The 115,343-nt window shown below is 72.3% G+C and carries 97 protein-coding genes and 6 pseudogenes (1 of these 103 only partly in view); 69 read left to right on the top strand and 34 right to left on the bottom strand.

The window, feature by feature from the left end:
- Window positions 1-780 carry the 3' portion of a histidine--tRNA ligase gene (gene hisS, locus PSED_RS17970; RefSeq protein ID WP_041761551.1) on the top strand. 450 nt of this gene lie to the left of the window's left edge, so only the last 780 of its 1,230 coding nucleotides appear in the window; its start codon lies beyond the left edge, outside the window; it ends in the stop codon at window positions 778-780.
- Window positions 781-786: 6 nt separating this feature from the next.
- Window positions 787-1,380: a class I SAM-dependent methyltransferase gene (locus tag PSED_RS17965; protein ID WP_013675665.1), complete on the top strand. Its 594-nt coding sequence runs from the start codon at window positions 787-789 to the stop codon at window positions 1,378-1,380.
- Here PSED_RS17965 and PSED_RS17960 read toward each other — a convergent pair.
- Together PSED_RS17960 and PSED_RS17955 are read right to left on the bottom strand one after the other, a co-directional pair.
- Window positions 1,328-2,878, bottom strand: a complete 1,551-nt coding sequence (locus PSED_RS17960) for a YibE/F family protein (protein ID WP_013675664.1) — start codon at window positions 2,876-2,878, stop codon at window positions 1,328-1,330. The two genes, PSED_RS17965 and PSED_RS17960, sit on opposite strands and share 53 nt — an antisense overlap.
- Before the next feature lie 108 nt (window positions 2,879-2,986).
- Window positions 2,987-3,541 (bottom strand): gluconokinase, encoded by a 555-nt coding sequence (locus PSED_RS17955; RefSeq protein WP_013675663.1) that lies wholly within the window; start codon window positions 3,539-3,541, stop codon window positions 2,987-2,989.
- A gap of 69 nt (window positions 3,542-3,610) precedes the next feature.
- Here PSED_RS17955 and PSED_RS17950 point away from each other — a divergent pair, with 69 nt between their 5' ends.
- The 4 genes from PSED_RS17950 to PSED_RS17935 all read left to right on the top strand — a co-directional run bounded on the left by PSED_RS17950 (window position 3,611) and on the right by PSED_RS17935 (window position 11,279).
- Entirely contained in the window at window positions 3,611-6,316 is a 2,706-nt protein-coding gene (locus PSED_RS17950) for an intein-containing Rv2578c family radical SAM protein (protein WP_193788424.1), read from the top strand.
- A 157-nt stretch (window positions 6,317-6,473) separates the two neighbouring features.
- Entirely contained in the window at window positions 6,474-8,261 is a 1,788-nt protein-coding gene (gene aspS / locus PSED_RS17945; RefSeq protein WP_041759815.1) for an aspartate--tRNA ligase, read from the top strand.
- Between the two features lie 441 nt (window positions 8,262-8,702).
- Window positions 8,703-9,899 carry a hypothetical protein gene (locus tag PSED_RS17940; RefSeq protein WP_013675660.1) on the top strand — a complete coding sequence of 399 codons (1,197 nt, stop codon included), beginning with the start codon at window positions 8,703-8,705 and terminating at the stop codon, window positions 9,897-9,899.
- An 84-nt stretch (window positions 9,900-9,983) separates the two neighbouring features.
- A complete protein-coding gene (locus tag PSED_RS17935) occupies window positions 9,984-11,279 on the top strand; it encodes an SGNH/GDSL hydrolase family protein (RefSeq protein ID WP_013675659.1) in 1,296 nt (431 codons plus the stop codon).
- A gap of 139 nt (window positions 11,280-11,418) precedes the next feature.
- On the opposite strand, the gene PSED_RS17930 is transcribed toward PSED_RS17935, so the two are convergent.
- The 4 genes from PSED_RS17930 to PSED_RS17915 all read right to left on the bottom strand — a co-directional run bounded on the left by PSED_RS17930 (window position 11,419) and on the right by PSED_RS17915 (window position 14,778).
- Window positions 11,419-11,628, bottom strand: a complete 210-nt coding sequence (locus PSED_RS17930) for a hypothetical protein (protein ID WP_013675658.1) — start codon at window positions 11,626-11,628, stop codon at window positions 11,419-11,421.
- 229 nt (window positions 11,629-11,857) lie between these two features.
- Window positions 11,858-13,012: an aminotransferase class I/II-fold pyridoxal phosphate-dependent enzyme gene (locus PSED_RS17925; protein ID WP_013675657.1), complete on the bottom strand. Its 1,155-nt coding sequence runs from the start codon at window positions 13,010-13,012 to the stop codon at window positions 11,858-11,860.
- A 9-nt stretch (window positions 13,013-13,021) separates the two neighbouring features.
- Window positions 13,022-13,513 carry an Lrp/AsnC family transcriptional regulator gene (locus tag PSED_RS17920; protein ID WP_013675656.1) on the bottom strand — a complete coding sequence of 164 codons (492 nt, stop codon included), beginning with the start codon at window positions 13,511-13,513 and terminating at the stop codon, window positions 13,022-13,024.
- 11 nt (window positions 13,514-13,524) lie between these two features.
- The gene (locus PSED_RS17915) at window positions 13,525-14,778 is read right to left on the bottom strand and encodes an aminotransferase-like domain-containing protein (RefSeq protein WP_013675655.1); all 1,254 of its coding nucleotides are present in this window, start codon (window positions 14,776-14,778) and stop codon (window positions 13,525-13,527) included.
- Window positions 14,779-15,070: 292 nt separating this feature from the next.
- Between PSED_RS17915 and PSED_RS17910 the strand changes: the two genes are divergently transcribed.
- Window positions 15,071-16,441: a replication-associated recombination protein A gene (locus PSED_RS17910; RefSeq protein WP_013675654.1), complete on the top strand. Its 1,371-nt coding sequence runs from the start codon at window positions 15,071-15,073 to the stop codon at window positions 16,439-16,441.
- Between the two features lie 11 nt (window positions 16,442-16,452).
- Here the strand turns inward: PSED_RS17910 and PSED_RS17905 are convergent, their stop codons facing one another.
- Entirely contained in the window at window positions 16,453-17,355 is a 903-nt protein-coding gene (locus tag PSED_RS17905) for a S1 family peptidase (protein WP_013675653.1), read from the bottom strand.
- Window positions 17,356-17,703: 348 nt separating this feature from the next.
- Window positions 17,704-18,273 (bottom strand): nuclear transport factor 2 family protein, encoded by a 570-nt coding sequence (locus PSED_RS17900; RefSeq protein ID WP_013675652.1) that lies wholly within the window; start codon window positions 18,271-18,273, stop codon window positions 17,704-17,706.
- Between the two features lie 98 nt (window positions 18,274-18,371).
- Here PSED_RS17900 and PSED_RS17895 point away from each other — a divergent pair, with 98 nt between their 5' ends.
- A complete protein-coding gene (locus PSED_RS17895; protein WP_013675651.1) occupies window positions 18,372-18,863 on the top strand; it encodes a carboxymuconolactone decarboxylase family protein in 492 nt (163 codons plus the stop codon).
- A 42-nt stretch (window positions 18,864-18,905) separates the two neighbouring features.
- Here the strand turns inward: PSED_RS17895 and PSED_RS35680 are convergent, their stop codons facing one another.
- Complete coding sequence (locus PSED_RS35680) at window positions 18,906-19,286, bottom strand: enoyl-CoA hydratase/isomerase family protein (protein ID WP_158511326.1); 381 nt, start codon at window positions 19,284-19,286, stop codon at window positions 18,906-18,908.
- Window positions 19,287-19,484: 198 nt separating this feature from the next.
- Here PSED_RS35680 and PSED_RS17890 point away from each other — a divergent pair, with 198 nt between their 5' ends.
- On the top strand, window positions 19,485-20,588 hold the full coding sequence (locus tag PSED_RS17890) for a PucR family transcriptional regulator (protein ID WP_041759810.1): 1,104 nt from the start codon (window positions 19,485-19,487) through the stop codon (window positions 20,586-20,588).
- Between the two features lie 23 nt (window positions 20,589-20,611).
- On the opposite strand, the gene PSED_RS17885 is transcribed toward PSED_RS17890, so the two are convergent.
- From PSED_RS17885 to PSED_RS17875, 3 genes are all read right to left on the bottom strand, one after another.
- A complete protein-coding gene (locus PSED_RS17885) occupies window positions 20,612-22,948 on the bottom strand; it encodes a penicillin acylase family protein (protein ID WP_013675649.1) in 2,337 nt (778 codons plus the stop codon).
- 88 nt (window positions 22,949-23,036) lie between these two features.
- Entirely contained in the window at window positions 23,037-25,016 is a 1,980-nt protein-coding gene (locus tag PSED_RS17880) for a hydantoinase B/oxoprolinase family protein (protein WP_013675648.1), read from the bottom strand.
- Between the two features lie 24 nt (window positions 25,017-25,040).
- The gene (locus PSED_RS17875) at window positions 25,041-27,131 is read right to left on the bottom strand and encodes a hydantoinase/oxoprolinase family protein (RefSeq protein WP_013675647.1); all 2,091 of its coding nucleotides are present in this window, start codon (window positions 27,129-27,131) and stop codon (window positions 25,041-25,043) included.
- A gap of 283 nt (window positions 27,132-27,414) precedes the next feature.
- On the opposite strand from PSED_RS17875, the gene PSED_RS17870 reads away from it, so the two are divergent.
- Window positions 27,415-28,992, top strand: a complete 1,578-nt coding sequence (locus tag PSED_RS17870) for an amidase (RefSeq protein WP_202946295.1) — start codon at window positions 27,415-27,417, stop codon at window positions 28,990-28,992.
- A gap of 77 nt (window positions 28,993-29,069) precedes the next feature.
- The gene (locus PSED_RS17865; protein WP_013675645.1) at window positions 29,070-29,954 is read left to right on the top strand and encodes an IS5 family transposase; all 885 of its coding nucleotides are present in this window, start codon (window positions 29,070-29,072) and stop codon (window positions 29,952-29,954) included.
- An 82-nt stretch (window positions 29,955-30,036) separates the two neighbouring features.
- Here the strand turns inward: PSED_RS17865 and PSED_RS17860 are convergent, their stop codons facing one another.
- From PSED_RS17860 to PSED_RS17850, 3 genes are all read right to left on the bottom strand, one after another.
- On the bottom strand, window positions 30,037-30,657 hold the full coding sequence (locus PSED_RS17860) for a TetR/AcrR family transcriptional regulator (RefSeq protein WP_013675644.1): 621 nt from the start codon (window positions 30,655-30,657) through the stop codon (window positions 30,037-30,039).
- A gap of 6 nt (window positions 30,658-30,663) precedes the next feature.
- Window positions 30,664-31,851: an FAD-binding domain gene (locus PSED_RS17855; RefSeq protein WP_013675643.1), complete on the bottom strand. Its 1,188-nt coding sequence runs from the start codon at window positions 31,849-31,851 to the stop codon at window positions 30,664-30,666.
- 76 nt (window positions 31,852-31,927) lie between these two features.
- Window positions 31,928-33,148 (bottom strand): arginine deiminase, encoded by a 1,221-nt coding sequence (locus tag PSED_RS17850; RefSeq protein WP_013675642.1) that lies wholly within the window; start codon window positions 33,146-33,148, stop codon window positions 31,928-31,930.
- A gap of 28 nt (window positions 33,149-33,176) precedes the next feature.
- On the opposite strand from PSED_RS17850, the gene PSED_RS17845 reads away from it, so the two are divergent.
- Window positions 33,177-33,629, top strand: coding sequence for an Lrp/AsnC family transcriptional regulator (locus PSED_RS17845; protein WP_013675641.1), 453 nt, complete (start codon window positions 33,177-33,179; stop codon window positions 33,627-33,629).
- 154 nt (window positions 33,630-33,783) lie between these two features.
- Window positions 33,784-35,019 (top strand): ornithine--oxo-acid transaminase, encoded by a 1,236-nt coding sequence (rocD, locus tag PSED_RS17840; RefSeq protein WP_013675640.1) that lies wholly within the window; start codon window positions 33,784-33,786, stop codon window positions 35,017-35,019.
- A 28-nt stretch (window positions 35,020-35,047) separates the two neighbouring features.
- Here rocD and PSED_RS17835 read toward each other — a convergent pair whose 3' ends face one another.
- Complete coding sequence (locus tag PSED_RS17835) at window positions 35,048-35,758, bottom strand: TetR/AcrR family transcriptional regulator (RefSeq protein ID WP_013675639.1); 711 nt, start codon at window positions 35,756-35,758, stop codon at window positions 35,048-35,050.
- 679 nt (window positions 35,759-36,437) lie between these two features.
- Between PSED_RS17835 and shbA the strand changes: the two are divergent.
- The 7 genes and pseudogenes from shbA to PSED_RS17800 form a co-directional block, all read left to right on the top strand.
- A pseudogene (gene shbA / locus PSED_RS17830) lies at window positions 36,438-36,980 on the top strand (RNA polymerase sigma factor ShbA); the annotation flags it as partial.
- A 231-nt stretch (window positions 36,981-37,211) separates the two neighbouring features.
- Entirely contained in the window at window positions 37,212-37,589 is a 378-nt protein-coding gene (locus PSED_RS17825; protein ID WP_013675637.1) for a DUF948 domain-containing protein, read from the top strand.
- The gene (locus PSED_RS17820) at window positions 37,586-37,891 is read left to right on the top strand and encodes a hypothetical protein (RefSeq protein WP_013675636.1); all 306 of its coding nucleotides are present in this window, start codon (window positions 37,586-37,588) and stop codon (window positions 37,889-37,891) included. Before PSED_RS17825 ends, PSED_RS17820 begins: the two co-directional genes overlap by 4 nt.
- Before the next feature lie 62 nt (window positions 37,892-37,953).
- Window positions 37,954-40,617 carry an alanine--tRNA ligase gene (gene alaS, locus PSED_RS17815; RefSeq protein WP_013675635.1) on the top strand — a complete coding sequence of 888 codons (2,664 nt, stop codon included), beginning with the start codon at window positions 37,954-37,956 and terminating at the stop codon, window positions 40,615-40,617.
- Complete coding sequence (gene ruvX / locus PSED_RS17810; RefSeq protein ID WP_013675634.1) at window positions 40,614-41,063, top strand: Holliday junction resolvase RuvX; 450 nt, start codon at window positions 40,614-40,616, stop codon at window positions 41,061-41,063. Before alaS ends, ruvX begins: the two co-directional genes overlap by 4 nt.
- A 264-nt stretch (window positions 41,064-41,327) precedes the next feature.
- Window positions 41,328-43,418, top strand: coding sequence for an endolytic transglycosylase MltG (gene mltG / locus PSED_RS35335; RefSeq protein ID WP_143770528.1), 2,091 nt, complete (start codon window positions 41,328-41,330; stop codon window positions 43,416-43,418).
- Window position 43,419: 1 nt separating this feature from the next.
- Window positions 43,420-44,298 carry a spermidine synthase gene (locus tag PSED_RS17800; RefSeq protein WP_173400052.1) on the top strand — a complete coding sequence of 293 codons (879 nt, stop codon included), beginning with the start codon at window positions 43,420-43,422 and terminating at the stop codon, window positions 44,296-44,298.
- Window positions 44,299-44,346: 48 nt separating this feature from the next.
- Here PSED_RS17800 and PSED_RS17795 read toward each other — a convergent pair whose 3' ends face one another.
- Window positions 44,347-44,772 (bottom strand): PPOX class F420-dependent oxidoreductase, encoded by a 426-nt coding sequence (locus PSED_RS17795; RefSeq protein ID WP_013675631.1) that lies wholly within the window; start codon window positions 44,770-44,772, stop codon window positions 44,347-44,349.
- 710 nt (window positions 44,773-45,482) lie between these two features.
- Here PSED_RS17795 and PSED_RS17790 point away from each other — a divergent pair.
- The 9 genes from PSED_RS17790 to PSED_RS17750 all read left to right on the top strand — a co-directional run bounded on the left by PSED_RS17790 (window position 45,483) and on the right by PSED_RS17750 (window position 54,588).
- Window positions 45,483-46,022, top strand: a complete 540-nt coding sequence (locus tag PSED_RS17790; protein WP_158511325.1) for a prepilin peptidase — start codon at window positions 45,483-45,485, stop codon at window positions 46,020-46,022.
- Window positions 46,023-46,074: 52 nt separating this feature from the next.
- Window positions 46,075-47,262, top strand: coding sequence for a chorismate synthase (gene aroC, locus PSED_RS17785; RefSeq protein WP_013675629.1), 1,188 nt, complete (start codon window positions 46,075-46,077; stop codon window positions 47,260-47,262).
- Window positions 47,259-47,879 carry a shikimate kinase gene (locus PSED_RS17780; protein WP_013675628.1) on the top strand — a complete coding sequence of 207 codons (621 nt, stop codon included), beginning with the start codon at window positions 47,259-47,261 and terminating at the stop codon, window positions 47,877-47,879. The genes aroC and PSED_RS17780 overlap by 4 nt, the downstream gene beginning before the upstream one ends.
- A gap of 301 nt (window positions 47,880-48,180) precedes the next feature.
- Window positions 48,181-49,284 (top strand): 3-dehydroquinate synthase, encoded by a 1,104-nt coding sequence (aroB, locus tag PSED_RS17775; RefSeq protein ID WP_013675627.1) that lies wholly within the window; start codon window positions 48,181-48,183, stop codon window positions 49,282-49,284.
- A 4-nt stretch (window positions 49,285-49,288) separates the two neighbouring features.
- Window positions 49,289-50,377, top strand: coding sequence for a M24 family metallopeptidase (locus PSED_RS17770; protein WP_013675626.1), 1,089 nt, complete (start codon window positions 49,289-49,291; stop codon window positions 50,375-50,377).
- 200 nt (window positions 50,378-50,577) lie between these two features.
- Window positions 50,578-51,141, top strand: coding sequence for an elongation factor P (gene efp, locus PSED_RS17765; RefSeq protein WP_013675625.1), 564 nt, complete (start codon window positions 50,578-50,580; stop codon window positions 51,139-51,141).
- 1 nt (window position 51,142) lies between these two features.
- Window positions 51,143-51,562, top strand: a complete 420-nt coding sequence (gene nusB / locus PSED_RS17760; protein WP_013675624.1) for a transcription antitermination factor NusB — start codon at window positions 51,143-51,145, stop codon at window positions 51,560-51,562.
- A 248-nt stretch (window positions 51,563-51,810) separates the two neighbouring features.
- Complete coding sequence (locus PSED_RS17755) at window positions 51,811-53,325, top strand: ankyrin repeat domain-containing protein (protein ID WP_013675623.1); 1,515 nt, start codon at window positions 51,811-51,813, stop codon at window positions 53,323-53,325.
- A gap of 96 nt (window positions 53,326-53,421) precedes the next feature.
- Window positions 53,422-54,588 carry an MFS transporter gene (locus PSED_RS17750; protein WP_013675622.1) on the top strand — a complete coding sequence of 389 codons (1,167 nt, stop codon included), beginning with the start codon at window positions 53,422-53,424 and terminating at the stop codon, window positions 54,586-54,588.
- Between the two features lie 271 nt (window positions 54,589-54,859).
- Here the strand turns inward: PSED_RS17750 and bldD are convergent, their stop codons facing one another.
- On the bottom strand, window positions 54,860-55,348 hold the full coding sequence (gene bldD / locus PSED_RS17745) for a transcriptional regulator BldD (protein ID WP_013675621.1): 489 nt from the start codon (window positions 55,346-55,348) through the stop codon (window positions 54,860-54,862).
- 525 nt (window positions 55,349-55,873) lie between these two features.
- On the opposite strand from bldD, the gene pyrR reads away from it, so the two are divergent.
- The 11 genes and pseudogenes from pyrR (at window position 55,874) to coaBC (ending at window position 68,154) form a co-directional block, all read left to right on the top strand.
- Window positions 55,874-56,461 carry a bifunctional pyr operon transcriptional regulator/uracil phosphoribosyltransferase PyrR gene (gene pyrR / locus PSED_RS17740; protein WP_013675620.1) on the top strand — a complete coding sequence of 196 codons (588 nt, stop codon included), beginning with the start codon at window positions 55,874-55,876 and terminating at the stop codon, window positions 56,459-56,461.
- On the top strand, window positions 56,458-57,402 hold the full coding sequence (locus tag PSED_RS17735) for an aspartate carbamoyltransferase catalytic subunit (protein ID WP_013675619.1): 945 nt from the start codon (window positions 56,458-56,460) through the stop codon (window positions 57,400-57,402). The genes pyrR and PSED_RS17735 overlap by 4 nt, the downstream gene beginning before the upstream one ends.
- Before the next feature lie 11 nt (window positions 57,403-57,413).
- The gene (locus tag PSED_RS17730; RefSeq protein ID WP_013675618.1) at window positions 57,414-58,715 is read left to right on the top strand and encodes a dihydroorotase; all 1,302 of its coding nucleotides are present in this window, start codon (window positions 57,414-57,416) and stop codon (window positions 58,713-58,715) included.
- 8 nt (window positions 58,716-58,723) lie between these two features.
- Window positions 58,724-59,830, top strand: a pseudogene (gene carA, locus PSED_RS17725) (glutamine-hydrolyzing carbamoyl-phosphate synthase small subunit); the annotation flags it as partial.
- A 692-nt stretch (window positions 59,831-60,522) separates the two neighbouring features.
- Window positions 60,523-63,822 (top strand): carbamoyl-phosphate synthase large subunit, encoded by a 3,300-nt coding sequence (gene carB / locus PSED_RS17720; RefSeq protein WP_013675616.1) that lies wholly within the window; start codon window positions 60,523-60,525, stop codon window positions 63,820-63,822.
- Window positions 63,819-64,730 carry an orotidine-5'-phosphate decarboxylase gene (gene pyrF, locus PSED_RS17715; protein ID WP_013675615.1) on the top strand — a complete coding sequence of 304 codons (912 nt, stop codon included), beginning with the start codon at window positions 63,819-63,821 and terminating at the stop codon, window positions 64,728-64,730. Before carB ends, pyrF begins: the two co-directional genes overlap by 4 nt.
- Window positions 64,731-64,860: 130 nt before the next feature.
- Complete coding sequence (locus PSED_RS17710; protein ID WP_013675614.1) at window positions 64,861-65,217, top strand: response regulator; 357 nt, start codon at window positions 64,861-64,863, stop codon at window positions 65,215-65,217.
- Between the two features lie 325 nt (window positions 65,218-65,542).
- Entirely contained in the window at window positions 65,543-65,857 is a 315-nt protein-coding gene (gene mihF / locus PSED_RS17705; protein ID WP_013675613.1) for an integration host factor, actinobacterial type, read from the top strand.
- Window positions 65,858-65,986: 129 nt separating this feature from the next.
- Entirely contained in the window at window positions 65,987-66,649 is a 663-nt protein-coding gene (gene gmk / locus PSED_RS17700; RefSeq protein WP_013675612.1) for a guanylate kinase, read from the top strand.
- A gap of 2 nt (window positions 66,650-66,651) precedes the next feature.
- Window positions 66,652-66,924: a DNA-directed RNA polymerase subunit omega gene (gene rpoZ / locus PSED_RS17695; RefSeq protein WP_049803439.1), complete on the top strand. Its 273-nt coding sequence runs from the start codon at window positions 66,652-66,654 to the stop codon at window positions 66,922-66,924.
- Between the two features lie 3 nt (window positions 66,925-66,927).
- On the top strand, window positions 66,928-68,154 hold the full coding sequence (gene coaBC / locus PSED_RS17690) for a bifunctional phosphopantothenoylcysteine decarboxylase/phosphopantothenate--cysteine ligase CoaBC (protein ID WP_013675610.1): 1,227 nt from the start codon (window positions 66,928-66,930) through the stop codon (window positions 68,152-68,154).
- A 760-nt stretch (window positions 68,155-68,914) separates the two neighbouring features.
- On the opposite strand, the pseudogene PSED_RS35675 reads toward coaBC, so the two are convergent.
- The 3 genes and pseudogenes from PSED_RS35675 to PSED_RS17680 form a co-directional block, all read right to left on the bottom strand.
- Window positions 68,915-69,157: pseudogene (locus PSED_RS35675) on the bottom strand (AMP-binding enzyme); the annotation flags it as partial.
- Window positions 69,158-69,367: 210 nt separating this feature from the next.
- Window positions 69,368-69,826, bottom strand: coding sequence for a DUF2905 domain-containing protein (locus PSED_RS17685; protein ID WP_083845213.1), 459 nt, complete (start codon window positions 69,824-69,826; stop codon window positions 69,368-69,370).
- A gap of 247 nt (window positions 69,827-70,073) precedes the next feature.
- Window positions 70,074-71,153, bottom strand: a complete 1,080-nt coding sequence (locus PSED_RS17680; protein WP_013675608.1) for a glycosyltransferase — start codon at window positions 71,151-71,153, stop codon at window positions 70,074-70,076.
- A 99-nt stretch (window positions 71,154-71,252) separates the two neighbouring features.
- Between PSED_RS17680 and PSED_RS17675 the strand changes: the two genes are divergently transcribed.
- Entirely contained in the window at window positions 71,253-72,263 is a 1,011-nt protein-coding gene (locus tag PSED_RS17675; RefSeq protein WP_143770526.1) for an AraC-like ligand-binding domain-containing protein, read from the top strand.
- An 841-nt stretch (window positions 72,264-73,104) separates the two neighbouring features.
- On the opposite strand, the gene PSED_RS17670 is transcribed toward PSED_RS17675, so the two are convergent.
- The 4 genes and pseudogenes from PSED_RS17670 to PSED_RS17655 all read right to left on the bottom strand — a co-directional run bounded on the left by PSED_RS17670 (window position 73,105) and on the right by PSED_RS17655 (window position 76,522).
- Entirely contained in the window at window positions 73,105-74,091 is a 987-nt protein-coding gene (locus tag PSED_RS17670; RefSeq protein WP_143770524.1) for a hypothetical protein, read from the bottom strand.
- Window positions 74,092-74,161: 70 nt separating this feature from the next.
- A pseudogene (locus tag PSED_RS17665) lies at window positions 74,162-74,368 on the bottom strand (leucine zipper domain-containing protein); the annotation flags it as partial.
- Between the two features lie 146 nt (window positions 74,369-74,514).
- Window positions 74,515-75,309 carry a GreA/GreB family elongation factor gene (locus tag PSED_RS17660; protein WP_083845211.1) on the bottom strand — a complete coding sequence of 265 codons (795 nt, stop codon included), beginning with the start codon at window positions 75,307-75,309 and terminating at the stop codon, window positions 74,515-74,517.
- A 454-nt stretch (window positions 75,310-75,763) separates the two neighbouring features.
- Entirely contained in the window at window positions 75,764-76,522 is a 759-nt protein-coding gene (locus PSED_RS17655) for a type 1 glutamine amidotransferase domain-containing protein (protein ID WP_325176113.1), read from the bottom strand.
- Window positions 76,523-76,693: 171 nt separating this feature from the next.
- Here PSED_RS17655 and PSED_RS17650 point away from each other — a divergent pair, with 171 nt between their 5' ends.
- A complete protein-coding gene (locus PSED_RS17650; RefSeq protein WP_041759801.1) occupies window positions 76,694-77,272 on the top strand; it encodes a DsbA family protein in 579 nt (192 codons plus the stop codon).
- 556 nt (window positions 77,273-77,828) lie between these two features.
- Here the strand turns inward: PSED_RS17650 and PSED_RS17645 are convergent.
- Both PSED_RS17645 and PSED_RS17640 read right to left on the bottom strand, forming a co-directional pair.
- Window positions 77,829-77,981, bottom strand: coding sequence for a hypothetical protein (locus tag PSED_RS17645; RefSeq protein ID WP_013675602.1), 153 nt, complete (start codon window positions 77,979-77,981; stop codon window positions 77,829-77,831).
- Window positions 77,982-78,050: 69 nt separating this feature from the next.
- The gene (locus tag PSED_RS17640) at window positions 78,051-78,728 is read right to left on the bottom strand and encodes a dienelactone hydrolase family protein (RefSeq protein WP_086002771.1); all 678 of its coding nucleotides are present in this window, start codon (window positions 78,726-78,728) and stop codon (window positions 78,051-78,053) included.
- Window positions 78,729-79,574: 846 nt separating this feature from the next.
- Between PSED_RS17640 and PSED_RS17635 the strand changes: the two genes are divergently transcribed.
- Both PSED_RS17635 and PSED_RS17630 read left to right on the top strand, forming a co-directional pair.
- Window positions 79,575-80,462 carry a S1C family serine protease gene (locus tag PSED_RS17635; protein ID WP_049803437.1) on the top strand — a complete coding sequence of 296 codons (888 nt, stop codon included), beginning with the start codon at window positions 79,575-79,577 and terminating at the stop codon, window positions 80,460-80,462.
- Between the two features lie 56 nt (window positions 80,463-80,518).
- Window positions 80,519-81,661, top strand: coding sequence for a baeRF10 domain-containing protein (locus PSED_RS17630; RefSeq protein ID WP_013675599.1), 1,143 nt, complete (start codon window positions 80,519-80,521; stop codon window positions 81,659-81,661).
- A 584-nt stretch (window positions 81,662-82,245) separates the two neighbouring features.
- Here the strand turns inward: PSED_RS17630 and PSED_RS17625 are convergent.
- On the bottom strand, window positions 82,246-82,428 hold the full coding sequence (locus tag PSED_RS17625; RefSeq protein WP_143770522.1) for a hypothetical protein: 183 nt from the start codon (window positions 82,426-82,428) through the stop codon (window positions 82,246-82,248).
- A 224-nt stretch (window positions 82,429-82,652) separates the two neighbouring features.
- Here PSED_RS17625 and zwf point away from each other — a divergent pair, with 224 nt between their 5' ends.
- The 5 genes from zwf to PSED_RS17600 all read left to right on the top strand — a co-directional run bounded on the left by zwf (window position 82,653) and on the right by PSED_RS17600 (window position 86,300).
- A complete protein-coding gene (gene zwf / locus PSED_RS17620; protein WP_013675597.1) occupies window positions 82,653-84,080 on the top strand; it encodes a glucose-6-phosphate dehydrogenase in 1,428 nt (475 codons plus the stop codon).
- A 143-nt stretch (window positions 84,081-84,223) separates the two neighbouring features.
- The gene (locus PSED_RS17615) at window positions 84,224-84,376 is read left to right on the top strand and encodes a hypothetical protein (protein WP_158511323.1); all 153 of its coding nucleotides are present in this window, start codon (window positions 84,224-84,226) and stop codon (window positions 84,374-84,376) included.
- 275 nt (window positions 84,377-84,651) lie between these two features.
- Window positions 84,652-84,849: a hypothetical protein gene (locus PSED_RS17610; protein WP_041759797.1), complete on the top strand. Its 198-nt coding sequence runs from the start codon at window positions 84,652-84,654 to the stop codon at window positions 84,847-84,849.
- Window positions 84,850-85,237: 388 nt separating this feature from the next.
- Window positions 85,238-85,921 carry a BON domain-containing protein gene (locus tag PSED_RS17605; RefSeq protein ID WP_013675596.1) on the top strand — a complete coding sequence of 228 codons (684 nt, stop codon included), beginning with the start codon at window positions 85,238-85,240 and terminating at the stop codon, window positions 85,919-85,921.
- Between the two features lie 19 nt (window positions 85,922-85,940).
- Window positions 85,941-86,300 (top strand): hypothetical protein, encoded by a 360-nt coding sequence (locus tag PSED_RS17600; protein WP_013675595.1) that lies wholly within the window; start codon window positions 85,941-85,943, stop codon window positions 86,298-86,300.
- A gap of 4 nt (window positions 86,301-86,304) precedes the next feature.
- On the opposite strand, the gene PSED_RS17595 is transcribed toward PSED_RS17600, so the two are convergent.
- Entirely contained in the window at window positions 86,305-86,877 is a 573-nt protein-coding gene (locus PSED_RS17595) for an HdeD family acid-resistance protein (RefSeq protein ID WP_013675594.1), read from the bottom strand.
- A 292-nt stretch (window positions 86,878-87,169) separates the two neighbouring features.
- On the opposite strand from PSED_RS17595, the gene PSED_RS17590 reads away from it, so the two are divergent.
- Window positions 87,170-87,409, top strand: a complete 240-nt coding sequence (locus PSED_RS17590) for a hypothetical protein (protein ID WP_013675593.1) — start codon at window positions 87,170-87,172, stop codon at window positions 87,407-87,409.
- A gap of 495 nt (window positions 87,410-87,904) precedes the next feature.
- On the opposite strand, the gene PSED_RS17585 is transcribed toward PSED_RS17590, so the two are convergent.
- The 3 genes from PSED_RS17585 to PSED_RS17575 all read right to left on the bottom strand — a co-directional run bounded on the left by PSED_RS17585 (window position 87,905) and on the right by PSED_RS17575 (window position 91,810).
- Complete coding sequence (locus tag PSED_RS17585) at window positions 87,905-88,765, bottom strand: ParB/RepB/Spo0J family partition protein (RefSeq protein WP_143770520.1); 861 nt, start codon at window positions 88,763-88,765, stop codon at window positions 87,905-87,907.
- Window positions 88,766-88,928: 163 nt separating this feature from the next.
- A complete protein-coding gene (locus PSED_RS17580) occupies window positions 88,929-89,186 on the bottom strand; it encodes a WhiB family transcriptional regulator (RefSeq protein WP_013675591.1) in 258 nt (85 codons plus the stop codon).
- Between the two features lie 716 nt (window positions 89,187-89,902).
- The gene (locus PSED_RS17575) at window positions 89,903-91,810 is read right to left on the bottom strand and encodes an MFS transporter (RefSeq protein ID WP_013675590.1); all 1,908 of its coding nucleotides are present in this window, start codon (window positions 91,808-91,810) and stop codon (window positions 89,903-89,905) included.
- A gap of 244 nt (window positions 91,811-92,054) precedes the next feature.
- On the opposite strand from PSED_RS17575, the gene PSED_RS17570 reads away from it, so the two are divergent.
- From PSED_RS17570 to PSED_RS35670, 11 genes and pseudogenes are all read left to right on the top strand, one after another.
- Window positions 92,055-92,483 (top strand): DUF2267 domain-containing protein, encoded by a 429-nt coding sequence (locus tag PSED_RS17570; protein WP_013675589.1) that lies wholly within the window; start codon window positions 92,055-92,057, stop codon window positions 92,481-92,483.
- Window positions 92,484-92,516: 33 nt separating this feature from the next.
- The gene (locus tag PSED_RS17565; protein ID WP_013675588.1) at window positions 92,517-92,948 is read left to right on the top strand and encodes an STAS domain-containing protein; all 432 of its coding nucleotides are present in this window, start codon (window positions 92,517-92,519) and stop codon (window positions 92,946-92,948) included.
- A gap of 595 nt (window positions 92,949-93,543) precedes the next feature.
- Window positions 93,544-94,017 (top strand): Hsp20/alpha crystallin family protein, encoded by a 474-nt coding sequence (locus PSED_RS17560; RefSeq protein ID WP_013675587.1) that lies wholly within the window; start codon window positions 93,544-93,546, stop codon window positions 94,015-94,017.
- A gap of 13 nt (window positions 94,018-94,030) precedes the next feature.
- Window positions 94,031-94,585, top strand: a complete 555-nt coding sequence (locus PSED_RS17555) for a YflT domain-containing protein (RefSeq protein WP_013675586.1) — start codon at window positions 94,031-94,033, stop codon at window positions 94,583-94,585.
- Window position 94,586: 1 nt separating this feature from the next.
- A complete protein-coding gene (gene dnaK, locus PSED_RS17550) occupies window positions 94,587-96,473 on the top strand; it encodes a molecular chaperone DnaK (protein ID WP_013675585.1) in 1,887 nt (628 codons plus the stop codon).
- 140 nt (window positions 96,474-96,613) lie between these two features.
- Window positions 96,614-97,138 carry a nucleotide exchange factor GrpE gene (locus PSED_RS17545; RefSeq protein WP_143770516.1) on the top strand — a complete coding sequence of 175 codons (525 nt, stop codon included), beginning with the start codon at window positions 96,614-96,616 and terminating at the stop codon, window positions 97,136-97,138.
- 3 nt (window positions 97,139-97,141) lie between these two features.
- Window positions 97,142-98,137 carry a DnaJ C-terminal domain-containing protein gene (locus PSED_RS17540; protein ID WP_013675583.1) on the top strand — a complete coding sequence of 332 codons (996 nt, stop codon included), beginning with the start codon at window positions 97,142-97,144 and terminating at the stop codon, window positions 98,135-98,137.
- Window positions 98,134-98,517: a chaperone modulator CbpM gene (locus tag PSED_RS17535; RefSeq protein ID WP_013675582.1), complete on the top strand. Its 384-nt coding sequence runs from the start codon at window positions 98,134-98,136 to the stop codon at window positions 98,515-98,517. The genes PSED_RS17540 and PSED_RS17535 overlap by 4 nt, the downstream gene beginning before the upstream one ends.
- Window positions 98,508-101,135 carry an ATP-dependent chaperone ClpB gene (clpB, locus tag PSED_RS17530; RefSeq protein ID WP_013675581.1) on the top strand — a complete coding sequence of 876 codons (2,628 nt, stop codon included), beginning with the start codon at window positions 98,508-98,510 and terminating at the stop codon, window positions 101,133-101,135. The genes PSED_RS17535 and clpB overlap by 10 nt, the downstream gene beginning before the upstream one ends.
- Before the next feature lie 82 nt (window positions 101,136-101,217).
- Entirely contained in the window at window positions 101,218-101,604 is a 387-nt protein-coding gene (trxA, locus tag PSED_RS17525) for a thioredoxin (RefSeq protein WP_013675580.1), read from the top strand.
- 713 nt (window positions 101,605-102,317) lie between these two features.
- Window positions 102,318-102,455 (top strand): annotated as a pseudogene (locus PSED_RS35670) (hypothetical protein); the annotation flags it as partial.
- Here PSED_RS35670 and PSED_RS17520 read toward each other — a convergent pair.
- The gene (locus PSED_RS17520; RefSeq protein WP_013675579.1) at window positions 102,412-103,302 is read right to left on the bottom strand and encodes a SigB/SigF/SigG family RNA polymerase sigma factor; all 891 of its coding nucleotides are present in this window, start codon (window positions 103,300-103,302) and stop codon (window positions 102,412-102,414) included. The pseudogene PSED_RS35670 and the gene PSED_RS17520 sit on opposite strands and share 44 nt — an antisense overlap.
- Before the next feature lie 1,436 nt (window positions 103,303-104,738).
- Here PSED_RS17520 and PSED_RS17515 point away from each other — a divergent pair.
- From PSED_RS17515 to PSED_RS17490, 6 genes are all read left to right on the top strand, one after another.
- Entirely contained in the window at window positions 104,739-106,748 is a 2,010-nt protein-coding gene (locus tag PSED_RS17515) for an erythromycin esterase family protein (protein WP_013675578.1), read from the top strand.
- Between the two features lie 48 nt (window positions 106,749-106,796).
- Window positions 106,797-107,489, top strand: a complete 693-nt coding sequence (locus PSED_RS17510; RefSeq protein ID WP_013675577.1) for a dienelactone hydrolase family protein — start codon at window positions 106,797-106,799, stop codon at window positions 107,487-107,489.
- The gene (locus PSED_RS17505) at window positions 107,482-108,099 is read left to right on the top strand and encodes a hypothetical protein (protein ID WP_013675576.1); all 618 of its coding nucleotides are present in this window, start codon (window positions 107,482-107,484) and stop codon (window positions 108,097-108,099) included. The genes PSED_RS17510 and PSED_RS17505 overlap by 8 nt, the downstream gene beginning before the upstream one ends.
- Window positions 108,100-108,457: 358 nt before the next feature.
- Window positions 108,458-108,877: a hypothetical protein gene (locus PSED_RS17500; RefSeq protein ID WP_013675575.1), complete on the top strand. Its 420-nt coding sequence runs from the start codon at window positions 108,458-108,460 to the stop codon at window positions 108,875-108,877.
- Window positions 108,878-109,307: 430 nt separating this feature from the next.
- Window positions 109,308-111,083, top strand: a complete 1,776-nt coding sequence (gene poxB, locus PSED_RS17495; RefSeq protein WP_325176112.1) for a ubiquinone-dependent pyruvate dehydrogenase — start codon at window positions 109,308-109,310, stop codon at window positions 111,081-111,083.
- A 788-nt stretch (window positions 111,084-111,871) separates the two neighbouring features.
- Entirely contained in the window at window positions 111,872-112,330 is a 459-nt protein-coding gene (locus PSED_RS17490; protein ID WP_013675573.1) for a copper chaperone PCu(A)C domain-containing protein, read from the top strand.
- A 170-nt stretch (window positions 112,331-112,500) separates the two neighbouring features.
- On the opposite strand, the gene PSED_RS17485 is transcribed toward PSED_RS17490, so the two are convergent.
- On the bottom strand, window positions 112,501-112,677 hold the full coding sequence (locus PSED_RS17485) for a hypothetical protein (protein WP_013675572.1): 177 nt from the start codon (window positions 112,675-112,677) through the stop codon (window positions 112,501-112,503).
- Window positions 112,678-113,038: 361 nt separating this feature from the next.
- Between PSED_RS17485 and PSED_RS17480 the strand changes: the two genes are divergently transcribed.
- Together PSED_RS17480 and PSED_RS17475 are read left to right on the top strand one after the other, a co-directional pair.
- Window positions 113,039-113,962: a mechanosensitive ion channel family protein gene (locus PSED_RS17480; RefSeq protein ID WP_158511321.1), complete on the top strand. Its 924-nt coding sequence runs from the start codon at window positions 113,039-113,041 to the stop codon at window positions 113,960-113,962.
- Between the two features lie 642 nt (window positions 113,963-114,604).
- Window positions 114,605-115,312, top strand: a pseudogene (locus tag PSED_RS17475) (IS21 family transposase); the annotation flags it as partial.
- Window positions 115,313-115,343: the final 31 nt, after the last annotated feature.

Here is a 115,343-nt window from a genome sequence, read left to right as displayed (position 1 = left end):
CTGGAGCTGACGTCGCTGGGCGACGCCGACTGCCGCCCGCCGTACCGGGAGCGCCTGCAGGAGTTCCTCGCCGGGTTGCCGCTCGACGAGGCGACCCGGCACCGCGCGGCGATCAACCCGCTGCGCGTGCTCGACGACAAGCGTCCCGAGGTGCGGGCGCTGCTCGCGGACGCGCCGCTGCTCGTCGACCACCTCTCCGAGGCCTCGGCCGCGCACCACGCGGCGGTCAAGCGCCACCTCGACGACCTCGGCGTGGCCTACGTCGAGAACCCCCGGATGGTCCGCGGGCTGGACTACTACACGAAGACGACGTTCGAGTTCGTCCACGACGGCCTCGGCGCGCAGTCCGGCATCGGCGGCGGCGGCCGCTACGACGGGCTGATGGAGGTGCTGGGCGGGCAGCCGCTCTCGGGCGTCGGGTTCGGGATCGGCGTCGACCGCACCCTGCTGGCGTGCCGGGCCGAGGGCGTCGCGATCGACGACGCGCCCCGCGTCGACGTCTTCTGCGTGCCGCTGGGCGACGCCGCGCGCGACCGGCTCGTCGTCGTCGCGGCGAAGCTGCGGGCCGCCGGCGTGCGGGTCGACATCGCCTACGGCGGCCGCGGCCTCAAGGGGTCGATGAAGGCGGCCGACCGGTCCGGCGCCCGGTTCGCGCTGGTCCTCGGCGAGCGCGACATCGAGGCCGGCACCGTCGGGGTCAAGGACCTCGGCTCCGGCGACCAGGACGCCGTCGCACTCGACGCGGTGGTGGAGACGGTCGCCGGCCGCATCCACGGCTGACTGCGCATGGCCGTCACCGACCGGGAGCGCTGGGACGCGCGGCACGCCGTCGCCGGTGTCGGGCAGCCGGCGCCGCCCGATGCACTGCGCGGCCGCGAGGACCTGCTGCCCGCGGGCGGTCGGGCGCTCGACGTCGCCTGCGGCCGGGGGAGCGTCGCGGTGTGGCTGGCCGCGCGCGGGTTCGTCGTCGACGCGGTCGACGTCTCGCCGGTCGCGCTGGCCGCCGGCGCCGCGCTGGCCGCCGCGCAGGACGTCGAGGTCGCGTGGCACGTGGCCGACCTCGACGCCGGTCTCCCGGCCGCGTGTACCGGGCCCTACGACCTCGTCGTCTGCCAGCGGTTCCGCGACCCCCGCCTGTACCCGGCGTTCGCGCGCCTGCTCGCCGAGGGCGGGCTGCTCGTGCTCACCGTGCTGTCCGAGGTCGACGACGAGCCCGGGCCGTTCCGGGCCGGGCCCGGTGAGCTGGCCGCCGCGTTCCCCGGGCTCGACGTGCTCACCCACGAGGAGGGCGACGGCGCGGCCACGCTGCTCGCGCGGCGCCGCGAGGTCACACCGGGCGCGGTTCCTGGCTCGCCACCAGCGCCGCCAGCCCCGTCGTGATCGGCACCGAGGCCACCAGCCCGATGCTCCCGACGAGGGTCCGCACGATCTCCGTCGCGACGTCGCCGATCGTGAGGACGTGGCCCAACCCGTTGCCGGACAACGAGAACACCAGCATCAACGGCAGCGACGCGCCCGCGTAGGCCAGCACGAGGGTGTTGACGGCCGACGACACGTGGTCGCGGCCGATGCGCATCGCCGCGGCGAACAGGGCACCCGCACCGAGGTCGGGGTTGGCGGCGCGCAGCTCCCAGACCGCGCTGGTCTGGGTGACCGTCACGTCGTCGAGGACGCCCAGCGCCCCGATCACGAAGCCCGCGAGCAGCAGGCCGCGGGCGTCCACCGGCGCCCCGAGGGTGGCGATGAGGTTGGCGGTCTGGTCGTCGAGACCCGTCAGCTTCGCGGCGGCCGCGAAGACCGCGCCGAGCGCCCCGATGACCCCCAGCGAGACCAGCGTCCCCAGTACCGCCGTCGACGTGCGGGCCGAGAGCCCGTGGGTCAGGTAGAGCACCACGAACATGACCAGGCACGCACCGACGATCGCCACAGCCAGCGGGTCGTGGCCCGCGATGACGGACGGCAGCACGAACACCAGCAGCACGACGAACGTCAGGCCCAGCGCGACGAGCGCCGCGAGCCCGCGCCACCCGCCCAGCACCAGCACCGCCGCCGCGAAGAGCACCGCGAGCCAGACCAGCGGCGGGCCGCGCTGGAAGTCGACGACCTGGTACGAGCCCGGATCGAGCGGGTCCGCGCCGGACCACTGCAGCACGACCCCGTCGCCGACCGCGAACCGCGGCGTGGACGGTTCGACGGGCAGGATCTGCACGAGATCCCGGCCGGGCAGCGGCCCGTCGGTCATGTGCACGGTGAGGCCGAGGCAGGCGCCCGTGCCGTCCCCGGGTGTGCAGTCGGCCCGCTGGGTCGCGACGACCTGGGCGTCAACCGGCGTGCCCGGCTGCTGCGTCGTGGCCGGCGGCCCCTGGCGCGGCCAGAGCAGGACGACGCCCACGACCGTCGCGAGCGCGCAGGGCACGAGCAGTGCGGCGATGAACATCCGGACCCGGCGGGCCGACGGCCCGGCCGGCGCGTTCGAGTGCGAGTGGCCGTGACCGTGGCTCGGCCTGGGGGTGTCCCGTGCCCGGCCGGGACGACCGTCGTCGTCGCGGGCGCGGTCGGTGTCTCCGTGCGCGGTGTCGGCGTGGGCGGTGTCTGCGTGCGCGGTGTCTCCCTGGGCGGTGTCGCCGTTCCCGGGGTCGCGGCGGGTGGGTCCGGAGCCGGGCCGGGCGGTGGTCCGGCGGGCCGCTCGGGTGTGCGGCCGGTCGTCGCCCGCCGGGACACCGGCGGGGACCGCGGCGAACTCGACCGTCGGGGCGTCGGAGCCGTGGGCCGTGTCGCCGGCCGTGTCACGGGCGCGGGTGTGCTGTGGCCGTGTCGTGGCACGGCCCGCGGCCCCGGACCGATCGGGATCGCGGCGATCGGGATCGGCCTGCGACACCGGTGCATTCTTCCAACGCGGTGCCGGGCCTCCGGACCGGGTCGGCAGTCGGCTCCGGGCAGTGCCCGGCGCCGGGTGCGGCCGAGCGGGCGGGCTGAGCGGGCGGGGTCAGCGGCCGGGCCGCGTCCGGAGGTCGCCGAGGACGCGCTCGGCGACGCGCAGCGGGCCGCCGTCGGAGGGATACACGGCGCCGGGCTCGTCGGGGGTGAGGGGCTCGAGCGTCGTGAGCTGGCTGCCGAGCAGTGAGGCGGGCATGAAGTGGCCCCGCCGGGTCCGCAGCCGCCGGTCGAGGTCCTCGGGCCCGGCCGTGAGCTGGACGAACCACACCGACGGGTGGCCCGCGCGCAGCAGGTCGCGGTAGCTGCGGCGCAGGGCCGAGCAGGTGACCACGGCGTTCCGACCGTCCGCCTCGCACGTCCCGACCCACGCGGCGATCCGGCGCAGCCAGGGCAGCCGGTCCGCGTCGTCGAGGGGTGTCCCGGCGGTCATCTTGCGGCGGTTGGCCGCCGGATGCAGGTCGTCGCCCTCGGCGAAGTCCCAGCCGGTCCGCTCCACGAGCAGGCGGGCGACGGTCGACTTGCCCGTGCCGGACACCCCCGAGACGACGACGGTCGTCGTCCGGACCTGCGGCGCCCCGTGCGGGGCCGACGGTGTCCCGTTCACCGGTCCAGGATGCGCGGTCGGCGCACGGCGGCCAACGGGTGGGGATAGCGGCTTGCAGGGGTGTCGAACATGTGTTCGAATCCCGGGGTGCGGTGGAGCGGGCAGCAGGTGCGGGACGACGGGGTGGGCGGCGACGCGGCGTTGCCGGGCCTCCGGGGGCTGCTGCGCAGCGTCCGGACGCCGGAGTTCGCGGGCACCGTCTTCCACGAGGTCGAGGCGAAGTCGGTGCTCAACCGGGTGCCGGCGCCCTCGCGCATGCCGTTCGCCTGGACGGTCAATCCGTACCGCGGCTGCTCGCACGCGTGCGTCTACTGCCTTGACGGGTCGGCGCGCGTGCTGCTGGCCGACGGTCGATGGCGGCCCATCGCCGACGTGACGGTCCGCGATGCGGTGGTCGGCACCGAGGTGGGTCCCGACGGTGTCCGCCGCTACGTCCGCACCCGGGTACTGGCGCACTGGTCGACGGTGCGCCCGGCCCGCCGTGTCGTGCTCAGCGACGGCACGGACCTCGTCACCAGCGGAGAGCACCGCTTCCTCACCAGTGAGGGATGGCGCCACGTGTCGCCGGGGTGGTGCCGCAGTGGCCGGCGTCCGCACCTGCGGCCGGGGTCGCGCCTGCTCGGGCCCGGTGCGCCGACGCCCTCGCCGGCGTCCGAGCCCGCGTACCGGGTGGGCTACCTCTGTGGGATCACCCGGGCCGACGCGGTGCATCCCGCCGCGTCGGGTGAGGCGTTCCCGTCCGGCCGGATCCCGCTGGAGGCACTGGCGCGGGTCCACCGGATGCTCGCCGACGCCGACGGGGCCGCCGCCGGTCCGGCCGCACGCGATCTGGTCGCCCACCTCGACGCGGGCGTGCTCGGCCGCATGGCCGAGGTCGGTGTCGCGGTCGGCGCCGGGGGCGGGGCCGGTGCCGCCGCGGGCCCCGGAGCCGGTGGCGCCGAGCCCGGTGCCGCCGGAGGCCCGGCACGGGCGACGGTTCCGGTGACGACGGTCCCGGCGTCAGCGGCTGCGGGGAGCTCCCCGGCGGCGCTCGCCCGCGGCGGTGGCTGGGCCCGTGCCGTGGCGATGCCAGGGGTGTGGACGTCGGCCTCGGGGCCGACCCGCACCACCCGCCCCGAGGCGCGTCGGCCCCGGCCGGGTGGGCGTGCATCGCGGCGGGCCGGGGCAGCCTCGCTGCCGGCAGCCGCGACAGCGTCGTCGGGCTCGGCAGGGCCCGTCGGCTCGACGGGCTCGACGGGCTCGACGGGCTCGACGGGCTCAGCCGGGCGGGCAGTGCCGGTCGGCTCGGTGCAACCGTCCGGATCCCTCGCAGTGGCGGAAGCTCCCGGAGCGCCGGTCGCTTCCGTGGCCGCGGCGACCCCGGTCGCGACGGCCGCCCGGCGGGTGCCGCTGCCCGCGGGGGGCGGGGTGCGGGTCGGGTCGGCCGCGGCCGTGGGTCCGGCCGGGTGGCCGCTGCGGCCCGGTCGGGAGTGGAAGGCCGGCTTCGTCGCGGGCGTGCTCGATGCGCTCGGGTCCCGCTCCGGCGCGGCGCTGGAGGTGCGGGCCGTCGGCCCCGCCGGTGGCGACCTGCTCGACCGGTTCGTCGCCGCGGGCCGGGAGCTCGGGTTGCGGTTCGTCCGGCATGCTCCGGGCCCGGGCGCCGGGGAGGCGCTGCACACGGCGGTCCTGCCGGCGGATGCGCGCACGCTCACCCGGCTCGCCGGCTGTGTCGACCCGTCGGCCACCGGGATCCGCGAGCCCGGCGGGTCGGTCGTCGCGGCGGCCGGGCCCGAGGTCGTGGCCGTGGAACCGCTCCCGGAGTCGCGGCCGATGTTCGACATCACGACGGGGACCGGTGACTTCGTCGCCGAAGGCGTGATCAGCCACAACTGCTTCGCGCGCAACACCCACACCTATCTCGACCTCGATGCGGGCGCCGACTTCGACAGCCAGATCATCGTCAAGGTCAACGCTGCACGAGTGCTCGAACGCGAGGTGAATCGGCCGCGGTGGCGCCGTGAGCCCGTGGCGATGGGCACCAACACCGACCCGTACCAGCGGGCCGAGGGGCGTTACCGGTTGATGCCGGGCATCGTGCGGGCGCTCGCCGGATCGGGAACGCCCTTCTCCGTGCTCACCAAGGGGACCGTCCTCGGCCGCGACCTGCCGTTGATCGCGTCCGCAGCCCAGGACGTCCCGGTCGGGCTCGGGGTGTCGATCGCGCTGCTCGACCGGTCGCTGCAGGCCCGTCTCGAACCGGGGGCGCCGAGTCCGCGGGCCCGGCTCGACCTGGTGCGGCGGATCACGGACGCCGGTCTGCCCTGCGGGGTGATGGTCGCGCCCGTGCTGCCGCTGCTCACCGACTCGGCGGAGGCGCTCGACGCGCTGCTCGGACGTATCGCGGCGGCGGGCGCGACGGGCGCGAGCGTGATGGCGCTGCACCTGCGCCCCGGGACCAGGGAATGGTTCCTCGCGTGGCTGCAGCGCGAGCATCCCGGGCTCGTCGACGCGTACGGGCGGCTGTACCGCCGCGGGGCATACGTCGACGGCGCCTACCGCACCGCGCTGGCCGAACGCGTCGCACCGCTGCTGCGCCGGCACGGGCTCGACGGCTCGGTGACGGCGATGCGCTTCCGCGGCCGTGCCGCCGACGTCGACCTGGGCGCCGCGGGTCGCGCCGACCCGGGGACACGGCCGACGTCCGACCGGGACCCGGAGGTGGCGGCGGCGGCACGCCCGTCTGCCGGCAGGGACGACCGCAGCGGTGCGGCGGGCGACCAGCTCAGCCTGTTGTGAGCCGCCGCTCGCGGCCCGCTGGGCCCCGGCACACCGGGTCGTCGCGGGGCACCGACACGTCGGGACGTCCTCGCGTCGCCGCGTCGCCGCACGGTGCGCCGGGGGAGCGGAAACCTGCTGGCCGTCACCGTCGGGGCGCCGGATAGCCTTGCTCCCCGTGATGCGCACCCACCCCGCCGGCACGTTGCGTGCCGACCATGCCGGACAGACCGTGACCCTCGCCGGTTGGGTGGCCCGCCGTCGCGATCACGGCGGCGTGATCTTCATCGACCTGCGCGACTCGTCCGGTTCCGCGCAGGTCGTGTTCCGCGAGGGCGAGATGGCCGAGCGGGCGCACCGGCTGCGGTCGGAGTTCGTCGTCCAGGTCACCGGCGAGGTGGCGCGACGCCCCGCGGGCAACGAGAACCCCGAGCTCGCGACGGGCGAGATCGAGGTACTGGCCACCGACCTGACCGTGCTGTCGGAGTCGGCGCCGCTGCCCTTCCCGATCGACGACCACACCGAGGTGGGCGAGGAGATCCGGCTCAAGCACCGCTACCTCGACCTGCGCCGTACCGGTCCGGCGGCCGCGCTGCGGATGCGCAGCGAGGCCAATCGGATCGCGCGCACCGTGCTGCACGAGCGCGACTTCGTCGAGGTCGAGACGCCGACGCTGACCCGGTCGACCCCGGAGGGCGCGCGCGACTTCCTGGTCCCGGCGCGGCTGCGGCCCGGCTCCTGGTACGCCCTGCCGCAGAGCCCGCAGCTGTTCAAGCAGCTGCTGATGGTCGCGGGCACCGAGCGCTACTACCAGATCGCCCGCTGCTACCGCGACGAGGACTTCCGCGCCGACCGTCAGCCCGAGTTCACCCAGCTCGACATCGAGATGAGCTTCGTCTCCCAGGACGACGTCATCGAGCTGGGCGAGGCCGTCACCGCGGCGCTGTGGCGCGAGCTCGCCGGTTACGAGATCCCGCTGCCGATCCCGCGGATGACCTACGCGGAGGCCATGGCGCGCTACGGGTCCGACAAGCCCGACCTGCGCTTCGGCATCGAGCTCACCGAGCTCACCGAGTACTTCTCCGCGACGTCGTTCCGCGTCTTCCAGGCCGACTACGTGGGCGCGGTCGTGATGCCCGGTGGCGCGTCGCAGCCGCGTCGGCAGTTCGACGCGTGGCAGGAGTGGGCCCGTCAGCGCGGTGCCCGCGGCCTCGCCTACGTCACCGTCGGCGAGGACGGCACGCTCGGCGGTCCCGTCGCCAAGAACCTGTCCGACGTCGAGCGCGACGGGCTGGCCAAGGCCGTGGGCGCCGACCCCGGCGACGCGATCTTCTTCGCCGCGGGTCACCCGTCGGACGCCCGCGCGCTGCTGGGTGCGGCACGCGGCGAGATCGCCCGCCGCGTCGGCCTGGTCGACGAGAGCGCCTGGTCGTTCGTGTGGATCGTCGACGCGCCGATGTTCGAGCGCGTCCGCGACGACAAGGGGGAGGAGATCGGCTGGACCGCCGTGCACCACCCCTTCACCTCCCCGAACGAGGACTGGCTCGACCGCTTCGAGGAGGCGCCCGACCAGGCGCTGGCCTACGCCTACGACATCGTCGCCAACGGCAACGAGATCGGCGGCGGCTCGATCCGTATCCATCGTTCCGACGTGCAGCAGCGGGTGTTCGCCCTGCTCGGCATGGACGAGGCCGAGCAGCAGGAGAAGTTCGGCTTCCTGCTCGACGCCTTCCAGTACGGCCCGCCGCCGCACGGCGGCATCGCGTTCGGCTGGGACCGCATCTGCATGCTGCTCTCGGGGGCGGAGTCGTTGCGCGACGTCATCGCGTTCCCGAAGACCGGTGGCGGGTTCGACCCGCTGACCCAGGCGCCCGCGCCGATCACGGCGGCACAGCGCAAGGAGGCGGGTGTCGACGCGACCCCGCCGAAGCCCAAGGACCAGGCCGAACCGCCCGCCGGGAGCTGACCCCGTCGGTCGGCAGTGTCCGCGCGGGGCAGCCCGCGCCCCGCAGTCGGGCTCGATCCGCGGTGGGGCGGCATGTGCGTTCGGGCGGCACTCGGTCGGCCGGTATCCGCGGGAGCAGCGCGGGGCATGTGGCCGGGCTCTGTTCGCGGTCGGCAGCAGCGGTCCGGTCGGACCCACGAAGGCCGTCGCCGCTCCGGCGCCGCGCTGCGACACGCCGTCTCCCCCGGGAGCGTGGGCGCCGGGTGCGGCCCGCGCCCGCGGGTTCGGTCCGTGGTCGGGGCTGCGGCGGTCGTCGCTGCTCTGCGGGCTGCGGCGCGGCCCGCCGGGCGGAGCGACGAGACGTGTTGCGGCCCTGGGACCGCGGGCGCTGACACCAGCCCTGCGCAGATCGACGCCGCTCCATCGGGGGAACCAGGCTCTCGCCGGGTAAGGTCATCGCCGATGGTTCGTGACCTGGCCGACTTCCCCAGGCCGGTGCTCGCGGCGCTGGCTGCCGCGGAGCGCCTCCTGACCCGACGCTACGGCGCGTCGGTGGTCCTGGCCGACCCCGAGGACCTGGGTGGCAGCGACCGGTCGGTGGTCGCGCGCGCCCGCGTGGCGCGCAACCCGTTCTCGATGCGCCGAACGGTCGTCGTCAAGCACTACGTCGGCGACGCCGACTCCGACCGGCCCGACCCGTTCCACTTCGAGGTCGCGAGCTGCCAGCTGTTCACCGCGATGCCGGCCGACGCCCGGCCCAGCCCGGTGATCATCGCCCACGACCCGCAGGCCCGGCTGCTCGTGCTGGAGGACCTGGGCCGCAGCTCGACGTTGGCGGACAAGCTCTTCGGACCCGACGCGGCCGCCGCCCAGCGTTACCTGATCAGCTGGGCGCGGGCCCTCGGCCGGATGCAGGCCGCCACGGCGGGCCGGGAGAACGACTTCGGGGCGCTGCTGCGCCGCCTCGGTGAGAAGACCTGGCGCGATCCCGTGGCCGACGAGGCCCGCGCCGCGATCGCCGGGCTGCCCGGCCTGCTGGAGTCCGTGCTCGGGGTGCAGGTCTCCGCGGCGGCGACGGCGCAGGTCCACGAGACCGCGCGACTGCTCGGCGGCACCCGGTACCGGGCGTTCAGCCCGTCGGACACGTGCCCGGACAACAACCTCGTCACCAGCCGCGGCGTGCGGTTCGTCGACTTCGAATGGGGCTGCTTCCGCGACGTGGCGCTCGACGCCGCCTACTTCCGGGTGCCGTTCCCGGGGTGCCGGGCGAGCTTCGCGATGCCCGAGGGGATGAGCGAGGCGATGCTCGAAGCGTGGCGCGACGAGATCGCCGTCGTCTGGCCCGACCTCGACGACCCGTTGCGCCTGGACCGCCGCCTGCTCGACGCCCAGCTGCTGTGGGTGTGGCTGTGCACGTGGTGGCTGCTGCCACGGATCCGTGAACGGGACACCTCGATGGGACCGGAGCCCGGGCGCTCGCCGCGGATCAGCACAGCGCTGTGCGACTACTGGCGCCGGCTCGGCACGGCCGCGGCCGAGGCCGAGGGGCTCGCGGCGACGGTCGAGCTCGCCGACGCCGTGACGGCGGCGCTGCGCGCCCGGTTCTCCGACGCGCCGGCGGCGTTGCCGTTGTACCCGGCGTTCCGCAGCGCGGTCTGACGCGCACCGGACGTTCCCCGGGCCGCCCGCGACGCGTCACCGCACGCACACCGCCGGTCCGGCGGCGGGAGCGATCGTGAGCGCGTGATCGCGCCGCCCGCCCCGTCGCTCCGGCCCGCCGCCGCCCCGACCAGCGCCGAGGGGCGGACGACCGCGTCCCGTCCGGGGCCCGCGCGTGCCGCGGACGACCCGGAACCCACGGGCGCCGTGAGCCCACCCGACGGCGGCCTGCCCCCGGGGCCGCTACATCCCGAGCCGGTGGCGCCGTCGAGGGCCGCGTCCGCCGGGGCGGCCCGGCCGTGGTCGGTGACGCCGCCGCCCCCCGCGCCCGTGGGGCACCCGCCGGCCGCGCCGGTCCTCGCCGGGCAATCCGTGTCGCGGTGCGCGCACGCGGCGGCAGCGAGACGCCCGGGGCCCGCCGGGGGCGGGAGGCGGGTCGAGCGACTCGCCGTCCTCGGCGACTCGACGGCGGTCGGAATCGGGGACCCCGCGGCGGGCGGCGGCTGGCGCGGGTTCCCCGTCCTGCTGCGCGACGCCCTGGACGCACCACCCGCCATCGCCGGTCACGCCACTGCCGGTCAGGCCGCCGCCGGTCGCGCTGCCGCCGGACAGACCGCCGGACAGACCGCCGGACAGACCGCCGGACAGACGGCCGGACGGACCGTCGGGCAGACCGGTGCCGATCACACCCGTCGCGAGCACCCGGGCACCGCCGGCGAGCCCGCCCCGCGGACCCGGCTGACGAACCTCGCTCGCTCCGGCGCCCGGATGCGCCGGCTGCGCACCGAGCAGCTCCCCGCGGCCCTCGGGTCCAGCCCCGACATCGCGATCGTCTGCGCCGGGATGAACGACACCCTGCGCTCGGACTTCGATCCCGCCGCACTCGAGGCGGACTGCGCCGCGACGCTCGCGGCCCTGCGGGAAGCGGGGGCGCTGGTCGTCGTCCTGCGCTACCACGACCACACCCGTGTCTTCCGGCTCCCGGCCCCGCTGCGGCGGGCCCTCCGGACGCGGATCGAGCTGCTCAACGCCGCGATCGATGCGGCGGCCGACCGGGCCGGGGCGACCGTGCTCGATCTCGACGCGCTGCCGGGGGGCTACGAACGTTCGGCCTGGGCGGTCGACCGGCTGCATCCGTCGGAGTTCGGCCACCGGCTGCTCGCGGGGGCCCTCGCGGACGTCGTCGCCGCCGCGGGTTGGGCGGTGCCGGAGCCGGTGTCGCCGGAATGCTCCGGCGGTCGCCGGGTGACGACGACGCACCGGATCGCCTGGCTCGTCGTCAAGGGGCTGCCGTGGCTGGTGCGCCGCGCCGGCGACCTGGGGCCCGTGATCGCGCTCGGACTGGTCGACGGGCTGCGCGGCGGGCGCACGGAGCCGTAGGTCCCGGCCGGAGGACACGGCGCCCCGGGGTGGCGCAGGCGTGAGCAGCCGCGCAGTGCGCCGTGCACGACGACGCGACGAACGCGCGCGTCCACGAGCGCCCGGATCTCTGGGAGTGGCCGCTCCCGGCGGGCGGACGTCAGGCGGCGACGGGTGCCGCGGCGACGGGCTCGGGCGCGAGGAGCGCCTCGATCCGCCACAGCTGCTCGCGGGTGCACGGGCCGCAGCGGAAACCGATGGTGCCGTCGGGAGCGTGCTCGCTGCTCCACTCGAGGCTGTGTACGTCGTCGAGGGTGCGGGGCCGCGCGCAGGTGAGGCAGGCCCCGTGACGGGTGCTCGTGGCGTCCATGTCGGCAGCGTGCCGCAACGCTGTTGCGGAACTGTGAACGACGTGCCCCGGGCGCGTTGCGATCCCGCAACTCCGTCCCGGCCCCGACCCTCGGACCGGCGACTCTCGGACGTCCGACGACCGGCCGTGACGACCGGCCGTGACGACCGGCCGTGACGATCGGCCGTGCCGGCCGGACTCGGCCGCCGGCCCGCGTCGGGCCCCTCGGCCCGACCCGTCGCCTCCCGCCTCAGAGCGACCGGAGGAAGTCCCCGATCCGATCGACCGCCTGCTCCAGCAGCGGCAGCGCCGTCGCGTAGGAGCACCGGACGTGGCCCTCGCCCGACGGCCCGAAGACGTTCCCCGGTACGACCGCGACGCCCTGCTCCTTGAGCAGCCGCTCGGCGAAGGTCTCGGAGTCGAGTCCCGACGATCGGATGCTCGGGAACGCGTAGAACGCGCCCTCCGGCTCGGGGCACTCCAGGCCGGTCTCGCGCAGTCCCTTGACGAACACCCGCCGCCGTCGGTCGTAGTCGGCGACCATCTCCTCGACGTCGGTGTTGGCCGAGGTCAACGCCTCGACCGCGGCGAGCTGGGAGACGTGCGGGGCGCACAGCATCGTGTACTGGTGCACCCGGACGCACAGCTCGGCGATCGGCTGGGGCGCACAGATCCAGCCGACGCGCCAACCCGTCATCGCCTGTGCCTTGGAGAACCCGCCGAGCACGACGGTCCGCTCCCGGGCCGCCGGGATCGCGCCGAGGCAGGTGTGCACGCCGTTGTAGGTCAGCCGGTCGTAGATCTCGTCGGAGATCAGGTACAGGTCGTGCCGCGCGGCGAGCTCCGCGAGCGCCTGCAGCGCGGCGCGGGGCTGCACGGCACCGGTCGGGTTGGCGGGCGACCCGATCAGGATCGCCTTGGTGCGCGGGGTGATCGCCGCGGCGACGGTGTCGACGTCGATCGCGAAGCCGTCCTCCCAGCGCGTCGGCACGGTGACCGCCACCCCGCCCGCGAAGGCCACACACGGTTCGTACGCGACGTAGCAGGGCTCCGGGACGATCACCTCGTCGCCGGGGTTGAGCAGCACCCGCAGCGCGAGGTCCAGGCCCTCGGACACGCCCGTCGTGATGAGGCACTCGCTGTCCCACGCATACTCCGCGGCGTAGCGCTCCTGCAGCTGAGAGCAGATCAGCATCCGCAGCGCGGGAAGGCCCGCGTTGGACGTGTACGTCGTGTACCCGTGCTCGAGGGCGTAGATGCCGGCCTCGCGGATGCGCCAGGGCGTCACGAAGTCGGGCTCGCCGACGCCGAGGGAGATCACGTCGTCCATCTCGGCGGCGATGTCGAAGAACCGCCGGATGCCCGACGGCGGACACGCGGAGATGACCTCGTTGAGCGGCTTCACCGGGACCTCCTACGGGGTGACGCGGAGCCGGTGGTCGGGCTCCGGCTCGGCGAAGACGTCGCCGTCGCGCTTGAAGGTCTTGAGGACGAAGTGCGTGGCGGTCGACTGCACCCGGTCGATCGTCGACAGCCGCTGGCTCACGAAGTCGCTGACCGCGCGGATGTCGCGACCCACGACGGTGCAGCGCAGGTCGTGCCCGCCGGAGACGAGGTGCACGCTCCTGACCTCGTCGAACCGGGAGATCCGCAGGGCGACGTCGTCGAAGCCGACCCCGCGCGCCGGCGCGACCGCGACGTCGATGAACGCCACCACCTTCTCCCGGGCGATGGTGTCGTCGACGGCCTCCCAGTTGACGACGGCCTTGTAGCGCCGGATGACGCCCGCGGCCTCCCACTCCGCGATCCGCGCCGACACCTCCTCGACCGGCAGGCCGAGCATCGTCGCGATGGTGTCGTGACTCAGCGCCGAGTCACGCTCCAGCAATTCGAGGATCTCCCGCACGGTCGCCAACCCTACGACGCCGTGGCCGTCGAGGGGGCCGTCGAGGGCGCCGCCGCGCGGGCCAGTCTGCGCACCGCGTCCTGGAGGACGGGTTCGGGGTAGGTCGCGAAGCTGCAGCGCAAGGCCGATGTCAGCGGGTCGTGCACGGCGAACGCGGAGCCCGGCACGAACGCGACGCCGTGCTCGATCGCGCGGGCCAGCAGGGCGGAGGTGTCGCGGCCGTCGGTGAACCGCAGCCAGCAGAACATCCCGCCCGTCGGGGTGCTGCGCTCGACGGCGTCGCCGAACGCCTCGTCGACGGCCGCGGTGAACGCGCGGGCCCGGGATCGGTAGGCCACGCGCAGGCCGTCGAGATGGCGCTGCAGCCAGTCGGTGTCGGCGAGCAGTTCCGCCGCGACGGTCTGGGTCAGCGCCGACCCGCACAGGTCGGTGGACTGCTTGAGCCGTTCGACGGCCGCGCCCACCTCGGGCGGCGCGACGAGCCAGCCCACCCGCAGGGCGGGCGCGAGGATCTTCGACGCGCTGCCGAGCCGCGCCACCCGGTCGCCGTGGGCCGCGACCGGCACCGGCGGCGGTCCCTCGAACGCGATCAGTCCGTACGGGTCGTCCTCGACGACGAGGAAGCCGTACCTGTCGGCCAGCCGCGCGAGGCGGGCCCGTCGCTGCTGGGACAGGGTGACCCCGCGCGGGTTGTGGAAGCTCGCGACGGTGTGCACCAGGCGTGGCCGCAGACCCCCGTCGAGCAGGCGCTCGAGCGCGTCGAGGTCCATGCCGTCGGCGTCGACGGGGACGCCGTGCAGCACCGCGCCCGCGGCCTGGAACACCTGCAGTGCCCCGACGTAGGCGGGATCCTCGACGACGACCGCCGCGCCGGGGTCGAGCGTCGCGCGGGCGAGCAGGTCCAGCGCCTGCTGCGACCCGCTCGTCACGACGACGTCGGCGGGGCCCAGGTCGCGGCCCGTCCGGGCCGACTCGTGCGCGGCGACGGCCTCGCGCAGGGCGCCGATGCCTGCCGTCTCGCTGTACTGGACGGCCGCCGGTGCGGCGAGCGCGCGGGCGGTGGCGGCGGCGATGCGCTCGTGCGGCATGAGGTCGACGGCCGGCAGCCCGCCGGCGAGGCTGAGCACGTCGTGGCGCGCGGTGAGGGTCAGCAGGTCACGGATCGCCGAGCCTCGGACGGCCCGCATCCGGGCCGCCAGCGGCACAGGGCCTGCAGGGACGGGCTCCGGGGCGGGATGGACGGGACGTGCGGGTGCGGAGCACATGTCGGCCTCCCGGTCGCGGTGACCGCCCGGCGGACGCGGGGCGGGCATTCCGTCGTCGGACGACGGAGTGGGGTCGGGCGCTGGTTCGGCGCCCGACCGCGGTCCCGCGCGGATCGATCACTGCGAGAGGAACGGGACGCGACCGGGTGGGCCCGTCCCGTAGCCCATTCTCCGCCAGCATCCTGCGATCCGGAACTGTGATCCCAGTATCCGAAACGTCCCGGCGACGCCGCCGGGTGTGCGCGGACGGCCGGCGCAGGGTTGTCGGGCCGCGGTGGCAGGCTGGTCGTCGATGACTACCGACGGTCTCTTCGACATCGCCGAGCCGGACGACGCGTTCGGCGGGCCCGCCGAGCCGCAGGTCCGCGAGGGCGCGCCGCTGGCGGTGCGGATGCGGCCGCGCTCGCTCGACGAGGTCGTCGGCCAGCGGCACCTGCTCGGGCCGGGGGCGCCGCTGCGCCGGTTGCTCGAGGGTGGGGCGCCCGCGTCGGTGCTGCTCTACGGCCCGCCCGGCACCGGCAAGACGACCCTGGCGCGGCTCATGGCCCGCTCGGGTGGCGGCAGCCGGCACTTCGTCGCGCTCTCGGCGCTCTCGGCGGGGGTCAAGGAGCTGCGCGCGGTGATCGAGGACGCGCGGCGCCGCCTCGACCGTGACGGCCGGTCGACGGTCTTGTTCATCGACGAGGTGCACCGCTTCTCCAAGACGCAGCAGGACGCGCTGCTCGGCGCCGTCGAGGACCGGCTGGTGCTGCTCGTGGCGGCGACCACCGAGAACCCGTCGTTCTCGGTCGTCTCACCGCTGTTGTCGCGCTCGCTGATCCTGCAGCTGCGTTCCCTGGAACCCGACGAGCTGCGCGCCCTGCTGCGTCGCGCCGTCGTCGACGGGCGGGGCCTGGGCGGCTCGGTCGAGCTCGCCGACGACGGTGAGGACGCGCTGGTCCGGCTCGCGGCGGGCGACGCGCGGCGGGCGCTGACGGCGCTCGAGGCCGCGGCCGACGGGGTGCGGTCGGCAGGCGGGCACAGCATCGGCCTCGCTGACGTCGAGCGCGCCGTGACCGAGGTCGCCGTCCGCTACGACCGGGCGGGCGACCAGCACTACGACGTCATCAGCGCCTTCATCAAGTCGATCCGCGGGTCGGATCCCGACGCGGCCCTGCACTACCTGGCCCGGATGATCGTCGCGGGGGAGGACCCGCGGTTCATCGCCCGCCGGCTGATGATCCACGCGAGCGAGGACATCGGCCTCGCCGACCCGACGGCGCTGCAGGCCGCGACGGCCGCGGCGCAGGTGGTGCAGCTCGTGGGGATGCCGGAGGCACGGATCGCGCTGGCCCAGGCCACGCTGCACCTGGCCACGGCGCCGAAGTCCAACGCGGTGATCACGGCGATCGACGCCGCGATGGCCGAGGTCCGGGCGGGGGCGGTCGGTTCGGTGCCCCCGCACCTGCGCGACGGGCACTACTCCGGCGCCGAGAAGCTCGGCAACGCCGTGGGCTACCGCTACCCGCACGACGACGCCGACGGCGTGCTCGCCCAGCAGTACCCGCCGGACGACCTGGTCGGCCGCGACTACTACGTCCCGACGACGCGCGGGTCCGAGCGGGTGCTCGCGGAGCGGCTCCCGCGGTTGCGCCGCGCGGTCCGGGGGGACGCCCGGGGCTGAGTGGCCGCCGGTCAGCTCGTCGACAGCCGCAGGCCGAACGCCGACACGGCGACCGACACCGGCGTGAAGTAGCTGGTGCAGCCGCTGCCGATGCCCCCGCCGCTGTGGATGCCCTGCGCCTGCCCCGACGGTGTCACGTAGGGTCCGCCGGAGTCGCCCTCGGCGGAGCAGATCGTCGTCGCCGTCATCCCGTACTGGACGGTGCCGTCGAAGTTGACGGTGCGGTTGCGGGCGATGACGGTGCCGCACACCTTCCCGCTCGTCGAACCGTAGAGGCACACCGCCGCGCCGGGGCCCGCCTCGGTCGCGCCGCGCACCGCGACGGTGCCGGCCGCGGCCCGGACGTGCCAGCCGCCGGCGGTCACCGGGACGGCGCCGACGTCGGTGCCCGCCGCCGCCGTGCGGGCGCCCGACCCGATCGGCACCAGCTCGCCGTCCGCCGTCTCGACCGACCACGTGCCGGTACCGCGCGTGCAGTGCCCGGCCGTGAGCAGCCACGTGCGCCCGCCACCGGTCGCGGGGAACCCGGCGGTGCAGCGCAGGTCGCCGCTGACGATCGTGTCGCCGCCCTCGAGCGCGGCGTCGTGGTGCGGCGCCGGGACGCCGGTGTGCACCTGCAGCACCGACGGGTCGATCCCGGACAGCAACGTGTCGACGGCGGGCGTGCGACCGGCACCGGTGAGATCGACGACGACGCGGTGGGCCTGCTCGTCGACGCCGTAGTCGGCGATCTCCGCCGGCAGTCCCAGGGCGGCGCGGGCGTCGAGCAGGCCCATCACGGCCGCGGGGTCGAGGAGAGCGGTGACCGGCGCGGCGTCGGCGGCCCCGGCGGAGACGGTCATCCCCAGCGCCGTGGTGACGGTGGCGGCGACCAGTGCGACGCCGCAGAGGGCGCGGCGGAGACGGGAGGGCACGAGCGGGCCTTTCTGCCGGTGGCTACCCCCTTGAACGACCGGTCCCCACCGCGGTCACGCCCCGTGTCCGAGACGTACCGAATCGTCACCCGACGCGACGCAGCCCGCTCCACGGGCCGGAGCCGACCCGCGCGCCGGCACCGTCGCGACGATGCGCGTGGCGACGTGGCCGGGCGGTCTCGTCGCTGGGCCGTGGATCGGCTCGTGGGCCGGTGCGGCAGGAGTGACGAACCTCCGACGGCCGGGGCGGACGGGCACCGGACTCCGCAGGACGCGGGTCACCGCACCGCCGAGCCGGGCCTCGTCCGCGCGGCCGACATGGGCGCCGCCGAGCCGGTCGTGCGCCGTCTATCGCGCGCGTGCCGAGGGTGGGACCTGCGCCGCGCCGCTCGTCCCCAGGAGCCCGTAGGAGTGGTCGGAACGGTCGCGCGTGCCCTGCGCGAACGTGTCCAGGGGCAGCCCGAACCCCGGTGGGAGGACCTGCGGGGTGCACGACCAGTCGTGCACCACCGTGCGGCTCGCGATCCGCCACTGCCCGTCCCTGCGCGCGAACAGGTCCACGTAGCGACCGGCGAACACGTCGAGCGCCTCGGCGCTCCCGCCGTCCCCGGTCGCCCGCCACAGGTAGGCGAAGACGTAGGTCTCGACCCGCGCCGTGTCCCCGTCGAGCTCGATCAGCTCGTTCGCCACGGCGTGCGTGGTGCGCAGCGCGTTCGCCGTCAGCCGTCCGACGATGAACTCGGCGAAGTCCGGGCCGGGGCCGGTCCAGTAGCCGTGGTCGTCGACGGAGTCGAGGTGGTAGACGGAGCGGATCAGCTCGACGTCGGCACGGTCGACCCCGCGGCAGTAGCGCATCAGCACGTCGTGGATCTCGGCCCGGTCCAGGAGCGGGCGCAGCCGGTCGTCGTCGATGGTCATGGGCTCACTCCGGACGAAGGGATCGGGGCGCTGCGGGCTCGACCTCGGAGGACCGCCCTGACATCATCATCATATACATGGATTATGAGGAGTAGCGGATGAGCCCGTTCGACCTGCCGCCCGGCGAGGGCCGCGCCCCGCTGTGGCAGCTGTGCCCGGAGCTCGGCCCGGCGACGGAGGCCTTCAGCGCGACGGTCCAGGCTGACACCCGGCTGCCGGTCCGGGTCGCCGAGGCGGCGCGGATGCGCGTCGCCGAGCTGAACGGCTGCCAGGTGTGCCGCGACACCCGGGTGGACGACCTCGCGGCGCACGGGATGGACGAGGCGTTCTACACCGGCGTCGGGGATCCGGACCTCCGCGACCGCTACGCCCCCGAGGAGGCGCTGGCGATCGAGTTCGCCGAGCGCTTCGTCGCCGGGACGCAGGCGTTCGACGAGCCGTTCTGGTCACGCATGCGAGCGACGTTCGAGCCCGCCGAGATCGTGGCGCTCGTCGTGTCGACGTCGAAGTGGCTGGCACTGGGCCGCATCAACGCGGTGCTGGACCTCGCCGTCGCCTGTCCGGTCCGCCTCTCTCCGTCGGCCAGGTGACCCGAGGCGTCCGGGTCGTGCGGCGTCGCCGGAGGGCCACCTTTATGGCTGACCCGTTCGGCGACCGCGGCGTCGAGGGCGGCGATCCCGTCGGCCACGTCGTGCACGAGCCCGGGACGCTTCGCCTCCGGGGCAGGCACCTCGGTCCCGAGAAGGATCAACTCGCGCGCAGCGCCCGCGCCCAGCTCCGGCGACCCGGATGTCGTTGGCGGCTGCCGGCAGGAGGCCGCCGCCGATCGCGTGGCCGTGGACGCGCGCGACGGTGACCGGCCGGGCCTCGCGGATCGCGCGGACGGCACGTTCGCCGAAGCGGGCGGCCTCTCGCCTGGTTTCCGGTGAGCCGCCGACAGGTGCCGGTCCGGGTGGGTCGTCGAGGTCGGCGCCGGAGCAGAACGCGCGCCCGGCTCCCTCGAGGACGATCACCGCGACAGCCGGATGGGGCGGTGCGGCACGACCCGATCCTGCATCACGGTGAGGACATTCGGAGAAACGGACATTCAGGCCGACTGGAGCACGTCGGCATCAGCTCGCCTGCCCTATCGTGACGATGTGGGTCACCCCGACGTGGACGAGTCCTCGCGACATGCGCTCAGGGCCGTGGCGGGTCGTTGCCTGCCCCGGGTGGACGACCAGTACCGCGCATGGCTCGTGCTGCTGAGGCGGTCCGGGTTGTACGGCGATTCGTGGGTCGATCACGACGAGCTCCGGGCGAAGGCACTCGAGGTGTTCGAGCTCATCTGGCGTCGCATCGCCGGGTTCGAGGTCGCCGAGCATCTCGCCGAGGTGTCCCACCGGGTCGGGGTCCGGCGGGCGGAGCAGGGTGTCCCGCTCAGCGAGGTGCAGGCCGCGGCCAACCGCGATTTCCAGGTCGTCTGGGAGGCGATGCTGGCGGAGGCGGACGACCACGAGGCGGCAGCGCTGTTGCAGCATGCCCCGGCGATCTGGGCGATCGTCGAGGACCACACGCAACGGATCACCGAGGCCTACCGACGTCGGTCGAACGAACTCGACGACCTTTCCGACGACCGTCGACGTGAGTGGTTCCGACGCCTGCTCAAGTGCGACGGGGAGCGTCCCGATGTCGTCAAGAACGCGGCGGAGGTGCTCGAGCTCCCGGTGGAGGGGCGGTTCCGGGTCGTGATCGCGACCCGCGAGCACGCGGGGCGTCTCCGTGACGCGCGCGACGCGCTCATGGCCTTGCGGTGGTCCTTCCACTACCAGGAGGTCGAAGGTGGCGACCTGCTCGTCATCCAGAGCACGCAGGAGCAGGACAAGCGCGTCATGATCTGCCTCGGGGGGATCCGGTGTGCCGTCGCCCCGCCGGCTCACGGGCTGGACGAGGTGCCGCGCGCGACGAGGATCGCGTCGGACATCCTCGCGGCGCTCCCCGAGGACCGGAGCTCGCCGGGCCTGCTCGAGGATGCGTGGCTCTCGGTCGCGGCGACCCAGGCTCCGCTCGTGACCCAGGCGTTGGCCGACCGGATCCATCGCTGTCTGGAGAACGTGCAGGACGGGGATGTGCTCCTCGAGACCGCGCGGGTGTTCTGTGACGGGGACGGCACGGTCTCGCGCGCCGCCGGCGAGCTCTTCTGTCATCGGAACACGGTGCTGAACCGTCTCGAACGCCTCCGCAGCCTGACCGGTGTGGACGTCCGCCGACCTCGGGACGCGGCCGGCTTCCTCTTCGCGATGAGCGCCGGGAAGCCGGCCGGCGGCACCCCGTAGCGAGCACGAGGACCGAGCGGTACTCAGTCCGGAGGCCGCAGCTCGAGCACCAGCTCGGCCGCCGACTCGACGGCGGACCGGCTGTAGAGCAGCGGGAAGTACTGCCCCCGCGCCCAGCCGTCCACGAGGTCGGCGAAGTGCGGTGAGCGCGGGTCGCCGGACTGGCCGGGGTGGTTCAGCGCGAGTGACGCGTCCCAGTCGCCCACGTCGATCACCACACGGAACGTCGATCCGCCCGTCTGCACGAAGGCGGAGTCGTAGGCGGTGTCGCACACCGTGTCCCCGCTCCCACCACGAGGGACCGGCCCGACCGTCACGACGTCTCCGGTCCGGTCGTCGGTGACCCCGAGGGGGTGACGGAGCACGGAGACGTGCAGCCGTCCCCACGCCCACGTCGCGGGGTCGTTGCCCATCAGCGACTCGCACTCGGCGAACGCGGCCTTGAGCGACGAGATCATGACGTGGCGCAGCGTGTCGGCCGGGTCCGGTCCGAGGCGATCGCCGGGATCCTCGAGCAGGTCGAGCAGGACCCGCGAGTCGGCGAGCAGCGACTCGTCGGGCACGAGTCGGGCGACCGCATCGTCGACCTCGGCGGCAGGCAGCAGGCGGTGCAGCGCTGCGGCGAGCACCGCCGGGCGCAGATGGCGCCGGTGCCACACCTCGAAGAGAGCCGCGGCCGCCGACGTCGCCTCGAGGACGCCGTCCCACTCCCTGAGCATCGCCAGGCCGGGCGCGGCGTCGCCGTCGGTGAGCGGCCCGAGAACCCGGAGGATCCGCTGCGCAGGAAGACTCGTCACATCGTTCTGCAAGCGGGCGGCGTCGCCGACCGACCGCACCAGTCCGCCCGCGATCGCCGCGTCGATACGGTGCTTCCGATCGGGTGCGTACCAGTCGTGGGTGACCGTCTTCCCCGCGGGATGGTCGGGCGGGAGGTTCATCTCGTTCGCCGATGCGAACCATCCCGGCTCGGGGTTCTCGATCCCGGGCAGCTCGTCGGCGTCGTAGAAGCCGTCCCACTCGTAGCGTCCGTCGCCCGGCACGGGCATCGTCCCGTCCCAGTTCGGGCGACGCGGGGCGAGTCCGGCCGCCTTCCAGGCGATGTTCCCGTGGACGTCGGCGTAGATCTGGTTCTCCGCGGGCGCGCCCCATCTGTTCATGGCCGCGCCGAAGCTCTCGAAGTCCGTGGCCCGCATGTAGTCCACGCTGCCGAGGTAGGGTGCCATGCCCGGCTCGAGCCACGCGGCGCGGACGGCGAACGCGTGCGTCCGCGTCGTGCGGACGACCGGACCGTGCCGGGTGAAGAGGAACTCGATCTCGACCTCGGTGCCTCCCCGGACCGGCACCACGTCGCGCTCGACCCGCATCCGCTCCCAGCCGTCGCCGTAGCGGTAGCGCGTCGGGTCGTCGGGATCGAGCTCGTAGACGTAGAGGTCCTCCTGGTCGACGCTGAACAGCGTCATCCCGAACGCCAGCGCGCCGTTGTGCCCGATCGAGACCCCGGGCAGTGCCGGCTCCCCGCCGCCGATGACGCTGAACGAGGGGGTGCTCAGATGGACGAGGTAGCGCAGCGACGGCAGCGACAGCGCCCGGTGCGGGTCGTTGGCGACGATCGCCCGCCCCGTCTCGGTGACCTGCCCGCCGAGAACCCAGTTGTTGCTGCCCTCCATCAGGACGGCGGCCGAGGAGGGCACGCGGGCGGGTTCGGTGAAGTCCGGGTAGGTCGTCGCGAGCTCGTAGACGTCGAGGACGTCGTCGGGGATCGCGTGCAGGTCCAGGCCGTCGGGCACCGTGAGCGGGACGAACGGCTCCCGGGCCTTGCGCAGCTCCTCGACCGCGGCGCCGTAGTCCCTGACCGTCCGCGCCCGGGCGACCTCCTCGCGGACGTTCTGGAACAGGCCGTGGCTGCGGATGCGGGCGACGTCCTCCGCGTGCCAGTGCGACGGCAGGTAGCCGTGCCGGCGGAACTCCGGCGGCAGCAGGTCGGGCGAGGAACGCACCAGATCGACGTACGCGTTGACGCCGGCGACGAACGCGGACGCGATCCGTTTGGTGTCGGAACCGTACGCGAGCCATTCCTGGCGCATGTCGCCGCGGAAGAGGAACAGCCGGGCGGCCCGGTCACGCTCGACGAACTGCGGTCCGAACACCTCGGACAGGAGCCCCAGGCCGCGGCGTCGCCACAGGTCGATCTGCCACAGCCGGTCGCGGGCGGCGTTGTAGCCCTGGGCGAGGAACGCGTCGTGCGACGACGAGGCGTAGATGTGGGTGACGCCCCAACGGTCGATGACCATCTCGACCGGCGATCCGAGACCGGGGACATCGTGGACGCGTCGGTCGGCAGGCACGTCCTGCTGACTCATCGTGACTCCTAGAGAGGTGCGGATGGGAGAGGGCAGGCCGCGACGCCGGGGGACGGGTCGGGCCGTCACCCCGGCGTCGCGCGGTCCGTCAGCCGACCGGGTTGCCGTTCTCGTCGTAGGCGAGGTCGTCGTAGTCACTGACCTCGATGAGGCCTTCCTCGACCATCTTGTTGAAGGCCTCGCCGCGGTCGATGAGCTTGAGCGGGGCGCGGTTGGCGGCGAGCTCGCGCCGTCGGTCGGCGGTCGCCTCGGTGTCGACCGCAATGGGGTGGCGCGGGTCGTCGCTGTCGACGAGGACGACTCCGTAGTGGTCACGAGCGCTCTCCGGCGACACGAGGGCGCGGTGGACGTCGAGGCGCACGGCTTCGGGGTCGCGCTTGAGCGGGTCGCCCCATCCGCCGCCGCCGGGGGTCGTGATACGGACGATGTCGCCCTTCTTCACCGGGACCATCTGCTGACGGTGGACCAGCTTGACCTCGTCGGGTGTGCCGGGGTTGATCCAGCACACGCCCGGGAGGCCGGCCTTGCCGCCGTTGACGCCGAACGGGCCGAACACCGTGCGGTACGCGGTGATCGAGAGGAACCCGTCGGCGAGGCAGCGCACGTCCTTGAGGTACCCCAGCCCGCCCCGGTAGAGCCCGGCCCCGCCGGAGTCCTTGTAGAGGCCGACTCGTTCGACGACGATCGGGTACCGCTGCTCGATGAACTCCGCTGGCAGGTTCTTGGAGTGGGGGACGAGGTCGACGGTGTCGGTCCCGTCGGCCCAGGGGCGTGCACCCGAGCCGGCACCGAAGATCTCGCGGTAGAGGTACTCGTTGCCGTCGTCGTCGTGGCCCCAGATGCCGTAGAGCTGGATGTTCATCATCCCGGCGATGACGTTTCCCTTGTGCGCCTTCGCCAGCGCCGCCGTGTAGGCGTTGATCATGACCAGCATGCATTCCATGCGGTCGACGACGGGTGCGGGATGCCGCGCCGACAGGACGGTGTCGGGCGGGATCATCATCTGCATCACCCGGCCCATGCCTTCGTTGACGAGGAGCTCCTGGCCTGCCTCGCCGGCGAGGAAGGCGCCGAGCCACTTGATGTAGTGGCGGCCGTCCATCGCCCAGTTGACCGGGCCCTCCGCCACCGGACCGGTCCCGCTGGCGTCGATCACCATGCGGTCCTTGTCCTTGTGGATGGTGTACTTGATCTTGATGGGCTTGTTCGAGATGCCGTCTTCTTCGATGAAGTCCTCGCCGACGTAGGTGCCGTCGGGGATGTTGGGCAGCGCGTGTGCGCGAGCGTCGCTCTCGCAGCGGTCCATGATCGCGTAGAACGCCGCCTCGACGACGTCCGCGCCGTACTGGTCGACGAGTTCGAGCACCCGGCGCTCCATCAGCCGCGCGCAGGCGATGAACCCGTCGATGTCGCCCTGGAGCTCGCCCGGGAAGCGGCTGTTGCGCAGCAGGATCTTCAGCGCGTCCGCGTTGAGCCTGCCGGCGTCGAACAGCTTGACGACCGGGCAGATCGTGCCCTCTTCGTAGATGCTGGTCGAACGGATGGGCCAGCTGCCGGGCACCGCGCCGCCGACGTCGGTGACGTGGCCGAACACCTGGGAGAAGCCGATGAGGCGGCCCTCTCCGAAGATCGGGATGACGATGCAGTAGTCGGGCAGGTGGCCGATCGTGGCGCACGAACCGTGGACGTCGTTGTAGATGTACACGTCGCCCGGGAGGATCTCCTCGAGCGAGTAGGTGTCGCGGATCGGGTCGGCGGTCGCGGCCCACGACACCGTGGTCACGTTGTCGCAGTCGATCGAGTTGATCGAGGCGCGGTAGTCGTGCTGCTCGCGGATGATGCTGCTGCGCGCCATCCGCTCGACGACGGCCTCGCCCTCCTCGACGGCCCACTGGAGGGCGCCGCCGATGACGTCGATGGTGAGGGAGTCGAGCGTCGGCTTCAGCTTCTGGATGCGCTCCCATGCGGCGTCGTCGCGCGGCCAGCTCTTGAGCCGCATGGGCTCGAACCGCGTGCGGTCCTCGTACGGGGTCATGTCGATCGTGAAGTGCGTGATTTCCTGGGTCATGTCGGTCTCCGTCCGAGGCGCGGGTCAGTCGCGGGTGGCGAGGATCTGGCCGTTCTTGTCCACGGTCATCGACCAGCCCGGCTCCAGCACGAACGTCGCGTCCTCCTGCACCACGATCGCCGGTCCGGAGGTCGACAGGCCGACGGGCAGGCCGTCGCGGGGGTAGACGGGGGTCGACACCCAGCCACCCTCGTGACCGGCCTTCGCCTCGAAGAAGACCTGCGTGTCACCGAGGTTCGCCTCGTCCCAGCCGGTGTTCTTCGACGCGACCTCGTTGATGGGCGGCCGACGGAGCTCCCCGATGCCGGCCGCCGCGAGCGCGACGATCTCCACGGGGTCCTGGCCCTTGTAGGAGTAGCCGTAGGTCCGCTCGTGAGCGGCGTGGAACTCCTCGATCGCCTTCTGCCAGGCCTCCTCGGACAGCTCGTTGGGGTCGCCGTCGTAGTGGGAGTCGACCTGTACGCGGATCTCGTACGCCTGGCTGCTGTAGCGGAAGTCGAGGAAGGTCTCGACGCCGACCCGCTGCTGGTCGACGCTCTCGCGGCGGGCGGACGCGAGCGCCTCCTCCGCGATCTTGCGGTAGGCCTGCTGCAGCTCGGGCAGGTCGATCTCGTCCTCGCGCCGCACGTAGGTGTACACGGCATCCGTCCGGAGGTCGGTCATGAGCAGGCCCTCGGCACAGGCAAGACCCGGGGCCAGCGGCACGAGGACCTTCCGGGTCTGCATGATCTCCGCACACCGGCACGCGTGCAGGCCTCCCGCGCCGCCGAACGGGAAGAGCGTGAACCGGCGCGGGTCGCGTCCGCGGGCGACACTGGTCAGGCTGATGCCGCGGGCCATGTTCTCGCTCGCGAGCCGGAGGATGCCGAGCGCCGCCTCCTCCGGGGTCACGCCGAGCTTGTCGGCGATGTTGTCGGCGATGGCCTTGCGCGCGGCGTCGCGGTCGACCGTGATCGACCCGTCGCCCAGCGTGGCTTCGGGGATTCGGCCGAGGACGACGTGGGCGTCGGTCACCGTCGCCTGCGTGCCGCCCTTGCCGTAGGCCGCCGGGCCCGGGCTGGCACCGGCGCTCTGGGGTCCGACGCGCAGGGAGTCGTCGCCGACGATCGTCGCGATCGAGCCGCCGCCGGCGCCGAGCGTCGTGATGTCGACCATCGGAGTCTTGATGTTGTAGTGCTCGATCTTGCCCTCGGCCAGCATGTGCGGGCGCCCGTTCTCGATGAGGCAGATGTCCGTGCTGGTGCCGCCCATGTCGAGGGTGATCAGGTCCGGCTCGTCGGCCACTCGTCCGAAGGCGCACGCGGCCAGCACACCGGCGGCCGGGCCGGACAGGACGGCCTTGATCGGCTGGGTGGCGATGTCCGCATCCGGGACGAGGCCGCCGTTGGACTGCATGACGAACAGCTCGGACTTGCCGCCGCTGCGGGCGATCGCGCTGGACAGCTGCTTGACGTAGCGCGTCAGGGCGGGCATGAGGGCGGTGTTGAGGCAGGTGCTCAGCGTGCGCTCGTACTCGCGGTACTCCCGGCTCAGCTCGGAGGACAGCGTGAGGTAGCACTCCGGGTAGACCTCCGTGAAGATCGCGCGGACGGCCTCCTCGTGGACCGGGTTGCGGTAGCTGTTGAGCAACGAGACCGCCACGGCCTCGATCCCCATGCTCCTGAACTCCTCGGCGACCGCGCGGACGGACTCGGAGTCGAGGGGAACCATCTCGTCCCCGGTATGGGCCATGCGGCCCTTCACCTCACGGACGAGCTCGAGCGGCACCACCCGCGGTGGCTTCTCCCAGTAGGCGATGTTGCCGAACCCGCCCGGCACGGTCTGGCGAGCGCACTCGAGGACCTCGCGGTGTCCGTGGGCGACGATCAGGCCGGCCTCGCTGTACTTGCTCTCGAGGATCGCGTTGGTCGCGACGGTGGTGCCGTGCATGACCATGGTCGTCTCGTCGGCGGCGACTCCGTGCCCGGTCAGGCCGTCGAGCCCGTTCGCGAAGCTCTCCGAGGGATCCCAGGGGGTCGACGGGACCTTCTCGTAGACACGCCGTCCGGTCTCCTCCTCGATCGCGACGACGTCTGTGAACGTCCCCCCGATGTCAATGCCAACTCGCCACGTCATGTGGTGTCCCTTTCGGTTGCTCGACTGCCGGTGGGTGGGCGGCCGCTGGAATCGGACCCGCTGTGGGGTGACCTGGCACACGCGGACCGGCGAGCCCAGTACAGACGCGGGCACGTTGCGTCACAAGCGACAGGCTCACAGCCTTGACCGGGACCGGTTGTGCAGTTGCAGTCCGGTGGGCGGGAGGAGGCGTCGGGTCACCCGAACTCGGTGCGCCCGCACACGTCCGGGGCGTCCTCGCCGCGGTCCCGGCGGCCGCCTCGCTCCCGCGGTCGTTGAGCACATGTCGAGCCCCGAGGCGGCGGCACTCGATGTCTGCCCATCGATCCCGGGCACACCGCCGCCTACCGTCGTGCGTAGGTGCCGGTACCGCGTCCGCGGACGCCGGCGGCGGGACGAAGCCGGAGGTCGTCGAGGAATGTCGGTAGCCGCTGAGGTGGACGCAGTCGGTCAGGCAGAGCTCGTCCGCGAGGGCGAGGTCACCTCCGAAGAGCTCGCGCGCGCGGCCATCTCGAGGATCGAGGCGCTCAACCCACGGATCAACGCGGTGATCCACTACATGTTCGACGAAGGCCTGGCAGCCGCGCGGCGGGCCCCGTCGGCGGCTGCTCCGACCGGGCCGCTCCACGGCGTCCCGTTCCTGTTGAAAGACCTGCTCGCCGAGTACGCGGGACAGCCCTACCGGGCGGGCAGCAGGTTCCTCGAGGGCAACGTGTCGAGCGAGGACGCGGAGCTGACGAGGCGGTACAAGGCAGCGGGCCTGATCATCCTCGGCAAGACCAACCTGCCCGAGATGGCCGTCGGTCCCTCGACCGAGCCCGTACTGTTCGGTGCGACCCGGAATCCGTGGAACCCGGACATGTCGACCGGCGGTTCGAGCGGCGGGGCAGCTGCGGCCGTCGCGGCCGGCCTCGTCCCTCTCGCACACGCGAACGACGGCGGCGGGTCGATCCGCATCCCGGCGTCGTGCTGTGGGCTGGTGGGCCTCAAGCCGAGCCGGGGCCGCAATCCGCTCGGCCCCCGTTACGGCGAGGTCTGGGGAGGGCTGGTCGCCGAACACGTCGTCAGCCGCAGCGTGCGCGACACCGCGGCGGCCCTCGACGCCACGCACGGGCCGGACACGGGTGCGCCGTACTGGTTCGGGAATCCGCCCACGACGTTCCTCGAGGCCACCGGCCGCGTGGATCGGCCGCTGACGATCGCGTTCACCGAGCACACATACGGCGGGAACGCCATCCACGAGGAGTGCCGGGCGGCGGTTCGACACGCCGCCGCGCTCTGCGAGTCGTTGGGGCACAAGGTGGTCGAGGCCCGGCCCGCCATCGACGAGGACGTCTTGTTCGGCAACTTCACCCGCATGCTCGCGGTGGCCGTCGCCGCCGGTCTCCGCGACGTCACGCGGCTGCGGGGACGGGAGCCCCGCGAGGACGAGATCGAGCCGCTGGTGTGGCTGATGGCCCGACGCGGCGAGAACATCAGCGGTGGCGAGTACCTCACGGCCGTGCAGGACCTACAGGCCGTGAGTCGGCAGGTCGCACGCTTCCACGAGGACTTCGACGTGATGCTCACCCCGACGCTCGGACTGCCGCCCGTGCCCATCGGATCGTTCGTGACCGAGCCCGGCGCGGACCCGTTCGAGGTCCGTCGACGGATGTGGTCGTTCGCGCCGTTCACGCAGCTCCAGAACGCGACGGGGCAGCCGGCGGTCTCCCTGCCACTGCACTGGACGGCCGACGGACTGCCTGTCGGGGTCCAGGCCGTTGCGAGACTCGGCGAGGAGCACATCCTGCTCGGCCTCGCCGGCCAGCTGGAGGCCGAAGCCCCATGGGCGCATCGACGGCCTCCGATCTCGGCGGTCTGAGAGAGTGTTGTGAAACCTGGTGATCACTCGGCGTGGCGGCCGTAGTAGTCGCCCGGACCTGTTGATCATCCGGTCGGGTGTGTGTCTGTACCTGCAAACCGGCGTATGACTCCTCGGTGACCGACGCCCAGTGGGTGTTGATCGAGCCGTTGCTGCCCCGCCCGGCGGCGGTGTTGGGCGGACGCCCATACGTGCACTCCCGCCGGTTGATCATCGACACGATCTCTTATGTGCTGGTCAGCGGGTGCGCCTGGCGGCTGGTCCCGCACGATCTGGCCCCGTGGAGCATCGCCTACCAGTGGTTTCGGGCCTGGACCCGCGACGGCACCTGGGACCGGGTCCACGAGGTGCTGCGTGAACGGGTCCGCATCGCCGACGGGCGTGACCCGCAGCCCTCGGCGGCGGTGCTGGACTCCCAGTCGGCGAAGTCCAGCGAGGGCGGTGAACAGATCGGCTACGACGCCGGTAAACGCGTCCGGGGCCGCAAGCGCCACCTGCTGGTCGACACCCTGGGCCTGGTGCTGCACGTGGTGGTGCACTCGGCGTCGGTGCAGGACCGGGCCGGGGCCCGGTTGATGCTGTCCGGTGCCCGGGCCCGGTTCCCGCTGCTCGGGTTGGTGTGGGTCGACGGCGGCTATGTCAACTCGGTGGACGCGGGCCTGGTCGGTTGGGCCCGGCGCAGTGAGGGGCTGGAGGTGGTCGCGGTGCCGCGTAACGCCGACGTGAAAGGGTTCCAGGTGCTGCCCCGCCGGTGGGTGGTCGAGAGAACCTTCGGCTGGTTGACGAGGTGTAGACGGTTGGCCCGGGACTACGAACGCAAGACCGCCCACGCCGAGGCGATGATCAAGTTCGCGATGATCCGGCTGATGGCCGCCCGCCTCGCCGGTGAGGAACTCCCCGCTCCCCGCAGTGACATTGAGAAGGAAGCCGCCCGCCGACTAGCAGAAGACCTCAAAGACTGACCACCGAGGTTCTACAACACTCTCTGAGCGGGCAGGACCGGCGGCGACGGTCGGCCGGTGCCGACGGCCGCCGCGGAGCCGTTCACGTCTGCGGTTCGAGGGCGCGGCGGAGCATCCCGACCAGCGCGCCGGTCGGCGGTGGCGCGGTGTCGTCGGGCGGTCGGGACAGCAGCCAGGTGTCCATCGCCCTGCCCATGCCGATCGCGACGGCGATCAGCAGGTCGGACGGAAGGTCCGTGCGTACCGCACCGCTGGACTGGCCGAGGACGAGAACGCGTTCCAGCCACGGCATGACCGTCGCCTCCAGCTCGAGCTGCGCCCGCTGGAGGGCGGGGTTCTCCGACGCCCCGAGCCAGGTGCGCGCCAGCGAGGCCACCCGGGGGTGGGCGGCCAGCCGGGTGAGGGCGTCGCGGTAGAAGCGCTCGACGGCCGACCAGAAGGCGTCGGGGCCGGGCTCGGGCGGGCGGGCGACGGGCCCGACGTCGGCGAGCAGGCGCTCGAACTCGACCCGTGCGACGTGTGCGAACAGGTCTGCCTTGTCGTCGAAGTAGTAGTACATCGAGCCCTTGGAGATGCCGGCGGCGTCGATGACCCGGTTGAGCGAGGCGTCGTGGAAGCCGTGGGTGGCGAACTCGTCGAGCGCGGCGCGCAGGATCGCCTGCTGCTGGGCCGGGGGGAGTCTGGCGAAGCGAGGGCGGACCACGGCGGCTCAGGCGACCGGCACGGCCGGCAGCTCGACGGCGTCGCGCAGGCTGCGGCCCATGACGAGGTTCGGCACGTAGGGGAGGCCCATCAGCCGCATCGCGACGTTCCGCACGGCCAGCGCGGCCCTGCTCCGCGGTGCGAACGCCAGTCCGAGGCCCACGGCTGCGTCCTGTTTGGACCGCAGCAGGGGGCCGAGACGCTCGTGGTAACGGGCGAACGCGCGGGCATGGTCGCCGTCGGCACGGGCGAGCTCGACGGCCAGGACGTAGGCCTCGACCATCGCCAGCGCGGAACCCTGACCGGCGAGGAACGACGGGCACGCCGCCGCGTCGCCGACCAGCGCCACCCGTCCCCGCGTCCAGGACGGCATCCGGATCTGGCTGACGCGGTCGAAGAAGAACGTGCGGGCCGCGCCCATCGCGTCCAGTACGGCCGGCGTCTCCCAGCCGGCGCCGGCGAGCCGGTGACGCAGCAGCGCCTGCTGCTCCTGCGGGCCGTCCGGCACGGCTGCGAGGCCGTCGTCGTGGCGGAGGGAGACGCAGAACATCGTGACGTCGTCGCGCAGCGACACCCGCAGCAGCTGGAACCCGACGTCGGCGTGCATGACGGCAGCACCTTCGGTCCGGGGCGCGTACCCCTCGACCTCGAACACGGCCACGACCATCCCGAGGTAGCGCTCGAACTGCTCCTGCGCACCGAAGGTGAGCGTGCGCACCGCGGAATGCAGCCCGTCGGCGCCGACCACCAGATCGAAGTCGCGGGACGTGCCGCTCGCGAAGCGCACGTGCACGGCCCCGTCGACGTCGTCGACCGCCGCGACCGTCTCGCCGAACAGGGTCTCGACGCGTCCGTCCAGCGCGGACATGATCGTCGAGGCCAGGTCGGAGCGGGCGATCGTGACGTAGCGGTCGCCGAGATCTCCCACGACCGCCTCCGCCGGGAACGAGGCCACCCGCCGGCCGCGGCGGTCGACCGAGCGGGCCTCGGTCAGGTGGTGGCCCGAGCGGTGCAGCTCCGCCGCGATGCCCATCCGCTCGGCGACGTCGAACCCGGCACCCCAGAAGTCGACGAGGTACCCGCCGCGCCGCGGCTGCGGCGCACGCTCGACAAGGGTGGGCTCGTGCCCCGTCCTGGCCAGCCAGTAGGCCAACGTGGGCCCGGCGATCCCGCTACCGACGATCAACACCCGCATGTCCGCCTCCCTGTCTGGACCACCGGTTCGACCATCAGTCTACGCCGGTTCGCCCCCCGTGGGGCCCCGGCCGTGCTCAGGCGGGGTCGCGCAGCACCGGGCAGCTCATGCACCGCGGCCCGCCGCGGCCCCGGCCCAGCTCGCCCCCCGGGATCTCCAGGACCTCGATGCCGTTGCGCCGCAGGTGGGTGTTCGTGGTGACGTTCCGCTCGTAGGCGACAACCACGCCAGGGGAGACGGCCAGCACGTTGCACCCGTCGTCCCACTGCTCGCGCTCGGCGGAGTGCACGTCCTGCGCGGCGGTGAGCACCCGCAGCCGCGGCACCCCGAGCGCCGCGGCGATCGCGGTGTGCATGTCGGCGGGCGGATGGTCGGTCACGTCCATCTCGTCGGGGCTCGCGCCGGGCCGGACGGTGTAGGCGGGCAGCATGCCCAGCCCGGCGTAGGTCACGAGGGTCTCCGGGTCGGCCATCGTCATGACGGTGTCGAGGTGCATGAGCGCGCGTGCGGACGGCAGCCGCAACGCCACGATCCGGTCGACCTCGCCCGCGGCGAACAGCCGCCGGGCGAGGAGCTCGATGCCCTGTGGCGTCGTGCGTTCGGAGAGTCCGACGAGCAGCGCGCCCCCGCCGACGACGAGCACGTCCCCGCCCTCGACGGTCGCCGGGCCGGCGGCCGCGCCGTCTGACCAGGTCGCGAAGTCGGCACCCGCGAACCCCGGGTGCCAGCGGTACACGGCCTCCCAGTGCAGCGACTCGCGCCGGCGGGCCTCCCGGCGCATCGAGTTCACCGCGACCCCGCCGTGGATCCACACCGACGTGTCGCGCGTGTAGAGGTGGTTGGGCAGCGGTTCGAGGACGAAGTCGTCGAGGCCGAGGACGTGGAAGGCCATCGAGCGGGGCTCGGGGACCCGCTCGAGCACCTCGCGCTTGGTGATGCCCCCGACGAGGTGCTCCGCGAGGGTGTCGAGGTCCATCTCGTCGAAGCACCGGCGCAGGCCCTCGACGGCGGGCGGGCCGTAGATCCGGTCGTCGACCACGGTGTCGAGGACGTGCTTGCGCGCCGCGGGGACGGAAAGGGTCTCGCGGAACAGGTCGCCGAACAGGTCGACCTGCACGCCGCGCTCGCGCAGCACCGCGGCGAACCGGTCGTGCTCGGCCTGTGCGCGGGCGACCCACAGCACGTCGTCGAACAGCAGCCGGTCCTTGTTGCCCGGCGTGAGCCGCTTGAGCTCGAGCCCGGGGCGGTGCACGACCACCCGGCGCAGCGTGCCGACCTCCGAGTCCACCCGGTACATGTGGCCGAGGATGCCCGATGATGCGCACATGCGGCTGGACCGGCTCGACGAGCAGCTGATCGCCCTGCTCACCGACGACGCCCGGCGCAGCTACGCCGACCTGGGCGGGCGCGTCGGGCTGACGGCCTCCGCGGTCAAGCGCCGCGTCGACCGGCTGCGCGCGGGCGGGGCGATCACCGGCTTCACGGTGACGATCGACCCCGCGGCCCTCGGCTGGACCGTCGAGGGCTACGTGGAGCTGTTCTGCCGGTCCTCGACCCCGCCGGAGGTGATCAGGGCGGCGGTGGAGCCGTTCGCGGAGGTCGTCGACGCGAGCACGATCTCCGGCGACGCGGACGCGCTGTTGCACATCCTCGCCGCCGACATGCGCGACTTCGAACGGGTCCTCGAGCGCATCGGGGCAGAGCCGTTCGTCGCCAGGACCCGGTCGGTCCTGGTGCTCTCGCCGCTGCTGCGCCGCGGGGCCGGTCCCCGGGCCTGATCGCGGGAACCGGCGCCCGCGCAACGATCCGCCACGGCGGGCGCCGGACGCGCAACGATCCGCCGTGGACGCGCAACGGAGGCCGATTGTCGTGCACGGCGGGGCTTCCTACCGTCGAGGTACGCGACCACCCGTCGCGACCCGGGAGGCTGCCGTGACCCTGACCGACCCGCTCGCCGCGACCACCACATGGCACGAGCAGCTGCTCGCCGAGCGTTCCGCGCACAACTACGCGCCCCTGCCCGTCGTGCTGACCAGCGGCTCGGGTGCCCGCGTCGTCGACGTCGAGGGCCGCGAGTACATCGACTGTCTCGCCGGGTACTCGGCGCTCAACTTCGGACACGGCCATCCCGCGCTGGTGGCCGCCGCGCACCGCCAGCTCGACCGGCTGACGCTCACCGGCCGGGCGTTCGGCAACGACCAGCTCGGCCCGTTCTGCGCCGAGCTCGCGGCGCTGGTCGGCAAGCAGATGGTGCTGCCGATGAACACCGGCGCCGAGGCCGTCGAGTCGGGGCTGAAGGTCGCCCGCAAGTGGGGCTACGAGGTCCGCGGCGTGCCCCACGACCGGGCCCGGGTCGTGGTCGCGGCGAACAACTTCCACGGCCGCACCATCGGCATCGTCGGCTTCTCGACGGATCCGGAGGCGCGCAACGGGTTCGGGCCCTTCGCGCCCGGCTTCGACGTCGTCCCGTACGGCGACGCGGACGCCCTGCGGGCGGCCGTCGGGCCCGAGACCGTCGCCGTGCTCGTCGAGCCGGTGCAGGGCGAGGCCGGCGTCGTGGTGCCGCCGCCGGGCTACCTGGCGGCCGTCCGCGACATCTGCACCGACGCCGGGATCCTCTTCGTGGCCGACGAGGTTCAGTCCGGCTTCGGGCGCACCGGGCACGTCCTGGCGACGCGCGGTCTCGGGGGCGTCGACGCCGACGTCTACCTGCTGGGCAAGGCCCTGGGCGGGGGCATCCTGCCGGTGTCCGCCGTCGTCGCCGACGAGGCCGTCCTGGGTGTGCTGCGACCCGGCCAGCACGGCTCGACGTTCGGCGGGAACCCGCTCGCCTGCGCCGTCGGACGGGCCGCGGTAGGCCTGATGGCGGAGCCCGCCCTGCTCCGTCAGGTCGTCACGCTGGGTGAAATCCTGCGCACGGAGCTCGAGGCGCTGGTCGGTCGCGGCGTCGTCACGTTCCGTAGCGTCGGACTGTGGGCAGGGGTCGACATCGACCCCGCGCTCGGTACCGGACGGACGGTCTGTGAGGCCCTGTGTGCCCGCGGCGTGCTGGCCAAGGAGACCCACGGTGCGACGGTGCGGCTCTCGCCGCCGCTGGTCATCGCGGAGGCTGACCTGCGGCACGCTCTCGCGACGCTCGGCGAGGTGCTGGCCGGGCTCGCCGGCTGACCGCCCCCGCCCCCGGCCCCGGACGCGGTCAGGACGGGGTCAGTGTCCAGCCGTCGACGCTCCCCTCGACGACGCGTTCGGGCGCGAGGGCGCCCAGCGCCAGCGTGGCGACGAGGCGCGCGAGCTGCCCGGACGCCGGACTCGTGTCGAGCGCGATCCGGGCGAGCAGGACGTCGACGAGCGACGGGCACAGCTGCGCGGCGGGCGGGAAGGTCCGCAGCGCCCCGCTGCGCTGGCCGTTCTCGACCAGGTCGAGCAGTACGTCGACGACGGGGGCGATCACGCGGGGGTCCTGCTCGTCGGAGGGGTCGGGGAGCGCGCCGACGCGGACCGTGTAGTCCTGCGTGGCGGCCCAGTAGGCGGCGGTGATCCCGCGGTTGCGGACGCCGATGCGGGTCAGCGCGCGGATCTGTGTGACAAGGGCGCCGACGACCTCGGCGGGCGGCGTGTCGGACCGGGCCGCGTCCGCCGCGGCGGCGCGGCACGCGGCGACCAGTGGGGCGATGAGCGGTGCGAAGACCTCGGCGATCAGCGCGTGCTTGGCGGGGAAGTGGTTGTAGGCGGTGGCCGAGCTGACCCCCGCGTTCGAGGCGACGTCCTCGATCCGCGTGCGCACCCAGCCCCGCGCGGTGAACGTGGCGTCGGCGGCATCGAGCAGCGCACGCCGGGTGCGGTTGCGCTTCGTGGCCGCGGCCCGCGCGCGCGGATCGGCCGAATGGGGGTCGGGGGCGGGACTCATTACACGCAGCGTAGCCAATCCGGGCCCAATTACCCTTGACTCCAAGTCGGGATTCACCCAAGATACGGATTTGTACTTGAAAGTCGAACGTCGTGGAGATACCGCCGGGCACAGCGGTCTCCATGATCCGTACAGCGGGGGAGGCTCGCACGCCGGCGGTCGGGGGATCGCGGTGGGTGAGAATCGACGTCGAGTCCTCTTGCGCTGCCGTGAACGGGGCCCGCTTCCTCACCGCGGATCGGCACCGGTCGGACATTCGGAGTTGCCCGGTGGTCCACCGATGGCGGCTCCGGTGCAGGGAGGGGACCCCGATGCACGCTCCGTCAGAGCCGGCCGCCGCCGGCACCCCACGCCGATGACCGCCGCGACCGCCGCGACCGTGACGACCCGGACGCCGGTCACCACGCCGCCCGCGAAGTACCCGGTCCCGTCTGCCAGAGCCACATCCGGTGTCAGAGCCACATCCGGTGTCATGGCCACATCCGGTGCCGCGGCCGCGGTCACCACCTCGACACCGCCCGTTCCGGTGCTGCCGCGCCCGCGCGTCGCGCCCGACGCGGCCGCACCGCCGACGCCCGACGGGGCGGTCGGCCCCGCCGACGCCGCGCTCGCGCTCGCCGAGGACCCGCTCGCCGCGAAGGCCGCCGCCGAGCCCGTCCCGGAGGGTCCCGCCGAGCAGCTGGAGGCGCTCGTCGGCGACGCCGCCGCAGGTCACCCGGCCGCCCGGGACGCGCTGCTCGCCCTCATCCACCCCATGGTGCTGCGGTACTGCCGCGCCCGGCTCGGCCGCCAGGAGTCCGTGATCGGCGCCGCCGAGGACGTCGCGCAGGACGTCTGCCTCGCCGTCGTGCGGGCGCTGCCCAACTACACCGTGAAGGGACTGTCGTTCCGCGCCTTCGTCTACGGCATCGCGGCCCACAAGGTCACCGACGCGTTCCGGGCCATCGGCCGCAACCGGTCCGAGCCGGTCCCCGAGGTGCCCGACACCGTGTCGGGGGCGGAGAGCCCGGAGCACCGCGCGCTGGCCGTCGAGCTCGGCGAGCGGCTGGGGGAGCTGCTGCACACCCTGACCCCGCGCCAGCGCGAGGTGATCGTCCTCCGCGTCGCCGTCGGGCTGTCCGCCGAGGAGACCGCGCACGCCGTGCGCTCGACACCCGGCGCGGTCCGGGTGACCCAGCACCGGGCCCTCACCCGGCTGCGTCAGGTTCTCGTCGACCACGAGGCGGCGGCACTGCTGCTGGCCGACGCGGCCGCGGGCCGGGGACCGGGCGACGGCCCTGGCGACGGGGCGGGCGAGGCGACCGGCGACGGCGCCGACGGGGCCCGTGCGGAGTCCCCCGCGCAGGCGGACCGGGACGAACGGGTCGGCTGAGCGGCGAACCGCCCGGGGAGTAGCCTGGCGACGATCACCAGACATCGTCACCGGGCCTCGTCGTCCGGGTCAGGAGGACACGTGTCGGCTGGCCAGATCGCCGCGCTGATCGCCGCCGGCGCGTTCGTCGTACTGGTGCTGATCGCGGCCGTCCCGCTGATCAAGCTCGGCCGCACCCTCGACGAGGCCACCGTCGCGATCCGCAAGGCCCACGAGGGCAGCGCGCCGCTGCTGTCCGACGCGCACACCACGCTCAACCAGGTCAACACGCAGCTGGAACGTGTCGACGGGATCACCGCCGGGGCCCGCACCGTCACCGCCAACGTGTCGGTCCTGTCCTCGCTGTTCACCGCGACGCTCGGTGGCCCGCTCGTGCGTGCCGCCGCGTTCTCCTACGGCGTCAACAAGGCGATCAAGGCCCGCCGCGCGGGCAAGGGCAGGAAGAAGGCCCGCGCGTGAAGCGGCTGTTCTGGCTCGGCGTCGGCGTCGCCGCGGGCGTCTACGGCAGCAGGCGTGCCACGCGCGCCGCGCAGAGCCTCACCCCGGCCGGGATGGGCGCCAACATCGCCGATGGGCTGCGCGAGCTCGGTGCCGGCCTCGGTGCGTTCGGCGCGGAGGTCCGCGCCGGCATGCAGTCGCGCGAGCAGGAGCTGGCCGACATGGTCGAGCGCCGCACCGGCACCCCCGTCCCCACCTTCGCCGACGCCGTCGCAGAGGACCCGGCGACGAGCCCCCGGCGAGCGCGCCGGGCGGGGCGTTGACCCGCACGCGCGTCCGCCCCGCCCCTCGGCCCACCGACCGCATCACGTAGAGAGCCGTCCCCGTGCAGACCCATGAGATCGCCCGCCGCTTCACCGACCACTTCACCGGCACCGGCCACACCCGCGTCGCGAGCGCGTCGCTGATCCTCGACGACCCGACGCTGCTGTTCGTCAACGCCGGCATGGTCCAGTTCAAGCCGTACTTCCTCGGCGACGCGCCGGCGCCGTACCCGCGGGCGACGTCGATCCAGAAGTGCGTGCGCACCGGCGACATCGACGAGGTGGGCCGCACGACGCGGCACAACACCTTCTTCCAGATGGCGGGGAACTTCTCCTTCGGCGACTACTTCAAGGAGGGCGCCATCGAGCACGCGTGGCGCCTCATCACGTCGTCGACGTCCGACGGCGGGTACGGCCTCGACCCCGACCGCATCTGGGTCACCGTCTTCCACGACGACGACGAGGCCGCCGGTCTGTGGCAGCGCATCGCGGGCATCCCCGCCGAGCGGATCCAGCGCCGCGGCATGGCCGACAACTACTGGTCGATGGGCGTCGCCGGGCCGTGCGGCCCGTGCTCGGAGATCTACTACGACCGCGGGCCGCAGTACGGCCGTGAGGGCGGGCCCGTCGTCGACGAGGACCGCTACCTGGAGATCTGGAACCTGGTCTTCATGGAGAAGGAGCGGGCCGCCGGCGGGACCAAGGACGACTTCCCGATCATCGGTGAGCTGCCCGCGAAGAACATCGACACCGGGCTGGGCATCGAGCGGGTCGCGTACCTGCTGCAGGGCGTCGACAACGTCTACGAGACCGACCTGGTCCGGCCGGTGATCACCCGTGCCGAGGAGCTGTCCGGACGGCGCTACGGCGCCTCGCACGAGGACGACGTCCGCTTCCGCGTCATCGCCGACCACGCCCGGTCCGGCGTCATGATCATCGGTGACGGTGTCACCCCCTCCAACGACGGGCGCGGCTACGTCCTGCGGCGGCTGCTGCGCCGCATCGTGCGCTCGTCGCGGCTGCTCGGCGTGCAGGAGCCCGTGCTGGGCGCGTTCGCCGAGGTCGTCCGCGACGAGATGGCGCCGTCCTACCCGGAGCTGGTCACCGACTTCGAGCGCATCTCCGCCGTCGTCCGCGCCGAGGAGGAGGCGTTCCTGCAGACGCTGACCGCGGGATCGCGCATCTTCGACGTGGCCGTCGCCGACACCCGCAGGGCCGGCGGCACGACGCTCGCCGGCGACCAGGCGTTCCAGCTGCACGACACGTACGGCTTCCCGATCGACCTGACGCTGGAGATGGCTGCCGAGGCCGGGCTCACCGTCGACCAGGACCGGTTCGCCGCGCTCATGACCGAGCAGCGCACCCGAGCCAAGGCCGACGCGGCCGCGCGCAAGACCGGCCACCACGACGGCTCGGTCTACCGCCCGCTGCTCGACGCCCACGGCACCACGACGTTCCTCGGCTACACCGAGCTCGCCGCCGAGGGCACCGTCGTCGGCCTCGTCGTCGACGGGGCGGCGGTCCCCGCCGCGAGCGAGGGCCAGCAGGTCGAGGTCGTGCTCGACCGCACCCCGTTCTACGCCGAGGCGGGCGGCCAGCAGGCCGACCACGGCGTGCTGCGCACCGGATCGGCCATCGTCCGCATCGACGACGTGCAGTCGCCGGTCGCGGGGCTGCGCGTGCACCGCGGCACCGTCGAGGCCGGGACCGTCGCGGTCGACGACGCCGTCGTCGCCGAGGTCGACGTCGCCCGCCGCGCGTCGATCTCCCGGGCCCACACCGCCACCCACCTCGTGCACGCGGGCGTCCGCGGGGCCCTGGGCACGGCGGCGGCGCAGGCCGGGTCGCTCAACGCCCCCGGCAGGCTGCGGTTCGACTTCACCTCCCCGTCCGGCGCCGTGCCCGCCGCGGCGCTCGCCGAGATCGAGGAGGAGGTCAACACGAAGCTGCAGGAGAACCGCGAGGTCGAGACGTACGAGACCTCCATGGACGAGGCCCGCCGGCTCGGCGCGATGATGCTGTTCGGCGAGAAGTACGGCGACCGGGTCCGCGTCGTCGACATGGGGGACTACTCGCGCGAGCTGTGCGGCGGCACGCACGTCGCGCGCACCGGCGAGCTGGGCATCGTCAAGGTGCTGTCGGAGGCGTCCATCGGCTCGGGCGTCCGTCGCGTCGAGGCCCTCGTCGGCAACGACGCGCTGCGCCAGGTCTCGACCGAGCACCTGCTGCTCTCGCAGATCTCCGACCAGCTCAAGGCACGCCCCGACGAGCTGCCAGACCGCATCGCCGCGCTGGTGGAGCGGCTGCGCACCGCCGAGCGCGACCTCGAGAAGCACCGGGCCGACGCCGCGCTGGGCGCCGCGGGTGCACTCGCCGACGGCGCGGAGGACGTCGCCGGGATCGCACTGGTCGCGGTCGCGGCCCCGGCCGGGGTCTCGGGTAACGACCTGCGCGCGCTCGCCGCCGACGTGCGGGGGCGGCTGGGCGACCGGCCGGGTGTCGTCGCCCTGTTCGGCACCGACGGCGACAAGGTCTCCTTCGTCGTGGCGACGACCGCCGCCGCGCGCGACCGCGGCCTCGCCGCGGGGAAGCTCATCCCGGCGTTCGCGCCCGCCGTCGGCGGCCGCGGCGGCGGCAAGCCCGATCTCGCTCAGGGCGGCGGGCAGAACCCGGCGGGCGTCCCCGACGCCATCGCCGCGCTGCGCTCCGCGCTCGCCGCCGGGTGAGCGCTCCCCGGCGCGGCCGCCGGCTCGGGATCGACGTCGGGGCCGTCAGGGTCGGTGTGGCCCTGTCGGACCCCGACGGCATGCTCGCGACGCCGCTGGTCACCGTCGCGCGCGACCTGCGGGAGGCGGGCGACCGCAGCGGGTCGGACCTGCGCGAGATCGCCGCGCTCGTGGCGGAGCACGACGTGGTGCAGGTGATCGTCGGGCTGCCGCGCACGCTGGCCGGTGCCGAGGGTCCCGCCGCGGCGGCGGCCCGCGCCTTCGCCGACGACCTCGTCGCCGTCCTCGACGTCCCCGTCGAGCTCTCCGACGAGCGGCTGACCACCGTCGTCGCCACCCGCCAGCTGCGCGAACGCGGCGTCAAGGGCAAGCGGCAGCGGGCGGTCGTCGACCAGGCGGCGGCCGTCGCGATCCTGCAGGGCTGGCTCGACGCCCGGCCCCGGTGACGGTCGGCAGGAAGGAGCCGGTCCGCGCGCGGTCGGGGCGTCGGTATTGTCGGGACCTGTGAACCCCGTTGCGCCCGACGTCGGCAGCTCCGGCCGGCTCCGGTGACCGAGGGGTCGGACGGCCGCGGCCGAGACGACGGGCGGCCGCCGCCGCGCCGCGCCGCAGCGGCACCGCGGCGCGCGGAGCCCTGGCACGACGAGCCCCGCCCGGGGCCCGCCGACCCGTCGGGGTCGTCCCTCGGCAGGCACAGCGGTGCCCACCGGGTGAACGGCGAGCCGCCCGCGCGCGAGCCGCGGCGTCGCCGCGAGCGTCCGGGGCACGAGACCGAGCAGGGCACCGAGAAGCTCCCCGGATACCGGGGCCGGCGCGCTCGTCGCGATGCCGACGACCTCGCCACCTCGTTCGGGGCCACCTCGTTCGGGGCCACCTCGTTCGGAACGGGCTCGGGACCGGAGCTTCCGGCCGCCGGGTCGACGGCCCGCCGCGCCGCGGGAGGCCGGCGCCGGCGTGCCGAGCCGGCCGACCCCTACGACCCGGGGACGGTCCCGTCGATGCCACCGGCGTCGCGTGCGCGCCGTCGCGAGCCGGTCGCCGACGAGGGCGCCGTCGCGGAGACCGTCCGCGCCCGCAGCGTCGGCGCCCGTGCGGACGCTCGTGCGGATGCCCAGCGGGGGGATGGCCGGGACGTGGATTCCCGGCACGGGGACGGCCGGCCAAGTGTCGGCAGGCCGCGGCCGGAGTACCCGGACTACCGCGACCCCGGCGACGACGACTACGCGGCGGCGGAGCGGGCCGGTCGCGGCGCGGCCGGGTACCGGCGGTCGGGGACGGCCGAGCCGGGCGGGTACCGCGAGGACCCGGGACCCGGCGCCCGCGCGTACGAGACCCGATACGACGCCCGCGGCGGCGGGCGCTACGGCACCCACCCGACCGGCGGCGGGTCCTACGGCGGCGACCCCGGCGGTGGCGACCCCGGCGGTGGCGGGTCGGACGGCAGCGAATCCGACGGGGGCGGACCGTACGAGGGCGAGTCCCACGACGGCGACGCGTACTCCCACCGCTACTCCGACCCGGACGGCGGCGAGGGTTCGGGCGAGCCGTACTCGCCCGGCACCGGCGACAGGCGTGCCGACGCCGACCCCGGTGATCAGCCGCCCGACCGTGCCGCACCCCGGCGCACCGCGGCCGCCCCGACCGGCAGACGCGGCGCCCGCCGGACTGCGCCGGTGTCGGCGGTGCACCGGCGGAGGCGCCTCGTCGTGGTGGTCGTCGCCGCGGTCGTGCTGCTCGGTGCGATCGCGGGCGGCGGCGTCTACCTCTTCGGCTCCCTGTTCGACCCCGACTACGACGGACCCGGTAGCGGCGACGTCATCGTGCGTGTCCAGGCGGGCGACTCCACCAGCCAGATCGGCACGATGCTCACCAGCCGCGGCGTCGTCGCCAGCGCCGGGGCGTTCACCCACGCGGCCCGCGGCAACCAGCGCATCCTCGCGGTGCAGCCCGGGTACTACCAGATGAACGGGCGGATGTCGGCCGCCGCGGCGGTCGGCAAGCTCGTCGACCCCGCCTCGCGCGTCGGCAAGCTGGAGATCCGCGGCGGTACCCAGCTCGACGACACCCGATCCCCCGACGGGACGACGAGCCCCGGCGTGCTCAGCCTGATCTCACAGGCCAGCTGCGGCCAGATCGACGGCAGGCGCCAGTGCGTCAGCGTCGACGACCTGCGCGCGGCGATGGAGCAGGCCGACCCGGCGCAGCTCGGCGTCCCCGCATGGGCCGTCGACGGGGTGACCAAGGCCGACCCGGCGCGCCGGTTCGAAGGTCTCGTCGCACCGGGCCTCTACGACGTCGAACCCGGGACGTCGGCCACGGACGTCTGGAAGGCACTGCTGGCGGCGTCCGTGCCGATCCTCGAGGCCACCGGCGTCGCCGACGCCGGCGCGAAGACCGGGGTCAGCCCGTACCAGGCATTGATCATCTCCTCGCTCGTCGAGAAGGAGGCGATCACCCCGGACATGCCGAAGGTGGCGCGCGTCGTCTACAACCGGCTCGCCGCGGGCCAGCGCCTCGAGCTCGACTCGACGGTCAACTACCCGCTCGACGTGCAGGCCCTCCGCACGACCGCGGAGGCCCGCGCGAAGGTCGGCCCCTACAACTCCTACGCCGTCGCCGGACTGCCACCGACCCCGATCGCGGCGCCCGGCAAGGCGGCGATGGCGGCGGCGCTCGCCCCTGAGCCCGGCCCCTGGCTCTTCTTCGTCCGCTGCCGGCCCGACGGCACCTCCTGCTTCGGGACGACGCTCGCCGAGCACCAGGACAACGTGCGGCAGGCGATCGCCAACGGCGCGTTCTGACGTGCCCGAACCATCGCCCGGGCCCTCGGGGTCGTCGGTCGTCGTGCGCGTCGAGGTCGACCACGGGCTGGCCGAGCTGGTCTCCGATCCGGACCGGCCGTCGTCGTGGACGCTGCTCGTCGACGGCACCGCGCAGTCGCACGTCGACCTCGACGACCCGACCCATCTCGAGTTCGAGTACGTCCGCAGGCTCGGGCACGTCGTCGACGCGCTCGCCCCCGCGGGCGAGCCGCTGCGTGTCGTGCACCTCGGGGGCGGGGCGTGGACGTTGGCACGCTACGTCGCGGCGACGCGGCCGCGGTCCCCGCAGACGGTCGTCGAGCTCGACGGGGCGCTGGCCCGGCTGGTCGGCGACCGGCTGCCGGCCGACGACGACCTCTGGCAGCTGCGCGTCGGCGACGCCCGCACCGAGGCCGTGGCCCTGCCCCCGGGCGGTGCCGACCTGCTGGTCGTCGACGTCTTCGCCGGCGCCCGGATCCCGGCGCACCTGACGTCGGTCGAGTTCGCCGGGCTCGCCGCCGCCGCCCTCGCACCGGGCGGTGTCCTCGCGGTCAACCTGGCCGACGGCGGACCGCTCGCGTTCGCGCGCAGCCAGGTCACGACGGTCGGCACGGTACTGGCGCACCGCGCCCTCGTCGTGGCCGGCGACGTCTGGCACGGGCGCCGCTTCGGCAACCTGCTGCTGCTCGCCTCGGCCGACCCGCTGCCGCTCGGCGACCTGGCGCGGGCCACCGCCGCCGACCCCTTCCCGGCCGGCGTGCGGCACGGTGCCGAGCTGCGCCGGTTCGCCCGGACGGGGGCCGTGGTCACCGACCGGACGGCCGTGCCGTCACCGGTCCCGCCCGCGGGGTTCTTCGGCCGTCCTGCCGACGGGCCCTGAGCCAGGCCCAGCGCCCTGTGACCGGGTCGGGCCCTGTGAGCGGCCAGGTCATGCGCCCCAGCCGTACACGCGGTCGAGGCGGATCGTCAGCACGAGGCGGCGCTGCTCGACCATCGCGGCGCGGAACTCGTCCCAGTCGGGGTGCTCGCCCTGCACCGCGCGGTAGACGTCGACCAGCTCGTCGACCGTCGCGTCGTGCGGGTCCGCGGCGGGGGCCGAGAGTTCCGCGGTGCCCTCGCCGACGGCGTAGCCGCCTCCGTCGGGCCGGACGACCATGTAGGTCGCGCGCGGGTCGCGGCGCAGGTTGCGGGTCTTCGCGCGGTCGTCGGTCACGGAGATGCGCAGCGTGCGGGTCGCGGGGTCGATGGCGTGCGCGACGACGGAGGCCTGGGGCCGCCCGTCGCGCTTGAGGGTCATCAGGATGCCCGTTCCGGCCTGTGTGAACTGGGCGATGAGGGCGTCGTCGGCGGCCACGTCCGCCGACGCTAGTCCCGATCACGGCCCAGCACACGCCACCGACGTTCTCGGACGTGTCGGGCTCACCGGAGGCGAACCGTCCCCATGTCCGGTGACGATCCACAGGTCGCGGCGGACCTGCCCCGCCGCCGGGCAGGCCGGACGACGATCAGGGCATGAACGGACACGAACGGGCCGTCGGGGCGCCGCGGGACGGGACCGCGTCCGCGACGGGCGGACGCCCGGCGCTCGCGGCCGGGAGCGGGCCATCCCCGTCGCGTCCCGCGCGGGGTTCGCGTCCTGCCCGGCGACCTGGGCGGTGGCTGAAGCCGGCCCCCCGCGGCCGGTCGGCGGCACCACCGGCCGGGCCGACGCGCGCGCCGCCCAGCGGGGCGGTCGTCGGGGTGGTCGTGGTCGGGGCGGTTCTCGGACCGGCCGCTGCGGCGCGCCGGCCGGTCGAGTTCGCGGTGCTCCTGCTCGCCGCCGTGGCGGGCGGGGTGGCGGGTCCCTCGGTGCGGGCGGCGATCTTCCGGCACTCGGTCCCCGGACGGGACGCCTTCCGGTCGCGCTGTCCGCGCTGTGCGGCGGCGCTCGCCGTCGGAACACGGGTCCCCGGTGCGTGGCCGCGGAAAGGCCGGGGCCCGGCCGCGGCCGTGGTCCCGCGCCGGTGGTGGCGCGCCCCGGGACCGGGCCGGCTTCCGGCCAGCGGACGGGCACCGTGCTGCGGGGTGCGGATCGGACCGCCCGCGGCCTCGGTCGAGGCGGTCTCCGCGCTGGCCTGCGCGCTCGTGGTCGCCGCCCGGCCGGGCCCGGCCGCGGTCGCGGGATGCTGGATCGCGGTGTGCGGGATCGCCCTCGTGGCCGTCGACGCGGCGGTGCACCGACTGCCCGGACCGCTCACCGTCGCGACGACGGCCGGGTCCGGGTTCGCGCTGGTCCCGACCGCGTGGGTCGACCCGGCGGGGGTGGCCCGGGCCGTCGCCGCCGCGGCCGCGGCGACGGGGGTGCTGCTGCTCGTCCGCGCGGCGACCCGCGGCGGGCTCGGTGGGGGAGACTGCACGCTCGCGCCCGCACTCGGCGCGACGGCGGGTCGCGACGGCTGGCCGGCTCTGCTCCTGGCAGGTCTCGTGGGTGCGGTGCTCGGCGCGCTGCACGCGCTGGTCGTGGCCGCGCGGACCGGTCGGGTGCGCGGTGTCGAGGTGCCGTTCGGGCCCGCGTTGGTGGTCGGCGTGCTCGCCGTCGTGACGGCCGTCGGGCCGCCGGGCTGACCGGGGACGACCGCGGCGAGTGCGCAGGTGGACGGGTGAGAGGATGGACGGCGTGTTGCGTTGGATCACCGCAGGGGAGTCGCACGGTCCGGCCCTGGTCGCCGTGCTCGAGGGCATGGTCGCCGGCGTCGAGGTGACGTCGAAGGAGATCGCGGCCGAGCTGGCCCGGCGCCGCCTGGGCTACGGCCGCGGCGCCCGGATGAAGTTCGAGGCCGACGAGCTGGAGATCATCGGCGGCATCCGCCACGGTCTCACGCAGGGCGGCCCTGTCGCGGTGCGCATCGGCAACACCGAGTGGCCCAAGTGGGAGACGGTGATGGCGGCCGATCCGGTCGACCCGGAGCTGATCGCCAACCGTGCGCGCAACGCTCCGCTCACCCGGCCGCGCCCGGGTCACGCCGACCTCGCCGGGATGACGAAGTTCGGGTTCGACGACGCCCGTCCCGTCCTCGAGCGGGCGAGCGCGCGGGAGACCGCCTCGCGTGTCGTTCTGGGCACCGTCGCCAAGGCGTTCCTCGCCCAGGCGTTCGGGGTCACCGTGGTGTCCCACGTCGTCGCCCTCGGTGCCGCGGAGGCGCCCGACGACGTCGTTCCGGGTCCCGGCGACCTCGAGAAGGTCGACGCCAACCCCGTCCGCGCCGTCGACCCGGCGGCGGCCGCGGCGATGATCGCCGAGGTCGACGCCGCGCAGGAGGACGGCGACACCCTCGGCGGCGTCGTCGAGGTGATCGCCTACGGCATGCCCGTCGGCGTCGGGTCGTACGTCCACTCCGACCGGCGGCTCGACGCGCGGCTCGCCGGCGCCCTCATGGGCATCCAGGCGATGAAGGGCGTCGAGATCGGCGACGGTTTCCGCACCGCCCGCCGCCGCGGCAGCGCCGCGCACGACGAGATGGTGCCGGGCGCGCCGGTCGAGCGGCTCAGCAACCGCGCGGGCGGCATCGAGGGCGGCATGACCAACGGCGAGCCGGTCCGGGTACGTGTGGCGATGAAGCCGATCTCCACGGTCCCGCGGGCGCTGCGCACCGTCGACGTCGCGACCGGGCACGAGGCCCAGGCCATCCACCAGCGGTCCGACGTCTGCGCGGTGCCGGCGGCCGGTGTCGTCGCCGAGGCGATGGTCGCCCTCGTGCTCGCCGACGCGGCGCTGGAGAAGTTCGGCGGGGACTCGGTTGCCGAGACCGTCCGCAACCTGCGCTCCTACGAGCAGGCCGCGCCGCGCTTCGGGGCGGACGGGTGAGCGGGGGCAGGCCGAGCGTCGTGTTCGTCGGGCCGCCCGGCTCCGGGAAGAGCACCGTCGGCAAGGTGGTCGCGCGCCGGCTGGGCGTCGCGTTCACCGACGCCGACGCGCTCATCGAGGAGCGGGCCGGCAAGTCGATCGCCGACATATTCACCGAGGACGGTGAGGACGCGTTCCGGGCCCTCGAGCGCGAGGTCGTCGCCGACGCCCTCGCCCGCGACTGCGGGGTCCTCGCGCTCGGCGGCGGCGCGGTGCTGGCCGCGGAGACGCGGGCCGCCCTGCGGGGCCACCGGGTCGTCGCCCTGAGCGTGACCCTGGCCGACGGCATGCGGCGCACCGGCATGTCCACGGCGCGCCCGCTGCTGGCGGGTGTCAATCCCCGCGCGACGTTCAAGGCCCTGCTCGACGCCCGGGCGCCGCTGTACGCGGAGGTCGCGACGGTGACGGTCGAGACCGCCAAGCGCAGCGCCAACCAGGTCGCGACGGCCGTGCTGGCGGCGCTGGGGGAGTCCGTCCCCGAGCCCGCACCCGTACCGGGCGACCCGCTCGACGAGCCGACCCCGCACGACGGTGTCGACCTGCCCGCCCCCTTCGTGCGCGACGACGCCCGCTCCTGACCGCGACGACGTCCGGCCCTTGCGCCGTGTGGGCGCCTGGCCGTGCGGCCAGGCGCGCCGGCCGACCGACCGCCGCGCAGCGACCGGCCGTACCGCCGCACGGGCGCGCGGTCCGTACCGCTGTCCGGGCGCCCGGCCCCGACCCGCTGTTCGGCGGGCCGGACCTGACCGCCGCGGGGACGCGCGCCCGTGACCGCCGCGTCGGCGGGCGGCCCTGACCGCGCCCCCCCACCCTCAGGACGGGGCGGGCGCTCGCCGGGTGCCGGCCCGGCGCGCGCCCGGTCGTCGTTAGGGTCGTCGCATGAGCGAGCCCGTGAAGCCCGGCGAGTCGGTCCGTATCGAGGTCGCCGCCGAGCGTCCCTACGAGGTCCGGGTCGGTCGCGGCGTGCGCGGGGACCTCGCCGAGGTCGTCGAGGGCACCGGTGCCCGTACGGCGGTCCTCGTCCACCAGCCGCCGCTCGCCGACGAGGCCGAGGCCGCCCGCCGGGAGCTGGAGGCCGCGGGTCTCGACGCGCACCGCGTCGAGGTTCCCGATGCCGAGGAGGGCAAGGCGCTCGCCGTGGCGGGCTACTGCTGGGAGGTCTGCGGGACGGTCGGGCTCACCCGGCGTGACGTCGTCGTCGGCTTCGGCGGCGGCGCCGTCACCGACCTGGCCGGGTTCGTGGCCGCGACGTGGATGCGCGGGGTGAACGTCGTCCACGTGCCGACGACCCTGCTCGCCATGGTCGACGCGGCGGTCGGCGGCAAGACCGGGATCAACACCGCGGCCGGCAAGAACCTCGTCGGCGCGTTCCACGAGCCCGCCGCCGTCCTCGTCGACCTCGCGACGCTGGAGACCCTGCCCGCGCCGGAGCTGGTCGCGGGTATGGCCGAGGTCGTGAAGGCCGGGTTCATCGTCGACCCGGTCATCCTGGAGCTGGTCGAGAAGGACCCGGCCGCGGCCCTGGACCCGCGCGGCGACGTGCTGCCCGAGCTGGTCCGGCGCGCGATCCGGGTGAAGGCCGACGTCGTGGGGGCCGATCTGCGCGAGTCGCACCTGCGCGAGATCCTCAACTACGGCCACACCCTCGGCCACGCGATCGAACGGCGCGAGGACTACACGTGGCGCCACGGCGCCGCGGTCAGCGTCGGCATGGTGTTCGCCGCCGAGCTGGCCCGGGCCGCCGGCCGCCTCGACGACGCCACCGCCGACCGCCACCGCGGGGTCCTCACCTCGATCGGGCTGCCCGTCGGCTACGCCCCGGACGCGCTGCCCGAGCTCGTCGCGACCATGGCCGGGGACAAGAAGGCACGCGCGGGCATGCTCCGGTTCGTCGTGCTCGACGGCCTGGCGAAGCCCGGCCGGCTCGAAGGGCCCGATCCCGCGCTGCTGGAACGGGCCTACGACGTCGTGGCCGCGGGCTGACCCGATGCGCCCCCAGGCCGTCCGCCGCGCCGCCCTGCGCGCGCGGCTGCGTGCCCGCGAGCTCGACGGGCTGCTCGTCACCGACCTGGTCAACATCCGCTACCTCACCGGGTTCACCGGGTCCAACGCGGCGCTCCTCGTAGCCGCCGAGGACGACGACGCGAGCCTGTTCTGCACCGACGGCCGCTACGTGACCCAGTCCGCCGCCGAGGTGCCCGACCTCCCGGTGGTGACCGACCGCGCGAGCGCCCGCGCGCTGGCCGCGCGCGCGTCCTGGCTGGGCGTGCAGCACCTCGGCTTCGAGTCCGACGCCGTCACCGTCGACGCCCATCTCGCCCTCGACGAGGCGGCCGGCACCACGGAGCTGGTCCGTGCCCCCGGCCTCGTCGCCGACCTGCGCGCGGTGAAGGACGCCGTCGAGGTCGCGGCGCTGCGCACGGCCTGCGCGGTCGCCGAGGCCGCGCTGACCGATCTGCTGGCCGCGGGTGGTCTCGCGCCGGGCCGCACCGAACGCGGGGTCGCCCTCGACCTCGAGAACCGCATGCGCGAGCACGGCGCGACCGCGCCGGCGTTCCGGACGATCCTCGCCACCGGTGCGCACTCGGCGATCCCGCACCACACCCCGACGGACACCCCGCTGCGCCGCGGCGACCTCGTGAAGATCGACTTCGGCGCGCTCGTCGACGGGTACCACTCCGACGTCACCCGCACCTTCGTCATCGGACCGCCCGCGCAGTGGCAGCGCGACGTGCACGAGCTGGTCGCACGTGCACAGCTCGCGGGTCGTGCGGCGCTCGCGCCGGGGGTCGAGGTCGTCGCGGTCGACGCCGCGTCGCGCGACGTGATCGCCGCGGCGGGGCAGGGCGAGCACTTCGTGCACGGGCTCGGGCACGGGGTCGGCCTGGAGATCCACGAGGCGCCCGCGCTGGCGGCCACCGGCACCGGGACGCTCGCCGCCGGCATGGTGCTGACCGTCGAGCCCGGCGTCTACCTGGAGGGCCGCGGCGGGGTGCGGATCGAGGACACCCTCGTCGTCGGGCCCGACGGCGCGGAGTCGCTCACCCGCCTGCCGCGCGAGCTCGTCGAGGTCTGACGCGGCGGGGCCGCCCTTCGTCGACCGGCCCGTCCGGTCCGGCGTCGTGGCCCGGCGCTATCCTTGACGACAGGAATCGTGGCGGCGTCGCTCGGCGGTCCGCCCGGGACCGGGCGCCGGCCCGGTTCGCCTCCCGCCCGCACGAGCCCGGCACGCACATGCTCCGGCTCGCCCCGCATCGACTCAGGAGACACCCGCACGTGGCGACGACGAACGACCTGAAGAACGGCCTGGTGCTCAACCTGGACGGCCAGCTGTGGTCGGTCACGGCGTTCCAGCACGTCAAGCCGGGCAAGGGTGGCGCCTTCGTGCGCACGACGCTGAAGAACGTCATGACCGGCAAGGTCGTCGACAAGACCTTCAACGCCGGCACGAAGGTCGACACCGCGACCGTCGACCGCCGCGACATGACCTACCTGTACCGCGACGGCTCCGACTTCGTGTTCATGGACGGCGACACCTACGAGCAGATCCCGATCCCCGAGCCCACGGTCGGCACCGCGGCCGGGTACCTGCTGGAGAACCAGACCGCGATGGTCGCGCTGCACGACGGCGTCCCGCTCTACGTCGAGCTGCCCACGTCGGTCGAGCTCGTCATCTCCCACACCGACCCGGGCCTGCAGGGCGACCGCTCCACCGGCGGCACCAAGCCGGCCACGCTGGAGACCGGCGCGGAGATCCAGGTCCCGTTGTTCGTGACCACCGGCGAGAAGGTCAAGGTCGACACCCGCGACGGCCGGTACCTCGGCCGCGTCAGCTCCTGACGTGAGAGCGCGCACCAAGGCCCGCAAACGCGCCCTGGACATCCTCTTCGAGTCCGAGGCGCGTGGCGACGACCCGCTCGAGGTGCTGCGCAACCGCCGGGAGACCGACGACGCGCCGCCCGTCTCGGACTACGCGGCGCTGCTGGTACAGGGCGTCGTCGAGCACCGTGAACGGATCGACCAGCTGCTGGCCGAGCACGCCGAGGGCTGGACGGTCGCGCGCATGCCGGCCGTCGACCGGACGCTGCTGCGCATCGGCGTGTTCGAGCTGCTGTGGGTCGACGAGATCGACGACCCGGTCGCCATCACCGAGGCGGTCGAGCTGGCCCGGACGCTCTCGACCGACGACTCGCCGCGCTTCCTCAACGGCGTGCTCGGCCGCATCGCCGACATCGCGGAGCACCTGCGCGCCACACGCTGACGCCCCGCCCTGCGCCGCGGCACCACCGGTCCTCCTTCCGCCCGCGTCCCGTTCGCCGGACGCGGGCGGACGCACGCCGGGGCCCGCCACGGCCGGAGGCTGGTAGCGTCCGCCACGGCGCGCCAGGGCGCCACCTGGTCCGCGGGCAGGGCTGAGCCCACCTGGGCGGTTCCCGTGTGGATGCGTGTCCTGCACACCCTCCTCCCGAACCCCCGGTACGCGGACCACGGGTGGTGAGAGGAGGGCTCGTGCCCACCGTCGTCCCCCTGCCGCAGGACCCCGACGTCGACCAGCTGCGTCGCCAGGCCCGCGAGCTCAGCCGTGCCGCCCGTGCGGGCGACGCCACGGCCCGCGCGGGCGTCGCCCGCTGGGCACCCGAGCACGCCGACGGCGACGTCCCGCTGCACGTCGCCCAGCTCGTGCTCGCCCGCACGCACGGCTTCGCGGGCTGGCCACCGCTGGTCCGGCACCTGCGGACCGTCGCGCGCTGGTCGTGGGTCCCACCCGCTGACCCCGCCGACTCCGCCGACCCTGCCGCCGCGAGCCCCGCCGACGAGTTCCTCGCCCTCGCGTGCCTGCGCTACGACGGCGACGACCCGGTCCGCCGGGAGCGCGCCGCCGCCCTGCTCGCCGCGCGCCCCGAGATCGCCGGGGCGACCGTGCACACGGCGGCGGCGACCGCCGACGTCGACGCCCTGCGCCGGCTCCTCGCGGCGGACCCGTCCCGTGCCGGCCTCGACGGCGGCCCGCACCGGTGGCCGCCGCTGATGTACCTCGCCTACGCCCGCCACGACCCCCGGATCGACGTCGACGCGGTGCTCACCGCCGCCACACTCCTGCTCGACCACGGCGCCGACCCGAACGCGGGCCGGCTCTGGCACGGGCTGCCGTCGCCCTTCACGGTGCTGACCGGTGTCTTCGGCGAGGGGGAGGGCGGCCCGCAGGCCCAGCCCCGTCATCCCGCCGAGCGTCCACTGGCGACATTGCTGCTCGAACGCGGCGCCGACCCCGACGACGCGCAGACCCTCTACAACCGCATGTTCGGCGCCGACGACTCGCATCTCGTCCTGCTCTTCGCCCACGGCCTGGGCCGGCGCGGCGACGGGGGCGTGTGGCGTTCACGGCTCGGCCACACCCTGCCCGAGTCCGCGCGGCTGCTGGCCGACCAGCTCGACTGGGCCGTCCTGCACGGCCTGACCGTGCGGGTGGAACTGTTGTTGGACAACGACGTCGCGGTCCGCGGCGGGCGCTGGATCGGTACCACCCCGGTCGCCGAGGTGGCGGCGCGGCTGGGCCACCCGGCGATCGTCGACCTGCTTGTCGCCCGCGGTGCGTCCCGGCCCGTGCTGGACCCCGCGGCCGCACTGCTCGCCGCCGCGCTCGCCGGGGACGGCACGGCGGTCGCCGCGGCGCCGGACACGGTGCGCGCCGAGGCGGCGGCGCTCCGGCCCGGGGCGCTCGTCATGGCCGCCGCCGGCGGGCGGCGGCGTGCCGTGGAGCTGCTGCTCGATCTCGGCGTGCCGGTCGACGTCCGCGGCCGCGGCGACGGGGCCGGCCACGACGGCTGGAACACCGCCCTGCACGAGGCCGCGCTGCGCGCCGACCACGACATGGTCGCGCTGCTGCTCGCCCGCGGCGCCGATCCGACCGTGCGCGACGCCCGCTTCGGCGCGACGCCCGCCGGCTGGGCCGCGCACGCCGGGCACACGGCGCTCGCCGCGGAGCTGACCGCACGGGAGGAACGCCACATCCCGGGGACCTGACGCGGCAGACTAGCGTGGTGGTGGGGCGGCGCGAGGACGGGCGGCCTGCCGCCGGCGGACTCTCCCCGGCGGGCCCACCGACCGTCGGAGTTCCTGTTGCGCGTCGCGATCCTGCCCCTCGCCCTGGGCACGTTCGCCATCGGCCTGACCGAGTTCGCCGTGATGGGCCTGCTGCCCCAGATCGCGACGGGTCTCGACGTCTCGGTCCCGGCTGCGGGCACGCTCGTCACGGCCTACGCGATCGGCGTCGTCGTCGGGGCTCCGCTGCTCACGGCGGTGAGCCTGCGCCTGCCGCGCACCCGGATGCTGATCCTGTTCATGGCGATGTTCGCGGTCGGCAACGCGCTGGCGGCGGCCGCGCCGTCGTTCGGGCTGCTCGTGGCCGTGCGTTTCCTGACCGGGCTGCCGCACGGCGCGTTCTTCGGTGTCGCGGCACTGGTCGCGGCGTCACTCGTGCCGGAGGAACGCCGGGCCAGGGCCGTCGCCGCGGTCTTCCTCGGCCTCACGGTGGCGAACGTCCTCGGGGTCCCGGCGGCGACCGCGCTGGGGTCGGTCGTGGGCTGGCGCGCCGCGTTCGCGGTGATCGTCGTCGTGGCGCTGACGTCCGTCGCGGGGATCGCGTTGCTCGTGCCCCGGGCGGGCGTCGGGACGCCCGCCCGGCTCGGGGCGGAACTGGCGGTGTTCCGGCAGCGCTCCGTACTGCTGGTCCTCGCGATGATCGTGCTGGGCTGTGGGGGGCTGTTCGCGTTCTACAGCTACATCGCGCCGGTGATCACCGGGCTCGCCGGGTTCGGTTCCGACGTCGTGCCGGTCCTGCTCGGCGTCTTCGGCCTGGGCATGACGCTGGGGACCGTCCTGGGCGGGCGCGTCGCCGACCGGGTCGACCCGCGGCGCGTGATGGTCGTGCTGCTCGCGGCGCAGGCGGTCCTGCTGGCCGCCGCGGTGCTGGCGCTGCACTCGCGGTGGCTCGCGCCGCTCGTCGTGTTCGGGGTCGGGCTGCTCGGCCTGGCGCTGGTCCCGGCGGTGCAGTCGGTGGTCATGGACGCGGCGCGTGACGCCCCCGTGCTCGCCTCGGCGGCGATCCATTCCGCGTTCAACGTCGCGAACGCGCTGGGCGCGGCACTGGGCGGCGTGGCGCTGGCCGCGGGTCTCGGGTTGGGGGCGCCGTCGGCGGTGGGGGCGCTGCTCGCCGCGATGGGCGCGGTGCTGGCCGTGTTCTCGCTGCGGGCGGGTACCCGTCCCGCAGCGACCGTCGACGCGTGACGCCCGCCCGTACCGCCGGCAGGGCACGGAACGCGCGGGTGCGGCGCCGGCGCGGCCGGGCGCACTCGACGAAGGCCCCGAGCGGACCCGCCGCAGGCGGCGCCGGACGCGACGTGGGCGGGACCCGTCGAGTCCTGCGGGGCCGGACGGGACGTGGTGCGGGCGCACGCCGGACGCCCGGCCCGCAGGCGCGTGACGAGTCGACGCAGAGCCGGTGCGCGTCGGTCGACGCAGAGCCGGTGCGCGTCAGTCGACGCGGTGCCGGTGCGCGTCAGTCGACGCGGTGCGGACGCGCCTCGGGGGGCAGCACGCCCCAGTCGATGAGCTGGTCGGTCAGCTCGCCGGGGGTCTTGTCGTAGATGATCGCGAGAGATCGGAGGTCCTCGGCCCTGATCGAGAGGACCTTGCCGTTGTAGTCGCCGCGCTGGCTCTGGATCGCCGCGGCGTAGCGCGCCAGCGGACCGACCTTGTCGGCGGGCAGCTGCTGCAGCCGCTCCAGGTTGATGACGATCTTCGTCGCGGGCTCGGAGCCCGACGGCACGCGGCCCTCCGGCAGCAGCTCGGCGACCGGGACGCCGTAGAAGTCGGCGAGCTCCGCCAGCTTCTGGACGGTGACGGCGCGGTCGCCGCGCTCGTAGGAGCCGACGACGACGGCCTTCCACCGGCCACCCGACTTCTGCTCGACGCCGTGCAGCGACAGACCCTGCTGCTGCCGGATGGCGCGGAGCTTGCTGCCGAGTGCCTTGGCGTAGTCGCCCATGTGGCGATCCCCTCTCGCAGGACGTCCGGCCGCGGGACCGACGTCCGTGTACTGGTCGTGCGTGGCCGGACCGACCCCTCCGCCGGTCCGCCGTCATCAGCGCTCGTCGAGACGGTGCCCCCCGCTTCCGCGGCCACTCGCGAGCCAGCTGATCGATACGGAGAGTAATCATGCGCCCCTCTCCGTCGCCGGGTCAAGCCGGGTGAGCCGTCCTGAAGCCACATGGGCGGTTCTCCACTCGAACGGCTGATCGACACGCCCCGTCCAGGGACGATGGCGGCCACGCTGGGCGGATCAGCTGCGTCTGCAGGGACGGATGGTGCTTCTGTGACTTCCGTGAGTGTTATCGGACTGTGACCGTTCGGCCCCGGCCGAGCCGCGGGATCGGGTGTGACCGGCGTGACCGTGTGACCCGGGCCGGTAGCGCCCGCGTGCACCCCGGTCCGGCGGCGATCGCTGATAGCGTGACCGCGCACCAGTTCCTTTAACGACCCGTCCGGCGAGGCGGGGAAGGAGAGCGACCTCGTGGCGAACGATCGCCGCGGGGACGCCGGTGGCGAGGGGAGCGGTCTGCCCGACCGCGAACTCCTCAGCGCCTCCGACGTCACCCGCACCATCGCGCGCATCGCGCACCAGATCATCGAGAAGACCGCGGACGCCGAGCACGTCGTGCTCATCGGGATCCCGACCCGCGGCACCGTACTGGCCCGCAGGCTGGCCGCCGCCGTCGCCGAGTTCGGCGGCCGCGCCCCGGCCGTCGGGACCGTGGACCCCACGCTCTACCGCGACGACCTCCGTCGTCGGCCGGCCCGCGCGTTGGAGGACACCCAGGTTCCCGAGGGCGGCGTCGACGACGCCCTCGTCGTCCTGGTCGACGACGTGCTGATGTCGGGCCGCACCGTCCGGGCGGCCCTCGACGCGGTCTCCGAGCACGGCCGGCCCCGCGCCGTCCAGCTCGCCGTCCTCGTCGACCGCGGCCACCGCGAGCTGCCGATCCGGGCCGACTACGTCGGCAAGAACGTCCCGACGTCGCGCAGTGAGCTGATCCTGGTGTCGCTCACCGAGATCGACGGCGAGGACCGGGTCGCGATCCGCAGGGGGGCGGGCGAGTGAAGCACCTGCTCACCGTCACCGACCTCGACGCGGCCACCGCGACCGCCCTGCTCGACACGTCCGACCGGCTGCGCCAGGCGCTGCTCGGCCGCGAGGTGCGCAAGCTCCCCACGCTGCGCGGGCGCACCGTCATCACGATGTTCTACGAGGACTCGACCCGCACCCGGGTCTCGTTCGAGATCGCCGGCAAGTGGATGAGCGCCGACACGGTCAACGTCAGCGCCAAGGGCTCGTCGGTCTCCAAGGGCGAGTCGCTGCGCGACACGTCGCTCACGCTCTCGGCGATGGGGGCCGACTGCGTGATCGTCCGGCACCCGGCGTCCGGTGCGGCGCACCGGCTCGCGGCCTGGGCCGACAAGGACCGCGAGTCCACCGGCACGCACACCTCCATCGTCAACGCCGGCGACGGGACCCACGAGCACCCGACGCAGGCGCTGCTCGACGCGGCCACCCTGCGCGACCGGCTCGGGTCGGTGGCGGGGCGGCGGATCGGCATCGTCGGCGACGTCCTGCACAGCCGCGTCGCCCGCTCCAACGTCTTCCTGCTGGCCACGCTCGGCGCCGAGGTCGTGCTGATCGCGCCGCCGACGCTGCTGCCGGTCGGGGTCGCCGAGTGGCCCTGCCGGGTCTCCCACGAGATCGACGCCGAGCTCCCGGGCCTCGACGCGGTGATGATGCTGCGCGTCCAGGCCGAACGCATGACCGGCGGGTTCTTCCCGTCGTCGCGCGAGTACGCCGTCGCCTACGGCCTCTCCGACGCCCGCGCGGCGATGCTCCCCGAGCACGGCGTCGTGCTGCACCCCGGACCGATGGTGCGCGGCATGGAGATCGCGCCGAGCGTGGCCGACTCGGCCCGCGCCGCGATCCTCGCGCAGGTCCGCAACGGCGTCCACGTGCGGATGGCCGTCCTCTACCACCTTCTCGCGGGAGCCCCGGAGTGACTGGACCCAGCATGAGCGACCTGTTCATCCGCAACGCCCGCCCCTACGACGACGACGCGGTCGACCTGGTCGTCCGCGACGGGGTGATCACCGAGATCGGCTCCGGGCTGGAGGCTCCCGACGGCGTGGAGACGCTCGACGCCGAGGGTCGCGTGCTGCTGCCGGGCCTCGTCGACCTGCACGTGCACCTGCGCGAGCCGGGCGGCGAGGAGTCCGAGACGGTCGAGACCGGCTCCCGGGCCGCCGCGCTCGGCGGGTTCACCGCCGTGTTCGCGATGCCCAACACGGCACCGGTCGCCGACACCGACGTGGTGACCGCGCACGTGCGCCGTCGCGGCGCCGAGGTCGGGCTGGTCGACGTGCACCCGGTCGGCGCGGTCACCGTCGGGCTGCGGGGGGAGAAGCTCGCCGAGCTCGGCACGATGGCCACCACCGCGGGCGTGCGGATGTTCTCCGACGACGGACACTGCGTGAACGACCCGCTCGTCATGCGCCGCGCGCTGGAGTACGCCTCCGCGCTCGACGTCGTGATCGCCCAGCACGCCGAGGACCACCGGCTCACCCAGGGCGCCCAGGCCAACGAGGGCGTCGTCGCGTCGCGGCTCGGGCTCGCCGGCTGGCCGGCCACCGCCGAGGAGACGATCGTCGCCCGCGACTGCGCGCTGGCCCGCGAGGCCGGTGCGCGGCTGCACGTCTGCCACGTCTCGTCGGCCCGCACGGTCGAGGTGCTGCGCAGCGCCAAGGCGGCGGGCGTCACCGTCTCCGCGGAGGTCACCCCGCACCACCTGTTGCTCACCGACGCGGCCCTGACGTCCTACGACCCGGTGAACAAGGTCAACCCGCCGCTGCGCACCGCGGCCGACACCCAGGCGATGCGGGCGGCGCTGGCCGAGGGCGTGATCGACGTCGTCGCCACCGATCACGCCCCGCACGCCGCGCAGTACAAGGACACCGAGTGGCAGGCCGCCAGGCCGGGCATGCTCGGCCTGCAGACCGCGCTGTCGGTCGTGGTGCACACGATGGTGGAGCCGGGCCTGCTCGACTGGCACGGGGTCGCCCGGGTGATGTCCGAGCGGCCGGCGGAGATCGCCGGGCTGCCCGACCAGGGGCGCCCGATCGCCGTCGGCGAGCCTGCCAACCTGGTGCTCGTGGACCCCGAGGAGCCGTGGACCGTGCGCGGCGCCGCGCTCGCGAGCCTGTCGTCGAACACCCCGTACGAGGGCATGCGGCTGCCGGCCGTCGTCGTCGCGACGGTGCTGCGCGGCAGGGTGACCGCCCGCGACGGGCGGGTCGTCGAGCGGACGACGGCGTGAGCGCCCCCGTGTCCGCGTCCCGGGTCGCGCTGCTGGTACTCGAGGACGGCCGCATCTTCCGCGGTGAGCCGTTCGGCGCCATCGGTGAGAACCTCGGCGAGGCCGTCTTCACGACCGGCATGACCGGTTACCAGGAGACGCTGACCGACCCGTCCTACCACCGCCAGATCGTCGTCCAGACCGCCCCGCAGATCGGCAACACCGGCTGGAACGACGAGGACGACGAGTCCGCGCGCGTGCAGGTCGCGGGCTACGTGGTCCGGGACCCGGCCCGCCGGCCGTCGAGCTGGCGGTCCCGGCGCGCGCTGGGCGAGGTCCTCGCCGAGCAGGGGGTCGTCGGTGTCGCGGGCGTCGACACGCGCGCGGTCGTCCGGCACCTGCGCGAGCGCGGCGCGATGCGGGCCGGGGTGTTCTCCGGCGACGCGCTGGCACCCGACGGCGACCTCGTCGAGCGGGTGCTCGCGAGCCCGCGGATGGAGGGCGCCGACCTGTACGGCGCGGTCACCACCGCCGAGCCCTACGTCGTGGCCGCCCACGGCGAGGCGAGGTTCCGGGTCGCCGCGCTCGACGTCGGCATCAAGTCGAACACCCCGCGGATGCTCGCCGCACGCGGCATCGAGGTGCACGTGCTGCCCGCCGACACGTCGATCGAGCAGATCGTCGACCTCGGGGCGGACGGGTTCTTCGTGTCCAACGGCCCCGGCGACCCCGCGACCGCCGACGTGCCCGTCGCGCTGACCCGGGCGGTGCTGGAGCGGGGCATCCCGACGTTCGGCATCTGCTTCGGCAACCAGATCCTCGCCAGGGCGCTGGGCCGCGGGACGTACAAGATGCGCTACGGCCACCGCGGAATCAACATCCCGGTCGTCGAGCACGCCACCGGGCGGGTGGCGATCACCTCGCAGAACCACGGCTTCGCGGTCGAGGGGGAGGCGGGGGAGCGGTTCGACACGCCGTTCGGCCCTGCGGTGATCACCCACACCTGCCCCAACGACGGCTGCGTCGAAGGCCTTGCGGGACTGGACTTCCCGGCCTTCAGCGTGCAGTACCACCCGGAGGCGGCCGCGGGCCCGCACGACGCGGCGGACCTGTTCGACCGGTTCGTCGACCTCATGGCCGCGCACCCGGCGCCCCGGCTGCACGCGGTGCCCGGACCCGGCGCCCCGGCGCCCGTGTCCGACGGCGCGGCGCCCGTGTCCGACGGCGCGGCGCCCGTGTCCGACGGCGCGGCGCCCGTGTCCGACGACGTGGCACCCGTGCACGACGACGCGGCGCCCGGGTCCGACAGCGCCGCACCCGTGGGCGACGGTGTGGAGCCGGGCCCGGACCAGGCCGCGCTCGGGACCGACGCGCCCGCGCCCGAGGCCGGGCCGGCCGCGGGGCCGGGCCGGGGGCCTGCTGCGGAACCCGTTGCGGCGCAGTCGCACGAGGGCACCCTCGTCCCGCCGCGCGAGCCGGCCGCCGACCGGGTACCCGACGAGATCGAGGCGGCCGTGCCACCGGAGCCACCGCTGCCACCGGAGCCACCGCTGCCACCGGAGCCACCGCTGCCACCGGAGCCATCGCTGCCGCCGCATCCGAGACCCGACGGCGACCCGACGATCGCGCTGCCGCAGACGGTGCACGTGGCCGCGAGCATCGACGAGACGACCGTGCTGCCGCGGGTCGCCCCGGCGGCCACCCAGCACCCCCACACCGGGGCGGCGGAGGACGTGGCGGACGACCCCGAGGAGACCGGCGAGGCCGGGTCCGAGGAACAGGGCGGCCGGCACCGGCTCATCGAGCCGCACGACGGAGGGGAGGTCTGATGCCCCGCCGCGACGACATCCGCAGCGTGATGGTGATCGGCTCGGGGCCGATCGTCATCGGCCAGGCCTGCGAGTTCGACTACTCCGGCACGCAGGCGTGCCGGGTGCTGCGGTCGGAGGGCCTGCGCGTCTCGCTGGTCAACTCCAACCCGGCGACGATCATGACCGATCCCGAGATCGCCGACGCCACCTACGTCGAGCCGATCACCCCCGAGTTCGTCGAGCTCGTCATCGCCGCCGAGCGACCCGACGCGCTGCTCGCGACCCTGGGCGGCCAGACCGCGCTCAACACCGCGATCGCGTTGCACGACAACGGGGTCCTGGAGCGGTACGGCGTCGAGCTGATCGGGGCCGACGTCGAGGCGATCCAGCGCGGCGAGGACCGGCTGAAGTTCAAGGAGATCGTGCAGTCCGTCGGCGGCGACGTCCCGCGCAGCGCGGTGTGCCACTCGATGGACGAGGTCCGGGCCGCGGTCGCGGAGCTCGGTCTGCCCGTCGTGATCCGGCCGTCGTTCACCATGGGCGGGCTCGGCTCGGGCATGGCCCACACCCCCGAGGACCTGGACCGCCTCGCCGGGGCCGGCCTCGCCGCCTCCCCGGTCACCGAGGTGCTCATCGAGGAGTCCGTCCTCGGCTGGAAGGAGTACGAGCTCGAGCTCATGCGCGACCACGCGGACAACGTCGTGGTCGTCTGCTCGATCGAGAACCTCGACCCGATGGGCGTGCACACGGGCGACTCGATCACCGTCGCGCCCGCCATGACCCTGACCGACCGCGAGTACCAGACGATGCGCGACGTCGGCATCGCCGTGCTGCGGGCCGTCGGCGTCGACACCGGCGGCTGCAACATCCAGTTCGCGGTCGACCCGCGCACCGGGCGGCTCGTGGTCATCGAGATGAACCCGCGGGTGTCGCGGTCGTCGGCGCTGGCGTCGAAGGCCACCGGCTTCCCGATCGCGAAGATCGCCGCGAAGCTCGCCGTCGGCTACACCCTCGACGAGATCCGCAACGACATCACCGGCGAGACCCCGGCGGCCTTCGAGCCCACGCTCGACTACGTCGTGGTCAAGGTCCCGCGGTTCGCGTTCGAGAAGTTCCCGGGATCGGACACCTCGCTGACGACGACGATGAAGAGCGTCGGCGAGGCGATGGCGCTGGGCCGGTCGTTCCAGGAGGCGCTGGGCAAGGCCCTGCGCTCGATGGAGACCCCCGACGTCGGCTTCTGGACCCGCCCCGACCCCGAGGGCGCGCCCGACGTCGCCACCCCGACCGACGGGCGCATCTACGCCGTCGAGCGGGCGCTGCGGCAGGGGGCGACCGTCGACGACGTCGCCGCGCGGTCAGGCATCGACCCGTGGTTCGTCGACCAGGTCGCGGCGCTGGTCGAGCTGCGTGCCGAGATCGCGGACACGCCCGTGCTCGACGAGGCGTTGCTGCGCAGGGCGAAGCGGGCCGGCCTCTCGGACCGCCAGATCGCGTCGGTGCGCCCGGAGTTCGCGGGCGAGGACGGCGTGCGGGCGCTGCGCCACCGGCTCGGCATCCGGCCGGTCTACAAGACCGTCGACACCTGCGCGGCGGAGTTCGCGGCGCGCACGCCCTACCACTACAGCGCCTACGAGACCGACCCGTCGGCCGAGTCCGAGGTCACCGCGCAGACCGGCAGGCCGAAGGTGATCATCCTCGGCTCCGGCCCCAACCGCATCGGGCAGGGCATCGAGTTCGACTACTCGTGCGTGCACGCGGTGATGGCGCTGCGCGACGCCGGGTTCGAGACGGTCATGATCAACTGCAACCCCGAGACCGTCTCGACGGACTACGACACCGCGGACCGGCTCTACTTCGAGCCGCTGACCTTCGAGGACGTCCTGGAGGTCGTGCACGCCGAGCAGGCGTCGGGGACCGTGGCGGGCGTGATCGTGCAGCTCGGCGGCCAGACCCCGCTCGGGCTCGCCCAGCGGCTCACCGCCGCGGGCGTGCCGGTCGTCGGGACCCCGGCCGACGCGATCGACCTCGCCGAGAACCGCGGCGAGTTCGGCGAGGTGCTGCGCCGGGCCGGGCTGCCGGCGCCGGCGTTCGGCACCGCGACCTCGTTCGAGCAGGCCCGCGACATCGCGACCCGCATCGGCTACCCGGTGCTCGTCCGGCCCTCGTACGTGCTCGGCGGGCGGGGCATGGAGATCGTCTACGACGAGGAGACCCTCGCCGGCTACATCGCCCGCGCCACCGAGATCAGCCCGACGCGGCCGGTGCTCGTCGACCGGTTCCTCGACGACGCCGTCGAGATCGACGTCGACGCCCTCTTCGACGGCACCGAGCTCTACCTCGGCGGGGTCATGGAGCACATCGAGGAGGCCGGGGTGCACTCCGGCGACTCCTCGTGCACGTTGCCGCCGATCACCCTGGGGCGCAGCGTGCTGGAGACCGTCCGCCGGTCCACGGAGGCCATCGCGCGCGGCGTCGGGGTGCGGGGGCTGCTCAACGTGCAGTACGCGCTGCACGGCGACACGCTCTACGTGCTGGAGGCCAACCCGCGCGCGTCGCGGACGGTGCCGTTCGTCTCGAAGGCGACGGCCGTCCCGCTGGCCAAGGCGGCCGCCCGGATCATGCTGGGCGCCACCGTCGCCGACCTGCGGGCCGAGGGCATGCTGCCCATGACCTCCGACGGGGCGACGACGCCGGCGTCGGTCCCGGTCGCGGTCAAGGAGGCCGTGCTGCCGTTCAACCGGTTCCGCACGCCGACCGGCCAGGGGGTCGACCCGCTGCTGGGCCCGGAGATGAAGTCGACCGGTGAGGTCATGGGCATCGACGCCGCGTTCGGGCCGGCGTTCGCGAAGTCGCAGGCGGCCGCCTACGGGCCGCTGCCGACGTCGGGCACGGTGTTCGTCTCCGTCGCCGACCGCGACAAGCGCGCCATGGTGTTCCCGATCCGCCGGCTCGCCGACCTCGGCTTCGAGATCCTCGCGACCGACGGCACGGCGGAGATCCTGCGCCGGCACGGGATCGCGGTGACCGAGGTGCGGAAGTGGTCCGACCGCAAGGAGGGCGCGACGATCGTCGACCGCATCCTCGCCGGGGACGTCGATGTCATCGTCAACACGCCCTACGGCAACGTCGGGCCGCGCGTGGACGGCTACGAGATCCGCGCGGCCGCGGTCACCCGCGGCGTCCCGTGCATCACCACGGTGCAGGGCGCGGCAGCCGCGGTGCAGGGGATCGAGGGGATGAAGACGGGGAGCATCGGGGTGCGGTCGCTGCAGGACGCTCACGCGGCGCTGGCCAGGGCGGAGGCGGCCCGATGAGCGCGGCTCCGGACGGGCCGGACGGGTTCGGCGACGACGGGTTCGGCGACGACGGGTTCCGCGACGACGGGTTCGGGGCCCGGCTCGTCCGCACCACGGACGCCCTCGGCACGCTGTGCGTCGGGATCGACCCGCACCCCTCGCTGCTGGCCGAGTGGGGGCTGACCGACGACGTCGACGGCCTCGCCCGGTTCTGCGACGGCTGCCTGGCGGCGTTCGCCGGAGCGGTGGCTGTCGTCAAGCCGCAGTCGGCGTTCTTCGAACGGCACGGCTCGGCGGGCGTCGCGGTGCTCGAGCGGCTGCTCGCCGGCTTCGCCGGCTCGCCCACGCTGACCCTGCTCGACGTCAAGCGCGGCGACATCGGGTCGACCATGGACGGCTACGCCGACGCCTACCTGGGCGTCGGCGCCCCGCTCGGGGCCGACGCGGTGACGCTCTCGCCGTACCTGGGGTTCGGGTCGCTCGCACCCGCGCTGGGTGCGGCCCGCGAGGCCGGGCGCGGCGTGTTCGTGCTGGCCCGCACCTCCAACCCGGAGGGCGGCCCGGTCCAGCTCGCCGACTGGGCCGGTCGCAGCGTGGCACAGGGGATCGTCGACGGTGCGGCCGCCGCCAACGCCGCCGCGGGCGCAGCCGACGGCCCGCTCGGCGATGTGGGCGTCGTCATCGGCGCGACGCACGACCACGGACTCGACCTCTCGGCGCTGCGCGGTGCCGTGCTGGCGCCGGGGCTGGGTGCGCAGGGCGCCGGCCCGGCCGACGTGGCCGACCGGTTCGCAGGCCTGTCGGGCCTCGTCCTGCCCACGGCGTCGCGGTCGGTGCTGCGGGCCGGGCCCGAACCGGCGGCCCTGTGCGGCGCGGCGGAGTCGCTGCGCGACGAGCTGGCGGCGGCGCGCGCGGCGGCCGGCTGACGGCCCGGGGGCGCGTCGCCGGACGTCCGCGTCGACACGAGTAGGTCGACACGGGTAGGTGGTACTAGCACCCTCGCCGGGCGCGGTCACTGGACCGATCATGGGACGTGACGGTGACGAAGGAGGCCGGGTGGTGGACGTACTGATCGTCGACGATCAGCGGCCGTTCCGGATGGTGGCCCGCACGGTGGTGGGCCTGGTCGGGGGCTGGCGGGTCGCGGCGGAGGCCGGGAGCGGGGAGGACGCCCTCGACCAGGCCGAACGCGTTCGCCCGGGCGTGGTCCTGATGGACATCAACCTGCCGGGGATCAACGGGATCGAGGCCACCCGGCGGCTCCTGGCCCGGGCCCCGGACACGACGGTGGTGCTGCTGTCCACGTACACGGTCGACGATTTGCCCGCCGACGCCGCCGACTGCGGTGCGGCCGCCTACATCCGCAAGGAGGACCTCACACCCGCCGCGCTGCGCGCCCTCCACGCGGGTTGAGCCGCTGCCGCCGGCGCCGCGGACCGGACCTGCGGTGGCGGGGCCGGGCGTGACGTGCGTCGCATGTGAGCCACGCGGTGGGGTCGGATCGCCGAACGGCCGGGTCGATCGCCGCCGGACGGCCCCGTTCGTGGTATCACCCTTTGGGGGTAGCCGAGCGTAAAGCGCCTGGTGTGACCCCCGTTGGCGGCCCCGGAAGGGTCGTGAGTACGTTCGTTCGAGTCCCAGCGGGTAGCCCCGCGGGGAGGCTGATCGACGACGGGTCCGCACCGGGCCCGCCGGACATCCCACCAGCGATGTGCACGACCGAAAGACGGAGGAGATCGTGGCCCTTCCCCAGCTGACCGAGGAACAGCGCGCTGCCGCGTTGGAGAAGGCGGCCGCCGCGCGCCGGGCCCGGGCAGAGCTGAAGGACCGGCTCAAGCGAGGCGGGACGACGCTCAAGGAGGTGCTCGCGCAGTCCGACACCGACGACGTCCTCGGCAAGATGAAGGTCTCGGCCCTCCTCGAGGCGATGCCGGGTGTCGGCAAGGTGCGTGCTGCGCAAATCATGGAGCGCCTGGAGATCGCCACGAGCCGCCGGCTGCGCGGCCTGGGCGACCGTCAGCGCAAGGCGCTGCTCACCGAGTTCGAGGGCTGACCGACGGCGCCCGCCGCCGTGCCGACCCCCGTCCGTGGTGTCACCCGGCGGCGGGGTGAGACGGGGCGGCCTGCGGCCGCGAGCGGAACCGGGGCGGCACCGCCGCCCGCGAGCGAGTGAGGACGTGGCGTGAACGGCGCCCCCGAACCCGCCGGTGGGGCTGAACGATCCCCGAGAGGCCGGCTGATCGTGTTGGCCGGCCCCTCGGGGGTCGGGAAGAGCAGTGTGGTCGCGCAGCTGCGCGAGCGGCTCCCCGAGCTGCACTTCAGCGTCTCGGCGACGACGCGGGCCCCGCGCGTGGGCGAGGTCGACGGCCGGGACTACCGGTTCGTTTCCCCTGCGGAGTTCGACGGTCTCATCGAGCGCGGCGAGCTGCTGGAGTGGGCCGAGATCCACGGCGGCCTCCAGCGCTCGGGCACGCCGGCGGCCGAGGTCGAGCGGGCCCGCGCCGAGGGCAGGCCGGTCCTCGTCGAGGTCGACCTGCAGGGGGCCCGGGCGGTCAAGAAGGCCGTGCCGGAGGCGGTGACCGTCTTCCTCGACCCCCCGTCGTTCGACGAGCTGGCGCGCCGGCTCGGCAGCCGCGGGACCGAGTCGGCCGCGCAGCTGGCCCGCCGGCTGGAGACCGCCCGCGAGGAGCTCGCCGCCCGCGACGAGTTCGACGTCGTGGTCGTCAACGACGACGTGCGGCGCGTCGTCGACCGGTTGGTACAGTTGGCGGTCAGCCGCACGCCGCCACGGGGCGGGGCCCGCGGCAGTGACGACGATCTCTCCCCGCAGGAGTCCTTTCAGTGAGCATGCCTCTGACCGGTGCTGTCGCCGGTTCCACGCCCGAGGGAATCACCAACCCGCCCATCGACGACCTGCTCGGCCAGGTGTCGTCGAAGTACGCGCTGGTGATCTACGCCGCCAAGCGGGCGCGCCAGATCAACGACTACTACTCCCAGCTCGGCGAGGGCCTGCTGGAGTACGTCGGCCCGCTGGTCGAGCCGGGCCCGCGCGAGAAGCCGCTGTCGATCGCCATGCGCGAGATCCAGAGCGGCCTGCTCGAGCACACCGAGGGCGAGTAGCCCGTGGGCGCGCCCCGCGTCCTGCTCGGGGTCGCCGGCGGCATCGCCGCCTACAAGAGCGCGGAGCTGCTGCGCCGCTTCACCGAGTCCGGCCACTCCGTCCGGGTGCTGCCGACGGCGGCGGCGCTCGAGTTCGTCGGGGCCGCGACCTTCGAGGCGCTCTCAGGGCAACCCGTCCACACCGGCGTCTTCCACGACGTGCCGTCGGTCGCGCACGTCCGGCTGGGCCAGGAAGCCGACCTCGTCGTCGTCGCGCCCGCCACGGCCGACCTGCTGGCCCGCGCCGCGCACGGCCGCGCCGACGACCTGCTGACCGCCGCCCTGCTCACCGCGCGCTGCCCGGTGCTGTTCGCCCCCGCGATGCACACCGAGATGTGGGTGCACCCCGCGACCCGCGACAACGTCGCCGTCCTGCGTGCGCGCGGTGCCGTCGTGCTCGAGCCCGCGTCGGGCCGGTTGACCGGGAAGGACACCGGCCCCGGCCGGCTGCCCGACCCGGCCGAGATCGCCGAGCTGGCCCGGCTGCTGCTCGAACGTCCCGACGCGCTGCCGCGCGACCTGGAGGGTCGCCGCGTCGTCGTGTCCGCCGGGGGCACCCGCGAGCCGCTCGACCCGGTCCGGTTCCTCGGCAACCGGTCGTCGGGCCGACAGGGCTACGCGCTGGCCCGGGTGGCCGCGCAGCGCGGTGCGCACGTCACGCTCGTCGCGGCGTCGACGGCGGAGCTGGCCGATCCGGCGGCGGTGCAGGTGGTCCGGGTCGGGACCGCCGAGCAGATGCGCGTCGCGATGCACGACGCGGCGGCCGACGCCGACATCGTCGTGATGTCCGCCGCGGTGGCCGACTTCCGGCCGGCGACGCTCGTCGTCAGCAAGATCAAGAAGACCGGCGCCGAGCCCGACCCGCTGCGGCTGGCCACCAACGCCGACATCCTCGTCGAGCTCGTCGCGGCGCGGCGGCCCGGTCAGGTCGTCGTCGGGTTCGCGGCCGAGACCGGCGACGAGAGCGGCGACGCGCTGCACCACGGCCGGGCCAAGCTGCGGCGCAAGGGCTGCGACCTGCTCGTCGTCAACGCCGTCGGCGACGGCAAGGCCTTCGAGGTCGCCGACAACGCGGGGTGGCTGCTGGCCGCCGACGGCACCGAGACCGAGCTGGCGTCGGGTTCGAAGGCACTGCTGGCCTCGCGGGTGTGGGACGCCGCCGCGGCGCTGCTGAAACCCGCCTCCGGCTGAGCGCCCGGCCCGCACACGACGACGGCCCGTCCGCGGAACCGCGGACGGGCCGTCGCGTCCCCGAGCCCGGCCACGAACCTGCGATCGCGAGGACGACGTGTCCCGGGCCCATAGCCATCACCAGTAGACGTACCGGAGCCGCAGCGAAGCCCAACACGACGCTCCATTTCGGCGATGCTCGGTCCGAGACCGCCGCAGCGCGGGTGTCCAGGACCAGCGCGCCCAGGTTGAGCATGAGCAGGAACTGCAGCAACGACCCCAGCGGGTCGCCCGCGTGGCGCGTGGGCTGCGGCAGCCACGTGTTGAGCCCATACACCAGTGGCCGCCACCCGCGTGCGTCCACCACCGCGAGCGCCACCAGCGCGGCACCGAGCCCGCCGATCGGAAAGCCCGACGAGTGGAGTCCGTTGTAGATCTGGCGTCGGTGGGCCGGGGCGAACTCGACGGTCAGGGCGACCGCGCGGGCCAGCAGCGCCCCCAGCCTGAGGCCGGTGCGGAAGCGGCTCCCGCCGAACACCATCGCGTCCGGCGCGAGGGCGGCGACTGCCGAAACACCGAGAACCAGGCGATGGCAAGAAGGATCACCCGCCGACGGCCGATCCGGTCGGCTACCGGGCCGACCGCCAGCCCGCCCAGGAGCATCCCGAGGAGGGCGTAGGACCCGATGGGGTGGGAGTCGGCGTCGGAAACTCTCGATGTCGACGTCCGCGGCGGTGCGCTCCCGGCTCAACGCCTTCTTGCGCACGCGTCCGGTGGGGGTCCTCGGCAGCGTCCCGACGAACTCGATGTCACGCGGGAGCGTGAAGTCCGAGAGCCGCGCGGGGCACCACTCGAGGAGGTCGAGGGCGGTGACGCCGCCGAGGGAGCCGTCTCCGAGATCCGTCACGCCGAACGCCTTCGCGTCCTCGTCGGCGAGCGGCGAGGGAACCGGCACAACCGGTGCCTCGACGAGCGTTGGGTGCGCCAAGAGGATCCTCGGCTTCGATCGCGGCGTAGATTTCACCGCTGCGGCGGATGATGCCGTTGGTGCGGCCGACGAAGGTGGCGCGGGCCGGGGAAACGGGGCCACCGAGAGCGTGGATATTGCGCCCCGGCCCGACCGGCCGAGCAACAGCACAAAATGTGCCGAAGGACGCCGCTACCTCAGCCTCGACGTCCTCCCACCTTCGCTGTCACACACCATCCCAGGCGGACTTACCCTTTCCGCTTTGAGTCAGCGACGGAACACCGACAGGAGCAGCCAAAGGATTACGTTCAGAACGAGGGAGACGAGAAGCATCGACGTGATCGGAATGTATATCCGCGTCGTGCCGCTCGTGACTCGGATGTCGCCGGGAAGTTTTCCCAACCAGGAAAGAGCTCCCGTCCAGGCGAGCAGTCCGCACCCGAGCAGGAGCAGCCCTCCGCCCACCAGCCATGGGCCCCAGTCTCTGGTCACGGATCCCCGCCCCCCTTGCTCGTGGCCTCCTGAGACTGTCCTCGTGGCGTGGGCGTCGGTCCTCAACCCCCGGAGGCGAACCAGGTCGGAAGGGTCTGCACCGGCGGTACAACGGAGATCGCCGGCCACACCCCGGCTTAGCGATGCGAACCCACGAGGTTGCGCCGCCGGAAGGAAACGCCGGCCGCCAGAGAGCGGGATCCTGTTCCCGCGTCTGATCTGTTCGGGACCCATCCAACGTCCGCGTCGGCCCTCGTCAGGTACTGCACCGACTGTCGCGAGCTTGCGGATTCTGACACCGAGACTTCCGACGCCCTTCCGCCGGTGCAACCCCTCTCCGCAAGGGGCCGGATCCGGGCTCGAGGAGCGCCGCTGCCCCGATTCGGACGTGGACGGTGGCTGTGGGGACGAAAATTCCGGCTAGCTCGTTCTGAAGGGTCGCCGGAAGCTCGTCCACTCGCCGTGCCCGACGAGCCCTCGCTCAGGGGCAGGCGCCCAGTGCGTCAGGACCGACCTGCAGCCGCTCGCTGTCGCTGTTCACCATCAGTTCGTAGAGGGAGAGGTACTCGGCAACCATGCGCTCCGTCGAGAACCGCTCCGCCACCGCCGCCCGGCATGCGGTCCTGTCCAGGTCGCCGACGTGCGCGAGAGCGTCGACCAGCTCCGTCCGGTCGTCGCAGATGAACCCCGTCACCCCGTGCTCGACGATCTCGGTTGCGGCGCCGACCGAGCACGTCACCACGGGGGTCCCGCAGGCCAGCGCCTCGGTCATGGCCAGGCCGAACGGTTCTGGCCGGTGGATCGGGTTCAGAAGCGCGGTCGCACCCGCCAGCAGATCGAGCTTGGCTCCGTCGACCGCTTCCCCGACGAACATGACGTCGTCGCCGAGCAGCGGTCGGGCCTCCTCGTCGAAGTAGGTGTATTCGGCGGGTGCACGCATCTTCGCAGCGATCACCAGTGGCCGCCCGACGGCTCTGGAAAGGAGCACCGCCTCACGCACCCCGTTTGCGGGCGCCAAACGGCCGAGGAACAGCAGGTATCCGCCGGCACCGCGGCCCATGGGGAACCGATCGAGGTCCAGGCAGTCGTGGATCACCCGGGAAAACGCAATCTCCGGCGCCCGCGCGACATGCTCGTGAGAGGTCGCTACGACAGGCAGACGCGCAGCGTATCGACCGTAGACCGAGCGCAGCTCGCCGGTGAGTGGACCGTGACAGGTTGTGAGGACCGTCCGCCGATTGGAGGCGAGTGCCCATGCCGGTCCCAGGAGCGTGTGGTCGTGGACGACATCGCAGCCGGCCAAGGCTTCATGGCCTGCCATCACGTGCTGCAGGTCCACGAAACCGCCGCCGAGTGGCTCGTCGGTGGCCGAGGACACGCCGTGGGCAGTCGAACCCGGCACCGGGCAGTCACCCGTCGGGAAGACGGTGACGCTCTGTCCTGCCGCGACCAACCCCCGGGCGAGTTGGGCGACGATCATCTGGGTGCCGTCGTGTGTCTGCGAAGGGGGCGCGACACAGGGCGCGGACAGCAGCCCGATGTTCAGCGATGGTCGTGCCATCGCTCCATCGTCGCGACGTCGTCGTCAGCGCGAACCGGCCTGTCGGAGCGATATCGGCGGGACCGGCGGACTCGGCAGCCGGATGACGGGGCCCGATCGGTGCAGGCACCCTGCGCCGCCGGCACAAGTCGCACGTCGAAAATCGGTTCGCTCGGGCTCATCCGACGTCAGTGCCGCTCGGGGACGATCGGTCGTGTTCGCCGTGGGCTCGACGCGGCCGGCGGCGGTCGCCGGGACCGAGCACAGGAGATCGTCGTGGATGGACAACCGATGCCGAGGCGGGCATATCGCGAAGTGGCGGTCGACGAGAGCCGGTTTCCGCGTGCGGGGCGTGTCCGGGCTCCGGACGGGGCGAGCAGCGGTTACACGGTGGCCGTTCCGAAGGCGGGGGCGTCGGAGATCACCCACTGTGGGCAGACCGTCGACCTCGACGCCTCCAGAGCGGCAGTCGCACGGCCCGAGGACGAGACCGACATGTGCTGCGGGGACGGCTTCGCCTGCTACTTCGTGAGGATCAAGACGGAAATCGTGATGGATGCGCTGGAGCACCTGCTCGGTCATCCGGTGAGCCGGCCGCTCGACCTCGGCCCGTCGTTCGACCTGCGCACGCCCGCCGGGCGTGCGTGGAGCGGCATGGTGCGGCGGTTGGCGTCGTCGCCCCTGCTCGACGACCCGGTGCGCGCCGCGCCGCTCAAGGAAACGCTGACCGTCCGGCTGCTGCTCGCCGTCGACCACCGCTACCGGGACGAGCTCGACGGCTCGGTACGTTCGTGGGCTCCCGGCCCGGTGCGCCGCATGGTGGACGCGATCGAGGAGCGCCCGCGTCACCCGTTCACCCTCGCGGAGCTCTCCGACATCGCAGGTGTCGGAACCAGGGCGCTCGGTCTCGGCTGTCGCCGCCACCTCGACATCTCGCCGGCGGAGCGCCTGAACGCCACCCGGCTGGCCGCTGCACACCGGGAACTCGAGGCCTCTGACGCGGGACGGACCACTGCGACCGCCGTGGCCTCCGGCTGGGGGTTCACTGACGCAGGGCGGTTCGCCGCCGAGTACGCGCACCAGTATCGGGAGCCGCCTTGGCTGACCCTGCGCGGACCGGCATACGCGTGAGGAACGCGACCGTCGGTCGTCAATGCCGAGGTAGCGACGTCCACAGACCGAGGACGACCCCACACAAGCACGGGCGGCGGGTTCGACGACCAGCAGCGCCCAGGGGGTGACGAGGCTGCTGATGGCAATGGAAGGCAGCGCACGCGGACCTCGGTGGCGGTGCTCGTGGCGAACCTCGGCATCGCGAGAGTTGGTGCCGGCAATCAAAGGCAGGTGGATCGCCGACGCGAGGTCCTCGAGCACGAGTACCGCGAGCACGGCGGAGTTTCCGGGTTCCGCAGCGCCCAGGTCACTGAGCAGGGGCGACGACGCCAGAACAACGACGCCCAGGTCGTTCCGGCAGGAGCGAGGACACCGACCGCATCGAGACCGAGAAGCAGGCCGGCGACGGTGCCCGATCCGGCGTTGAGGACCGCGTCGGCACGACGGACGGAGTCCGGCCTCGGTCCCTACAACCAGGAGAGTGCTCACACGGCCTCGTCCTGCTCCTCTTCGTGCTCTGTCTGAACCACTCCAGCGACGAGTTCGCTGAGAGCCTCCGCCGCTATACGAGTAGGAGCCTCCCTCGCCGGCGGTGAGTTCTGCCGGGAGGTACGGCGGCACGGGTGGCAACGACGGCCCGAGCGCCACGATGTCGAGAACGTTCAGCACCATCGGCAGGACGTCCACTCGAGCAGAAGCTCGACCGAGGAGGGCACCCCGGACGCAGCACGCACGCCTGGCGCTGTCGAGGACGTTGATCCCTGACGAACGCCCCCCAGCCCGATGGGCTGCCCGTCGCAGGTGTCGAGCTCGGTCTCGAGTGGCTGTTCCCGAACGGTGGGGGCCGTAGCCTCAACCACTACTCCCATCGGCCCTCTAGCAGGGGGCCGAGTGGATGTGCGCCGGGCTCCGCGCCCAGGCGCGACAACAGGTCGGTCGGCTCCGGCGTCTCCCGGCACTTCGGGATGTCGATCCCCAGTTCGCGCAGCGGGTCGCCCGACGCCGCTATGAGCACCAACTCGGTTCCGGGGTGGTCGAGGAACTTCGGCGAGTCGAGCGGAGCGAACCGTCGGGTGCCGAGGGCCCTCTGCAGTTGCTCGGGATAGTGGGCGCGGCGTCCTGGTGGTAGGCCGGTCGCGGGCGGAGCGGCTCCTTCAGGGTTCCGCACAGCGACGATCATGCTCATTGCCCTGTGGATACCCAGCTCGTGCTGTACCGGCCCGGGTGCCTCGGGGAGTTCCAGGACGTAGACGAGATGGGTGTGGCCGGCGTGCTCGACGATCGCGTACCCGGCCTCCCCGGCCGGCCGTGCCCGCGGCGCCACCCGCACGCCCCGGGTTCGGGTCTCGTCGGTCTCGGGGGCGAGTTCGTCCGCCACCGCCTCGGGCCGGCACGCGACGAGGTCGACGAAACCCCACGTCCGCTCGTGCGCTCCCACGTCCGGTAGGCGTTTGCGGCCCACGATTACACGCCGGAAGATTGCCCGCCCTGCGGGCTCGAGCAGCAGGTAGAAGCGGGCGACATCGTCCGGCCCCCGCACGCGATCGACGGTCACCCGGGGCTGGTACCAGAACGACAAGTCACCGGTCTCGCGAATCCGTGCCACCTGTGCTGCGTACCCGGTGATTTCGGCCTTCCGTCGGGCCGGCCGTGACGAAACACGACAGCTGTTCTGACGCTGCCGGACCGTGGCCCGGCAACGCGGAGACTGCAGAACGCGATGCCCGGCGAGCCCTGAGCCGCCGACGCCGTACGAGATCCGCTCACGGCAGGCGGGGCCGGGCGTGGGCGGCAGCACTTCGTCGCCACGTTCGTTGATGATGGGCAGGCAGGTGCCTGTGCGCAACGACTCACGACGACCGGGCGAGACGGGCCATCAACCACCCGAGCAGGGCGGCGAGACCGAGTAGCACGGGCTTCGTCGGAGACGGGTGTGGGCGTGAGCTGCGGTCGGTCATCCCGGCCGCCCGGTTGGCCCGGTAGCGGTCGGCGCAGTTCTCTGCGGTACGCGCCGAGACCATGAAGATCTTCGCGGCTGCCGCGTAGGTCCATCCGTGATCGGCGACGAGCTGAGCGAGCCCCAGACGCGCACGAGGGGGCAGGGCGGCGTCAGCGTGTGACACGAAGGCCTCCGGTCGACGAAGCGGTCCAACCGGTGCCGCGCCCGGGATCTGGTCGATCGCCATGTCAGCGCGGGTCCGGCACAGATCGCGCACCGCCGCCTCTGCCACGATCGTGACGACGCGGCTCGTCACGAGCCCTGTGACGGTTACGCCGGCCGACGGACCCGTTCCACCCGGGCTCGGAGCCGTCCGTCCGGCGCCTTCCACGTGATCTCGTCGCCGGGCTGCGCACCCAGCAGCGCGCGCCCGAGGGGGCTCTCGGGTGTGACGGCTGGGACGTCCTCGTCGGGAAACCGAGTGACCTGCAGGGTCTCGGAGGAGCCGTCCGGAAATCGGAGCGTGACCACGCTGTACAGGCCGACCCGCTCCGACGTGTCGCCGTCTGGCCGCCCCGCCTCCCAGACCTGGTGGACCAGGTCACGGATGCGGCGATCGACCCAGTCGATCTCGTCGCGGAGCGCGGTGGTCGCACCATGCTCACCGAAGTCGTGCGGCCGGTGATCGTCGGAGATGAGACTCCACTCGAGTTCGCGCCGACGGGCCCGCAACAGGTCCAGCTCCTCCAGCAGAGCATGGCGCTCGTTGTGAGGGGCTGTGGTCATGGCCTCACCGTCCCACGCGGTCCAGCCACCTTGTCCGGCCCGCGGGAACGGACTTCCCGCCCGTGCTTCGCCCCTGCGGGCGCAGGCGGGTCGAACGCCGGCAACCTGCACTGCTATCGGGCAACCTCGCTGCGCCACGAGGAGCATGGCGAACTCCGCAGAGCGCAGGCGATCACGTCGCTCCGCTCGCGCGGAGACGGCGTTGGCAGGCCTGCACGACTGCCGCGAGCCGCGCATCGCGGCATCCGCTGTTGCGACTGGCGCATCGCCGTCGCGCCGAACGAACTGGTTCTCGCGCGCGTAGCGCTCGTTGCCGATCCGGATCAGGTTCTCGTCCATGAGGCGGTGACCGCGGCGAGTACTGTGTCCTGGCGAGTCCGGCGAGGTCGAGGTCGGCGTCAACGCGCCGCCGCCCGCGCAAGCCCTCACCGAGGGCGTCCATCCGGTGTGAACTTCGTGGCCTGCGGACCTCGCGCCACCGATCGTGGTGCCTACACCCTCGTCCGTCGCGGCCGGTGGCCTACATGTGCCCGCGCGGGTTCAGCTGGTGCAGACGTCCGTCCAGCACGGCGGGACGCCGAGGCCTGAATTGGTCGTGCTCGCTCGGGTCGATGATCGTCGCGCCGTCCGGGCCGAGGTATAGCCACCCGTCCCGCCCTCGTAGCGGCCTGATGCCGGGCGGCGTGACGTACTCCGGCCCGGCCCCTCATCCGTCACGTCGACCGGGTCGGTCACTACCACCGCCGCGAGATCAGATGGACGACTGAGCGAAGCTGTCGGCTCACCGTCGACGCTACGGTGCACCGGCGACGCGCGCCGTGGCGAACTGCTCGATGATCGCTCGGCAGAACGCGGGCAAGTCGGCGGGTGAGCGGCTCGTCGTGAACTGCCCGTCGATCACGACCTCGTCGTCGACCCATTCCGCGCCCGCGTTGCGAAGGTCGTTCTGCAGGCTCGGCCACGAGGTGATCCGGTGGTCGCGGACGGCGTCCGCTGCCAGCAGCATCCACGGCCCGTGGCAGATCGCCGCGACTGACTTGCCGGTGGCGACGAACTCCCGGACGAACGCGACCGCGGTGGTGTCGATGCGCAGTTTGTCGGGGTTCACCGTCCCGCCCGGCAGGAGCAGGGCGTCGTAGCCGTCCACCGACGCGTCGGCGACCAGCCGGTCTACGGGGAGTGTGCCTGCTGACACCAGGTCGAACTGGCGTGCCTGGATCTCGCCGGGGTGGAGCGAGAGCAACTCGGTGTGGGCGCCCGCGCCGTACAGCGCCCCGCGCGGCAGCTCGAGCTCCACCCGCTCGACGCCGTCGGTCGCCAGGATCGCAACCTTCCTGTCTTCGAGTGGACGAGGCATAGACAGCTCCAATGTCTCTCGGGGTGTGTCGTGCCGCTTTCGCGGCCATGTCCACGATGAAGGGTGGGTCGGCAGCCGACATCGCTCCGGCAGGACGAGATTGGTTTGCCCGGTCCGCCGGCTGAGGTCGGCGGCGACCGACGGGACCTTTGTCTTCGACCCGCGAGCGTTGGCAGCGGGCGAGTTGAGATGCACGGATGCTCGATGACAAGCGGAGTCGCTCCTGCACCGCGTCTCGCACATCAGCGCGTCGCATCGGGCTCCACCGTCGGCGGCCGACTCGGCCCCCGCAGGCCGAACGCGGGGGACTGCTCCTCGTGCTGCTGGACGGAGGCGACGGGACGATCGATCCGACAGCATCGGCGTATGGATGCGCAGCTCGTCTCCGGCACTCCGCCTGTTCCGGTCCCGCAGGGCACGACGCCGACCGGGGACGGTGTCGTGATGGGGGTCGGGGCGGTCGACATCGACGCCTACACCGACTTCCAGTGCCCGTTCTGCAAGCAGTTCGAGCAGACGACCGGGCCGCTGCTGGACAGGTTGGTGGCCGACCGCGCGATCCGCCTGATCTACCACCCGATGAACCTCCTGGACTCGGTCTCCACCGCCGCGTACTCGACCCGCGCAGGGGCCGCGTCGGGCGCGGCGGCAGACGCCGGCCGGTTCCGTGAATACACCCGTGTGCTCTTCGAGAACCAGCCACCCGAGGGCGGTCCGGGATTGTCGGATGGGGAGCTGATCGAGCTGGGCCAGGAGACCGGTATCACCGACCCGGCCTTCGCCGAGACCATCCGCACGGGCCGCTACCTACCGTGGCCGCCCTACGTCACGGAGCGGGCGATCGCACGCGGCGTCGCCGGCACACCCAGCGTCTTCGCCAACAGCGTCCCCATCGCGGCCCGCCCGGGAGCGATCCTCAAGGCCGTCGACGCCGTGCTGGCGTGAGCACCACCAGGAGGCGGGCTCCGGAGGCGCAATCCTTGGGCACCACCAGTCCACGATCGGGCGGCGCGGCCGTCCGTCGCGGCGGGTCTGCGACCGTTCCGGAGCAGGCCCGCCGGATGGCCGAGGCGCGCGCTCGTAGACGCCGCCGGATACGGCGCCGGGCGGGACCGACGGGCTCCGGCCTCTGGTCGGGCGGAGGTGTCGATCGTGCGAAGGCCCGCGGCACGTAGCGGCGTGCGCAAACGGTCGGCCTCTTGCGGGTCCTCGACGCGCGAGAGCCGCGCGCGGTGCTGGGCCATGAGGGGACTCACGTGTACAGCCGGGACATCCTCCATCGCGAGCGTGGCCGGTGCACTGGCGACCTTGATCGCGTTCCGGGCCCAGTCGCGTTCGCCGCCTGGCTGCGACTGGCGAGGACAGCGACCGCAACCCGCCTCGGGCTGCTACTGGTCGCCGTTCTCGGACCGATCGTGCGGCACTTGTGCAGCCGGCGGTCAGCGCCCGCGCCCCGCGCCTGGCGACCTCTCGGCCACGACGGCTCGTCCGGAGAGCCTGGCTACTCGTCGTCGCCGGCTTCCTCGCCGGTGCAGGTCTCGAGGTGCCGGGCCAACGCCCGGACCAGGCCCTCTTCGCCGAAGGCGATGACGCGGGCACTGGCGCACCAGGGACACGTTCTGCGCATCACCGGGGTCTTGGCGGAGCCGTCCATGCACAGAACAGTAGCCGGGGCACGGACGCCGGATCTGGAGGAAATGACGCACTGCACAGAGGTTCCCGGTCACCCCCGCCTCCGCGATGACTTCCGCGGCCGCACGTGCTCGCGGAACCAGTCCCGGCACATCTCTGCCAGTAGGGACTGCGCATGCGGCTTGTTGATCAGGTGGCCCACGTCGTCGAGCAGCGCGACCCGGGTGGGGCCCGCGATGCGGTCCGCGGCGTCCTGGTTCCGGTCCCGGAGCGTCGTGTCGTACTCGCCCACCACGAGCAGGGTCGGTGCGCGTGCGATGAGGAGGAACTCGCCGGCGAGGTCGGGCCGACCACCGGGCGATGCGACGGCGCGAACCCACTCCGGCCGCGCCGCCGCCGCGGTGAGACAACCGGCCGCGGCGGTGTGCGCACCCAGAAGCCCGCCAGGCAGCCCGGCGGTCGGACGCTCCGACGCCAGCAGGTCGATCATGGCGATCGTGCGCACGGCCAGCAGGTCGGTGTCGAACCGCAGCTCGGCGGTCGCGGCGTCGATCCGCTGCTCCGCCGTGGTCAGCAGGTCCGCCCACGCCGTCGCAAGTCCCACCGTGTTGAGCTCGCTGGACACGCGCAGATCCCGCTCCTCGTCACTGCGCCCGCCCGGGACTCGGGCGAAGAGAACCACGCCGACCGGGTGCTCGGGCACTGCGACGTAACCGTCGAGATCGAGGCCGAGGACGTCGAAGTTCCGGGACTGGGACACGACCGTCACGGGACCACTGTTCCCGGACGGCTTCACCGTTGGCATCGGCCTGGCGGGGTGAGGACCATCCCGCGGGTACGCCTCCCCGTCGTAGTTTCGCAGCCAGCCGTGCCGGGATCAGCGACGCGCTCGGCGGTCCTTCTCGCCATGGTCCTCGTCGACGTAACGCACGCCCGGTACCTGGCACCGGGGCGTGCCGGAGAAAGCCCCTGCGGGGCCGCATCGACCTCGGGTCAAGCCCGGGCGATGGTCCCGTTCACGTCAGCTCGACGCCGACGGCGAGAGCGTTCGCGGCCGCATCCCGAGGGCGCAGGCGATCGCCGGACCGTGCCGGGCCGGACGCTCGGTGTCGGCCGTGGAGCGCCCGATCGAGTCCACGTCGTCCGACGCGTCGCCCGGTCGGGTCGGCGTGCCCGGCTCCGAGGCCGATCGGTCCGGTCGGGCGACCGGAAGCTCCGACCCCGACTTGGGCAGGGTCGCGAAGTCGTACGCCGCCCCCGGCTCCCACACGACGACGAAACCGGGCCGCGGAGCGCGGATCTTTCGGCGGCCTCCGGCAAGGGGCGCGCAGCGCGGTCGGTGAACCGTGGAACGGATGACGACGGGGCCGACGACAGGGCCGGAGTTCATGAGGCCGGCGTTCCGGAGCCGGCCGCCCCAGCCGGCCCGGCGTCGTGGTGTCGCGGAATCGGCTCGTCAGGGCGACTACGTGCCGGGACATCGGCCTCACCGGGCCGATCAACGCGCCGCCCGGCACTGGGACGGTCGTGGAGACGACGGATGCCCACCGGTGGCCCGCAGTGGAGAGCGAGGCGTGCGATTGAGACTGCCCCACGTCCGGTACAGCGCGCTGCCATGCTGGTGGCGCCGCCAAGGGGGGAGCACGACAGCGGGGACGAGCCGGCGCTGATCGTGCCGGGCGCGAGGAGCCCCCTGGAGGCCGAGTTCGCGTCCGTCATCGCGGACGTCCGGTTGTCGGCCGTGGACATCAGCCGCGGCGGAGGGGCTGGTTCCGACCTCGTGTTGGACGACCAGGGCCACCTTGTGACCAACGCCCACGTCGTGGGCATCACCAGCACGGAGTTCGAGGTGCGGATGCACGAGCAGCGTCGTCCGCGCGGCCAGGCTGGTGGCCTCCTACCCGGACGAGGACCTGGCGGGATCACCGTGGCGGACCCCTCTCCTCTGGTCTGGCGCCGGCGCGCTTCTGCGAGACCCGTGACCTGCAGGTCCGCGAGATCGTGGTGGCGATGGGTAGCCCCGCTCGGGTTGGAGGGCAGTGTGACGCAGGGAATCGTGCCGCTCGGCCGAACCATCCCCGAGCCCCCGGAGCCGCAGAACGGAGTCCCCGGGACGGTGTTGCGCCAGGTGATCCGGACCAGCGCGCCGATCAACCGGGACAACAGCGGTGGGGCACTGGTGAGCCTCGATCGCGAGGTCGTCGGTGTGCCGCCACTCGCCGGGGCGAGCCCCCGCACCGTCACCGCGACGCCGGGCTTCGGACTCACGATGTCGGGCAGCGTCGTCCATGACATCGCCCGGCAGACCATCGAGCACGGACGGGTCGTGGATTCCGGGCAGGTGGCACTCGGAGCCACCGTTGCCGCCGTGACGGACGACCGCGGGGAGCCGGTCGGGGCGGGTGTGGCCGACGTTGATGCGGCAGGACCATCTGCGGCTGCCGGCGCGCAGGTCGGAGATCTGATCATCCGGGCTCACGGTGACGCGACCACCGGCCGCTGAACCTCTGACGTTCACGATCAACTCGGGGGACCCGCCCGCGGCCTGAGGAGGGCCTGATGCTGGAGGTCGAGACCGTCGATCGGATCCTGCGGTTGCGGGGTGACGGGCTGCCGGTGCTGAGCCTGTACGTCCGTGTGGATCCCGCGGATCGCCGGGCCTTTCCGAGCCGCGTCGACGAGCAACTGCACGAGGTGCGGCTGCTCGCCAAGGACACCGCGCTGGATCGCGACGCCCGGTTGTCGTTGCGCGGTGACATCGAGCGCGTAGAGGAGGCCGTGCAGGAGGAGCGCCTGCACCCGCGGGCCGTTGCCTTCTTCTCCTGTTCGGGCCGGGGGGTGTTCGAGGACGTCGAGCTGCCGCGACCGGTGCGCGACCGGCAGGTGGTCGACGAGACGACCTGGGTCCGGCCGCTCCTGGCGGTCCTCGACGAGTACCACCGATGCCGCGTCGTAGTCGCCGACCGCGGCCGGGCCCGATTCTTCGACCTCTACCAGAACGAGATGGTCGAGTGCCCAGGCCGGCTCCGGGACCGGACGCTGCGCAAGCCCGACTACGCGGCCGGCATGCGGGAGCACACCGTCCACAACAAGGCCGAACTGCTCGCCAAGCGGCACTACCGTGCCGTGGCCGAGCGGCTGGACGAGGAGGCCCGCCGCCACGAGTTCGACATCATCGCCTTCGGTGGTCACGACCACGAGATCCCCGAGCTCCTCGACCACCTGCCCGCGGCGGTGCGCGAGCGCGTCGCCGGAACATTCTCCGTCCATCCTGGCGAGCAGGACCTCGGAAGGATCCACAGGCTCGCCGATCAGGTGGTGGAGCGCTATGAGCGTGCAGAGGAGCAGCGGCTCGTGACCGAGACCCTCGAACGCTGCTCCTCGGGCGGGCTCGCGGTCGTAGGATTGACGGAATGCCTGTGGGCGGGCACCACCGCCGCCGTGAACCAGCTCCTCGTGCAGGATGAGGCGGTGCTCCCGGGCGCGGTCTGCGATCACGACGGCTACCTCGGCGTCGAGGAGGACCGGTGCCCGGTGTGCGGCCGGGAACTGCGCCGCACCCCGGACGTGGTGGACGAGCTTGTGCAGGCCGTCATCGACCAGGGCGGATCCGTTGAGCACGTCGCGGCGGAGACTCCGCTGCGCGTGCAGGTCACCGCCGCGACGCTCCGCTTCCGCCCGCCACCGCACCCGGCGGTCTGACCTGCGGGAAGCCTCCGGAGCGCATCCGAGCCAGGCTCGGCGCCCGGTGTCGTGCCCGGGCCGCGGTTCGTGCCCGACACGCGAGGGCTCCGTACATGGCCGGACCGACGACCGACGACCGACGACCGAGCCTCCGCATTCCGCCCTGCCGAGCCCCCGCTCGTGCTACCGGCCTGCCTCCGGGCGAGGTCCGGCACGTACTCCGCGGCGATGCTCCGTGACGGGCTGTCAGAGGAAGAATCCAGCTTCACCCATGTGTCGGGCCGGGCCTGGCGACACGACCGTCTCGCCGATTGCCCACAGCCTCGCTCACGAGTGCACGAGACTCGATAGGGGACCGCGACTGAGCCGCGAGGCGAGCCCGAGACGGAGCGCGGCGCGGGCGTCCACACCCGGTCACGTGCCCACCCCGGTGTGAGTGAAGGGGCCCTGGCGTCTGGCGGTCGACTTCACGGGTATTGCCTCCGCGAGGGTGATCGGTCGGCGGTCGGGACGGTGGTCGACCTCAACGATGTCCGTCCGCACGGTGCGGGTGGCATCAGGATGCCCTTTCGAAGTGGACCCGGCGGGACGGCCATGCCTGTTCAGCCGAGCCCGGCACGGTCCAACGCGTCCTCGGCGGCGTCGATGTGTCTCAGGGCCTCGGCGAGCGCCGCACCGGCCAACCCGGAGGGAACCGTTCCCGGCACGAAGTCGGCGCCCAGAAGGTCCCGCAGATCACCGAGCAGGCCGTAGGCCAGGCTGCGGGCCTCCTCGAAAGTTTGCATGTCCTGCGGTCGCATGGGCCTGCCTCTCCGTGGCGCGGGTGATGACGGGAACCCCTCCTCCGCAACGGGCAACGACGCCGGCGGCCGGCGCTGCCGGACGGCCGTGCCAGGCCGAGACATCACCACCTGATTCGACCGCGCGGGCTGAAGAGGCGCTGTGCGCCGGCCGCCGATTGTTGGCCCGCCGATCCCGATGTCCTGCCGTTCCGAAGGAGGAGATCCACGTGTCCACCGGTTCGGGCCAGGAAGGTCCGCCGGCGCCGCATGTTCTCGTCGTGCTGGGTGCGACGGGCGACCTGGCTCGGCGCAAACTGTTTCCAGCACTATTTCGCCTGTGGCTGCTCGACCTGCTGCCCGAGAGGTTCCACCTGGTCTGCTCCGCCCGCACCGCACCGGAGAATCGGGACCTTTTCCTGGCGATGGTCCATTCGGCCGTGGAGGCACGGCGGGGGGCGATAGATGAAGTCGGCTGGCAGCGATTCGCGGACCGGATCAGCTTCGTGCCCACATTCAATGACAATGGTGCCGAACTGGAAAGTGCGATATCGGCTGCGGCAAAGGACTTGGGCAGCGAGGCCCACTGCGTCTACTACCTGGCGATACCTCCGGCGTCGACGGAGTCCGTCGTTCGAATGCTCGGCGCGTTCGACGCCACCGCATCGGCGAAAATCGTCCTCGAGAAGCCCTTCGGCACGAACCTGGAATCTGCGCGCCGGCTCAACGAGACGCTCTGGGAGTTCTTCGGTGAGGGTCGAATCTACCGGATCGATCATTTCCTCGGTAAGGAGGCCGTGCAGAACATCCTGGCATTGCGGTTCGCAAACGGAATGTTTCAGCCGGTCTGGAGCCATCAGCACATCTGCTACGTGCAGATCGATGTTCCGGAGCAGATCGACATTCAGGGACGGGCAGATTTCATGGAGTCCACCGGGACGTTCCGGGACATGATCTCGACACACTTGTTCCAGCTGCTCGGCTTCGTGGCGCTGGCGCCGCCGTCGCGGCTCGATGCCTGGTCCCTGCGGCACGAGATGGTCAAGATATTCCGGTCGCTCCGCCCGCCGGACCCGACGCGGGTCGTCTTCGGTCAGTATGAGGGATACCGCGAGGAAGCCGGCGTCGACGAGTTCTCCGATGTGGAGACGTTCGTCGCGATGGAGGTCTACATCGACGACTGGTGCTGGATCGGCGTGCCCTTCTACCTGCGGACGGGCAAGGCCCTCGCCGCGGCACGCCGTACGATCACGATCGGCTTCCGCGAGCCTCCGCTCAAGGTCTTCCCTGGCGACGTCGACGAAACCTGCAACGAACTGGTGCTCGAGCTCACCGACGACCCGAAGATCTTCGCCGATGTCCGGGCCAAAATACCTGGTCCCACATTCGACCTCGGGCGCGGCAGGATGCGGCTCGCCCTCCTGGAGGCGTTCCCGGATTCGGAGCCGCTCGAGGCCTACGAACGTCTGCTCCTCGACGTGATGCGTGGTGACCCGACGCTTTTCATCAGCACTGAGCAGGTGGAACTCCTGTGGCAGCTTTTCGATCCGCTGCTGGACGAACCGCCACCGCTGCGTCGCTACCCGCGGGGGGCGTGGGGGCCGAGTGAAGCTCTGCGGCTCCCGGGCGAACGCGGGTGGCGGTTGCCGGACTCTTAGCCCGGACTCGTAGCGAGGACTCATAGCACTACGGCCGATGGTCGCCGGGAACGGCTCGGGTCAGAGGGACCGAGGTCGTCACCTAGTGGTTCCACACAGCTGACCTGGTGCGTTGTCGCAGGGAGTCGACGTGACGGCGCGACATGTTCGGCTTGCCCAACCGGCACTGCACCAGGAACGTCAGGTTGAAGCCCGCGGGCATCGTCCAGAAATGGATCTTCCTCACGGTCTCGTCCGGCACTCGGCTGATGCCGGCGAACACCGAGAAGACGATCTCCTGGCAGCACCTGATGTAGGCCCGGACGGAGCGCGTCGCTCGGCGGAACGCGCGCGGTCGTCGCAACGAATTGCTGGTGGTCCACTGAGTCTCCTCGCGGCTGGGCGTAGCGGCCGAGAATGCGGCCTGGCTCCGGCTTCGGCGTCGGCCCGGCTGGTCGGGTCCGCCGAAGGCGGCTCGGCCTGCGGGGTCAGAGATGCGGGTGGGCCTCCGAGGACGAACCGCTCGTGGTGGTCAACCTCCGTCATGGGGTGTGCATGTCCGCGTGTTCGGTCCCGCCTGTCCCTTCGCCGCGTGCTGGTCTCTCCAGGCATCGGGCTCGACGGCGGCGTGGTCGCCGTCACGGCGGAGTTGTTCATGCTGGTCGCTGGATCGCCGGCATACGTCGAGCTGACGTGGGTCCGGCGGATCGGCTGGCACCGAGATCACGTCGGGATCGAGCAACTCGCCGAGGAGGAGCAGTCTCGCCGTGCTCGCCACGTCGGGCTCTGATGAACACCGTGGTCACGAACAAGCACTCGAGGCTCTCGTACGTCTACGAGGACTGCGGGATCGACTTCCCTCACGATGAGCCTGCTGCGCCTAGCGACTTCGGGTGCATGGCATTCGCCGTCCGGATCTCGTTCGCCGTCTCCGAGTGCGAACCGACGGGCGCCGCGTGGGCAGGTCCCCCGGGAACGCCCTGATGGCCGACGTCTGCAGCACCGGGTTCTCGCCGCAGTCACCGACGCGGTCGACAACCTGGGCAACTTTCCCGACGAGGGACGAGGCTCGGCCCAGAGGGCCAACTCCGCGCCGCCAACCCCGCTCTACGGGGAGGAAGTGTCGATTCCGCGCGTTCGGCAGCGTGAAACGTCGCGGCACAGCGGAAGGAGCATCCATGACCAGCACGATTACCTCCCAGGACGAGCAGATTCAGCGCGAGGTGTTCGCCGAGCTGGATTGGGATGCGAAGGTCCGATCGAACGAGGTCGGCGTCGCAGTGAAGGACGGTGTCGTCACTCTGACGGGGTGGGTGGATTCATATGCGAAGAAGGCGGCGGCCGAGCGCGCCGCGCACCGGGTGCGCGGCGTCAAGGCGGTCGCGAACGACATCGTGGTCCGCCTGCCCAGCTCCGCGGAGCGAACCGATGCCGACATCGCGGCGGAGGCTAGCCGTGCTCTCGCCTGGCAGGCGCTCGTCCCCGCAGAACAGATCGAGGTGACGGTGTCGCGTGGGTACGTAACGCTGCGCGGCGAAGTGCCGTGGGAGTACCAGCGGCGCGCGGCCGAGCGAGTCGTGCGTCGATTGTCCGGTGTGCGGGGCGTCATCAACAGTATTCGTGTCCGGCCTCTCATGAGTAGCTCGCCGGAACGGCTGCGCAAGCAGATTCAGGACGCCTTGGTCCGAGACGCTGAGACGGATGCGGAGCGGATCACCGTGGAGGTCCAGGACGACAAGGCGATCCTTCGGGGAACGGTGCGCAGCTGGGCGGAGAAGGACGAGGCGGAGAGGGTCGCCTGGTCCGCTCCCGGCGTGGTCGAAGTCGAGAACCAGATCACCGTCGACCCCTGGGCGAGCTGAACGGGCGGCGCGAAAATCGATGACTGCCGTACTGAACAAGAGGGCTTACGAACACGCGCGGGGGCTGATCACGGCAGGGAGCTACGTGATCGACGATCGTGACGCATGGAGTGAGCACCAGCCCTCCGCGCGGCGTGAGAACGAGTTCATCGAACGACACGGGATGGCGGAGTACGCCCGATGGCACCTCGGGATAGACGAGGAACAGGCCGAGGACCGGAAGAGCCGCTACAAGTTCCCGTACGGGGACTTCGAGGTGCTCCACCGGTGTGGGCTGCTCGCTGCAGAATCCCGCGCCGGGCAGCGGCGGTACTACGACATCGAACTGGCGGTCGCCCACCTGCACGGCATGCTGGAAGCCATCCAGCACACCGGATGAGCGATCATTGCGCCGTCAGCCACAGCGTGACGGCGACGGCCCCGAGTGTTGCGCCGTAGACCAACGCGAACACCCCGACGATCACCGTCAGCCCGATCGCGCCTGCGGTCGGCCAGACCAGAATGAGGACTCCGGCGGCCGCCGACAGGGCGCCGGCCAGCACGCGCAGCCAGATGCGACTACCGGCATGCCGCAGCCGAAACGCTGTGGCAAGTTCGGTCAGGCCTGTCACCAGCGCCCAGATCCCCACGACTACGGCGAGGGCGACCGCGGTGATCCCCGGCCAGATCAGCGCAATGACCCCCGCGGCGACGCTCGCAAGGCCGCCGAGGAGGCCCAGCCACCAGCGGGTCCGCCGCCGGCGGCGGACCGCGTCGACCACTGTCGCCACGCCGTCGAGAATCGCGTACACGCCGAACGCGATGGTCAGCGCCAAGAGCGTTAGTTCGGGCCACAATAGTGCGAAGAGGCCGAATGCAACCGCCAGTACGGTGCGAAGGACGAGAATGGCGCGGACTGCCCCGGTTCCCAGAACCAACGGATCCGTCTCTGGGCTGTCGACGAACGATCGCTTCATGTCGATCGAGACACCTCTCGAGGCAGCGGGTTATGCACACCTTGCTTGACTCGAACGGGATCATGCGACTTCGAGCGCCCTACGCGCACGGGCCTGGGAGGGCCAGCGGCGTTCGAGGACATTGAGCCCACGGGAGGTATGCGACGTCGGCCGGAGCCTCCCCGAGTGGGGGCCGGCTGGGACGGCGCGGTAATGCCGAGAGATCTGACACTGCGTCTGCTTCACCGTCGTCGCGTGGCCGCCGGAGCGCTTCGTCGGACAACTCGCCGGGCTCGTGATCAGCCGGGTCGTGATGCGCACGAGCAACCGACTGCTCGGTCTCCTGCAGTGCCGCCGCCACCGGCCGCTGGTCCTGCTCTCGTCGGTGGTGCGCACGGCGATTCCGGTGACCCGGCCGGTCACCTCCGCGCTGCGGCACTCGATGCGCCTCGGCCTCCTTGCCGCTGGCGCCTGGCGGATCGTGCGACTGATCTACGTCGTGGTGAGACCGCGCAGCCTCTTCGCGGTCGGCGCGTCAGCGTCGAGTAGCTGATCCAGGTGGTTGCTGATGATCCCGGGCCGGTAGATGTTCCTCCGCGGTCGACCGCAGCCGTAGGTCCGTGCCAGGCCGCGTTCGGCGCCGGGCGCGCCGATGGTACATCCGGGGTTCCCGCGGGCGCCGGGAAACTCTGCCGGCGGCTCGGTGCTGCGGTCGGGTCGAGGTCCACGGCCGACCGTTCGACCGGCCCACCGCGAGGCCCAGGTTCCATGGCCGCGCGCTCCACCAGTCCTCGATCACCCCAGGACCGCGGGCAACGTGCCCCGGCGCTGGTCGCACCGGGAACACGTAGAGCCCGGCGGCCGCAGCATCCAGCGCGGCCCGCATCGACCTGCCCCGCCCAGGTGCACGCCCCGCCATGGCGGGCGGTCGTTGCGGATCGGCCCTCGCACCCCTCCGGCCGACCCAGCAGTCCGATCGGTTGCAGAGCGACCGGGTGCAGGGTGATCGGGCGCGGGGGGATCGGCTACAGGTGATCATCTGCGGGTGTCAGGTCGGACGGACGACTGAACCGCCCATCGATCGTGCGCCCCTTTCGCTGGTCGTCGTCGCGGTCCTCCCGCCGGCGTCGTCGTAGTGCTCGCGCTGGTCGTCCTTATCGTGTGAGTGGTGCCCTTCATGGCTGCCTCGGGGGGCTGGTCGGGGTGCTGGTCGGGTCGGTTGCGGTGGGTGGGGTGGCGTGGTGTGCGCGGGGTGCGCCGTGGTGGCCGGAGCCGGGTGCCAGTCCCCGAGCATCGCTCGTAGCGCCTCGATGACCTGGTCGGCGGTGAGCTCGTGGCGGTCGCAGCGGGCGCACATCTCGTGCACGACCGACGGCTTGATCCGCGGGGCGCGGGTGCCGTCGCTCCCGGGCCGGGCTGACCCGCGGTTCGCGGCACCGCCCGGCCGGGAGCGGGGCCGGGGGTGGCGCCAGCCCTGGATGGTGGCCAGCGGCTGCTGGAGCCGGGCGGCGATCTCCGACCAGGTGTAGTCGAACTCCTCGTTGAGCGTGGCGACCGCCCGCGCCTTGTCCTGGTCGTCGACGTCGGCCTTCAGTGCAGAGCCGAGAATGGCGAACAACGCGTCGTCGTCGGTCAGATGCGGGCGCACGATCACCGGGACCCGGCGGAGCCCGGCGATCTCTGCCGCGGCCAGACGCCGGTGCCCGTCGATGACCTCGAGGTCGGCGACCCCTGCGCGGCGCTCCAACAGTGAGTGCACCAGCAACGGCTGCAGCACCCCCTCTGCGCGGATCGACGCGGCGAGCTCGTCGAGATCGGTCGGTGTCGTGCGGATCGTGCGCGGGTGCCTCGCCAGCCGGGCACACGCCACCATCGCGGCCTGGCGCGGGAAGTCCCGCGGTCCACTCACCGGCGGGACCGTGCGTGCGTTCCGGGCAGTGATCGTGCGGGCGACCGTGCTCCTGTCCGTGTTCACGAGGTGTTCTCCCTGGTCTCGGGGTCGGTCTGGGTCGAGGTGTTGTCTCGGTGGGGTTGGTGTCTCGGTGGGTTGGGTGGGTCCTGGAGTGGTCTGCTCAGGCGGCCGGTCGGGCGGTGCGGCGGCTGCGGTGGGCTTGGCCGCGGGCGGCGCGGCGCTCGTGCTCGTCCTCGCCGCCCCACACACCGGTGTCCTCGTAGGTGCGGGCCCAGTCCCGGCATTGCCCGATGACTGGGCAGCGCGCGCACACCGCCTTGGCCCGCGCGGTCTGCGCCAGGGCCGGCCCGGCGTTGCCGACCGGGAAGAACAGCGCGGGGTCCTCGCCGCGGCACGCGGCCTCATCTCGCCAGTCCATCTCAGGTCTCCTTCGGTGACGGTTCCTGCTGGTTGCTGCGCCTCCTGGTCGCCGCGGGTCGACGCATCGGGTGCTGCTCTGTTGCCGGCCTCCGCGGGCGTGGCCGGTGCGGTTGTCGGGTTCGCCTCCCGGACGACCTTGCGCAACGTCGAGGCGGGCATCGAATCGGCCATGTCGGACTGGCTCCGGGTCGATGACGTGGTGGTCGTCGAGGGTGAGTGGGAGAGGTCGAGGAACTGGCGCTGACGCACCTCGTCGTTCGGCTGTGGGACGAGCGCAGCCCGATGCTCCTGACCGCGCACTTCATCACGACGTGGTTCGAGATGTGGACGCGCAACCGAGTCCCGGGTCCGGTGCGCTGTCGTCCTGCACCTGGACCATCGGGCACCGGTGTCGGAGTTGCGCCACAGTACGGCGCATCATCGAGTGGTTGCTGCTGTGGGACCGGTGCGACGGGGCGCTGCAGGTCGTCGGCTCCACGCCGTCGTCGACGGTGGTGCGCGCGGTCGCGTCGGCACCGACGCGGCCCATCTCGTGGGACCTCTGCTGCGAATTCCGGGAGCGGCTCATCGCGTTCCTGCGTGACGAGGACCCGGATGCGTTCCCCGGCGCAGACGCGGTGCCTGCTCGTTTCTCGTCCGATCGTGCCGACATCGACGATCAGGGAGGCGGCGCGCTCGTCCGGCACGCGCAGCGGGACGGCTGCGACCGCCAGATTAACGTTCGGCGCCGGCCGGCCGGCCACTGTCGCGCCCCCGGCCGGGACCGTAGCTGTCGCCGGACAACCGCCGAACGCGCCCCTCGCTCAGAGCCTGCCGCAATGCGCGACGGAAGCGGCCGGGTCCCCAGAGACGGCCGCCTGTGGCGCTCGCGAGCGCTCGCCGCCGGATGGGCACATTGTTGTCGACCGCTCGCTCGATCTCGGCGATCTCCCGGTCCATGGCTTCGTCGGACGCGGCGGCCCAACGGCTCGTCGTGCCCGCTGTGCCGATCTGACCCGGCGAGTAGAACCCCGAACCGGGGCCGAGGCGAACCGCCCGCAGAGCGGGCCGTTGCGCGGCCCGCTCGCCGGAGCGCCGCGTGACGCGAACGTTGCGCTCGCGGGCCTCCCGATGCTCGTCCTCGGTGGCGTCGGCCGGCTCGCGAGCTGCCCGCACGGAGGCCTGCTCACCCGGGTCGGCCTCGGCCTCCTCGGCTGTGAGCGGGGTAGCGATGTTCTCCAGCGACTTGCCCTCGGCGCGTACCCCGAGCACGAGTTCTGCCAGCCCGCCGACAGCCATTGCGGCAGCGCCGATGAAGAATCCTAATGCGATGAGTCGAAGGTTGCCGCTGTGGATGAAGTTGCCGAACAGCAGCGGTCCCGCGATACCACCCGCTGCCGTGCCGGTCGCGTAGAACAGCGCGATCGCGAGTCCGCGGATCTCCAGCGGGAACACCTCGCTGACGGTGAGGTAGGCGGAGCTGGCGCCGGCCGATGCGAGGAAGAACGCTGCGAGGAGCAGCACCATGAACGACATTGTGGTGAGGCCGCCGTCGCCCAGCAGGACCCCGAGCACGGTGACCAGCACCGCCGATCCCAGGTAGGTCCCCGCGATCATCGGGATCCGGCCGACCGTGTCGAAGAGCCTGCCCAGCAGCAGGGGACCGAGGAAGTTGCTCGCGGCGAAAAGGACCATGTACGTGGGCACCGACGAGGAGCTGACCCCGAAGACTCCGCTCAGCAGAGTCCCCAGGTCGAACACGACCGCGTTGTAGAGGAATGCCTGCCCGGTGAACAGCGCAAGACCCAGGAGCGCCCGATTGGGATAGCGTCGGAAGGCGATCCTGACAAGATCCCGGTAGCGGATGTTCTGCCGCACTCGGACGGCGATCTCGTAGGGAGGCGGCTGCAGCTCGACGCCCGTTTCTCTTCGTATCTCCTGTTCGATCCCTTCGACCATGCGCTCGGCCTCGCGCGCCCGCCCGTGAACCAACAACCATCGAGGGCTCTCCGGGACGTGTCTGCGCACGAGCAGGATCCCCAGGCCGATGATGAAGCCGAGGCCGAACGCCAACCGCCAGCCGAGGCTTGGGGCGAACAACGTCGCGTCGAGCAGCAGCAGCGCGACCAGAGAGCCGATTCCGGACCCGACCCAGTAGCTTCCGTTGATGGTGAGGTCCACCTGCCCGCGGTTCCGAGCCGGGATCAGCTCGTCGATCGCCGAGTTGATCGCCGAGTACTCCCCGCCGATGCCGAACCCGGTGAAAAAGCGACACAGGAAGAAGAACCAGGGCTCGAAAGCGAAGGCCGTCGCGACGGTCGCCACCAGGTAGACGGCAAGGGTGATCATGAAGAGCTTCTTGCGCCCCCACCGATCGGTGAGTTGTCCGAAGAACAGCGCTCCGATGCATGCGCCCGCGACGTAGAGCGCCGCGCCTGTCCCGATGTCGGCGGCTGTCAGTGTGATCCCGCTGCCCGGCTCGATCATGCGTGACGCAACTGCGCCGACGATCGTGACCTCGAGGCCGTCGAGGATCCATACGGCCCCAAGGCCGATCACGATCCGCCAGTGAAATCGCGACCACGGCAGCCGGTCGAGCCGAGCCGGGATGTCGGTCCGAAGGGAGCCGGTGACGCCCGCCACGGTGCCACCTCCAATAACTCGGGTGGTGGGATACGCGGATTCTGCGAGCCGCGCCTCCCACGAGCACCGACCCGGCGATGCAGGCCGGCGATGTGCTGTTCAACCCCCTGGCACAGTCCGGCTGATGCCCCGGCGGGGCGAAGGGCGCCGTGAACCATCACCTGGCAGGCGCAGGCCCGCGGACGGCGGACCCGTCACGGTGGTCACTGGATGCCGTCCATATCACGGGAGTAGGTGAACCGACATGACCCCCACGGGATACCCGGCGTTCGACTCCACACTGAAGAAGACCAACGGGATCCTCAAGCAGATCGAGCGGTCCTACAGTTGGCCGAAGGAGCGCCGCAACCAGTCCTATGCCGCACTTCGCGTCGTCCTGCACACGCTTCGCGACCGGCTGACCGTCGAGGAAGCGGCTCAGCTCTCGGCGCAGCTCCCGCTGCTGGTCCGCGGCATCTACTTCGAGGGATGGGACCCGTCGAAGGTTCCGATCAAGATGCACCGTGACGACTTCCTGCGGCGGATCCGCGACGACTTCCCGTTCGAGCTCCCCGATGGGATCGAACGCCTCGTCGGCACGACCCTCGAGGCACTGCGCCGCCACGTCACAGTCGGTGAGTGGAACGACGTCCGCGCGAGTCTGCCCAAGGACCTCGTGGCAATACTGCCCTGACCAGATCAGAACCGCGGGACAAGTCGAGGACAAATGGTGAACAAGAGGCGCCGCGTCCGGATGTCGGAAGACGACGAGTACGCATTCGCTGTGGCCGTCCGGCGGAGGAATGCGGTGACGACGGTCCACGTCGCCGGTGAGATCGACAGCTTCACCGGCGGGGACCTCGAGGCGGTGATCCACGAGCAGTTGGCCTTTCGCCCGAGTCGGCTGATCGTCGACCTCTCCCGGGTCGTCGTCCTGGGATCGACGGGGCTTGCGTTCCTCGGCTGGACGAGGGAGGTGTGCCGCGAACGGGGCATCGAACTCGAACTTGCCGGAAGTGGTCGCGAGGACCTCGTTCGGCAGTTGACGATCACCGGCTTGGAGTGGCTGTTGGCCGCAGGTCCATCCGGTGTTGCACAGGCGTGCGGGGATCCCTATCCGTCCCTGAGGTGTGCGGATTCTCCGACATCACGCCGCTGACTCACACCCTCGTGCATGTGCATCAACTCGTCGACGGTCCCGTCGAGCGATACAGGTCGTACGACGCAGCTGGGCGCACACGAGGCCGCCGACGCCGCCGCACTCGTCAACGAGACGACCGCAGGGGCGGCGAGCGCGAGGACCCGCTCTTCGTCACTTCCGTCGGACATGACCATCGGGGCGACGAGATCAACTTGCACAGACGCGGAAGCTGCTCGCGGAGTGCGCCGATCCGCCAACCATCGACGAGCACTGCAGTCGTCGCTCTCGGCGTATCTGCCGCGAGGACTCGTGGCAGCCGTCAGCAGACGACGACGGTCCGCAGAATCCGCGTGATCGGCACGGCGTGCGACGACTATGACGCCCTTCTGCGCTACTGAGTCGACGGCGGAGCCGTCAGTGACGCTGAGCCTGGGGGACAGGTAGCCGAGCATGGCCCGCCTCGGCACGGCGAGTCCTGCAGGTCACCGAGCGTTGACCGACCCGCCGAGTCAAAGCAGCCCGGCGTGGTTGCATCCCGCGGACCGACGCGCGGGCCGGTGCGTGCGGCAACGGTGAGCGGAGCTCTGTTGACCCGATCCGGTTGGAGGAACTCGTGACCCTCATGCGATTCGACCCGTTCCGCGAACTCGACCGACTCGCTGAACAGACTCTCTCCGCTGGGACCCGTGCCTTCCGCAGCATGCCGATGGAGGCGCTGCGACGCGGCGACGAGTTCAAGATCTTCATTGATCTGCCCGGCGTCGTTCCTGACGACATCGACCTGACGGTCGAGCGCAACGTCGTGAGCGTGCGTGCACGTCGCGCACCCGCGCACCAGGAGGGCGACGAGGTGATAATCGACGAGCGGCCCTACGGTGAGTTCAGTCGCCAACTGTTCCTCGGCGACAACCTCGACCCGGATCGCTTGTCCGCCGATACACGCGACGGCGTCCTGGAGCTGACGATCCCGGTCAGTGAAGCGAGCAAGCCCCGTCGGGTCGCACTCGGCTCCGGCAGCACGACGGAAGACGGCGCTGGTTCCAAAACCGCGAGCGCATCGGCGAGCGGCCGAGCGACGGCCAGCTGAGTCGGAGGGAATCATGACCGCCGAACAGCCGCGAGAGGCCGCGAGCGCTACCGTCGGCACGGTTGGGCGCACCTCCAGACGACTGTGGTCGCCCGGAAGCCCGGCGGGCCCGAGGAACGGGGCACGGCGGACCGTCGCTGCCTACGACAACTACGAGCAGGCCGAACGGGCCGTTGACCGGCTTTCCGACCTGAGCTTCCCCGTCGAGCGAGTGGCGATCGTCGGCCAGGATCTGCAGACCGTCGAGCAGGTCACTGGTCGGATGAACTACCCCCGTTCTGCGTGGCGTGGAGCAGCCAGCGGTGCCGTACCCGGTGCGCTGATCGGATGGATCTTCGGGGTCTTCAGCTGGGTCGACCCATTGATCGCCAGTCTGTTGCTCGCCGTCTACGGCCTCGTGATCGGAGCCGCCATCGGGGCGATCATCGGTCTGATCGTCTACGCGATGCAGAGGGGACGCCGAGACTTCGAGTCGGTGACGATCATGAGCCCGAAACGCTTCGAGGTCGTCGTCGACGACGAGGTCGCCGAGGAAGCCGCGCGGCTGCTGCTCGAGGCGGGGATCTGACATGGCACGAGCGGTCGGGATCGACCTGGGCACGACCAACTCCGTCATCGCGGCGTGGGAGGGGGGTGAGGCTGCCGTCGTGCCCAACGCCGAAGGTGCCCGGACGACGCCCTCCGTGGTGGCTTTCACCGAGAACGGTGAACGACTGGTGGGTCAGCTGGCCCGTCGGCAGGCCATCCTGAACCCCAAGGGCACGGTCTACTCGGTCAAGCGGTTCATCGGGCGTCGCTTCGAGGAGGTCGAGGAGGAGGCGAACCAGGTCACCTACGACGTCGTGCCCGACGCGAACGGACTCGCGCGGATCAAGGTGCGGGACAAGCTGTACGCGCCGGAAGAGATCTCGGCGCTGATCCTGCGCAAGCTCGCCGACGACGCGGGACGTCACCTCGGGGAGCGCGTCACGGAGGCCGTGATCACCGTTCCGGCCTATTTCAACGACGCGCAGCGCACTGCCACCCGGGACGCGGGAAAGATCGCCGGCCTCGAGGTGCTGCGGATCATCAATGAGCCGACGGCGGCTGCGCTGGCATATGGGCTGGACAAGCGCGGGCACGAGACGGTGCTGGTGTACGACTTCGGCGGCGGCACGTTCGACGTCAGCGTTCTCGACGTGGGCGACGGCGTGGTGGAGGTGCGCGCCACCGCAGGCGACACCCATCTCGGCGGTGACGACTTCGACCGGCGGATCGTCGACCATCTCGCCGAGGCCTTCCAGAAGGACAACGGTATCGACCTGAGGAAGGACTCTCAGGCGCTGCAGCGTCTCTACGAGGCCGCCGAGAAGGCGAAGATCGAGCTGAGCTCAGTCACGCAGACGCAGGTCAACCTGCCGTTCATCACGGCGGACGCGAGCGGGCCCAAACACCTGACGACCACGCTGATGCGCTCGACGTTCGAGCAGCTGACCGCGGATCTCGTCGAGCGCACGATGGAGCCTGTCCAGCGCGCGATGTCCGACGCGAAGGTCGGCGCCGACGATGTCGACGAGGTCATTCTCGTCGGTGGCTCCACCAGGGTCCCGGCCGTGCAGAACCTGGTGCGCCGGCTCACCGGTGGCAAGGACCCGAACATGACCGTGAACCCGGACGAGGTCGTCGCCATCGGTGCGGGGATCCAGGCCGGGGTGCTCAAGGGCGACGTGTCTGATGTGCTGCTGCTCGACGTCACCCCGCTGTCGCTGGGCGTGGAGACACAGGGCGGGGTGATGACCAAGATCATCGAGCGCAACACGACGATCCCGGTCCGGCGCAGCGAGACGTTCACCACCGCGGCGGACAACCAGCCGGCCGTGGACGTCGTGGTGCTACAGGGCGAGCGCGAGCTCGCCGCCGACAACCGCGTGCTCGGCCGGTTCCAGCTCACTGACATCCGACCTGCCAGGCGGGGCGAACCGCAGATCGAGGTCACCTTCGACATCGACGCGAACGGCATCCTCCACGTCACCGCGAAGGACAAGGGCACGGGGGCCGAGCAGGGCATCACCATCTCGGACAGCACCAACCTCGATCAGTCCGAGGTCGAGCGGATGATCCAGGAGGCCGAGCGGAATCGCGAGGCAGATCAGCGGCTGCGCCAGGAGGTCGACGCGCGCAATGAGCTCGACACCATCGCCCACCAGGTACAGCGGCGCCTCGATGAGGTCGGCGACGCCGCACCGGAGCATCAGCGCGCGCGTGCCGAGATGCTTGTGGCGGACGCCCGGCAGGCGGTCGCCGACCAGGCCCCTCTGGACCGGGTGCGTGAGCTGACCGGGGATCTGCAGCAGGTCTTTGCCGGACTCGTCGCCGGCGGCGCTGCCGACGATGGCGGGGGCGCGGCGGGCGGGCCGTCTCATGACGGCGATGGTGGCACCGACGACGTCATCGACGCCGAGTTCGACCGGAGCTGAGGTCGCCGATGAGCGAGCCCACGGCAGAAGAGTCCTCCGGCCGGAGTGGGGGGCGGTCGGGGGCCGCCGAACCGCAGCGGCCCCGGCAACCGCCGGAGCGCAACGGCGCGGACGTGGGGGATCCACCCGCCGGGGCGGCGATGACCGAGGAGCGGGTCACCGCCCCGGCGGGCCGGATGGCACCGCGAGAACCCGGGGATGCCGATGCCGCGCCCGAGCCCGTTGGACCGACTGCGGCCGAGCTGGAGGACCGCTGGCGGCGCACCGCGGCGGATCTGGAGAACCTGCGCAAGCGGTGCGCCCGCGAGATCGGGCGGGAACGGATGGCCGAGCGGGAGGTGGTGGCAACGGCCTTCCTGCCGGTGCTCGACAGCATCGACCGCGCCCTCACGCATGCCGGCTCGGATCCACGATCGATCGTCGAGGGCGTACGTGCACTTCGCGAGCAGGCCCTCGCAGTGATGACTGGTCTCGGCTACAGCCGAGAGGATGAGACCGGTGTGCCCTTCGACCCGGCCCGCCACGAGGTGGTCGGCGTGGTCGAGGCCGGCGGTGAGAAGGCGAGACCGGGTTGGGTCGCAGAGGTCGTTCGGCCCGGTTACGGCTCCGGCGAGCGGCAGCTGCGGCCGGCGGCGGTGACCGTGGTACGGGCTCCGGGGGGTTAGCCGATGGCCAGGGACTACTACGAGGTCCTCGGGGTGTCGCGCGACGCAGGTCCGGAGGAGCTGCAGCAGGCGTTCCGCCGGCTCGCACGGGCCAACCACCCGGACGTCAACAAGGACCCTGGCGCGGAGGAACGGTTCAAGGAGATCAACGAGGCCTACCAGGTGCTGTCGGACCCGGAGTTGCGCAAGCGTTACGACCGCTTCGGCGAGGACTACCGGCGCGTCCCGGAGGACTGGGAAGAGCGCGTGGGCGCAGGTGTGGGCGGAGTGGGGGCCGGGCCGGGAAGGTACTCCGGGGGGCGGCGGTACGGCGGGGCGCGCGGCTACGGCGCGGACTTCGGCGCGGATCTTGGTGGCGGCTTCGGGGGCGTGGACCTCGACGATCTGTTCGGCGGGCTGTTCGGCGGTAGAGGGCGCGACCGGATGGGCCGCGTGCCGGGCGCGGACCAGGAGGCGGAGCTCCCGCTCACCGTCGAGGAGGCCTACCGGGGTGGTCGCCGTCAGGTCACGCTGAACGGTCCGGACGGGCCACGGACCTACACCGTGACCATCCCGGCCGGGGTCTCTGACGGCAGGCGCATCCGGCTGGCGGGCGAGGGCGGCCGCGGGATCGGCGGTGGCCCTCCGGGCGACCTCTACCTCGTGGTGCGGCTCCTGCCGCACGCTCGTTACAGGGTGGAGGGCAAGGACATCACGGTCGAACTCCCGCTCGCGCCGTGGGAGGCCGCGCTCGGTGCGAACGTCCCGGTCCTCACGCCTGCGGGTGAGACGACGGTCGTCGTGCCCCCGGGCAGCTCGACCGGGCGGAGGTTACGCCTGCGAGGGGAGGGCATGCCGGACCAGGGCGGTCGGCCGGGCGACCTCTATGCCGAGGTCAAGGTCATGGTGCCGCCGCGGCTCTCCGACCAGGAGCGGGAGCTGTTCACCGAGCTCGCCGCGGTCTCGACGTTCGATCCGCGGGGGACCGGGTTCAAAGATCCGAGGGGAAGCCGCTCATGAGCATGCGGTACTTGGCGGTCGTGCGGCCCCGGCGGGAGGCCCGCAGCCGGATCGACCAGGTGGAGTTCGCCCGTCGTTGCGGGGTACGTCCCGAACTCGTCCGGAGGTACGTCGCGCTCGGCCTGGTGCCAGCGGCACGGGATGCCAACGGCGCTCTGTGGTTCAGCGCGTCGCAGGTCGCCGCGGTCGGCCGGTTGCAGCGCTTGCGCGCGGCGCTTCCGCTCAACTACGCCGCGCTCGGGCTGGTCGTCGACCTGCTCGACCGGATCACCGAGCTCGAGACGGCTCTGCACGTGCGGGGACGAACCGAACCGGTGCGCCCACCGGCTGACACTCGATCAGCCGTCGTCGACCAGAAAGGGAGCGCGCGATGGACCTGAACCGCCTGACGCAGATGTCCCAGCAGGCTCTGTCGGCCGCGCAGGACGTGGCGACGAGGCGCGGCCATCCGGAGGTCGACGGCGAGCACCTGCTGCTGGCGTTACTCGATCAGCCCGAGGGCCTGGTGCCCCGCCTGCTGACCGCGATGGACGCGGATCGGGACACGCTGCGCTCGGACCTGGAGGCGGAGCTCGGGCGCAAGCCGCGCACCACCCGCCCGTCGGCCCAGCCTGGGCAGGCCGCGGTCACCCAACGGCTGGCCAGGGTGCTCGAGGCTGCGCAGCGCGAAGCCGCCCGTCTGAAGGACGAGTACGTCTCGGTCGAGCACCTGCTCGTGGCACTGGCCGAGGAGGGTCCCGGGACCGCGGCCGGTCGGCTGCTGGCTGCGCACGGCGTCACCCGCGACGCGTTCCTCGCCGCGCTGACCCGGGTGCGCGGCAACCAGCGCGTCACCTCGGCCACCCCGGAGGCCACCTACGAGGCTCTCGCGAAGTACGGCATCGACCTGGTGGAGTCCGCGCGCTCCGGGCGGCTGGACCCGGTCATCGGCCGCGATACCGAGATTCGCCGCGTGGTGCAGATCCTCTCCCGCAAGACCAAGAACAACCCGGTGCTCATCGGCGACCCCGGCGTCGGAAAGACCGCGATCGTCGAAGGGCTGGCTCAGCGCGTACTCAACGGTGACGTTCCCGAGGGGTTGCGTGATCGCACGATCTTCGCACTGGACATGGGGTTGCTCGTGGCCGGCGCGAAGTACCGCGGTGAGTTCGAGGAGCGACTGCAGGCGGTGCTGACCGAGGTGAAGGCCGCCGAAGGCCGGATCTTGCTGTTCGTCGACGAGCTGCACAACGTGGTGGGGGCCGGAGCCGCCGAGGGCGCGATGGACGCCGGCAACATGCTCAAACCGATGCTGGCCCGCGGTGAGCTGCACATGATCGGCGCGACCACCCTCGACGAGTACCGCAAGCGCCTCGAGAAGGACGCCGCGCTGGAGCGCCGCTTCCAGCCGGTCTACGTCGACGAGCCGAGCGTCGAGGACACGGTGTCGATCCTGCGGGGGCTGCGCGAGCGGCTGGAGGTTTTCCACGGCGTCCGGATCCTCGACGGCGCCCTGATCGCCGCCGCGACCCTGAGCGACAGATATCTGACCGACCGCTTTCTGCCGGACAAGGCCATCGACCTCGTCGACGAAGCAAGCGCACGCCTGCGCACCGAGATCGACTCCATGCCCGCCGAACTTGATGAGATCACTCGCAAGGTCATGCGGTTGGAGATCGAGGAGGCGGCGCTCGAGAAGGAGGAAGATGCGGCGTCCGTCGCCCGGCTCGACCAGCTGCGCCGCGAGCTGGCCGACCTCCGCTCGGAGGCCGATGCCAAGCGTGCGCAGTGGGACGCGGAGCGACAAGCGATCAGGCGGGTGCGGGACCTGCGCGCGGAGCTGGAGCAGGTGCGCCGGGAGGTCGAGGAGGCCGAGCGGCGGTACGACCTCAACCGCGCTGCCGAGCTGCGTTTCGGTCGGCTCGGCGAGCTGGAGCGAAAGCTCGAGGCGGAGAGCAGGCGGCTCGTAGAGAAGCAGGGCGAGCACCGCCTGCTCCGTGAGGCGGTGACCGCCGAGGAGATCGCCGAGATCGTCTCCGTGTGGACAGGGATCCCGGTGTCCCGGCTGACGGAAGGGGAGCGCGAGAAGCTGCTGCGCCTCGACCAGGTGCTGCACCGCCGGGTCGTCGGCCAGGACGAGGCCGTGCAGGCCGTCGCGGATGCCATCATTCGGGCACGGTCGGGGGTGAAGGACCCCCGCCGGCCGACCGGTTCGTTCATCTTCCTCGGCCCGACCGGGGTCGGGAAAACCGAGTTGGCCAGGGCATTGGCCGAGGCGCTGTTCGACTCGGAGGAGAACATCGTCCGGATCGACATGAGCGAGTACCAGGAGCGGCACACCGTCTCGCGGCTAGTCGGAGCACCGCCGGGGTACGTCGGCTACGAGGAGGGCGGGCAGCTGACCGAGGCGGTCCGGCGCCGCCCTTACGCTGTGATCCTCTTCGACGAGATCGAGAAGGCACACGCGGACGTGTTCAACACGCTGCTGCAGGTCCTGGACGACGGTCGGCTCACCGACGCGCAGGGACACACCGTCGACTTCCGCAACACCGTGATCATCATGACGTCGAACATCGGGTCTCCGTACCTGCTCGACGGTGTGATGCCCGACGGCCAGCTCAAGCCCGAGGCGCGAGATCTCGTGCTGGCCGAGCTGCGCGGTCATTTCCGGCCGGAGTTCCTCAACCGGATCGACGAGACCGTGCTGTTCACCCCGCTCAACCTCGACGAGATCGAGGACATCGTCGAGCTGATGCTCGCGGAGCTACGCGCGCGGCTCGCCGAGCGCCACGTGACGCTGGAGATCGACGCGGGCGCCCGCCACCTCATCGCGCAGCAGGGCTACGACCCGGTGTACGGCGCCCGGCCCCTGCGACGGCTCATCGCCCGCGAGGTGGAGACCCGCATCGCCCGCATGCTGATCCGCGAGGGCGCGATCGAGGGCGCCACGCTGCGTGTCGAGCGTGAGGGCGATCAGCTCGTCGTCGTACATCGGGCGGCGGCGGGAGCGCAGTCGTGAGCGCGGCGGCGGGACGGTGAGCGCCCCGGCGACACCACGGACGAGCGTCGTCACCTGTCCACGCTGCGGTAGACGCAACCGGGTGCCGGCCGCGGCCGATGCCATCCCGAAGTGCGGGAACTGCCACCAGGCGCTGCCCTGGACCGCCGACGCGGGCGACGACGACTTCGCGGTGATCGTGGAGCGATCCCCGGTGCCGGTGCTCGTGGACCTGTGGGCGGCGTGGTGCGGCCCCTGCCGGATGGTGAGCCCGGCCCTCGAGCAGTTGGCCACCGAACGGGCCGGCGAGATCAAGCTGGTGAAGATCGATGTCGACGCGGCGCCGCGATTGTCACAACGCTTCGAGGTGCACGCCGTCCCGACGCTGCTCGTGCTGCGCCACGGTGAGGTGATCGCCCGCCAACCCGGCGCGGCCCCGGTGCCCGCGCTCCGCCGCTGGCTGGACGATGCGCTGCAGCCGTCCGGGTGAGGACCCTCGGCCACCCAGGCGCGAGGAGCTGCTGGCGACGGTGCCCTCGGGGGATTGGACGAGCCGCGGATCGGCCTGCTGGAGACGAGCGACGGGCAACCGGGCGCGGCCAGGCGTCATTGCCGAGGGCGTCCGGGAACGGACCCCTACGTGGTGCTCGCCGGCGGAGCGGCGTCGCGGACGCGTTCGAAACCCCGTGCGGCCGGGGTGGTGCGGTTGCACGGCCACGGCCGGCGAGCTCGGCCTGCTGACGGCGCAGCCAGCGCCTTCGCCGGCATCCGTTCGGGGGAGGCACCAGCGCCCGGCCGACCGGCTCCGTGGGCTCGCCGCCCAGGGCCCGGCATGTGGGACCGGCGATGCGCGCCTACCCGGTCCGGTGCCTGCTCGCCCCGCCGAGGGGGCGGGATTCCGGATCGTCGGTCGGCTCCCGGCGGCTGCGTGAGTTCGCCTCCAGCAACCGGCTGCGCCATCGGTTGGTCGATCTGGACGGAGCCGTCAACACAGCGTCTGATCCGTGAGCTCGAGGCCGTGCACTCGCGGCTGCGGTCTGCGGCGCGTCGGAGGACCTGTGGACGGGGCTGCTCGACACCGTCGCCACGGGCGGGCAGGCCGTCCGGACGCCGAGGATCGCGAACTGTGGCGAGCTCGCCGCTCGTGCAGCGCTGCAGGCCGAGAGGTTCGGGGCCATGCGACGGTACCGGCGAAGGTCGTAGGTGTCTGACGGCGCGGAGCTCCGCGAGCTGCTGTGCCACATCGTGCGCCGTCCACCGGAGGACGTGACATTCGGCGAGGAGATCGAGGACGTGCTCAGCGGGGTGCGCGGCGTTCGCGTCGCCGTGGCGCGTTTCCTCCGCATCGTTGACCCGCGACTGACAAACCCGTCGAGCGGGCACCGGGACCTGGCGTTCGAGCTGTCCCGGCTGTTGCTCGGACGCCCCGGGTATCGGCGGTCAGCGCCTGCCGCAGTCGTTCCAGGGCCGCGGTCAGCACCCGGGACACGTGCATCTGGGAGATGCCGATCTCCTGACCGATCTCGTTCTGTGTCATGTCCTCGAAGAAGCGTAGTAGCACGATCCTCTGCTCCCGCTCGGTCAGCGCGTCGACCAGCGGGCTGAGTACCTCCCGGTCCTCGACGAGTGCCACGCCGGGATCGGTCCTGGCGAGGATCCCATTGTGGACGGACTCGTCCTCGGACTCCGTGCTGAGCGGGACATCGAGCGACACGCAGCGATAGGCTTCCCGCGCCTGGATGCTTTCGACGACGTCCGACAGCGCGACATCGAGCCTGGCCGCGATCTCGCTCGGTGTGGGAGCTCGGCCGAGTTCCTGCGTCAGCCGGTCGGCGGCGGTGCTGATGGACATGTCCAGCTCCTTCAGCCGCCGCGGTACCCGTATCGTCCAGGCGCGGTCGCGGAACCAGCGCAGCACTTCACCGGTGATCGTGGGTATGGCGAAGGCCAGGAACTCGGGACCGCGGGCGGGATCGAACCGGTCCACCGCGTTGATCAGGCCGAGGACGGCCACCTGCTCGAGGTCCTGCAGCGGCTCGCCTCGCTGGCTGAAGCGCTTGGCGATGTGCCGGGCCAGCGGCAGATGCTCGATGATCAGCCGATCCCGAAGCCGGGACCGGCGGCGATGACCTTTGGGTAGGCAGGCCAGTTCCGTGAACAGCGGGCTGAGATGTGAGTACTCGTTCACGTATCGCGTGCCTCGAGCTACGGATGGTCGTTCGGATCCATTGTGCGACGATGCGTTGAGTCGGGGAACGTATGTCTCGGTCATCGTCACGATCGCCTCGCCGGCACCTGCCTCAACTCCCCGCATGGATCAGCTCGGCGAACTCGCGGCACAACTGCCGGCACGTCCTCGACCTCGCTGGGTCTGACTGGGTCGCGAATTGTCGCGCGCACGATCCGGGACACCGGCACCCGCGTCTGTCCCGTTGAGTCCGGCTCGCTGTGAGACGCGTTGCGGGAGTTTTCGGCATCGAATGTCTTCCCTTCTTCAGTGGCGAAACGAGGTCCGCCATCAGTTGCTTAGGCAGCTGCGCCCTCAGATCCTCGGCCTCGCCGGCGCTGAGCAGTGCAGTGCGGGACGTCGCCGCTGGACTCCTCGTATTCCCATGGGCCTCTCACGCATGGAGGCTCTACGTTCACCCTGGTCGGAAGGCCGGGGCACCGGCCCGTGCCAGTGAAGTCCCCGGCACTGGGTCGGCACCGCAGGCCGGCGCCGCCCTGGCGCCTGGCGTTCCGCCGCACCGGTCGGCTGCTGGTCAGGTAGCGGCCGGGGTCGAGTGCCGTTGGGGCGCCCCTCTCGCGCCGGCGTCGGATCCCGCGAGATCGTGTTGGTCGAGCTCGTCGTCGTCGCGACGCTCGGTCTTCTGACGGACGAGGACGACTTCTCGGGAGCCCGGGGGCCGTGGCGGAGGAGCCGGGGCCGCGGAGCCCCGTCGCATCCCCACCAGACGCATCGGGCGATCCAGACAGTGCGTGCAGGAGACCATATCTTCGAGACCTCGCAGGCCTCTGATCAGGGAACCCAGGCGGTGTTCGCCTTGTGGTCGCCCTTCCGCACCCAAAGCGTTCGGGCTGCGGAGGCCATGCGGGGGTGGGCCGACCTGATGTTCCGGCACGCCGACGGTCGTCAGGACGATCCGGCGGTAGAAGCCCTGGTGGTTGTCTGGACGGCTGGTTTCTCAGATGAATGCCCACCGGCCTCGCCGCGAACTACGCCTCGGAGGGCGAGATCCGTCGTTCGGGTGGCCCTGCTGGTCACGGGAGCCATCGAGCGTTCTCTGTCGGCGCCCTGTCCCTGAGCGGCGCCGTGAGTTGTTCATGCAAACGATCGATCACCACGGCGAAGGCTGGTTGCGTGTCGCTGCATCCGTGGCGCCTCCCAGATGCAGCGCGTCGGATCGTCGCCGCCATCAACGAGCGGATCGCCTGTGACCGGAACACGATTACGCAGTCCCGGTCGATTCGCGCGTGATGCGACGACTGCGCGTCGTGATGTCGATCCGGACGTAGGGTGCCCCGTGGGCGGCACCCGGCCAGATGGGTCTAGCCCTTGCGGGCCGAAGCCTCCCGATCTCCTGCTCGGCACCGTCTGATGTATCCGACAGTCGGGAGGACGCGATGCCGGATCGAGTCTTCCGGGACCGCCGGGACGCCGGGCAGGCGCTGGCCGGCTTGCTCACCCGGTACCGAGGCCGGCCGGATGTGGTGGTGTTGGGGTTGCCGCGTGGCGGGGTCCCGGTGGCATTCGAGGTCGCTCGCGCACTGGGCGCTCCGCTGGATGTCTTCGTGGTCAGGAAGCTGGGCGTGCCGGGCCGCGAGGAGCTGGCCATGGGCGCGATCGCCAGCGGCGGTGTGGTGGTGATCAACGATGACGTCGTACGGGGCCTACGCGTCGGCCAGGACGCGATCCAGCGCGTCGCCGAGGAGGAGGGGCGCGAGCTGCTGCGCCGGGAGCAGGCCTACCGGGACGGACGGCCGATGCCCGACCTCACGGGCAGGACGGTCGTCCTCGTCGACGACGGGCTGGCCACCGGATCCAGCATGCGTGCGGCGATCATCGCGCTGCGGGAGCACGAGCCGGGGCGCATCGTGGTCGGGGTGCCGGCGGCGCCGAAGTCCACCTGCCAAGAGCTGAGGGCGCTCGCTGATGAGGTCGTCTGCGCGACGACGCCGACGCCGTTCCTCGCTGTTGGGGCCTCGTACTGGGACTTCACCCAGACTACGGACGAGGAGGTGCGTGACCTGTTGCACGCCGCGGCGACCTCCCTGCCGGCCGAGAAGACCGAACCGACCGTCGACGGTGCGGATGTGATCCGATCTGCTGCGATCCGGACCAAGGACGGGGTCCCGTCCGAGGAAGCGCTGTCCGATCTCGTCGGCGATGTTCATTTCGTGCTGCTCGGGGAGGCAACGCACGGCACCGCCGACTTCTACGCCGCACGCGCGGCCATCACCCGGCGGCTCATCGAGGAGAAGGGGTTTTGCGCGGTTGCGGTAGAGGCGGACTGGCCGGACGCCTACCGCGTCAACCGATACGTTCGCGGCCACGCTGCCGACGCCGACGCCGAGGAGGCGATGCGCGGCTTCCAGCGCTTCCCCACCTGGATGTGGCGCAACGCGGTCGTCCTCGACTTCGTCGGTTGGCTGCGGGAGCGCAACGACCGCATCTCCGACGAGCGGAGCCGCGCCGGCTTCTACGGGCTCGACCTCTACAGCCTCCACCGCTCCGTCGACGAAGTCATCACGTACCTGGACCGGGTGGATCCGGCAGCCGGTCGCCGCGCCCGGGAGCGCTACGGCTGCTTCGACCGCTACGGCACCGACGACGGCCAGACCTATGGACTTGCCGCCGCGATGGGCGCAGGGGACACCTGCGAGCAGGAGGTGGTCGACCAGCTCGTCGACATGCAGCGCCACGCCGCCGAGTGCGCCCGCCGCGACGGGTTGCTCGCCGCGGACGAGGCCATGTACGCCGAGCAGAACGCCACAGTCGTGAAGAACGCGGCGGAGTACTACCGCTCGATGTTCAGCGGGCGGGCCCTGTCGTGGAACCTGCGGGACCGACACATGGTCCAGACCCTGGAGGCGGTCCGCAACCACCTGACCAGGCAGCTCGGTGAGTCGGCGAAAATCGTGGTCTGGGAGCACAACTCCCACGTCGGCGACGCGAGGGCGACGGAGATGTCGGTCCGCGGCGAGCTGAACGTGGGCGAGCTCGTCCGCGAACGGAACCCGGACGATTGCGTGAACCTCGGGTTCACCACCTACACCGGCACGGTGACCGCTGCCGACGACTGGGGCGGGGAGGCACAGCGCAAGTGGGTGCGTCCGGCACTGCCCGGCAGTATCGAGGAACAGTTCCACGAGGTCGGGCAGAAGGAGTTCATGCTCTCCTTCCGGCGGTCGGCGCGGGTCGCCGAGATCCTGCGGTCGGCACGACCGGAGCGGGCGATCGGGGTGATCTACCGCCCCGACACGGAACGGCGAAGCCACTACTTCCGAGCACGTGTATCCGACCAGTTCGACGCGGTGATCCACATCGACGACACTCGGGCTGTCGAACCCCTCGAACGAACTCCCGTGTGGGAGACCGGCGAGGTACCCGAGACCTACCCCTTCGCGGTCTGAGGATCGCGACATCCCGCCGGCGTCCGTAGCCGCTCCGAGGAGGACACCATGAGCGCCCCGAGCGCCACACGTCGTTCCGTGCAGGTCCGCGTCTCCGGTGCGGTGCTGGAGGCCGACGTGGGGATGCCATGTACCCCCAACGGAGCGGTGCTGTTCGCCCATGGCAGCGGGAGCGGGCGCCGCAGCCCACGCAACCGCTACGTCGCAGACCAGCTCAACAGCGCTGGCCTGGTCACCGTGCTGGCTGATCTGCTCACCCAGGAAGAGGAGCAGCACGACCTGCGGACCGCGACCCTCCGGTTCGACATCGGCCTGCTCGCGGCACGGGTCACGGGAGTTGCGGATTGGATGGTCCACAGTGAGCTCGTCACCTCCCCGCAGATCGGTATCTTCGGGGCCAGCACCGGCGCCGCGGCCGCCCTGATCTGCGCTGCCACCCGGCCGAGTACCGTGCGGGCGGTCGTCTGCCGGGGTGGACGGCCCGACCTTGCAGGCGCGCACCTGCCCGTGGTGCGCCAACCCACGTTGCTGATCGTCGGGGAACGCGACCCCGTCGTCGTCGAGCTCAACCGCAGGGCGGCGCGCAAGCTCGCCGGCGAAGCTCGTCTCGAAATCGTCCCCGGTGCGACGCACCTGTTCGAAGAACCCGGAGCGCTGGAGATGGTGGCCGGTCTGGCGGGGAGCTGGTTTCGCCGTTACCTCCAACCGGTCCCGGCCGATGACGGGAGACACCGTGACTGACGAGGAGCTCACTCCGACGACGGAGCGGGACGGTCCGGTTTCGGTGTTCCGCCTGGAACCCGAGCTGATCGATGCCGTTGTGCGCGGTGACGCCGATCGGCGGGAAGATGTGGCGCTCGCCGACGCGGTGGCGACGGTGCTGCCCTGGCACGCCGAGCTCCCGCCTGAGATGGCCGGGCACCTGACGAGGCTCATCCGGTACTTCGGAGGTGACGATGGACTCCTCCGATGGCTGGACGAGCATCCGGGCCTACCTCGGGTGGTCGCGCGGGCCTACCACCTTGTGAAGTTTCTCGACGAGATCAGCGGGGTCAGCGCGGTCGTCACGGCCTTGCGAGAGCTGCGCGAGCGCAACCCTTACCCGCCAGGTTTGGAACCCTACCTCCCTCCCGACACCGACTCGGGCTCGCTGAGCTCGATCGCCCAGCACATCGAGTCGCTGCTCGGTGACGGCCGGGACGGCGATGCGGTGGCCCTCTCGCTCGCCACGATCGAGATGCTGACGGCCGTCGCTCGGAGAGCCGCCCAGCGGGATCCGGAGCTGCGAGGGCTGGGTGAGTACGTAGAACAACTCCGGCGGGAGATCGAGGGGGCTCGTGCCCCCGGCTGACCGCGGAGCTCGACCAGGGATCGGCTCGGGCAACGGTGGGGGAGGTACATGCTCGCCATCGGCGCCACTAAGCACCTGGTCAGGGGAGATGAATGCACAGCCGCGTTCTTCCACCTGGCGGGTGGAGATATCGAATCGGGGACGGGACGACTCCAGCGGCAGGACCGGCCTGGTCACGTGATCTGAATGAAAGGACGCTCGGCGGGCCCGAAGTCACAAGCACAGCCGCTTTCGGCCGCTCGATCCGCGTGTGGAGATGAATCGCTCGCGGTAGTGCTGTGGACGACCGTTCCGTCGCGGGGCTTCGTGCCCGGTGGGGCCGAGCGCTCGGCGATCGATCAAGCTAGGAGATCAGCTCATGACTTTGCTCGACCGCGCTTGGCAGGTGCCGCTTCGGCTCGCGGCCGGCACCTACATCTTGGACTCCGGCCTGCGAAAATGGGGTGCCAGCGAGGAGGCGGCGAAACACCTACAGGAGTTCGCGACTGGAGCGTACCCGCTCCTGGCCGGGGTCGAGCCGGCCACGTTCGCGAAGGCGCTCTCGGTCAGTGAAGTGCTGATCGGGACGGGCCTGCTCATCCCGTCCGTACCCGCGCGGGTGGCGGGGTTGGGGCTGGTCGGCTTCGGTGCCGGACTGCTCGGGCTGTACGCCCGCACGCCCGGCATGCGTCGTCCGGGAACGCCGTTCCCCGCTGAAGAGGGTATCGCGCTGGCCAAGGACGCTTGGCTCGCCGCGATCGGTGCGGCCCTCGTGCTCGGTGACCGGAGGAGGCGATGACAGTGGATGTGCGCGGTCCTGCCACGATCACCGAACCACACCTCGCGTGGATCGCCGGTGCGGGAGTCAGTTCGGCTGCGGACCGTTACGCGCTACGCAGTCGTTGACACGGCGAGGTGGTGGGCGGCCGATGCGAGGGGTCCCGACCAGCGACCGGGTGACCTGGTCGCAGCCAGTCCAGATGCGGGGCGCGATCTGCCAGGTCGAGACCCAGGTCGAGCAGCGGGGCCGTCGCCCACGTTCCGTCGTCTGAACGACGCGGCGGGTCGCGAGGGACCGTCCCGACGGGCCTAGTCCGTCCCGGGGCGTTGCCTCTAGGGAGGCGATCCGGGTCGTCGCCACTACGGGCAAAGTGTTGGTGCCGGCGAGCGCGGGGCGATGCGTCGGGCCGCTGACCCCGGATGCTCGATAGGGACGTTTCGGGGCTCCGGTGGGGACGGTGTCTCTCTCGGGAAAGGGGAGTCCTGTGGCGACAACTTGCGCGGATTACATCGTTGCGGCGCTCAAGGCCTCGGGTGTGCGTCGGGTGTATGGAATCCCGGGAGACTCACTGAACGGCTTCACCGACGCGCTTCGCCGGGACGGGCAGGTCACCTGGCAGCACGTCCGCCATGAGGAGGCCGCCGCGTTCGCCGCCGCCGGTGAAGCTGCAGTCACCGGTGAGATGGCGGTGACCGCGGCGAGCTGCGGACCGGGCAGTCTCCATCTCGTCAACGGCCTCTGGGACGCCGGGCGCAGCCGGGTGCCGGTGCTCGCGATCGCGGCACACATCCCCAGGGGAGAAATCGGCAGCGGGTACTTCCAGGAGACCCATCCCCAGGACTTCTACCGGGAACTCTCCGTCTACAGCGAGCTCATCAGCGTTCCGGAGCAGGTGCCGCGCGTGCTCGAGGTCGCGATGCGAACCGCGATCACCGAACGCGGTGTCGCTGTCGTTGTCATCCCCGGCGAGGTTTTTCTCTCCGAGGCGCCTGCGAACATCGAGATCCGCCGGGTCCGAGCGACGACATCCGTCGTCCGTCCCAGAGACGACACGCTGGCTGCCGCGGCGGAGGTACTGAATAGCGCACGCGCCGTCACGGTCTTGGCGGGCGCGGGCGTCGCAGGCTCGCACTGCGAGTTGATCGCGCTGGCTGCGACATTGAAGTCGCCGATCGTCCACGCCCTGCGCGGCAAGGAGTTCGTTGAGTTCGACAATCCCTACGACGTCGGGATGACGGGCCTCATCGGCTACAGCTCCGGGTACCGGGCGATGGAACACTGCGACACGCTGCTGATGCTGGGCACGGACTTCCCCTACCGGCCGTTCTACCCGCCGGTGGGCACGCCGATCATCCAGGTCGACGTGCGCGGCGAGATAATCGGTCGTCGCGCGCCCGTTACCGTCTCACTGGTCGGAACGGTCACGGACACCGTCCGAGCGCTGCTTCCGCTGCTCGAGCAGAAGTCAGACTCTCGGCATCTGGACACTATGGTCGCGCACTATCAGCGAGCACGCCGTCGCCTCGACGCGCTCGCGATGAACAGCAGCGACCGCGGCGGCCTCCACCCGCAACTCGTTGCCGCCACCATCGACCGGCTTGCCACGGACGACGCGGTCTTTGCAGTCGACGTGGGTACGCCGACGATCTGGGCCGCGCGATACCTCCACATGAACGGCGAACGGCGACTCGTGGGCTCGTTCACGCACGCCAGCATGGCCAACGCACTGCCGCAGGCGATCGGGGCGCAGGCAAGCGCGCCCGACCGCCAGGTCATAGCCATGGCGGGCGACGGGGGCCTAGCGATGATGCTCGGCGAGCTCCTCACGCTTCGCCAACAACGGTTGCCGGTCAAGGTGGTGGTTTTCAACAACGGTGCCCTCGCGTTTGTCGAGATGGAGATGAAGGCGGCTGGGATCGTGAACTTTGGAACGGATCTCGAGAACCCCGACTTCGCGGGGATAGCTACTGCGGCCGGCCTCTTCGGCGTCCGGGTCGACCGCGCTGCCGACCTCGAGGGTGCGTTATCGGCCGCGTTCGCGTATGACGGGCCAGCACTCGTCGACGTGCGCGTCGCTCGGCAGGAACTCGCGCTGCCGCCGAAGATCACCCTGGAACAGCTCAAGGGCTTCGCGCTCTACACCACCCGCACGATCCTCTCTGGGGGTGGCGACGAGATCATCGAGCTCGCCCGCACCAATCTGAGTGACCTGCGCAGCGAGTAGTGCGGATCGTTCAGGCGCCCGCACTATTCGAACGATCGCGTATGGTCGGGCACGCTATCCCGACCATGCCCGCTGCTCTGCCTGGAATGCTGGACGCTCACACCCTGGAGATAGTCGGAGCGCCCACAACTGCATATGCGCGAGGGATCGAGCGGTCGGCGAACCCCACAGTTGCTGTGCGAGCTCCTGGCTCTTGGTTGCCATGAGCGCCGTCGCCGCGGCCGACGAGATGTGCAGAGCCAGGACATCGTTGACCTTCCCGTCGAGCAGTGTCATCGCGCTGCGTCGTTGCCGGCGTCTACTCACGCCCATGTCGCGGTTCCTCGCCGCGGCTGCGTGGGCTTCCTGGGGCGATTCGGCACGCCGGTTGTGCGCACGCCGTATCGGTTCCCGGTGTCTGGGAAACTGCGAGCGTAGCGGTGAGCCCGGCGACCCTGCGCCGGCTTATGCCGTTGAGGAGCACTCATGACTGAGGGACACATCACCCGCGGATGTGCTCTTGAGGCGGCTGGCCGCCTCGACCGGGACAGTGCTGGTGGTGTGGCTCCAGCCAAGGATTCTCTTGCTGACCGCCGTGATCGAGGCGTGGGCGCGTTCAACGAGCATCCTCCGGGAGGCTGCTGCGCCCCGGGGTCGCAGCGTCACGCGCAGCATGCGCCTCGGCGCCATCGGCGGACCAGTAGCAATCGAATCCAACCGGATAGTCGATGAGGTGGGTGGGACGGAGCGGGGTAAGGCGGTTCGGGTCATGGTCGCGGCAACTCCTTGTCTGCCTCAGCTGCCTCGTCATGACGGGGTCGCTCACAGGCTGCGGCGCGGGCCAGCTCGCCCAGACGTCCGAACAGCAATCGGCGGTGTCCGGAGCCTCCGGCGATGTGGGACCAGGAATCGCCCTACGCGACGTCAAGTTCCCATATCCTGCCGACCCGACCGGCCGCTACCCGGTACGGTCAGCCGTTGCGGTGCTGGCCGTCATCATCAATCACGGGAGCCACGCGGATGAGCTGGTCGCGGTCACGAGCCCGTATGCCGACCCCGCGCAGATGGTTGGCACCACACAGATCCCGCCCGACAGGAACCTCGTCTGCGGTCCTGATCCGGCGCAGCCGGCGAGCCCCCTGATCGTCGGCTCGGTTCGGGTCGTCCTCGTCACCAACACGGTCCTGCGGGCCGGGCTGGACACCCCGGTGACGTTCCGGTTCCGACAGGCCGGCGAGGTGACCCTGCTGGTGCCGATGGCCGCCTGACGCCGCCGATCGGAGACGAGCGTCAGGGCCTGCCGTCGCTGCGCGAACATCGGGGCCGCCACAACCTGCACGACGCGCGCGGCGCCCCGGAACTGTGTGCGGTGCGGTCCGTCATGGACCTCAGGGATGACCGTCGGCCTTGCCGATCACCGGACCCACCTCGCGGATCGTCATGTCGGGTCAGGTTCGTCTACAGGCACCGTGAGCTGCTGCTCGGCCACGTCGGCGGGGTCGGCCTCCAGTGGTGGTTCGGTCGGCCGACCGACGGCGAACTCGTCGTCATCGCGATCCGTGACGACCGGGAGGCGCTGCTCGGCCACGTCCTCAGGAGGATCTTCCGCACCCATGTTCCGAGGATCCCCGATCGGTGTGCCTCGGTCCCCGGGTCCACCAGGCCGGTTCAGCCTCGGGCGAATCACGCCCACGGGCTGAGGCGGGCGCCGTGCCCCCGATCGAACACTGTGCCCGCGCTCGAAGGAGAAGCCCGCCCGAGCGGGAAGAGGCTGGTCGATGTCGCGTGACGCTGCTCTACATCTGGCCGGGTCGATTGTGGGCTGGGCCGGCGCCGCGCTTCTGCTCGGATGGTTGAGCGGGTGGGCGGTCCGCCGGATGAGCCGACGGCGGCACTACCGGTTACTCGGCATGGTCTACCGGCGTTGCCATCGGGCGTGGATGTCCGTATTACTCGTGGTGGCAATTGACAGCGCGGTGACAGAGGTCGACGGGATCGGCGGGATCGGCGACGTGCTCCATCACGCCCTGCTGCTCGCCCTGATCGGCGCCACTACCTGGCTTGCGGTCGGCGTGCTTCACGTCGTTGAGGACGCGGCGTTCCTGAGACTGCGGGTGGACGTGGCGGACAACCGCCGCACACGGCGAGCTCGCACCCAGATCGACGTACTGCGCAGACTGGTGTCGGCGCTGCTCATCGCGCTGGCGTTGGGTGCGATGTTCATGACGTTCACGCCGCTGCGCGCGCTCGGGGCGTCCCTGCTGGCATCCGCCGGTGTTGCAGGCGCCATCGCGGGGCTCGCCGCTCAGACGACGCTGCGCAACGTCGTGGCAGGCCTGCAGCTCGCGCTCACCAATCAGCTGCGGCTTGGCGACGCCGTGGTGGTCGAGCAGGAGTGGGGCCGGGTCGAGGAACTCACGCTGACCCACGTCGCGGTGCGGCTCTGGGACGAACGCCGGCTGATGCTGCCGACCGGATATTTCATCAGCACGCCGTTCGAGAACTGGACTCGTGACGAGTCGCGCGTCCTCGGAACCGTACTGCTGCACGTGGACTACCGGGCGCCGGTGGCGCAGCTGCGGGCCGAAGCGCGCCGGATCGTAGAGCGGTCGTCGTTGTGGGATCGACGCGACTGGGCGTTCCAGGTCGTGGACTCCACTCAAACGACGATGGTGGTCCGCGTGCTGGCCTCGGCGGCGGACGGGCCGACCTCGTGGGAGCTGCGCTGCGAGATCCGGGAGGAGCTGATCGCCTTCATGTCGGTTGAGCATCCGGAAGCCCTGCCGCGGCGGCTGGACGGCCTCGTCCAGCCTGTCGAAGGATCAGACACCGCGACTGCCCCTCGGGCGACGGCTCAGGGGCGCGACGACGGCATTTCCGCGGCCTCGCGCTCGCCATGATGTCGCGCGACCGTTGGACGACGCGGCCCTCCTCGGCCTTGACGCAGAGCGGCTGCAACCGTCCCGGCCCCCACTGCCGTCCGTCGACGTAGCTCTTCGGCACGTCGCGACCCATCGGTCCGTGCCGATCCACAGCGGGATCGATCGTCCCGATTTCTCGTCGAGCGATTCGTCGAACGACCCTGCCCAGCGGCTCGTCGTGCGGGCGGCGCCAGCTTGCCAGGGGTAGTTGGCGCACCCGGTTGCACGAGGTCTCCATCAGGACGACCTCGCAGACGGCAAATAGGCCACAGCAGCGTCATGGAGACCGTCACCGTCAGCGCGCTGCGGCACAGGAGCGCGCTCCACGAGACCGGCGCCGCGGACGGGGTAGTGGACGAGAACTTTCCCCTCATCGCCGATTTGCCTCGACGCCCACCGGGTCGGGTTCGGCACGATGAGGGACCGTGCGCTTGTCCGTGGCCATGAAAAAGTCCCCGCTGGTGGCCAGGTGCAGGTCCTCGCGGGTGGCCGTGTGAGGTCCTCGCTGGTGGCCAGTTAGAAGTCCCCGGTCCCTCGTCGTGTCGTACCGGGCGGTGAGGCCCTGGGCGGTGACGGTGGCGGTTGTCGAAGCCAGCCACCGCACCGCCCAGGGGTCTCCCATTGAAGTCTGCGAGGGAACGGATGGACATCATTTCGGCCTATCGGGAGGTGGGCAGTTATCGCGGCGCGGCCGCGATCTGCGCCACGACCCCGAAGACGGTGCGCCGGGTCATCGAACGCCATGAGGGAGGAGGTGTTGCGCCGCAACGCAAGCCACGGCCCCGGAACTACGAGTCGGTCGCCGAGCTGGTCGCGGCCCGGGTCGGGAAGACCCAGGGCAGGATCTCGGCGAAGCGGCTGCTGCCCGAAGCCCGCGCGGCCGGCTACGAGGGCTCGGCACGCAACTTCCGCCGCCTGGTCGCGACGGTAAAGGCCGACTGGCGCCGCGATCATCACCGCGGCCGCCGTCCGGCGGTGTGGTCCCCGGGCGAGCACCTGGTCATCGACTGGGGCGTGCTCGCCGGGCTACACGTGTTCTGCGCGGTGCTGGCCTGGTCGCGGGTGCGGTTCGTCCGCTTCGCCACCGACGAACGCGCCGAGACGACCCTGACCATGCTCGCCGAGTGCTTCGAGACCCTCGGCGGGGTCCCCAAGGTCGTGCTCGCCGACCGGATGGGCTGCCTGAAAGCCGCCGTGGTCGCCGACCATGTCGTTCCGACGCCGGACTACGTGCGCTTCGCCAGCCACTACCGGTTCCGCCCAGACTTCTGCCATGGAGCCGATCCGGAGTCCAAGGGCATCGTGGATGTGGACGATCAGGCAATTCCCTAGGGCGGTGATCAAGTTATTCCCTAGGCGG

Source organism: Pseudonocardia benzenivorans CB1190 (genome assembly GCF_000196675.2).
Classification (GTDB): domain Bacteria; phylum Actinomycetota; class Actinomycetes; order Mycobacteriales; family Pseudonocardiaceae; genus Pseudonocardia; species Pseudonocardia benzenivorans.
The sequence above is the reverse complement of the archived record's forward strand: the minus strand, read 5'-3'. Positions and strand labels throughout refer to the sequence as shown.

Coding starts and splice junctions, on each gene's coding strand:
- PSED_RS17965 (WP_013675665.1), top strand. CDS start 787: ATGGCCGTCACCGACCGGGAGCGCTGGGACGCGCGGCACGCCGTCGCC.
- PSED_RS17950 (WP_193788424.1), top strand. CDS start 3,611: ATGTGTTCGAATCCCGGGGTGCGGTGGAGCGGGCAGCAGGTGCGGGAC.
- PSED_RS17940 (WP_013675660.1), top strand. CDS start 8,703: ATGGTTCGTGACCTGGCCGACTTCCCCAGGCCGGTGCTCGCGGCGCTG.
- PSED_RS17930 (WP_013675658.1), bottom strand. CDS start 11,628: ATGGACGCCACGAGCACCCGTCACGGGGCCTGCCTCACCTGCGCGCGG.
- PSED_RS17915 (WP_013675655.1), bottom strand. CDS start 14,778: ATGTGCTCCGCACCCGCACGTCCCGTCCATCCCGCCCCGGAGCCCGTC.
- PSED_RS17910 (WP_013675654.1), top strand. CDS start 15,071: ATGACTACCGACGGTCTCTTCGACATCGCCGAGCCGGACGACGCGTTC.
- PSED_RS17900 (WP_013675652.1), bottom strand. CDS start 18,273: ATGACCATCGACGACGACCGGCTGCGCCCGCTCCTGGACCGGGCCGAG.
- PSED_RS17895 (WP_013675651.1), top strand. CDS start 18,372: ATGAGCCCGTTCGACCTGCCGCCCGGCGAGGGCCGCGCCCCGCTGTGG.
- PSED_RS17885 (WP_013675649.1), bottom strand. CDS start 22,948: ATGAGTCAGCAGGACGTGCCTGCCGACCGACGCGTCCACGATGTCCCC.
- PSED_RS17880 (WP_013675648.1), bottom strand. CDS start 25,016: ATGACCCAGGAAATCACGCACTTCACGATCGACATGACCCCGTACGAG.
- PSED_RS17875 (WP_013675647.1), bottom strand. CDS start 27,131: ATGACGTGGCGAGTTGGCATTGACATCGGGGGGACGTTCACAGACGTC.
- PSED_RS17870 (WP_202946295.1), top strand. CDS start 27,415: ATGTCGAGCCCCGAGGCGGCGGCACTCGATGTCTGCCCATCGATCCCG.
- PSED_RS17855 (WP_013675643.1), bottom strand. CDS start 31,851: ATGCGGGTGTTGATCGTCGGTAGCGGGATCGCCGGGCCCACGTTGGCC.
- PSED_RS17850 (WP_013675642.1), bottom strand. CDS start 33,148: ATGTACCGGGTGGACTCGGAGGTCGGCACGCTGCGCCGGGTGGTCGTG.
- PSED_RS17845 (WP_013675641.1), top strand. CDS start 33,177: ATGCGGCTGGACCGGCTCGACGAGCAGCTGATCGCCCTGCTCACCGAC.
- PSED_RS17835 (WP_013675639.1), bottom strand. CDS start 35,758: ATGAGTCCCGCCCCCGACCCCCATTCGGCCGATCCGCGCGCGCGGGCC.
- aroB (WP_013675627.1), top strand. CDS start 48,181: ATGAGCGAGCCCGTGAAGCCCGGCGAGTCGGTCCGTATCGAGGTCGCC.
- PSED_RS17770 (WP_013675626.1), top strand. CDS start 49,289: ATGCGCCCCCAGGCCGTCCGCCGCGCCGCCCTGCGCGCGCGGCTGCGT.
- bldD (WP_013675621.1), bottom strand. CDS start 55,348: ATGGGCGACTACGCCAAGGCACTCGGCAGCAAGCTCCGCGCCATCCGG.
- PSED_RS17730 (WP_013675618.1), top strand. CDS start 57,414: ATGAGCGACCTGTTCATCCGCAACGCCCGCCCCTACGACGACGACGCG.
- carB (WP_013675616.1), top strand. CDS start 60,523: ATGCCCCGCCGCGACGACATCCGCAGCGTGATGGTGATCGGCTCGGGG.
- pyrF (WP_013675615.1), top strand. CDS start 63,819: ATGAGCGCGGCTCCGGACGGGCCGGACGGGTTCGGCGACGACGGGTTC.
- rpoZ (WP_049803439.1), top strand. CDS start 66,652: ATGCCTCTGACCGGTGCTGTCGCCGGTTCCACGCCCGAGGGAATCACC.
- PSED_RS17685 (WP_083845213.1), bottom strand. CDS start 69,826: ATGGGTCCCGAACAGATCAGACGCGGGAACAGGATCCCGCTCTCTGGC.
- PSED_RS17680 (WP_013675608.1), bottom strand. CDS start 71,153: ATGGCACGACCATCGCTGAACATCGGGCTGCTGTCCGCGCCCTGTGTC.
- PSED_RS17660 (WP_083845211.1), bottom strand. CDS start 75,309: ATGGACGAGAACCTGATCCGGATCGGCAACGAGCGCTACGCGCGCGAG.
- PSED_RS17650 (WP_041759801.1), top strand. CDS start 76,694: ATGGATGCGCAGCTCGTCTCCGGCACTCCGCCTGTTCCGGTCCCGCAG.
- PSED_RS17645 (WP_013675602.1), bottom strand. CDS start 77,981: ATGGACGGCTCCGCCAAGACCCCGGTGATGCGCAGAACGTGTCCCTGG.
- PSED_RS17635 (WP_049803437.1), top strand. CDS start 79,575: ATGCTGGTGGCGCCGCCAAGGGGGGAGCACGACAGCGGGGACGAGCCG.
- PSED_RS17630 (WP_013675599.1), top strand. CDS start 80,519: ATGCTGGAGGTCGAGACCGTCGATCGGATCCTGCGGTTGCGGGGTGAC.
- PSED_RS17625 (WP_143770522.1), bottom strand. CDS start 82,428: ATGCAAACTTTCGAGGAGGCCCGCAGCCTGGCCTACGGCCTGCTCGGT.
- PSED_RS17615 (WP_158511323.1), top strand. CDS start 84,224: ATGTTCGGCTTGCCCAACCGGCACTGCACCAGGAACGTCAGGTTGAAG.
- PSED_RS17605 (WP_013675596.1), top strand. CDS start 85,238: ATGACCAGCACGATTACCTCCCAGGACGAGCAGATTCAGCGCGAGGTG.
- PSED_RS17600 (WP_013675595.1), top strand. CDS start 85,941: ATGACTGCCGTACTGAACAAGAGGGCTTACGAACACGCGCGGGGGCTG.
- PSED_RS17595 (WP_013675594.1), bottom strand. CDS start 86,877: ATGAAGCGATCGTTCGTCGACAGCCCAGAGACGGATCCGTTGGTTCTG.
- PSED_RS17590 (WP_013675593.1), top strand. CDS start 87,170: ATGCGCACGAGCAACCGACTGCTCGGTCTCCTGCAGTGCCGCCGCCAC.
- PSED_RS17580 (WP_013675591.1), bottom strand. CDS start 89,186: ATGGACTGGCGAGATGAGGCCGCGTGCCGCGGCGAGGACCCCGCGCTG.
- PSED_RS17570 (WP_013675589.1), top strand. CDS start 92,055: ATGACCCCCACGGGATACCCGGCGTTCGACTCCACACTGAAGAAGACC.
- PSED_RS17565 (WP_013675588.1), top strand. CDS start 92,517: ATGGTGAACAAGAGGCGCCGCGTCCGGATGTCGGAAGACGACGAGTAC.
- PSED_RS17555 (WP_013675586.1), top strand. CDS start 94,031: ATGACCGCCGAACAGCCGCGAGAGGCCGCGAGCGCTACCGTCGGCACG.
- dnaK (WP_013675585.1), top strand. CDS start 94,587: ATGGCACGAGCGGTCGGGATCGACCTGGGCACGACCAACTCCGTCATC.
- PSED_RS17545 (WP_143770516.1), top strand. CDS start 96,614: ATGACCGAGGAGCGGGTCACCGCCCCGGCGGGCCGGATGGCACCGCGA.
- PSED_RS17540 (WP_013675583.1), top strand. CDS start 97,142: ATGGCCAGGGACTACTACGAGGTCCTCGGGGTGTCGCGCGACGCAGGT.
- PSED_RS17535 (WP_013675582.1), top strand. CDS start 98,134: ATGAGCATGCGGTACTTGGCGGTCGTGCGGCCCCGGCGGGAGGCCCGC.
- clpB (WP_013675581.1), top strand. CDS start 98,508: ATGGACCTGAACCGCCTGACGCAGATGTCCCAGCAGGCTCTGTCGGCC.
- PSED_RS17515 (WP_013675578.1), top strand. CDS start 104,739: ATGCCGGATCGAGTCTTCCGGGACCGCCGGGACGCCGGGCAGGCGCTG.
- PSED_RS17510 (WP_013675577.1), top strand. CDS start 106,797: ATGAGCGCCCCGAGCGCCACACGTCGTTCCGTGCAGGTCCGCGTCTCC.
- PSED_RS17500 (WP_013675575.1), top strand. CDS start 108,458: ATGACTTTGCTCGACCGCGCTTGGCAGGTGCCGCTTCGGCTCGCGGCC.
- PSED_RS17490 (WP_013675573.1), top strand. CDS start 111,872: ATGACGGGGTCGCTCACAGGCTGCGGCGCGGGCCAGCTCGCCCAGACG.
- PSED_RS17485 (WP_013675572.1), bottom strand. CDS start 112,677: ATGGGTGCGGAAGATCCTCCTGAGGACGTGGCCGAGCAGCGCCTCCCG.